This is a genomic window from Clostridia bacterium, from assembly GCA_016887505.1.
Lineage (GTDB): Bacteria > Bacillota > TC1 > TC1 > UBA5767 > UBA5767.
Genome location: CP069393.1, coordinates 173,015 through 288,357, shown reverse-complemented (window position 1 = coordinate 288,357; position 115,343 = coordinate 173,015). Strand labels below are relative to the sequence as shown.

Below are 115,343 nucleotides of genomic sequence, written 5' to 3'. Positions count from 1 at the left end.
AAGCCCATCAGCGCAATCGTTCGAGCATTCTGTATAGAGAGCGTAAAACCAGCTAAAGCACCTGTTAATTCTACCAAAGCATCATTTAAGCCCAGAACTACTGAGCTCATATACTTCAAGCGCTCCTCATCTATCATGCCAATCAGTGTTTGTTCATGCTCTTCCTCATCCTCAATTACCTGATTCATGCTAGGAACTTCATCGACGAGTGCCTCATATTGCTCCCGATTTGCTTCGACTCTTTCCAACATTTTAAGCCCGAAAGTAAGTCCAAACACTTTGCTTAATAGAAGCGTTATCCAAACCGTTAGCCAATGAGCAGACACCTCTTGCCCGGTATAGCTACGAAATAGCTGGTAGTGAGATTGTTCTTCACCTGCTATTTCCATTAGTACCGCTTTATTGGCATTGTGTTTTTCTCGCTCAGCCAACCTTTTATATACCACAAAGCCCGTCATTTCTCCTTGTTGTAATTTTAGCAACGCTTTTATCGATTCTTTTGTCATCTTAACTCCTATCTGCCTCTTATATTGATATAAAATATATAAGATCATCGTCTTCTACCTACGTTTTTTCAGCAATCGAAGCAAGCAATATACACCTCTTTATTAGCTATAAAATGCTGCTGTCATACTTCACGCTACTATTTTAACATGAAGTTAAGCTCAAAAAATGAAAATCTCGATTTCCCATCGCATTTTACCGAAATCTAATTTAGTAATTTGCTTAGACGCTTTCATGCTATAATATGGCAGTAGAAAGGGAAAATATCATGCAGACAAAAAGAAAATCGCTACGTCTTATTAGACGTTTTGCAAAATATTACAAAAACCATAAAATCCTATTGGCACTAGACGTATCCTGTGCCATTATCATTTCGGGCATCAACTTAACTGTTCCCTACTTGTCCCGCTATATGCTGAACGACCTCTTACAGGAAAAAACCTTTCGGTTATTCTTCATTTTCGCCCTAATCCTTTTGGGAATCTATGTCATTAAGGTCTTGTTTCAATACATCGTGGACTATTATGGACATATTTTGGGTGTCCGTCTTGAATACGACATGCGTCATGATTTATTTTTACATCTGCAAAAGATGCCATTCAGCTTTTATGACCGTACTCGAACAGGACACTTGATGTCACGCTTGGTGAATGATTTAAACGATGTATCGGAGATGGCCCACCACCTACCAGAAGACCTCTTAATTTCATTTTTAACCATTACTGGCACCTTCATCATGATGCTTCGAATCGATGTCACACTAGCCCTTATTGTCTATGCTTTTATACCTGTGTTACTCTTTTTTCTGATTAATCAAAGAAAACGCATGAGTAAGAGCTTTCGAGAAGTTCGAAAAAAAATGGCGGACATTAATGCACGTACCGAAAGTGCCATCTCCGGCATACGGGTTTCGCAGTCCTTTGCCAATGAGCAACGAGAAATAGATAAGTTTCGCACAGATAACCTTCGATTCCGCCATTCAAAAGATGTCGCATATAAACACATGTCCGTCTTTTTTGCCGGTATGTTTTTCATTCTAGATTTTTTGAATCTGTTGGTCATCGCTGTTGGAGGCTATCTTATATACATTGGACAACTAAATTATCCAGATGTAATTGCCTTCACACTCTATGTGGCTACTTTTCAGACTCCGATGCGAAAAATTGCCAACTTAACGCAGATGTTTGAGTCTGGTATCGCTGGATTCGAGCGATTTGCAGACATCATGGCGGAAGAACCTGAGATTAGCGATTTACCGAATGCCAAAGAACTAACTTCTGTCCAAGGTGAAATCGTTTTTCACAATGTGACCTTCTCCTACCAAAAGGATAAGACCATTATTGAAAACCTAAATCTTACGATTGAAGCAAATAAAACGCTAGCCTTGGTCGGTCCATCCGGTGGCGGAAAAACTACCCTGTGTAATCTCATTCCTAGGTTCTATGAGCCTAGCATAGGAAGCATAACCTTAGATGGCGTGAATATACAAGAATACACCCTGAAAAGCTTGCGTAAAAATATTGGCCTGGTGTCCCAGGATGTCTTCTTATTCGCAGGAACCATCCGGGAAAATATTCTGTATGGTTCGGAAAATGCCAGTGAAGAAGATATGATTCAGGCTGCTCAAAATGCAGAAATCCATGAATACATTGAGAGCTTGCCTGCCAAGTACGATACCTATGTTGGAGAAAGGGGCATTCGGCTTTCCGGAGGACAAAAACAGCGAATATCTATCGCACGGATTTTCATGAAGAATCCCCGTATTCTTCTGTTGGATGAAGCAACTTCTGCTCTAGACAATGAAACCGAAACCAAGATTCAAAAGGCATTGCAGCGCCTATCTCATGGGCGGACCACCTTAATCATCGCCCACAGGCTCAGCACCATAAAAAATGCTGACAAGATTGTTGTAATTAACGATGAAGGAATCATGGAAAGCGGTACCCATACGCAACTAATTGAAAAAGGCGGACAATACGCCCGTTTGTATTACGCTCAAGATAAAGGATATATCCCAGATTCCCTGACCTAGTTTTTTAAAAGCATACCAATCATATAAAAAGGAACTTCTCAAAAGAGAAGTTCCTTTTTTACTGTCATATCTTTTGTTCCTGAATTATCCTAAAAACAGATCCAGGTCTTCATCTACTGTACCCATCGGAGCAATACCAAAATTCTCAACCAACACATCTACAACGTTGGGTGAAAGGAAAGCCGGCAAGGTTGGTCCCAAATGAATATTCTTTACACCGAGTGAAAGTAGGGCTAATAGTACTGTTACCGCCTTTTGCTCATACCAAGCAATGTTGTAGACGATAGGAAGATCATTAATGTCGTCTAGTTCAAAGATTTCTTGTAACTTCATGGCAATGGCCACTAAAGAATAACTATCGTTACATTGTCCAGCATCCAATACTCTCGGAATGCCCCCAATATCTCCCAAATCCAATTTATTGTAGCGATACTTAGCACAGCCAGCGGTCAGAATAACCGTGTCCTTCGGCAACTTTTCAGCAAATTCCGTATAGTAGTTACGAGATTTCTGACGTCCATCACAACCGGCCATCACAAAGAATTTCTTAATAGCGCCACTTTTCACGGCTTCAACTACTGTATCTGCCAAGGCAAAGACTTGCTCATGTGCAAAGCCACCTACAATGGAGCCGTTCTCAATGGCTACCGGGGCTGGCAATTTCTTAGCATGCTCAATAATTTGGCTAAAATCTTTATTCCCATTTTCATCCGGTAAAATATGGACTGAACCAGGATAACCACTCGCACCTGTCGTATAAATTTTCGACACGTTTTCCGCTTTGGGTGGTACTATGCAGTTTGTAGTAAAGAGAATCGGTCCATTAAAGCTCTCAAATTCTTCTTTTTGTTTCCACCAAGCGTTTCCGTAGTTTCCTACAAAGTTATCATATTTCTTAAAGGCTGGATAATAATGTCCAGGTAACATCTCACCATGGGTATACACATCAACACCAGTTCCTTGGGTTTGGTCGAGCAGTTGCTCCAAGTCCTTTAAATCATGACCTGAAATCAAGATGGCCGGATTGTTTCTCGTGCCAATATTTACTTCAGTAATCTCCGGATTACCGTAGGCACCAGTATTGGCTGCATCCAACAAGCTCATGGCTGTCACAGCATATTCTCCGGTCTTTAAAGTAAGAGCCACTAATTCATCTACCGTGTGTTCTTCGGTCGTAGCAGCCATCGCTTCCAACATGAAATGTTGCAAATCACGATCTACCTTGCCTAGATTAATGGCATGCTCTACATAAGCCGCAATACCTTTAAGTCCATAAACAACCAATTCACGCAAGGAGCGTACATCTTCATTTTGGGTAGCCAATACTCCGACTTCATTGGCAGAAGCCTTTGCATCTAATGCAGCTCTTCCCTTTGCTTGCCAGGTATACAGATCTCCAGCTGGTATTTCAAGACCGGCTGCAACTAGTTCATCCTTTAATGCATCTCTGAGTTTCAGTCCTTCTTCAATCTTATCTGCAATTGCTGCTTCATCAAAGTTAGCATTTGTAATCGTCATGAACAAGGCACGAATCGTAAAATCCTCTGCTATTAGACGATTTGAATCGGAAACTTCTTTAAGTGCCAATCCAGCAATCCCCTTTATTGTATAAATCAAAAGGTCCTGTAAGGCAGAAACAGTATCTGTCTTTCCACATACCCCACGTGTAGTACAACCTGTTCCTTTTGCCGCTTCTTGGCATTGATAGCAAAACATACTCATAATCTTATCCTCCATGTATCATTATTTGAAAATCTATATTGAATCCGACTTATTCCGCCGGAAGGGTCAACGTTTCCCCTTGTCTTAATTGTTTTCTAAGATCACCAAGAAATTGATCAATTTCTTCCAATCTTCCTAAAATAGCTTTTTCCTGTTCATTTGTCTCCGTCACAGACTGAATACCACCATGACGAATCTGAATTCTTTTATCTGCCATTAGAGCCAAGCTAGGATCATGGGTAGCAATTAGTACAATTTTTTCCTCACCTACTAGTAACTCCATGGCTTTTTTGCGGTCAATACCCGCATTTTCAATTTCATCGATTAAGATAATCGGCGATTGACTAAGGATGGCTGTATCTGCAATCATCAGGGCTCTAGATTGGCCACCAGATAAATTGGTGATAGCCGTGCCTGCTAGAAACGGCTCGCCAGAAAGTTCATTGGCCTTTTCAATAATCCGATCAACTACTTCACTCGCCTCTGCTTGCCTACTCTTTGCATGCAAGGTGATAAACTCTTCCACTGTAACATCCATCACAAAGTTCATATTCTGTGACAATTGAGCCACCAAACGCTTATTTAGCGAGAAACGATGGTCATCCGACCGAGTTTCTCCATCTACTAGTACAACACGTCCAGTAGGTGTATCTCCATTGGCAGCCCATTCAATATCTGCTAGAAGCCGACTTTTTCCTGAGCCGGTTGGGCCTACAATCGCAACAATTTCTCCCTTTTGAATCGTGAGTGGCAAAAATTTCTCAGGATTACCAGATTTATCTTTACCTGGCAAGATACTGATGGAACTGATTCCATTTTCTTCCTCACCCAAAAAGGAAAGCATATTCTGAATATATGAAGTGAGTTCTTGAAAAAATTGTTCCGGATTAAATGCGAATTCTTCTTGGTATTCTTCATCAAAGGACGAGAGTATTTCTCCTAGGGTTCGCACTTCCTTGCCAGATATATCAAATCCCTTATCTTCCAAATAAGTAGCTACAAAGGGATATTTATCAATTAAAGCTGGTATCGCGGTAGCCTTAATGTCTTCGCTTCTCATATTTCATCCCCCCAGTCGATCTTTCGTACATTACCCAATTGGTATTCCTCTCCAATCCTCTTTTCTCCTAAACAATAGGAACAAAGTGCAGAGGGCATTGGATATCTTAGTTCAAGTCCACGTACGGTTGTCAGATTTTCACTTTCTTTATATAGCAAGCCGCTTAGTTCATAAGCACCTTGTCCATTCAAGCCATTTACATGCAAAATAATTGCCTTTGAATTGGCCATTTGAACCTTGGAGGCAAATACTTCGCGTTCCGCTTGGGACACGATATCGCCCTTTGTTATGACCACAATATCCGCTGATTTCAGCATGGGTCCAATCTTCTTTGGTGTATTGATTCCACTCAAATTATCGATTACACAAACGCTGCTTACATTTTTCAGATAGGGTGAGCACCGGTTGCAAAGTCCAGCACTCTCGGTAATCAAAACGTCCAAGGAACGCGCTAAACCCCATTGCACAACTTCCTCTATGTTGCTCACAAAGTAGTGGTCCGGACATAATGAGCCAGACAAACCCGTCTTCACTGGTACGCCTGCTTTTTCATACAGCTTATCATCATCTGTATACAAGCAATCAAATTTAACGACCCCGACTTGAAGACCTTTTTCCTTAAATGCTTCGATGGTTTTTAAAATAACAGAGGTCTTTCCACAAGAGGGAGGTCCAGAAATACTAATTAGATTCATGCTTCATTCCTTTCTGGATTATTGAAAACTTCTTCACAGTGCCTTATCAGCTTTCCAATATCTCTCGATTCGATATAGTCCCATCCCAACCAAAGGTAAGGATGATTATCTCCCAACTGGTTATCTAGATTTGGATGTACGCTCGGGAATTTCCCCTTGTAACTGAGTATTTCAGCTACTTCCAAAGAGCAAAAATAATCAACTAAGGGTTGCAATTCTTGTTGTTTGGACCTTTTAGACAACATAAAGATAGGAGATATAATAGCGCCATCCCTGGGCCATATTGCCTGCATGGGGCTTCCTGGTACAATCATCTTTGTAAAGAAATAGGGCATGATGGTTACCAAAGGACTCTCATCTTTCGTCCGATGGGATTTGACCATTTCTGCTGGGTGCATGCTCCGCAGCATACTTCGTGAAAGTTTCCTTACGCCTTCCTCACCATAAAGCTTATGGATATTTAAGAGGATTGCATTAAACAAGTCAAAATCTCCGACCGGCAAACTAACCCGGCCTTGGTAGGCTGGTTCCAATAATTCTTCCCAAGATGTCGGTACTGCAAGGTCACCTAGTTCCTCTTTGTTAATTAAGAAAATAGCCGGTACAACCCCAATCAAGGCATATTGACCACGAGGGTCACGAAGTGTCATATCCTTGTTTTCAAACTCCTGGTTATAGGTTTTCCAAGGACTGATGTCCTTAAATACGCCAGCATCTCGGTGATGGCCAAACAAAGCGCGATCAAAGAATAAATCAAATCCTGCCGAAAGAAATAAATCCGGAATATCCTCAGCGGTCTCTTTCTTAACGGAATCCAACATCCAATCTACGCCCATGGAGGCCGCTTTTAGATTGACTACCGTTTTCTTCTTCAATTCAACCTTATCGTCTAAAAAACGCTCTATTCCTTCCATCATCGGAATTCTTACCGGGCAAGGAAGCACCCCGGTTACCTGCAAACGATCCGCATCATCTAAACTTTCCGATTTCTGGATCATCGCTTCCAACGCCCTTGCAAGGCTTTCCTGTGCTATATTCTTGGTTTTCAATGCATTTTCTAAAGTAATGCTCTTTCCTAGCGTGTTGAGCATTTTTTCATCTGCCAACCCAGCTAAACCCATTTGTATTAATAATTGATTTGCACCAGGATATGTAGCACAAAAGTCATACACTGTCTGATTCCAATTAATCTGTATACTCATACTATCTTCCTTTCAAGTCTTAACGTTATGTCCCCATTATAGTGATAACGTATGCCTGAATCAGTAACCTAGGTTACCAAAACAAAAGCTCTTCTTTTTTTTTGGAAGAGCTTTTCGCGTGTCTGTTAATTTATCTATCTATTTAAGCACTAAATTTTCCCTTTTTAATTAAATAAATTTCGAGTAATATTAGACCAACTATGCAAGCCACAGTAGCTACTACTATGCTCGGATACATCCCAGCATATCCATCAACGGATAAATGCTTTCTAACTATTCCCGCATAAGCCCACATAATCACTAGTCCATATACTCCATCTTGAAATCTCAGCATGGTGGCTCCACTAATTAGCAGGCCTACCAAAAGCACTGCGATGGTCCAAACTATTGGAGAGATTCCAAATCCATCCCACGCTAGGTATACCAAGGCTGTAGTTATACTTGCAATGGTTGCTATGCTAATCCACGCAAGATAAATGCTGAACGGTAAACGGATAAATAACTTTTCTCGTCCGCGTAATGTCATTTTTTCTATACTTAAACGCGCCAAAATTAAACTAAGCAGTAAGAATAGCATCACAATTGTACTCAAAATGAATAGGCCATAGTGCCAAGATAAAATCCAACAGGCATTTAGAAAAGAAGAAATACAAAAATATCGAGCAAGCTGGTTCAGTTCCTTTAGCTTGCTTCTTCTATCATCCTCATGGATAACAAAGTTATAGACTACATAACCAAAAAGAAGTAAATAGATTAGTCCCCAAATACTAAAGGTAACTGGGTCCGGAACAAACAGGTTTGGCAATTCCGCCGATACTTGTCCCGTATTCACACCATTAATTGGTAATAGATTTGCTAAAACATTGACCCCTACCATTACCAAAAAGAATATGGCCACAATGATATTTTGTTGAATATTTTTAATCATCGCTCTCCTCCTGTCCCTATCTCATTGTTTCGATATATTTAGCCGTAATCCTGCAATCTACGACAAATGGTCTAGAAAGAGAAACACCCAGGAACTAATTCCTAGGGACTGGCTCTGTTCCATTTTTCTCTGTCCTGTCTTATACTTAGAGAAGATACAACAGGAGGAGCAAAATGAGTAAAGTATCGTTTAAAAGCGACTATGGTGAAGGTGCCCACCCGCGCATATTAAAGGCCCTAATTGACCACAATATGGAACAACAAGCTGGATATGGCAATGATGATTACAGTATAGAAGCTTGCCGATTGATCCATTCCCACCTCAAATGTGAGCACTCAGAAGTTCATCTGCTCAGTGCCGGTACCCAAACCAATCTCGTCGCCATATCTAGTATCTTAAGGCCCTATGAAGCCTGCATAGCTGCCTCTTCCGGACATATAGCCACCCATGAGGCAGGTGCTATTGAAGCTACTGGGCATAAGGTTGTGACCGTGGATACACCCGATGGTAAATTAACACCAGACTGCATTCAGCCCCTCATCTCCCTACATAGCGATGAGCACATGGTTCATCCCAGGTTGGTTTATATCTCCAATCCTACTGAATGGGGTACGGTATATGATAAATCCGAACTAGCTCTACTAAGCGATTTCTGCCAAAAACATAACCTATATCTTTATTGCGATGGAGCGAGAATTGGTCAAACACTAGTGCACCCAAATAGTACGCTTACCTTAGCGGACTATGCCCTATACACAGACGCTTTCTTTATTGGTGGTACTAAAAATGGTGCTCTTTTAGGCGCTGCCTTAGTATTAAATAACAAAGAATGGCAGAGCCATTTTCGCTATCTACTTAAACAACGTGGTGCTCTCCTTGCCAAAGGACGCATTCTGGGGCTTACCTTTCAAACCTTTTTTAGGGATGGACTCTATGAAGAACTCGCTCTTCATGCCTACCGAATGGCCGGTCATATGCGAAACGGTCTAGCTGCACTCGGTGTAAACTTTTTCGTGCAATCTAATACCAACCAATTGTTTCCCATACTGCCTGATGACTGCATCGAGCGTCTCTCCCATCATTTTGATTTTTATGTTTGGGCTCAGGCTACAGATAAGAACTCTGTCATCCGTTTAATTACTTCCTGGGCGACAAAAAAAGAAGACATCGATTGTTTCTTAGCGAAGGCAAAAGGTTTACTGCAAGAAAATAATGAAAACTAGGAGGTTGTCATGAAAGAACTAGAACAGCTTAGAAAAATTAAATCCGTTGTTTTTTCCACATCATGGAAAAACGAACCTTTTTCAAGAATCATCGACCTTATGCTTGTCGAAGATGAAAGCTTATTTTTTGTAACAGGAAGAGGTAAAGCTTTTTACCGGCAGCTTAAAAATAATCCAGTTGTATCGATTACTGGTATGGATGAGAACTATACTATGATTCGCTTAAAAGGAGAAGCCAAGCTCGTTTCAGAAAAACAAATGGATACCTACAGACAAAAGATTTTTGAAGAAAACCCTAGCCTCAAGTCAATCTACAGCCCTAGCCAACGAGACATTTTGGATGTCTTCTATATTGACTCTGGCCATGGTGATCTTTTTGAATTAAACAATCACCCACCTACACGCAAACAGTTTTCCTTTGGTCTAGAACTATCTGCTCCATGGGGTTATGAAATAGGGAAAGCGTGTATTCGCTGTGGCCGTTGTGTCCCATTATGCTGTACTGAAGCGATTAGTAGCGGTGATCCAATCTTTACGATCGATTCATCCCTATGTCTAGAATGTGGAAAATGCGTTGAAGTCTGCCCTGTCGATGCCATAAGCCTAGCAGAAAATACTACTGATGGCAGATGACTTGACTGGCTACATGGCAAACAAGTTTCCAGGCATACAAAAAAAACCTACTATTATAAATAGTAGGTTTTTAAGCTTCTTAAATTTAAGAGTTCACAATGTAAACTCAATAATTCAATTGTTTCGTATTATCTTGCTGATGATACGTTTTCAGCTTGTGGGCCTTTAGCGCCTTGAGTTACATCGAAAGTAACTTCTTCGCCTTCGTCCAAAGTTTTGAATCCATCTTTGTTGATGTTTGAAAAGTGAACAAATACATCAGTACCGTCTTCACATTCAATAAAACCAAAACCTTTTTCACCATTAAACCATTTTACTTTTCCGTTTGCCATATTCTTTTCCTCCAAAATTTTATTCCCTAAACTCATTGCTCAATCTCATCAATAAAATTTGGAAGCTAGGCGTATATGTATATAACATATCTCTTGTCTATTTCTCCAATATGAATAAAATCTTTACATTCAATTCAAGGTACTCTGTAATAATAATACATTAAGACAGTAAAAGCAACTGTTTTCGTATAAAATAATAAATATTCCATAAATAGTTTTTTTTACTAACCATCCATGGGTAAACTTCCCTACCAAACCAGTGACGTAACTACCTTCAAGACAAAGTGTAACCTACTATCGCCATCTGCGCAACAATAAGGTCTATCTCTATAAAATGACCGCTTTCTCTTCATCGTAAGGATTATTGTTGTTAGAAGGCCAAGATAACCTTTTCTTTGATTCTATATTGGGCAAGGACCAGTCTGAAATTGGCCATAGTCAAAATGCTCTTCTAAGGTTCTTCCATTTTTCCAAGATCAGCGTATCGCCATTGTCATCTTTATTATTGACTTGATCTTTCCGTACGATTTCCTATCGAGCAATCCCTGCAGAAGCCTTGATGTTTTACGCATTTTTCGTATAATTAGAATATTGTAATTTTGCGATACTACTTTTGTGGTATATTTATTGGATAAGAAATGACTTAGGGAGGCACGTAGATGAAGAAAGGTTTTGACCCCAAGAAATATATGGATGAACAGTCCGCTGCAATCTTGGAACGAGTAAACGATTACGATAAGCTTTATTTGGAATTTGGAGGTAAACTCTTGTTTGACCTTCACGCCAAACGTGTTTTACCAGGGTTTGATGAGAACGCTAAAATTAAGCTATTAGAAAAGTTAAGAGATAAACTTGAAATTATCATTGCTGTTTATGCTGGGGATATTGAACGGAATAAGATCCGCGGTGACTTTGGTATCACGTATGATATGGATGTACTTCGACTGATTGATGATCTGCGAAACCGCAACTTGGAAGTCAACAGTGTTGTAATTACGCGCTATGACCAACAACCTTCAGCCAATATTTTCATGAATAAACTTGAGCAGCGTAATATCAAAGTATATACCCACAAGGCAACGGAAGGATATCCTACTGATGTCGAGAAAATTGTAAGCGATGAAGGGTACGGTGCAAATCCGTTCATTGAAACAACAAAGCCCATCGTCGTCGTTACTGCTCCAGGGCCTGGCAGTGGCAAGCTCGCTACTTGTCTATCCCAGCTTTATCATGAGTATAAAAATGGCAACGTTGCCGGTTATTCTAAATTCGAGACCTTCCCAGTTTGGAATCTACCTCTTAAGCATCCAGTCAATATTGCTTACGAAGCAGCCACTGTGGACTTGAATGATGTTAATATGATTGATAGTTTTCACCTTGATGCATACGGTGAAGTAACCATCAACTATAACCGGGATATTGAGTCATTCCCCGTTTTAAAACGAATTATTGAAAAAATTACCAAGCAAGAATCAGTCTATCAATCTCCAACGGATATGGGTGTAAATCGTGTTGGGTTTGGCATCTATGATGATGAGGTAGTTCAAGAAGCTTCCCGGCAAGAAGTAATAAGGCGCTATCTTAAAACCTCTTGTGATTATAAAAAAGGGCTTGAATCCAAGGCATCTGTCCAAAGATCCTTCCTCATTATGGAAGAGCTTGGCCTAAAGGTTGAAGACAGGTCCGTTGTTTTACCCGCTCGAAATAGAGCAGCCTGTTTGAAAAAGGAAAATGGAGACAGCAGTATCTGCTCCGCTATGGCCTTGGAACTGGATGATGGTACCATTGTGACCGGCAAGGGCTCTAGTTTGATGAATGCCAGTGCTGCGGCTATCTTGAATGCAGTTAAAAAGCTTGCCAATATTGCGGATGAGATTCATCTAATTTCTCCCGTTGTTCTAGAACCAATACGGAGTCTTAAAACCAAAACGTTGGGTGGAGACAATGTAACACTGAACTGTGAAGAAATATTGATTGCGCTCAGTATCTGTGCCGCAACCAATCCCACAGCCCAATTGGCAATCGACAAACTAACTAATCTGCGAAGCACCCAAGCACACTGCACCACCATACTGAGCCATAGTGATGAAAAGATATTCCAAAAACTTGGTATTGACGTTACTAGCGACCAAGTTTTTGCTTCTGAAAATCTGTTTTACAATATATAGAAAGCGTATTTAAACCAGAAACATACATCAAAAGAGCCTAGGAAATTGAACTTTTTCCTAGGCTCTTTTGATGAATAGGCAGTAGACTCATATAATTTAAGGCATCTGCCTAGTAATGCAATCTTCATTTAAGCTTTAGAGAACTCTCCCAAATTGCAAACTTTTTCGCAAAAGTTATTGCATGAGCAGGACTAGTCGATGGTAGTTTGTGGTACTCTCTTTTAGTATCAAATCCAACTTTTTTGCGATAGGTATCATAGGCCTTGGCGCCATTAAAAAAGACTTTTTCTATTTTTGGATTTTCACGAAAAAGCGTTTCAAAATCATTTGCTTCTTCCTGGCGAATATTCGAGTCCAAACTCCCTTTCCTGCTGCATCTACCAATCACATCCCAGAGTCCGATGTGATGGTGAAGCAATATTTGTACTCTGTGCTGGTAGTCTTGTGTCATCTCTTCATTCAGTAACTGAAACATGATTTGCCAGAAGGTATTGCGGGGATGCGCATAATATTCATTTCTGTTCAATGATTCAATGCCTGGAATTGAACCCAGTATAAGCATATTGCACTCACTGTCTATGATGGGTTCAAATGAGTTGATATTATCCATTCCTCTAGCCTTATCTCCATTCTAGTACTTTCACTCCATACCTTACTCCTGCTACCTGGCTATCTGCGTCTTTTAAGCCAAAAATGTTGTTTTCCCACTCCTGGCAAGATCGCCAATTTTTACTAATGAATCAAAATTTCTTACGTTCGCTAGTTGAAGGAATTTTCATCTCCTGCCTATATTTCGCTACCGTTCTTCGAGAGATTTGTATGTTTTCCCCTTTCAAGATATCTGTGATCTTTTGGTCACTGATGGGGGACTTTTTATCCTCTGCATCTACAAGCTCTCTGATACGCACTCTGATTCCGATGGAGGAAACATCCCCTCCTGATTGACTATTTAAGCCACTAGAAAAGAAATCTTTCAATTCAAATATCCCCCATTTGCATTGAAGATATTTTCCATTGGAAACTCGGCTCACAGTAGACTCATGTAGCCCTGTGTCTTTGGCAATTTCTTTCATTGTCATAGGTTTCATGGCAATTGGTCCTTCTTTGAAAAAACCACCTTGATGCTTAAGAATCGTATCCGCTACAGTCATAATACTATCTTTTCTCTGTTCAATACTACGAATCAACCCGATGGCAGCATTGAGATTGTTCCGAATATATTCAGAAGTTTCTAAGGCAACACCTTCTTTTTTCAACAAACTACGGTAAAATTCGTTGATATACAGTTTAGGTAGTCCGCCCTCATTTCCAATTAACTGAAAATCACCGTTCAACTCGCTCACAAACAAATCTGGTCGAATATATTTAGTCCCTTTTCCAGAGTAAAAGGCCCTTCCAGGACGCGGTTCGAATTCTCGAATCTTCTCTAGATATCCTTCCAGTTCCTCTAATGAAAGTGACAGCTTTGCTGCAACTTGACGCACACGATTTCTGCCAATATCTTCTAGAAACTCATCCACTAGGCGTCTAAAGGTTTCATCCTGAAGACCAGCTTGGTCAGCCTGTATTCGCAAACATTCTTCAAGCGACCTGGCACCCACGCCCGGAGGATCGAATGATTGTAGTAGCCCAATCGCGGATTTCAGCATTTCCTCCGATATTCTAAACATTTCAAGCAATTGAGCATCGTCAATTTCTAAATATCCATCTTCATTAACGGAGCGGATTAGATAGATTAGTAGTGCATGCTCCTGCGGCTCTATTTCAAGAAAATGAGTCTGTTTTACAAGATGTTCCTGTAAAGTGACCTCCCCAGCAATGAGACTAGCATAGTCTACCGTTTCATCGAATGACGGCATACTCCCCCTCTTATCGTTTGGTAGTTCTGCTAATTCTTCCCAGTCTACTTCTTTCATATCAAGCTCTGGTTGCGCATCATTTAAAGTCAGCAAAGGATTGACCAATAGCTGTTCTCTGATAAACTGCCCTAGTTCTAGCGTACTATACTGCAATATCTGAATCGCCTGACGAAGTTCGGGCGTCATTTTCAATTTTTGTTTTTGAGATTGTACTACGTTAACACCCTGACGAATATCCATATCTAAGTCCTTCCATTTTTATTCTCTACCTTGTTTACTTCTATAATCAAATACGTCTTCCCTTTCAAGATAGGACTTTCTACAAATAGAAATCAGCACTTGCTTCGTATTGCACTCATATTGCTTTTACATTAGAAAGCCCTTATATACTCTAACGGAATTTGACTCAAGATTCTATACAATTTTTGCAAATTTAAAAAAAAGAGCGGCCAAACAGCGCCGCTCCATGATTATCTCATTTTTATTGCTCGTACTTCATAGTCCCCTGAATGGAAACATCATCCATATCATGTGCTTGAATCTGATAGTCAGATAAGGTGTAAAGGTAATCTCCTATGTAGATGATTCTCCGGATATTCTTCACACTATTATACCAATAATCACCTGCTGTCTTATAATCTTGACTACTCAAATGAGTCGCCTTCCCTTTCAATTCAAAGCCCCGTTCAGGATCTATATGAAAAACATATGCACCTTGAAATTCAAAGCTACTCCAATTTTCAGAATTTTCCTGCATTACAGTAATGGGAAAAGCCATTAGAGATTTTTCTTTTGAAAAAAGAAGAGCCTTATGATTATCCAATAGTTCAGAATAAGAACCACTATCCCCAATAACCACCGTATCCTTCTCAATGGGGTTTTCTACATCGGTTACATCGAATAAGCCAATTTTCATACCAGCAATACTCGTTCCCCATTTGGTTTCTTCGGTATCCTTTCCAAAACCGATGATATGGTTTTCATCATAGGGATGTAAATAATCACTAAAACCTGGTATCTTCAGATATCCCAAAACCTGTGGGCTCTGAGGGTTAGACAAATCGATCACATAAAAAGGGTCAACTTGTCGGAACGTTACCATATAGGCTCTATCACCCATGAAACGTACTGCATATATTCTTTCTGTAGGAGCCAAACCTTCCAAATCACCGATAATATGTAAGTCTTCATCTAGCATATACAAATTATTTTTGGAGGTTTGTTCATCGGTACGCCAAGAATCCCCCGTTGTTGTAGCAATGCGAAAATTCCCTTTGTATTCGTCCATGGAAAATTGGTTTAAAATTGTTCCAGGCACCTTGCCCTTGGTTTCATAGCTAATATTTCCATCTTCTATCGCAAACTTAAATACTTCTGTATTTAACTCATATACTGGGAAATATAATTCTTCTGTACCGCTATTGTCCGAATCATAATAGTAATCATAGCTAGTATACGCCACATACATATTTTGTTGCGAAACGTAAACACTCTGACCTGAGCCAAGGTAAACGTCCACGTCAGCCTCTTTATCTTTTGCACCGATGTCTAAACCAAGCGTAATCAGGAAATTACTCTCCACACTACCTGGAAAATAACGTATTTCATCATATCCAATCGAGCGTTCTTCACCCATCAAGCTATCAAATATTGCTGGCATAGATTCTGTTTGTTTATCTAAATAACTAGGATAAAAATACTGATTGGCAACCAAGTAGAACTTGTCTTCTAGTAATCGCGACGTTATATACGAGCCTTCCAACTCAATCGTCCTTTCCTCCTCAGGTTCCATACGATTCGAAACATCATAAATCAGCACTTTGAGTGAAGACCCACTCCTTGTGGATTTGAGCCCTGCCTCTGCCAGCATGGGCTCATAGAGATAATACGGCCTATCTGTTACACCGACCACGATAAGCTTATCCTTAGAATAATACATCTCCCTTGCAGTAAAACCTTCATCTAGTTCAAGTTTGCTAGTTTGAAGAATCGCATCTCCATCCACCTTGGATATGGCAATTTGATTTGCACTAGTTCGAATATGATAGATGTATTCTCCGTCAGTTTTTACAATATCTGCTTCATCGACCCCACTAACCTGAACGTTGGTTTCAGAAAAATCAGTAGTTCCTGCAGCATCATCCGTTGCACTAGGCGCGGGCGTATTTGCGATCATATCTTCAGACTTTGTTGCCTCTTCTAAGACCATACCTGTATGAAATACTTCGTATTGGCTGTTCTTATCTGCATACTCCAAGATAGACACTAGTCTCTCTCGACTGCCGACTATTGGCAAATCTTTTAGCATTTTAGCCGGACCTGTCCCAGATTTAATCCGAACCATTCCATTTGTTTCATCCCAATCAACCTGATTTTGGAATGATTCTGAAATAAAACGAAGTGGAACCAGCATCCTCCCATCACGAATACCCGCTGGGACATCCAAATCAAACATCTCGCCATTTATACTAGCAAAGCCGCTGTCTGCTTTGATCGCTAACGTATCGTCTTCGTTATAAGCGGAGGCAATTTTCAATTCATTATTCCAGTCAACTCGAAGACCTAGTTCCTCAAAAATCTTACGGAAGGGAACCAACACTCGACCATTCGTTAGTATCGGCTGCACATCGAATTCAACAATCTCACCATCAAGTTCCACCTGAATATCTTGGTAGGTCGTTGCACCCAAAGTAAACATCAGCATGGCCATCAAAAAACACAAAAGTAACTTTTTCATAATTCTTCCCTCCCATCGGTTCATCAAAAGAATCTGAGTCGAACTACCTGTAAATGTTTAGATTTTCTTGTGTCTTGTCTTTAGTCATTACTATATATTTTGACGCACAAAGCCGAACTATGTTCCAATTCTATAAATGGTTTAAACCGCCATTAGCCTTTCAAGCCTAACCATATTCGAATCCTCTATGACAGTAACCTTTCGACGGCTAGCTCTGTTTCTCCTTCCAAGCCCCACTACTAAACTTTTTAGTACATGCCATAGCAAATTGCGTTATCTCAATAAGGCCATTATTTTTATACGAAAACCAAATCCAATCTTGTCCAGCTCATAGGTATATGGTATTATCTAGCGAAGGGAATGAGGTTCTCCCTTAGCTACGGCTTAAACCGCTTATACAAGCTGATGACTTCTGTGACGAATTCACAGGAATCTTCAGCTTTTTTTTGCCCTGTTTCAAGGAGGATTACATATGCTATTTAGTATTGCACTCATTACCCTACTAGGTTTTTCACTAAGTGAAATATTCAAAAAATTGGCTCTTCCGGGCCTCTTAGGCATGCTTGCCACCGGGATTCTTCTGGGACCATATGTATTAAATCTTATTTCACCAGATATGCTTCATATATCAGCAGACCTTCGAGAAATGGCCCTCATTGTTATCCTGATCCGGGCAGGTCTTTCTCTCGATTTAAGGGACCTCAAAAAGGTCGGCAGGCCAGCCATCCTAATGAGTTTCATTCCTGCCAGCTTCGAGATTGGCGCCATCATTCTTTTGGCTCCCATACTGCTAGGTGTTACCCGGATTGAAGCAGCCATACTGGGCGCTGTTGTTGCTGCTGTATCTCCTGCCGTGGTGGTTCCACGTATGATTAATCTTATAGAATCTGGTTACGGAAAAGATAAAGCCATTCCCCAATTGATTATGGCTGGCGCAAGCGTGGACGATATTTATGTAATCATTCTTTTTACCTCTTTTCTTGGTATGTATCAGGGAGCTGGTTTTTCTCCAATGAGCTTATTTAAGGTTCCTCTATCAGTCATCCTAGGGCTGGCTTTCGGCATATTTCTTGGATTCCTAATGCAAAAATTCTTCCGCATCTTTCATATGCGCGATACGGTAAAGGTACTCTTAATTCTAAGCATATCTTTTCTTTTGGTCACGTTGGAAGCAATCGCAAAGCCCTATGTTCCCTTCTCAGCCCTGCTTGCTGTTATGGCTCTAAGCGGAACCATCCGGGAGCACTATGAAATTCTTGCAAATCGTCTTATGGGCAAATTCGGAAAAATCTGGGTAGCTGCAGAAATTCTCCTTTTCGTTTTAGTTGGCGCAGAAGTAGATATCGGTACGATACGTACTGCAGGTTTAGCTTCAATCCTACTTATTGTTAGTGCCTTAGCTTTCCGGATGCTAGGAGTCAATATCTGCCTGATTAAATCCCGATTAAATCTCAAGGAACGACTTTTTTGTTCTGTAGCCTATCTACCCAAGGCAACCGTACAAGCTGCAATTGGCTCTATTCCCTTAGCTGCAGGCGTTGCTGCTGGTGATACAATATTGGCTGTTGCCGTAATGGCCATTATCATCAGCGCACCTATTGGAGCAATCGGTGTGGATAAGCTCTATATGAAACTACTGGCACCACCTGAATCGAAGGCGTAAAGCCAAGCAATTATGAATACAGCTATTCTCGTAAGGTATGCAGAAATCGTTAACTTTTAAGCATTCTTCTTCATGGTTCATAGAGAACATTCACTGTAAAATATAGATGTAGAAGTGAAAATTGATTGAAGAGAGGATATGAAAATGAGAGTTAATGACAGGCATGTATCATTCTACTATCAAGATGACAAAGAGTATGGTGAAATTAATATTGAGCCGCACAAGACCGCATTACTCATCATAGACATGCAGAACTTTTTTGCTAAAAGAACACCTAGTGAGCAATTAGACGCTGCCGCACTGAAAGAGCAAACACGTTGGGAGCCCTTCTACCAAACGGTAGATGATGTGGTCATTCCGAATAACCAAAGAATTCTTACACATTTTAGAAAAATGAATATGGAGGTCATTTTTGCTCGAATCACCTGTCTAAAAGAAAGTGGCCGCGACCGTTCCCTCGTTCAAAAAGAAAGTGGATTCAACAACCTATATCTTCCTATTGGCGATAAACAAGGGGAAATAATTGATGAACTTACGCCACAAAAAGATGAAATTGTCGTCATGAAAACCACAGACAGCGCCCTCACAGGAACTAATCTACGGCTTATTCTTAGAAATATGGAAATCGACACAGTGATTGTAACTGGCTTGTTTACGGATCAATGTGTGTCCTGCAGTGTACGAAGCTTAGCAGATGAAAGTTTCCGAGTTTATTTGGTTGAAGACGCTTGTATGGCAGCCACTCAAGAAATACAAAATCACGAATTAGAAATTTTGAATAACATTTACTGCCATGTGATTAACACTGAAGAACTATTCGAAGCCCTGGAAAAAGCAAACTAAGTTTATCCATGAATATATCAGAATCTTGTCCCTGTAAGACGCTTCTTACAGGGATCTTTTTTACCTTTTTTATCTTCTATCCCATTTGCTCTTGATTCGTGATTCACAAGAAACATTTACTTCCTGACTCGCATACTTTTCACTAAATATGCCTTAACTAAAAGGAAGCCATCGCACGATTGCGGTGGCTTCCAAATCACATGGGTCAGTTTTAAGAATAGTCGCTTACTCTAGGGTGTAATCCCATATAGTAAGACTATCTTTTCTCATATCGCTCTTTTCTTCATCGGTGCTTCCCCAATTGTACTCATAAATAGCACCTTCCCATTCGCCATACATAGGATTCGGCATTACAATAAATTTGCTTCCAAAGTCCTCCATGTATTCGTCTGTTATTGAAAATCTTTCATCCATTGTGACACCTGCAAAATCTTGCAAGAAGTCATTCAAATTATCTCCCATGTATAGAATTACATGATTGTCCTCTTCAACCATGGTCCTTCTCTCCGTTTTATCAGAGGAACCAGTTCTGAGCAATAGATGTTCTTCATCTACGTACGGAAGTCCTAGGTCATTAAGATTATTTTCTGTTCCCGTATATCCAGAATTATCGTCTAACACCTTACGATTAGAAACATAGAAAACTTCAACATCATTGTCTTCACAGAACATCAAAAAGTCAACAGCGCCAGGAAGTGCCGGTGCGATACCAGCTTGAATCCATGGATTCCAAGTATCTGCAGAATAGCCAAAATCTTTGCCAATGAGCCATGCTTCATACGGGCTATTATCTAAGATTGTTTCGTCCAAATCAACTACGATGGCTCTTTGCATATCCACATCATCATCTTCTAGATCCATTTCTACCATCATTTTTGCAAGATTAAAGGTCTGATAGGATAACGCTCTAAACTCGGCAGAGGCTTGGTACCAAGCTGTGGCCATGACCAATTGTTCATTCAAATCAAGCGTCGTATATAGGTCCTCTGGCTCAGTTGATGGCGCAGATGCATCCATTTCTTCTTCTACCAGCAACACATCTCCAGGGAAAATGAGATTGGGGTTCATGATATCATTCATCTCAGCTAGTTTCTGGTAGGTTGTATCGTACATTGAAGCTATTTTAGACAAAGTATCACCGCTCTTAACGGTATAGGTCGCTGCATAGGCCGCTGTAGTAAAGCTCAGCAACATAATCAATGCTAGAATTATTGATAAACCTGTTTGTTTTCTATTCATTTCACTCTCCTTACTCGTTTCATTCATACCACATAATAGTATTATAAAACGTACAATAGCAAAAATAGCATGAAGGGTAGGCTCCTCCCATTCTAGTCGCTTATGTATGTAAAATAGAGTTTTTCCACGGTGTCAATCAAGACGCTTCCGGCTCGTCCCCCCTCTCAAAGTGTAAGTATCACAGGGAATCAGTTGCAATTGAAATGCCATAACTTTTCTTGCAACCATTCTCAAAAATCCCTTATGCTAAAAGCATTCTCCATAAAGCTCGTATTTCCTACTATTTTTTTGTATTTCCAAGTTTTCGGACATCTTTTTCTTCCATTTTCCGATACAGAACTCCAAATCATGACCACCCGTAAAACGGGTGGTTTGCACAACCCCTATAAGGGGATGTTACTGGCCAGCGCCTAAAGACGCTGGCTTTCACTTCGTTCAAGCCACTTTGCATTTGTCACTGTTGCCGCCCCTCAAGGGGCAATATTAGGTAACTAATTCTTAAACGGGTCCTTGTACTCTTTCACGCTCAGTTTATCCAACAGAATATCCTGCTTTTCCTGTTCCCGTATATACTTCTTAATTGTCGCTTCATTTAGGCCTACTGTAGTCACGTAATATCCTTGTGACCAGAAGTGTCTATTCCCGAACTTGTATTTCAGATTTGCATGTCTATCGAATATCATCAAGGCACTTTTCCCCTTTAAATATCCCATAAAGCTCGACACACTCATCTTCGGCGGAATGCTCACTAGCAAATGAACATGATCTGGCATCAGCTCGCCCTCGATAATCTCTACACCCTTGTATTTGCACAAGTCTCGAATTATCTCACGCAAACTCTCTTTATATTGATTGAAGATTATCTTTCGTCTATACTTAGGTGTAAATACGATATGATATTTGCACATCCACTTGGTGTGCGATAAGCTATTTGATTTATTAGCCATAAAATCACCTTTCCTTTTGTTATATTAGTAGCCTGAACAACTCTAGTATAACGGAAAGGTGATTTTTGTTGTTTAACAACTGTTTCCGCACCCGCATAGCGGGTGGTTTTATGTTTCGCTTGCTTCGCAGCTCAACAAGCTAAAGCCACAATAAAAAAATACCCTGCCGAAAGGCAGGGCATTTATGTTATTCTACAAATCGTATCCGCTTATATCAATGCTAATTTCTCCAGATTTAAGTCCCTCGATAATTTTTTCTATTTCAGCTTTTGCTTCAGGAAACTCTTCATCATAGCCATGCCAATCAGCCAGTGAAATTGCATTTTCAGCTACACCAAGCTCATAGGCTCCAGCCTCATACGTACCGTTAGCAATCATCTCCGCCATGTAAGTAAATAGGATTGGTGAGTCCTTGATTACACTCTGAACCACAGCTTGAGGTGAACGTTCATTTTGGTCTACGTTTGCACCAATAGACCATTTGCCTCTTTCGGTAGTTGCTTCAATCGCGCCCATGCCAGCTTGGTCTGCCAATGCAAAGATTACATCTGCATCTTCATCTAACATGGCATATGCGGTTTCTTTCAGACCTGCTACATCATCCATGCTGCCAGTCATCACGGTTCTAACATCAATATCTGGGTTCACATACTCAGCACCAGCCATAAAGCCCAAGATTGGCATACGTATCGGTGGAATATCCAAACCGCCGATACCAGCAACGACATCGCTTTCCGTAATCAACGCAGCCAAGGCACCAGCAATGAATCCTTGTTGTGGTGCTGCAAAGTTTACAGAACTAAGATTTGAGCCATTGGTAATATCACTAGATACAATAATAAACGTAGTATCGGGAAATTCTTCAGCCACACGTAATGCTGGATCGCCAAATTCAAAACCGTGTCCAAAGACGATATCATAATCTTGAAGAGCGAAATTTCTAAAAACTTCTTCCATATCAGAGCTGGAAACATTTTCCACATAACTGATATCAGCGCCAAATTGTTCTTCTATGGCTAGTAGGCCATTGTAGGCTGTAGCATTCCATCCCATATCATTTATAGGACCTGGCATTAGTGCAGCTACCTTCATGGGCATAGCTTCCTCAGCCGGCTCCTCGGATGGCTCCGCCGCTGGTTCTTCAGTCGAGGTACATCCAGTGAATAGGGCAAACACGAGCATAAGTACTAGCAATACAGAAAGTTTCTTTTTCATAAAAATTCTCCTCTCGTTCTCTTGCGATAGCAAGGATCTCACACAATGCTGTAGCTTTTTTAGTCAAACAGCAAGGACTCAATCCACCCGGAATACGGGAAGAACAGCTGTAGCTTTTTGCGTCAAACAGCAAGGACGAATCTCATTTCGACTAGATTAAACGTTTAACTAATCGATTAAAAAAATAGCTCCATTTTTGACTACACTTATTCCTCCTCTGAATTGATTTCCAACAGTGTACCTGTTGGTTAAATGACTTAGATATAAATATTCCATAATAAGTTGAAAAATCCTCTTTTTTTCCCATAATTATTCAACCAAAAATATTCCAAATCAGGTTCAAACTTCGTATAGTAAAGCAAACTCGCATCAGATCAACTACCTGCTTTCACTGCGATTGAATTTGTCCTGGTGCCAACTAGTCCTATTCCACAAAATCCTTGCCTAATTTTTTTCTTTCAATCGCCTGCTGCACCTTCAGCAGATATACCACCTAGCCTAAAGGTAGGCGCATCGAAATTCTTTTTTTGGGGGAAAGTTAACAATCTAAAGAAGGGCAAAAAAATGAGCAAGAAGTTTCAATATCTGCACTTACATGAAACTTCTTGCTCATAATATTTATTACGTTTTAGTTAAATCCAACACTGATCCTTTGTAATCTTCTGGTGAAAGATTCTTCCATTATTCTTATCTTCTTTCGCCTCATGATACTTGAAAAGCATATTGTTATTGTCCACCTGTCCTAGCACTTCGATTTTCCCGCTACTATGGGACATACAATAGCGAAAACGTTTCTCGTGACCATTTAAGTGATGCTTCGCTTTTTCCACCGTTCTTATGCCTTCAATCAGTGGAACTTGAAAATGTCCCTGCGCCCCTTTAACCGGTCTACATTGAAACAGGTAGTATGGTATTACGTGTTCCTTCGTCAACCCCCGCATCAGTTCAATTAGAACTTTGGCATCATCATTGATGCCTCGAAGCAGTACCGATTGATTATTGACCACAATGCCCATTTCTTGGATTAATCTTAGTGTTTTGCATGTCTTGTCGCTTATCTCCCGTGGATGATTGATATGAGTCACTAAATATAACGGTTTTTTCTTGGCGTATCCTTGTAGAACATCCAATAAAGCAGGGCTTTCTGAAATACGCTCAGGGTCCACTACGGGTACCCTTGACCCAATACGTATAAAATCCAGGTGCTTAATGGTAACCAGGCGGTCCAGTAACTCTGCAAGTACGGAAGCTTCAATCGTAAGGGGGTCACCACCACTGATTAGCACATTGTTGACTTCCTTGTGGGCTAAGACGTACTGGTAGGCATCCTCAAATCCTTGAATCATTTGTTGCTTCGTTAGACCTACCATACGCTTTCTGAAGCAGTACCTACAATACATCAAGCAAGTATTGGTCGCAAGAAAAAGTACTGTGGGTGAATACTTGTGCTGGACCCCAATTAATTTGGTATTGCAAGCTTCACCACTAGGATCCTCCGTTCCTCCTGCAGATAACTCCTTGATACTCGGCAAGCACATTTTCCGAATCGGGTCATAGGGATCGTTTTTATCAATCAGTGACAAATAATGGTCCGGTATGGACATGGGATACTGTTTGATTACTTTCCCAATTTCCTTTTTTTCCTGATTTGTTAATCCGAGTGCGTCTGCTACTGCTTGCGCAGTAGTAATATTAATATCCCGCATATATTCATCTCCTTTCTATACTTTTCATAATAATTATATCATAAGAAAAAGCTTTTCACTTTTTTAAGCTTATATATATTGCTCTTAGCAGCTACTTCCCCAAGCAGTCCTCCCCTTCGCTAGTTTGACTCTAGCACTTCATTCCTTATCAACCTACTGTAGTGTATTTCCCAAAAAAAAGAGTAACCTGCATTCAGCAGATTACTCTCATCCAACCCATATTTCTATACTTTAGGGCTTCGTAGCACAGTCTCTAGGATCTTCCTCAGCTGCCTTAGGCATAATCCAATGTTCCATGGCCAAGGCTACTAGCACACCCATAAATATGCCGTTTTCCAGGGTGCTACCCAGTACCGGCACATTTGCGAACGCTCCAGCAGGAATAAACATAAATCCACATCCTATGGTTAACGAGACACCCGCAACCATTAAATTCTTTTCCGTCATGCCACTACTAAAGCACGTTTTAAAGCCCATCGCTGCCATACGAACAAAGACACTCAACCCCACTGCATAGGCAACTGCATTGGGAACAGATGCAAAGAAGGAGCCTATGGGGGCAACTAGCCCCATAATCGCCAGAAAGACACCTCCGAGAAAAAGTGCATATCTAGACCCAATTCCTGTCGCCTCTATAAATCCGCCAGACATGGCAGCTGGGACCATGGGAATACAGGCCAATAAGGCCGCCAGCAAGTGAATAACACCACCGATTACCCCATAGTTTCGCATTTCTTTTTTTCCCATTTCAACACCCAATACCGAAGCTGCGCCGTTTACAGATGCAATTGAATTGGAATAATAAATCATAACCACAAAAACCGCGTAGGGAATCAACTCTAAATTTGCTATTGGCAAACCAAAAGCACCCACTTCGGGAATAGAAATGATGCTATGGGCATGAAGTCGGATAATTTCAAATCCTAATATTTTGTACATGGCGCTACCAAAAACTAATCCAATCAGGGCCACATAGCTTTTAAACCTGCCACCTCGTATGCTAATAATCAGGGTTACTAGGAAAAGGGAAAAGGAAAATAGGCTTAGTGCTGCATTTATGGTGCCATTTTCTATGCCCAACATGCCAATCACGACACTCTTCCCAATCTGAACCGTTATCAAAACCAAAGTAATCCCTAGGATACTAGGTGTGAATATTTTTTGCATGACGTCAATGGATTTAGACCAAGCCAAAACCAAAATTATCAACCCGGCTAGCATGGTCACAAAGGTAAGCTGGCCCAAAACTGCTTCCATGGAACCACCTCTTGCTAAAACAGATTGGCCAATCAGGAGGTAGATACTAAACCAAAAAGCAGCCACGCACTCGAATACTGTTATCCGGTGGCCATACAGTATCTGCAACATCGTAGCCACACCCAACAGCAGTAGCGTTCTTTGAATCAATGATTCTGTCGCCATTGCGTTGAATGAAAAATTCTTAGCAAGTAAAATGGGAAAAAACAGGTTCATACTTACTATCATCACAGCCCACTGCAATCCGTAAAAAACTGCTTCCAAGAAGGGGGGCCTATCCTTTAGTTTATATTTCATTATTCCTCTCTTTCTTTCTAATAGAATTATTCAAATACCATCTTTGACATATCGCTAGAGGTAGTAGCAGACAGTACTAGGACTATTACGGATGGCGATAAACTCATCCTGTCTTTATATCTTCCTCTACCAATACCCAGTGTTCCATGATTAAAGCCGTTATTATTCCAATGAAAATTCCATTTTCCAACGTACTACCCAGCAGGGGAATAGAAGAAAATGCACCGGGTGGAATAAACATGAATCCACATCCTACGGTAAGTGCTGTGCCTGTAAGCAACAGACTCCTCTCGCTCAGACCGCTTTCAAAGCAATACGTAAAGCCCATTGAAGCCATACGCATAAATACACTTAGCGCTACAGAATAGGCTACAACATATGGTACGGATGCGAAAAATGCTCCAAGCGGAGAAACAATGCCCATAAGGACCAGAAAAATCCCGCCTGCTAGAAGTGCTCGCCTAGATCCAACCCCTGTAGTCTTAATAAATCCGATTGAAGTTGCTGCTGGTACCATCGGCATTACGGCTAGCATGCCGGATAGTAAGTGAATCAATCCACCTACGATGCCTGAACGTCGAAATTTTCTCTTTTCTATGTCTACATCAAGCAGGCCTGCCACACCACGAACCGAAGCAATGGAGTTGGAGTAATATATCATGGCTACAAAAAAAGCCTGAGGGATTAATTCAAAATTATAGATAGGCTTTCCAAAATCCCAGATAGCTGGCAGGGCAAGAATTCCATCCGTCTGCACCGGTAGTTGGGGAAAGCCAAATACCGTATAGGCCAGGCTGCCGAATAGCAAGCCCAACAAGGCAACATAGCTCTTCATTTTTCCACCGCGCAGGCTGATAAGCAAGGTTAGTAAAAATAGCGAAAAAGAAAACAGGCTGATGGTAGGGTTGATAAGCCCCTCCTCAAAGCCCAACATACCTAGTACAATATTCTTTGAAATTTGAACCGTGATTAATAGCAAAGTTACCCCCAATATGTTAGGGGTGAAGAGTTTCTGCATGTAATCCACCGTTCTTGTCCAAGCTAGCATCAAAATGATTATTCCGGTTAGCATTACCACAAATGTAATCTGGCCTAAAGCAGTTTCTACGCTACCTCCTCTAGCCAGTACAGACTGGCTAATCAGCATATATATACCAAACCAATACGCGGCTATTGCCTCAAACACAGTAATCCTATGTCCAAATATCAGCTGTAAGATGGTCGCTATTCCCATCATTAGCAAGGTTCTTTGAATTAAGGCTTGGGTATCTGCCGCTCCAAGTTGAAACGTCTTAGCCAGTAGAATAGGATAAAATAGGTATACGCTTAGAATCATCAAAGCCCACTGTAGTCCATATAATATTGATTCCCCTAGTGGTGGTGTCTCTTCTAAACCATATCTCATGATACACTATGCAAGCAGCCGGCAGTTCTTCGCTCCGGTAGCCTGCTTCCCCCCTCGAATAATCTAAAACCTTGTTTGTTCGAGATTCTGCTGATTTTGTAAGCAAAAATATGCACATAATCCGTTCCCCTGACAGCGATTATTTATCCTTATCTCACCAACTGTAGGCGCACACATCTATCTTTTTCATTGTAGCATTTAGCGCATGGAAACGGAAAATAACTCGATTTTTCATTTTGACAATATATGTTCAATGTAATATATTGTTACTATGTATAATACCATAAATAGGAGTGTGTATGAAAAGAAGATTGATTCAATTTTGCATATTGATAATGATTGTACAGTTGCTAATTCCAGTTTCTGCTTTCGCCTTTGATGATGAGTGGACTCTCTACAATACGATTCCATATACCAGTGCCAAATACGAGCCTTCAGAAGGGGCCTATCTTGGCGCATATGTGCTCCAAGAAGTAAGCATCAACAACGATATGACCCTATTCAACCAGATGGTAGGAAAGAAACATGTCACCTATTTCAAATATTTGGGATATGGAAAACCTTTTCCCATAGATTGGGTTAATTCCATAATAGAGCTAGGCGGCATACCACATATCGCTTGGGAACCCAACAATGGCCTAGACAGCGTACAAGATGACGATTATCTGCGGCAATTTGCTCAAGATGCCGGTGCCGTTGATTGGCCTCTCTTTATACGCTTTGCCAGTGAAATGAATGGAACATGGTGTGCCTATTCTGGAGATTCTACGGCCTATATTGAAAAGTGGCGACTCGTTCACGATGTCATGGAGCAAGAAGCGCCGAAGGCAATGATGCTTTGGACGGTATTTACTTTTCCTGAAGAACAAATTGAAAAGTATTATCCTGGAGATGAATATGTCGATTGGGTTGGAGTCAACCTGTATAATGTAGTTTATCATAACAACAATCGCTACCTTGGTGCCATGGAAGAAGACCCACTACGGTTACTCGATTTTGTGTATGATACCTACAGTGCAAGAAAGCCCATACATATCACAGAATATGGCGTCACACACTATACCACTACAGATGATACCTACTACATCGATTTTGCCAAAGAAAAGTTATCGCGCATCTATGGAAATCTATTGACAAGGTATCCAAGGGTAAAAGCGATTACCTATTTTAACGTAAACAATGTTGATGCAGATAATGGAGTGTGGGCAAACAGACGTATCAACAATTATGCTCTCACCACAGAAGATGAGCTTATTCGCACATATTCAGACCTAATTAAAGATGAAAAATATCTAAGTGAAATAGAGGAAACACCAGAACCAACCCTTGAAACACTAAGTTTTAATTATCGATATTTTACCCATCAATCGAAACTGTATGTAGATTTGGATTTCTACACCAACAACCTAGGCTTAAAGATCGTTGAACAAGATGCTACGTCTGTCACATTATCAGATGGAACAACCTCCACCACCGTTCCAATCGTTAGAAGCTATAAAAAACGCACCTTCTACAATCGTTACTATACTATACAAGGTGTCCCCCTTAGAAGGGTTGCGGATTCCTTTGGCTACAACATCCTGATCGATTATCAACAGAAAAGTATTCTTCTGAAGTAACCAAAAAAGAAAAACTACATTCTCTGTAGTTTTTTCTTTTTTGCTGTATTACTTGCGATAAGCACAAACCTCATATACAATGAATTGTTGTACTGCAACAGAAATAAAGAAAGTTGGAACATATGAAAATCAATGAACTCGAAGTTTCTACGGAAACGCAAAATGCTTTACTGGATATGGGTTTTAATGACCTAACACCCATTCAGGAACAAACAATACCCCTTCTACTAGAAGGCAAGGATATTATAGGACAATCCCATACAGGTACTGGAAAAACAGCGGCTTTCGCCGTTCCTATACTAGAAAAAGTTGATCCCAGCAACAAGAAAACTCAGGCTTTAATACTCTGCCCTACTCGTGAGTTGGCTGTACAAGTTGCAAATGAAATCAAACGCATCGCTAAATTCAAGCAGCACATTAGAGTGGTCGCCGTATATGGCGGGGAACCAATCCATCGCCAAATCAACAACTTGAAGAAAGGCGCCCAGATTATTGTCGGCACGCCAGGTAGGACGATTGACCATATTGAACGTAGGCACACAATCAAAACTGAATTCATAAATACACTCGTTCTTGATGAAGCAGATGAAATGCTAAATATGGGCTTTCGGGAAGATATAGAACAGGTCTTGCAGAGCATACCCGAAGAAAAGCAAACCATTCTTTTCTCTGCAACCATGCCCAAACCTATTTTGGCTTTGGCAAAGAAATATCAAAATGACCCTGAATTTTTGAAAGTCGAATCTGCCATCGTTACAGCAGATACCATCGAGCAAGAATATTGTGAAACTAGCACAAAACATAAATTTGAAGCACTGCTTAGATTGATCGCTGCGAATACACCGAAGCGCTGCATCGTATTCTGCAATATGAAAAGCACAGTGGACAATATCGGAGAAAGGCTAGTTTCAGAAGGCATTTTTTCTGAAAAGATTCACGGTGATTTAAAGCAAGAACAACGTATGAACGTTCTGAAAATGTTTAATGACGGAAAGGTCAACATCCTAGTCGCCACAGACGTCGCAGCTAGAGGTTTGGATATTCACGGAGTGGACCTAATCATCAACTTTGATATGCCAGAAAAAGGTGAGTATTATGTTCACCGTATAGGTCGTACAGGTCGTGCCGGTAGAAAAGGTCATTCGATAACACTAGTAACCAAACGGGAGAAACGTCAATTAGAAGATATCGAGCGCTACACGAAGAAGAGTGTTACCAAAATTCTGATTCCGACTAAACAAGAAGTCCAAAAGTCAAGAATAGAACATCTAATTACTGAGCTAAAAGAAAATATAACAGAATCTACCTTGAACTTCTATTTGCCATTGGTACGAGAGCTAGAAGAAGATATCCCATTAGAACAACTCTGTGTAGCCTTATTACAAAAAAGCCTATCCATAGAGTCAGATTCTCAGTCTGAAGATATCAATGTCTGCTTTGAAAGTGCTACCAAGAAGACTGGTCGCCCTAACAAAAAACGTCCCATTAATAAGAATGCGACAAGGCTATTTTTCAGCGTGGGCAAAAAAGACCACATCAGCGCTAAGGATATCGTTCATGTTATCGTAAAAGAAGCCCAACTTTCTCCGAAAGCGGTAGGCAATATCGCAATCATGAATAATTTTTCCTTTGTAGATATTGACCGCAGTTGTGCCAAACCAGTTATCAAAAAATTATTCGGGAAAAAAATTAAAGGCAAACGCTTACATGTGGAAGAAGCAAAAGAATAAGGAATACCATAAAAAGAGGTCACCGGTTGGTGGCCTTTTTTATGCTTACTCCTAATGGCATGGTAAACAAAAAAGGACTTGCCTAGGCAAGTCCTTTCAATTAACTAGATGGTTTCAAGTACGCCGGTCATATCGTTGAACTTGTTGATCAGTTCATCAATCTTAGGCGTGTAAGTTGGGATTTGGCCCCAGTACTCTTTCCAATCGTACCATTGTGCATTCAGCTCATCTACTTCTCTAGCTTGTTGCTCAATCCAAGTATAGTACTTCAAGTTGTGAATTCTCTTCTGACTAATGTAGGTAAGTTCCAACATTTCATCCGTTTTAGCTGCAAGTACATGTTGAGCATGGTCAACAGCTGCATCTTGCACATCATATTTGCCGTTTCTTTCGTCTTTCATTTCTTTCAATCTAGAAACGTACATTTCAGCAGAGTCAGTCAGAACAGTTGCAATAACGTCCTTCTCACCCAATTCATAGTATTTAGCCATTTTAATAGCCATCATGATGTTTGCTGCACTAGAAATACCAACCCATGGCAGTTTTGCTACTAAGTCAGCATCCACGCCGATAGATTTCAGGTACTCGTGACCAGCTTCTTCATTGAAGAGTCTCAGCATAGCCAATGTATCTTCATCATCGATAGCAATGATCATATCTGTGTTTCGGATATTGTGAATCCATGGCACGTGTTTATCACCGATACCTTCAATTCTGTGACCACCGAAGCCATTGTTTAACAGAGTTGGGCACTGAGTAGCCTCACCAACTGCTAATTTTGCACCAGGGTATACAGTTTTCAGGAATTCACCAGCATGGGTAGTACCAGCAGAACCAGAAGTAAATACAGAACCGAAGAATTTCTCATCATCTTTCATGGAATCTTCGAGAACGCATTTCAGTCCATCACCAGTTACTTCATAGTGCCACAAGGTGTTACCAAACTCAGCGAACTGGTTGAAAATCATGATATTGTCTCTGGTTTCCAAAAGTTCCCAAGTTTTGTCGTAAATTTCTTTCACGTTAGATTCACAACCAGGAGTAGCGATTACTTCACCAGCTACTTCTTTTAACCAGTCAAAACGCTCTTGGCTCATCTCTTCCGGCAGAATTGCAATAGACTCACAACCTAGAAGGTTAGCATCAAACGCACCACCACGGCAGTAGTTACCAGTAGAAGGCCATACTGCTTGATGATAGGTAGGGTCGAACTGACCTGTTACCAGTCTGGGAACCAGACATCCAACAGACGGTCCAACTTTGTGAGAACCGGTTGGGAAAAATTTACCAACCATAGCAACGATCTTAGCATCAACGCCAGTAATCTCTTTCGGAAGCTCGATGTAATTAGGTACATCTACGAATCCGCCACCCTCAGGCTTTGCTTCGTTCTTCCATGAAACGCGGAACAAGTTGATAGGATCTAAGTCCCACAAACCAGTTTTAGCCAATTTGGCTTTCACGTTATCAGGTACCAAGCTGGGGTCTTTCATCTGAGCGAAAGTAGGAATTACAATATTCTTTTCCTTCGCACGTTGAACGGTTTTCTTAAGTTGTTCTTCGTTGACCGTCAAATCAATCAATTCGTACATTTTTATCTCCTCCTGTATTAAAATCTATCAATAACCTACAGATACTATATAACTAGAAATCGAAATTTTCAATAACATTTAATAAAATACTTAAATATTTAAGCAATTATTAATAATGAAGGGTAAACACCCTTAATTAGTTTCTTTTAAATTGCATTCTGTTCTTTTTCTCTGCAATAGAGCAAGGTCTCTCGATTGTGGTAATTATATTCACCTAAAGCTCGCATACCCGCCTTTTCCAGAACTCTTTTTGAGGCAAGATTCCTTTTATCAACTAGTCCAAATACCCGCCTATACGCTAAGTCCGTTAGAGCATACTCTGCCAAGTACTTGGCTAGTTCTGAGGCATAGCCTCTATCACGGTATTGTCGAAGCAGGCGATAATTAATTTCTAGGTCTTGATGTTCTTCAAATATAAAGGAAAAATACCCAGCCAATCCTATAAAATCTCCGCTCGCCAATTCGTACGCTGCATATTGGCCATAACCATCTTGATAATCTGACATGGTCTGGATTATATAATCTTTAACCTCAGCATCATTTTTAATTCCGCTAGCAGAATAAAACATGATTTCTTCATCTTGCAAGACCGACTTTATCGAATCTTGATGATTAAAGGTTATTTTCTGCAATCCCAACCTGTCTGTTTTTAAAAAGAACTCCATACAAAATTGCCTCCATACTTGAGCATTATAGCATAGCTTGGCATTTTGTCATCCCCTATAATGAAGTTCTAGCATCGCAGTACTCACAGCGATATAATTTCTTTTCCTTGTCGACCAATATGAAACCAATATCACCTACATTTTCATGCTTGCTTATGCAACGTGGGTTTTTACAATCTAGGATTCCCATCACTTTTTCTGGCAAGGACAGCTTAATCTTTTTAATGCGTTCACCGTTTTCCACGATATTCACCGTTACATTGGGGTCAATCAGGCCTAATACGGTCAAATCTACATTGATATCGTTCTCTATTTTAATTAGATCTTTTTTCCCCATCTTCTGGGAAGGTACATTACGCATCAGGACAACCACGTCTTCACTTTGGTCCAACTTTAACTGATTAAAAATCTTATAGCCTTTATTTGCTTCGATATGGTCGATGACTACGCCTTTTTTTAGTTTTGATACATTAATCATGGTCTACCCCTTTCTATTCAACGGATGCTCCCAGCAATTTCATAATTAGTGCCATTCTGACGAACATTCCAAATTTGGCTTGTTCAAAATAGACGCAACGAGTATCTGTATCTATTTCCTTGGAAATTTCATTAACGCGTGGTAGCGGATGCATAACAATCATGTTCTCTTTGGCCAGTTTCATCTTGTTTTTATCTAAAATGAAGAAGTCTTTTAAACGCTGATACTCATCTTCTGATACAAAGCGTTCTCTTTGTACTCTAGACATGTAAAGGATATCTACATCCCCGATTGCCGCTTCCAAGCTGTCTGTTAGTTCATAGCTATCGCTAGGTAGCTCATCCAATATATACTGTGGCATCTTTAATTCTTCAGGTGAAATCATTTTGAAGTGAATATTCTCATATCTTGATAGGGCTTTTACTAGAGAGTGAATTGTGCGACCAAATTTCAGGTCACCACATACTCCCACGGTTAAATCTTTGATTTCCTCGTGATAATGGCGGATTGTTAGTAAATCAGTTAGGGTTTGGGTAGGATGCTGATGACCACCGTCTCCAGCATTAATTATTGGCATATCTGTAAACTTGGAGGCTAGCTTTGCTGTACCTTCTCTAGGATGTCTGATTGCTGCAATGTCAGCATAACATGCGATGGTACGAATGGTGTCTGATAATGATTCACCTTTTGCTGTTGAAGAAGTGCTGGGGTCATCAAAGCCGATAACCTGACCACCAAGTCTTTGCATGGCCGCTTCAAAGGAAAATCTTGTTCTAGTGGATGGTTCATAAAACAGTGTAGCTAGAATCCTTCCCTTGCATGCATCTAAAAAACGTTCTGGAGATTGAATGATTTGATCAGCCAAATCAAATACTTGCTCCAACTCCTCTAGGCTAAAATCAAATGGCTCAATCAGGTGTTTACCTTTTAACATAGTACCTCCTTGTACCCTAAACATAAAAAAATGCCTTTCTCAGTACGAGAAAGGCTTATCGCTCTTAAGTAAATCATGTCCCTTTCTAGTATCTCGTACTAGCTTAAAGTTACTTCATTAAGAATTATATGCTATGGTAACAGGAATTGCAACCACGAATTTATTAACGATAAAAGTATTCTCCATTCATTTCAGTAAAGAATCGATCTTGCATATTTGAAAAAGGTCGATAATTGAAAAAGAGACAATCTTCGATATTGTTTGAACCCATCAAAGCCACTTTTGCCGCTTGCCAACTCGCATCAGAAGGTTCAATTTCCGTAAATCCATCCTTATGGGCTGGTGGAAACTGCGTATGCACATCAACCTGGAAAATTACATCATATACGGAATCGGGAAAAGCATCACTTTCCACCCGATTGAGTACTACGTTCGCTACAGCAATCTTATTTTCAATCGGTTGCCCCTTTGCCTCTACTTCAACAATTCTAGATAACCACAGCAAATCTTCCTCGTCGATTGGGTCAGCAATCAACTCCGGCGTTACGACAACATCTGGCTTATCAATATTTACATGAATGGTTTGTGGATTGTAGGAAATGCTAAAACCTAAATAATCCTTCAGCTCAGCGATAGGGACAAACAAACGTCCATCATGAAATGGCAACGGTTTGCTAAACGCTATTGCCTCATCGTCAATCAATGCAGTCGTCTCATCTGTCGCCAATTGCAGGATTCGATTATCCCCCATCTTGATTAAGGCAAGCTGATCATCTTGGCGCCATTCAATACTCTGGGCCCCCATAGCCTGGACCATGAAACGAATCGGTAGATAAGTTCGCCCGCTTTCCAGATACCCCAGCGTGTCCATTTCAATCGTCTGTTGGTTTACGCTCATTGTAACTGGAATATTATCTGCTAAACACGGTGCCGGCCATAGCAACATGGCCATAATCGCTATCAGTGACTTATTCAGGAAACTTTTCATATCTATCCTTTCTAATATACGGTATTTGCCAGTTTCTTTTCCATAACTAGCATGTCTTTGCTGGGACTGAGCTTCAACTCCTCGCTTAAGATCTTCTTATAGCACTTGTATGCGCTTAAGGCTTCGCCTACCCTACCCTGTTTTCTCAGAGTCTTAATAAGTATACGATATATGTCTTCACGGTAGCTGTTCTCTTCCAGCATCTTTTTACAGTATACCACGGCATTGGCATATTGTTGATTCGCAAGAGCTATATGAAGCAAATAGTACTGGCAACGTTCCTTTTTTTTGGCTACTTTGGCCTTTTCCTTTACTGCCCATTCATCCTTTACCTGAGTACTCAAGAAAGGTTTCTCCAACACTTTTAAGCTGGCTGAGAAGTGTTTTTTAGCATTACGATAATCTCTTTGCTTATAACATTCCTTTCCAGATTCATACTTTTCACGGAATTCAAAATAATCAATATGAGCATCCTCGGGAATTTCGAGCCAGGCTCGTTGCCGGTTTCGTTTCAGAATTTGTTCCAGTCCAATTTGTCCTAGAGTTTTTCCCAGCAAGCTTAAAGCAACTCTTAGATTGGCCAGTCCTTGCGCATTATCCGTGATTTCCGGCCAAAACTCCTTTGCCAAAGAATTCCTCGCTATGCGTTGGTCAGAATGCAATAGCAAGTATTGGAAAATCCCCTTTACTTTCCGAGTAGGCCAATCCTCCTCGCGTAAAACTTGCTCCCCACAACATATCTGACACTCTGAAAAGAGCTTAATTTTTAAATATGAATCCTCAGCACTAGTGTCCCCCTCCATAAGGTAGTCCGGTTCTATAAATCGCATTAACTGCGGGTGAACTTCCAAATACCTTTCCAGCAGGGCTATTTCATTGGAACGTCTCGCTACGGAAGCCGCTTCCACCAAATATTCAGACGCCAAAGACTCTCCTGCACACCCCCTTGACTCCTGAATCAAACTGGTGCGGGTCAAGGCTTCCATCACACCCAGATCACTACCAATCTTCTTTATGACGCCCAATGCTTCCGTAGCATATTGCAATGCCTTTTCCTGTTGTCCCTTGTAAAAATGCCATTGTGCTTCCTCTTGAAGTACTAGTGCAGAAAAGGATTCCCATTGGCAATATGTTTCCATCGCCTTTACTTCCCGAAGCAAGCCTTCAGCACGTTCTAAGCGATTGTTCTCAACGGCTATCCTAGCCCCCAAGAGGAGGCCCCTAAATCGCATCGTAGCACATCCTGTCATGCTAACATAGTATAGCATTTCATCAATGTGGGAACCTGCCATGTTCAGCTCATTCCTTAAGTATTCACCCATAGCAAGTACATAATATCCCCACAACTTGACATGGTCACTGTTGCTATTTTCAATTTTATGCGTCAAAACAACCGCCTGGTCATCTGAGTCAGATGGATAATAACGCATCCGATTGCAAAATAGATAATAGTATATCTGTTGAATTAAGCACTGGTCATTCAGCAGGCCCATGCCTTTTTCACCCAACAACTTATCTAAAAAGTGCTCATATTCATCCGGTGTAAATAAAAGCAAAAATAGGTCTTCCTCAAAGAAGATTCGCATAAAAAATAACCATACACTACTGTTGTCATGGCTCATGATGCGGTGCTTCATTTTCTTCATTCTTTGATGATCCATGGTATCAAGATTCATAATCCCACAAAGATAAGTACTCAACAATTCGATTTGTGCCAAATTACCATCATTTTCGAAAATTATCTCTTTTTGCACCTTTTGTAGGAATTGCTCTGCTTCAACAAATCGTCCCAGCTGCAAGCAACTAGACACTACCAGCATCGCCGCCGTAGTTAAAAAGCTCTCATTCCGGTCTAAGCATTGTTCCCACATATCGCAAAGTTTTCTAGCAAAGCGCCATTTGGAAGCACTATGTCCCACATAATGCTCATGCAAGATAGAAAGCAACAGTATCTCAGGACTCGTCTCATTCTTTCTATTTTGCACCATATCATAGCATGCGTTAATTGCACCAGGATCCGATACAATATCCACTTTGGATAGTACTTCGTGCATTACCTCTTGAAAAAGGTCCGTATTTTCGGAAGCTGACACAATAAAAAGCGCTTCCTTCCACCTTTTTGTTTGTTGCAAGTATTCTACAGCCGATTCTTCTTGTCGTCTTTTTTCATCCTTGTCACATAGGATATAGGCCAATCTTTCCAGTGCTTGTTTTAGGGGCATGCAACACTTGCAGGTATCCCAATCCAACAAGGTAATCATTCCTAGATTAGCCAACTTACGCACTGTACCTATGTGATTCATTTCATCTGACCATAGTTGGTCTACTGCGTATAAATTAAAGGTATCAAAGTAGCGAAGTATGCTTATCCATTTTAATTCCTCATTCGTAAAATTCTTTTCGAGCAACCAAGTGAAGCCTCGAATTAATTCCTTTTTCGCACATACTAGATTAAATCCTGTGGCAGACTTGTGATTTGACAATATTTTTAAAACCAAAGCAGCATCACCATCTGTCATGGATAAGATATCATCACATTCGATATCTTTGATTTCTTCTCCAACTAACAATCTCCTAAGTTCTTTTTCTTCAAATCGTAAATCCTGAAGCATAAAGTTTGTAGGGACTAAAGCAGCTGACCGTTCCAGTATCTCAACATTCACCTCATGATTGCTAAGAATAATAATCTTCCCATGTAAGCCCTTGGTGTGTAATGCAATGTTCTTATTTCCATTTTCCAACTTTGCTTTCCGGATATCTAATAAATAGATTTGCTCTTCTTTCGTAAAATCTATACATACGCCTTGATCTTTAACAATTGAGCATTCCACTTCTACTAGTGGTATATCCGTCGTCCAAGACAAGATTTCTTGAAAGAACTCTGTAGTATAAAATTCATGCAAACCCATGAATACCACGATATCGGAGTGGTCTAAAGACTTCTGCAATGTTATGGAAAAATTTGGAATCTGTTGTGCTCGCATTTGTCTGTTCATGCTATCCTCCGTAAAAAAAATATGCCATATGTGATGTGCTGTCACATATAGCATAGTACTACGTTTGAATCCCAGGTTCCATATTTAACGCTATTTTTTTAATGCTTTTTTGAATCTAAACAATTTGCACTTTCAGTAAATTTGTCTTACCACTCACTCCAATCGGCACGCCAGCAGTAATAACAACCATGTCACCTTCCTGAATATATCCTTGTTTCAAGCAAGCTTCTGTAGCTCGTTCAATCATAGAATCGATATTATCCGGTTCCACAATCTCCACCGTTTCCACTCCCCATACAATGCACATCAATCGTTTACTAGACTTATGGGAAACCATGGCATAGACCGGCGTACTGGGCCTATATTTGGCTACCATTCGTGGTGTAAAACCGGATCTGGTAGGAACAATTAAAGCCGTAGCATCTAGCTTATGAGCAATTTGCACTGCAGATTCACTGATGTTATCGGTGATGGGATGCATGCTCTTGTATTTGCGTTTCTTAAATCGATCTGGTGAATTGCACATCAGGTTTTCTGCTTCTAGGACAATCTTAATCATCGTCTTCAGCGTGAGCAAGGGGTAATCTCCCGCGGCAGTTTCTCCCGACAGCATAACACAGTCTGTTCCATCCAATACGGCATTTGCTACATCGGTTACTTCTGCTCTAGTAGGTCGTGGATTGCGAATCATGGAATCGAGCATTTGTGTCGCTGTAATGACTGGAGTTGCTCTTTCAAAGCAGTACCGGATGATTTTCTTCTGGATTATTGGAATTTCTTCGATGGGAATTTCCACGCCCAAATCACCTCTGGCAACCATGATGCCATCGCTAACCTTAATGATGCTCTTGATATTTTCCACGGCAAAGATATTTTCAATTTTTGCGATTATATGTATGTTAGACTCATTTTCATCCAATAATGCCCTGACTTGCTCCACCTCATACTTATCCCGTACAAAAGATAGGGCAATAAAATCGATACCATTTTTAATACCAAATAGGATATCCTGCTTATCCTTTTCGGACAAAAATGGTAAATTCAATTTTTCACCTGGCACATTCACACCCATTCTAGGCTTAATTTTGCCACCATTTTCTATCTGGCAAAAAATTTCTTTTCCCTCTATCTTGCTTACAATCAGTGATATTAAACCATCATCAAGTAAGATCTGGTCTTTCACGGAAACTTCTTCCGGCAGTTTTTCATAGCTCACATACAGTCTGTCCTGGTTTCCGACAATGGGTTCCGTGGTCAGAATCAGATTATCTCCCGTATGTAGAATCACATTGGAAGACGCTAATTCACCAGTTCGTATCTCCGGGCCTTTGGTATCTAACATAATGGCCACATTTTTTCCAAGTTCCTCAGCTATTTTGCGAATTTTCTTGATTCGTACTAGATGCTCCTGGTGATTGCCATGAGAAAAATTAAGTCTTGCAACATTCATTCCGCCTGCTATCATTTCCCGAAGTATTTCGTCCTTTTCACTAGCGGGACCAATCGTACATATGATTTTGGTTCTTCGCATTCTGTTCCTCCTATATGGCCAAGATTTCGGCCAAGTGGTACAATTTTTCATCAAAGCTACTACTCTTATTTAAACAGTCCTCCAACGGAACTGCTTCAATATTTCCCTGAAGAAGTGCTGTCATTACACCATTTTTACCCTCTCGCAAGAAATCTACCGCGGCAGCACCCATGCGACTCGCTAAAATGGAATCACTTACCGTCGGCGAGCCCCCGCGTTGCAAATGCCCTAGGATCACAGTTCTGACATTTGCTCCGGTGCGTTCTTTGAGAAGCTTCTCCACATCCGCTACATGCGTAGCTCCTTCTGCAACCACAATAATACTAGAAATTTTTCCTCTAGCCTTGCCTCGTAAGATGCTAGCGGTAAGTTTATCGTAGTCGATGGGCATTTCTGGTATCAGTATGGCTTCCGCTCCACCGGCTATTCCTGTCGCCAGGGCTATGGCACCACAATGTCTACCCATCACTTCCACCAGAAACAATCGTTCATGACTGGTTGCAGTATCTCTAAGTTTGGATATGGCCTCCAAAGCAGTATTCACAGCGGTGTCAAAACCAATCGTCATTTCAGTGCCTGCAATATCATTGTCAATCGTGCCTGGCACGCCGACTACCTTTATGCCTTGCTTCTGTAGTGCCAATGCCCCTCGGAAACTTCCATCTCCACCGATGACAATCAAGCCGTCTATATCGTGTTTCCTTAGCGTATTTGCTGCTTCAATTTGGACTTCTTCTTTCAAAAATTCCTCACATCGTGCAGACAAAAGTTTTGTCCCCCCACGGGTAACAATGTCTCCTACACTAGAAACATCCATCTGCTCGAAATCGCTATTAAGAAGCCCCTCAAATCCCCTCTTGATACCTACCACAGAGAGCCCATGATAGACAGATTTTCTAACTACTGCCCGAATAGCTGGATTCATACCTGGAGCATCTCCACCTGATGTCATGACTGCTATTTTATTCATAATCACGCCTTCCTCCATACCTTAGGATATGATCCCCCTGATAATTTCTTCACTATCTTGTAGGTCCATTTCTTCCACCATAATCTGATAGGAGCTGCCATATTGAATAATTCTTGGAAATATATATTCCTTTTCCAATTCCCGTTTGATTTTGTTCACTTCTTTTTCAGAATTTACCACGAATACTACTTTCCACATTTCCGAATCTCCCTGGATATTCTAATCGTTGTCCACTTCTCCATGTTTGGTATAAATTTTAGCTTTTCCCCTGATTTTTATGCCTGCTGTTGTTTCTGTAAACTGAGCAATCAAGACTTCACCCTTATCAATTTTTTCTGAATGATGACTTTTTGTATCACGACCTCTTGTAAGTCCCATGATGGTCACACCGTTTTCAAGTGCCTTCACAACAATATAATCCATATCACACTTCATATTTTCCATTTAATCCCCTTTGAATGTTCGGAATAAAGCTTTCTCCACGACCGGTGGAACCAAGCCGTGAATATTACCCTGTAAAGATGCAACCTGTTTGATCATCGTCGAACTGATAAAGGCATTTTCTGCTGATGTCATCAGAAATACCGTTTCAACATCAGGTTCTAGTTTGCGGTTCATAAGCGACATCTGAAATTCATATTCAAAGTCTGATACTGCGCGCAAACCCCGGATTAAGGCACATGCTCCTTTTTTCTTGGCATATTGCACTAACAATCCTTCAAAGGCTTCAATTTTCACAGTCTCATAGCCCTTTAGCGCTTCGGCAATCATTTCGATGCGCTCCTCAACAGAAAACAGTGACTCTTTATAGTTTTCCTTCGCTATCGCTAATATTACTTTATCAAAGATATGCACCGACCGCTCGATGATATCAAGATGTCCATTCGTTAGTGGGTCAAAAGACCCAGGATAGACGGCGATCTTCATTTAATCACTCCCTTGCAATTTTTACTCGATGTTGTTTTCTCCCCATACTCTACAAAGTTTATCATAGATTTTTCGGTCAATATATTTTTTTTGTCTAAGACTGACTCGAATCTTCCCTTCGAGATAGAAAAAAACATCCGTTTCACCTTTGCTTGCACCGTCTAGCAGTTCGCGCGTGCTTGTCAAGCACTCTTCAATCTTTTGATTTTCGCGATTAACTACACGAATGGTCACCCTTGCCGGAATTGTATCTTCCTTATTCTGAGACGTTTGAGGAACAGGCGAGGACTCTACTGCTGGTGCAGATGCATTAGCCTGCCTTGCCTTTCTACTTAAGCCACGCATAAAAGAATCCTGCAGTTGGGTATCTGGTGTTACCTCAAATTGAAATGCATCGGCAAAAATCTTGGTTTCTTCCTCGTTGCAATTGAGCCTTCCTCTAAGCAATACGACCTGATCTTCCTTTAATTGGACACCCATTTCTGCATATAGTCTTGGGAAAACCAAAACGTCTATACTTTTATATAGATCCTCTATGGTGACATAGGCCATGTTCTCATTCTTCTTGGTCACACTTCTTTTAATCTTACTCACCATGCCACAGACAATGATCATTTCTCCATCATCTTTTTCATCAATGCTAGCAAGGCTACGAATTCTTTTGTCTTCGAATAGGTTGCGGTAGGGTTCCAAAGGATGTCCACTAATATAAAAGCCGAGCGCATTTTTCTCCATATCAAGCAATTCTCGCTGAGGATATTCTTTAATGGGCGGTACTGGTGTGTGCTCTTCCAGTTCGATTCCTGGTGAATCAAACAGGGACACTTGTCCAGAATCTATATCATCCCTTCTTTTTTCAGCCCGATCAAATGCTTTGGGTAGCATTTGCACGATTTGGCTACGAAACAGCCCAAAGCTATCTAGTGCTCCACAAAGGGCCAGACCTTCTACTACTCGCTTGTTGACATGGCGTAAATCTGTTCTTTCACAAAAATCATCCAGGGTCGTAAAAGGACCATCTTGTCTCGCTTCTACTATACTCTCTATAGCACCGCGCCCCACATTTTTTACTGCCGCAATCCCAAAACGAATTCCCTTGGTTACCGGTGTGAAATCAGCATAGGACTCATTTATATCGGGTGGCAGTATCTTGATATCCATTTTTTTGCACTCCTCAATATACAAGGTTACTTTATCGGTATTCTGCATAATAGAGGTCAGCATGGCTGCCATAAATTCTTTCGGATAATGCGCTTTTAAGTAGGCTGTACGGTATGAAATCAAGGCATATGCAGCTGAATGGGATTTATTAAATCCATAGCCTGCAAAATGAGCCATCCGTTCATAAACCTTTTCAGCTACTTTTTCAGAAACACCCTGTTTTTTTGCCCCTGAGATAAAATGGTTTTTTTGTTCTTCAATGATTTTCTTTTTCTTTTTGCCCATAGCACGGCGCAATAAATCCGCTTCTCCCAGTGTAAAGCCTGCCATATCACTAGCAATGCGCATTACTTGTTCTTGGTAGAGAATGACACCATACGTATCTTGCAATATGGGTTCAAGTAAAGGATGCAAATAGGTGGTCTTTATTTTTCCATGTTTGCCGTCCACAAAATCATCGACCATGCCACTGCCAAGAGGTCCTGGTCTATACAAGGCGACTAGGGCAACAATATCCTCAAAAACCTCCGGTTTCAGGCTTTTTAAGATATTCTGCATTCCTGCGCTCTCCAGTTGGAATATGCTGGTGGTATCTCCTCTTCCCAACAGTTGATAGGTTTCGGGGTCATCCAATGGAATTTGGTCCAGGTCTAAACAAGTGCCTTGGGTCGTTTGAATATTATTAATGGTCTTTCCAATTACCGTTAATGTCCTTAAGCCTAGTAAATCCATCTTGAGAAGACCCATCTCCTCAACGGTAGTCATATTGTATTGGGTTGCTCGAATATCTCCTTGTCCCTTGAGAATGGGAATATAGTCATCCACCGGTCCAGGTGCAATGACGAGTCCGGCAGCATGGGTGGAGCTATGACGCGGAAGGCCTTCAAGCTTTCTTGCGATTTGGATTAGATGGGCAATTTCTTCTTGTTCATCCATAATTCGCCTTAGCTCAGGATTCATCTCTAAGGCTTTATCCAGTGTAATATTCAGTTCTCCCGGTATCATCTTAGCCACTTTGTCCACTAATGGTAGTGGCAGATCTAGCACACGGCCAATATCCCGGATAGCAGTCCTTGCCGATAAGGTACCGAAGGTAACAATCTGGGCCACATGCTCCTCGCCATATTTCTTGATGAGATATTCAATGACTTCACCCCGGCGCTCATAGCAGAAATCCGTATCAATATCTGGCATGCTCACCCGCTCCGGATTCAAGAAACGTTCAAACAATAGATTATATTGCAAAGGATTGATGTCTGTTATGAACAATACATAGGCAACCAAACTTCCGGCTGCAGAACCTCTTCCAGGTCCCACATAGATACCATTGCTACGAGCAAAGTTAATCATGTCCCAAACGATCAAAAAATAGCCTGGATAATCCATCTTTTCAATTACAGAAAGCTCATAGTCCAGTCTTTTTTGGATTTCCTCTGTCATCTCTCCTAGACGCTTTTCCACGCCCTGGCGACATAATTCATGGAGATAGGTGTTCAAGGTGTATCCCTCAGGTACTTCATATTTGGGCAGATAGAGCTTTCCAAATTCAAATTCCAACTTGCAACGTTCCGAGATTCGCACCGTGTTTTCAAGCGCTTCTGGTACGTGGGAAAACAAGGACTCCATTTCCTCTTGGGATTTCAGATAAAATTCTTCTCCCTCGAAGCGCATCCGGTCCTCATCGCCAATCGTCTTACCGGTTTGAATGCATAATAGAGCATCATGACTCTTGGCATCCTCCCTTACGACGTAGTGAGCATCATTGGCACAAATGAGCGGAATATCCAATTCATTTGCAATAGCAATAAGATGCAGGTTGGCTTCTTTTTCTTGTCGCATACCATGGTCTTGTAATTCGATAAAGAAGTCTTCCCCAAATAAGGCCTTATACTGAATGGCAATGTCTTTTGCCCCAGCAAGATCTCCGTCAAGAATCTTACTAGGAATCTCCCCTGCAATGCAGGCACTAGTAGCAATCAGTCCTTCATGATGTTCCTCTAAGAGTTCAAAATCTATCCTTGGCTTATAATAGAAGCCTTCCGTATGGGACGCGGAAACCAACTTAACCAAGTTTTTATAGCCCACCATGTTTTTACACAGCAGCACCAGATGATAACGTTCTTCATCAATCCTAGGCCTCTTGTCCAATCTTGAATTTTTAGCTACATATACTTCGCACCCAACGATGGGATTAATGCCTTGCTTTTTACATTCTTTATAGAAGTCAACCACACCATACATAACCCCATGATCCGTAATGGCTAGTGCATCCATCTTGAGTTCTTTCGCCCGCTTAACCATGTCTGGAATTCTAGCGGCTCCATCTAGTAGGCTGTACCCTGTATGATTATGAAGGTGGACAAAGCCACTATGTAAACCTTCTGTTTTTTCTGTTGTCATATGATTTGTCTTCCTTCCTTCCGACTTATATTGTACCAAATTTTATTCTAGCCGATTTTATAAATAAAACTTACCTAAGCAGTTCATACGAATCCCACCTTTGACCCTGCTTTCCTATTTTCTACCCCGAACACGTATATCCCTACAATTTTTCTTCTTCTAATGCAATTATACCATTTCTTTTGGGTTGAAAGAGCGGTTTTCTATTTCATATTCTAGACTCACTAGTTGAATCTCATCAGCTAAGGACTAGATATTCAAGAAGGATTGAATTCTATTACGAAGTACACCGAAGGACTTACCACCCAATAAAAAAATACCCAAGGCAATTTTATTATAAATCTGCCTTGGGTATTCAAATTTTCACACATACAGTATTTGCTAGCACAGTTTTTTGTACGTGGATTCTTACTTTCCACCATCTGCAGTGCAGTAGTAACCGTTCGTCAGCCCATACTCTTTATAGAGCTCGCAAGTGCTACAGATACAACCCTTATCTTCACTTATGCAATTGCTTTTTTCGTAAGCACAATACATGGCTTCAGCATGAAGCTTCTTATCCATATCACTCATCATCAAAATAGCATTGCCCGGCATAGATTTCACCTTACAAGCAAACGTATAGCTAGGACATTTCATACAGAGACATTTTTTCAAATTTTCTTTTGTTTTCGGAACATTTGACAAAAAAATCACACCTTTCCATATACAGAATACACAGCTTGCAATCAATCTTAACAACTTTATTGTATACCCTTTGGGACTTGTCAACAAACCACAGAAGCCCATATCCGAAGTCTAGCGTAGATATCAGTAGTTACTCAGCTTCGGTCTTTCCAAAAGGCCTGAATTACTGCCAAAATACCTAAAAACATCAAAATTATGGGGAATAAAATCCCATCCAAATCTAGGCTAAGTGAATTAAAAAGAATGGCAAGCACAGAAAAAATCAGCAGTATCTGTCCGATGAATAGATAGATTGATTTTCGACTGCCAAATAGATAGGTTTGTAGAAAGCCCAAGGCAACTCCTAAGGGAAATATCGGCCAACCCGTCGACAGAATCTCAAAACCTCTTGATTCAGCCACAAAGAAAAATAGGGCATATACAATCAAGATTCCGGATGGTATCAAAATTTCTTCACCAAAACGATTTCTCTTGACCCAAAATATGATTTGAAAGAAAAGACCTGGCAGCAAAAGTGATAGCGGCCAAACCAATCCCATCCCTAACGGAATCACATCTGTAGCACCTAGCAAAGAGATTAATCCTACTAATAAGAGTGTGATACCAGTCATTACCATCGTTTTTTTCATTTCATCCTCCTTATGTACTAAAGATCAATAAACTCGCTCTCAATAACATCGCCTAGTGTAAGAATTGCTATCGTACCCCTAGTGGTGCAACGAGGTCGTGTGGCAGAACCTGGGTTGAGACAATAGATTCCTTGTTCTACACTTTTTTCAGGACAATGACTATGTCCGTAAAGAAGAATATCCAGTTTTACATCTCGAAAACGCTTGAGTGCGTTTAATCGAGCCTGGGAAAACCCTTCTCCATGGGTTATCCCAATACGGTAATCACCCAAATTTAGGATGGCCTGATGCTCTAAGGCACTCGCCATTTCGTAGGGATCCGTATTGCCAAAAACTGCGGTAACAGGGGCAATAAAACCCAACTCATCCAATACCTCCTGTCTATTGATATCCCCACAGTGGATTATCTGGTCCACCCCATCAAATACGGTAGCCACTCTAGTGGGTAAAAAGTCAAACTCCTGTTTCAAGTGTGTATCAGATATAACTCCAACGCGTATCATCTACCGAAGACCCTCAAATCCATTTTGTCTGAGTGCCTCATACAATACGATACATGCCGCATTCGAAAGATTCAGACTTCTCGCTTCCTTTATGTCTACCATAGGAATTCGGAAGCAGCTGTCTTCGTTGGCTCGGATCAAATCCTCTGGTAAGCCTTTGGTTTCCTTGCCAAAAACCAGATAGTCTTCTGGTCCAAAGGTTGCTTCCGCATAGGAATGTTTGGCCTTGGTCGTCAAGAAATGAAATTTGGCGCCTTGGTGCTTTTCAAATACTTCTTCAATAGAATCATAATAGGTGATTTCAACTAGGGGCCAATAGTCGAGTCCAGCCCTCTTCAGATATTTATCCTCTACAGAAAACCCTAAGGGACGCACCAGATGTAGGTTACTTCCTGTTGCTGCACAAGTTCTGGCAATGCTTCCAGTATTGCCGGGTATTTCTGGTTCTACCAATACAATGTTCATGTTATTCCTCCTGTTTGCATATGTCTGATTCTATTTTAACTAATTTATGAGCAATAGGAAAGAATAAGACACACACTAGAGTGATTCTCTTTACGCAGACTGCCATATCTGATATATTTAGTGCGAAACAAATACGTATTTAGGAGGAAGATAATGGGAAAAAATATCGTAGAAAAAATCCTCTCAGCTCATTTGGTGGAAGGCGCCATGGAGCCGGGTGAAGAAATAGCCATACACATTGACCAAACATTGACCCAGGATGCAACTGGCACCATGGCCTACTTGCAGTTTGAGGCCATGGGAGTGGACCAAGTAAAGACTGACCTGTCCGTCAGTTATGTAGACCATAACACCCTGCAGTCTGGGTTTGAAAATGCTGATGACCATCTATACCTGCAGTCCGTTGCCAGCAAGCACGGTGTCTATTTTTCAAGACCTGGAAATGGCATCTGCCACCAGGTACACTTAGAACGTTTTGGTGTTCCTGGAAAAACTCTTTTAGGTTCTGATAGCCATACCCCCACCGGTGGTGGTTTGGGCATGATTGCTATTGGAGCAGGTGGTCTGGATGTCGCGGTTGCCATGGCAGGCGGACCCTTCTACCTAACCATGCCAAAGGTTGTCCAGGTAAATCTGACTGGTTCCCTTCCCCGCTATGTTAGTGCGAAAGATATCATCTTGAAAGTTCTTGAGATTATGTCCGTAAAAGGCGGTGTAGGAAAAATCGTGGAATACACCGGCCCAGGCGTTAAGACCCTAAGCGTTCCGGAACGCGCTACCATCACCAACATGGGTGCTGAATTGGGAGCAACCACTTCCGTTTTCCCCAGTGATGAAACCACCAAGGCCTTTCTTACCGCCCAAAACCGGGAACAGGATTTTCATGAGATGCTACCCGATGCGGATGCCACCTATGACGAAACGATTGAGATCAACCTAGATGAGTTGGAGCCCTTAACGGCAGCTCCGCACAGCCCGGATGCCATTAAAACCGTTGCTTCACTGAGTGATATGAAAGTAAACCAAGTTGCAATCGGTAGTTGTACCAACTCTTCCTACATGGATTTGATGCGGGTAGCTTCGATTCTGAAGGGTAAAATGGTACACCCAGATGTATCTTTGGTCATCTCGCCAGGATCCCGCCAAGTATACAAGATGCTGGCAGACAATGGTGCCTTGGGCATTCTTATAGAATCTGGTGCAAGAATTCTTGAGTCTGCATGTGGTCCATGTATCGGAATGGGACAAGCTCCCTGCTCTAAAGGCGTTTCCGTTCGGACCTTCAACCGTAACTTTAAAGGAAGATCCGGTACCGCTGATGCTGATATCTTTTTGACCAGCCCGGAAACCGCAGCAGCAACTGCTCTGAAAGGTACCATGGCTGACCCTAGAGAGCTAGAAGATATTGCGGATATTGCAATGCCAACGACCTTCATCATTGATGATCGCATGATTATCCCTCCTTCCAAGAATCCGGAAGAAGTAGAAGTTCGTCGTGGTCCAAACATAAAGCCACTACCCATTAAGGAACCAGTTGAAAATCATATTGAAAAAGAAGTGCTACTGAAAGTGGAAGACAACATCACTACCGACCATATCATGCCGGCGGGAGCCAAAGTCTTACCTCTACGTTCCAATATTCCTGAGATTTCCAAGCATGTCTTCTGCCAGAACGATGAAGGTTTCTGTGTACGTGCCCAGGAAAAAGATGGTGGTTTCATTGTAGGTGGTCAAAACTATGGACAAGGGTCTAGCCGAGAGCATGCAGCACTAGCACCGATGTATTTGGGTGTCCAGGCTGTTATCACCAAGAGTTTTGCTAGAATTCATAAGGCAAACTTGGTAAACTTCGGTATTCTACCGCTAACCTTTAACAATGAGAAAGACTACGATAGCATTGAGTTGGGAGATGTTCTTGTTTTAGATAAAATCCGAGAAACCCTTCCTGTATCCAATGAATTGATCCTTCATAACAAAACCAAGGGTCTTGATTATGTTGTAACCCATGATCTTAGTGAGCGATTTGTTAAGATTGTTCTTGCCGGTGGTCTTCTGAACTTCACAAAACAGAATGCATAAGTGAATTGAAAGATTCAAATATAGAGAAAAAAAGTCACCCTAGGGGTGACTTTTTTTATAATATACTTGACTTTTCCCTCTTTTATATTTATTATAAATTTGTAATCATTACAAAAGAGGTGACCATGAATACTATAAAACAAGCGGAAAATATTCTACGGGAAGAAAATGTAAAACCTACTTCCATCCGTTTAGAGGTACTTTCATACCTACTGGGTACGAATAAACATCCGAGCGTAGACGATATCTATATGGATTTAAAGGAGCACATTCCTACCCTATCCAAAGCCTCAATCTATAACAGCCTTCATCTATTAGTAGAGGAGCAGATTGTCCAAAAGATCACCATAGAAGACGAGAAAACACGCTATGATGCGGACCGCTCTACGCACAGCCATTTTTTTTGTAAGGGCTGTGGCCAAGTTATGGATATCGAGGGTATAGATAATAAGGATTTTTATACGCCCTTGCTCGAAGGATTCAAGGTAGACCAAATTCAAATCTATTATGCGGGCTATTGCCCTGCTTGTAATCAAAAGGAGGAAAAGACAGATGAGTAAATATGTATGCAGCGTTTGTGGTTATGTTCATGAGGGTAGTGAACCCCCAGAGTTTTGTCCCCAGTGTAAAGTTCCCGGTAGTAAATTCAATAAGATGGAAGAAGGCGCCGAGCTAGTGTGGGCCGATGAACATAAAGTAGGTATCGCTGCTGACTTAGATCCAGAAGTAGTACAAGGCCTAAGAGATAATTTCATGGGCGAATGCTCTGAAGTAGGTATGTACTTGGCAATGTCACGTCAAGCGGACCGCGAAGGTTTTCCTGAAATAGCAGAAGCCTATAAGCGTATTGCTTTCGAAGAAGCTGAACACGCTGCTAAGTTTGCTGAACTTCTAGGCGAAGTAGTCGCTCCGGACACCAAGAAAAACCTAGAAATGCGTGTAGACGCAGAGCATGGTGCTTGTATGGGTAAAAAAGAGTTGGCTACCAGAGCCAAAGAATTAGGCTATGATGCTGTTCACGATACGGTACATGAAATGTGTAAAGATGAAGCTAGACATGGCTCCGCTTTCGCAGGTCTTTTGAAGAGATACTTCGCATAAGTCTAAATATAGCCCCATCCTACTAAAGGATTGGGGCTGTTTTTTTTGATACCAATGGGTTTAACTTTTCTAACACCTTTCATCTCCACTCCCCCCTATTAGCCTAATATGAGTTCAAGTATATGCTATCCCAGTAGTAGCCCTTAATGCTGATTGATAGGAATGTGCGTTTACTTTGCAGTTAGGTACTTTATCCTATACAATAAACATAGGATTTATATATTCTGAATAGAAAGGAGTAATTCATGCTTAAAGAATTTAAGGAATTTGCACTAAAGGGCAATGTTGTGGATTTAGCCGTAGCCGTCATTATTGGTGCCGCCTTCAAGGCCATCATTTCTTCTCTCGTCAACGATATCATCATGCCTATCATCGGTGTCCTATTGGGTGGTGTAAGCTTTACTGACTTAAAATATGTCATTACCCCGGCAAGCGGAGATTTAGCTGAGGTAGCCATACTCTATGGAGCCTTCATTCAAGCAATTGTAGACTTTTTGATAATTGCCTTTGTCATTTTCATGATGGTTAAAATGATTAGCAAAAAGAAAAAAGAAGAAGAAGCACCTGCTGCTCCTCCCGAGCCTAGCAAGGAAGAAGTTTTACTATCTGAAATTAGGGATATTCTAAAAAGTGAAAAATAAAGAAACGGTTTAAACGAAAAGACTTGCTTTCTCTAAAAAGAGGAAGCAAGTCTTTTTTTTATTCTTATCGTATTGTTCAAGGAAGAAATAAGCCTTGTAACATCTTGCCTCTTCCACCACTAAACCTAGTTTCCCTTCATACTAAGGATTTGCCAGCCTGTATCAATTTGCGCATAACCTCTTCCGGAACCATACCACCACCGGTCGCCCAAGCGATATGGGTACCTTTCGATCTTGGCAGCATTTTGGGTCCCTGCAAGCCAGCTAGGGCAGACGGCTCCAAATTAATGTTGTCTGCCTTATGAAGGAGATATAGCAAGCGAAGTAGTGTCTCATCCTTGACGGTATAAGAGCCATCTAGTAATCCACTCATAATTTTACCCACAAAGCCAGACGGTCGCCCTACGGCCAAGCCATCCGCTATGGTAATTCCGCTCAAACCGATATCTGTAACTGCAATTTTTTCATGTAGTCCAGTCGCCATGCCCAATAACATACAGGGTGCCTGAACCGGTTCAGCAAAATAGCATCTCACTAGGTCGCCAAACAGAAGCTTTAAGCCAAAAGCAATACCGCCTGGGCCTCCACCTACACCGCAGGGAAGATACACGTGTAGCAGATGCTCTTCATCGACAGGGATGTCCATTTCTGACAGTTGTTCTTTGAGTCTCAGAGCAGCCACACCATATCCCAAAAACAAGGTAACCGAATTTTCATCATCTACAAAATGATTATTGACATCCTTTTGGGCAATCTCTCTGGCCTTTTTTACCGCCAAACTGTAATCGCCAGAATACTCTATGACGCTTACACCCCGTTTTCTCAATTCCTGTTTCTTCCATTCCTTGGCATCCTGCGACATATGAACGACTACCTTGAATCCCAGCCTTGCCCCCATGATTCCAATACTAAGTCCTAAGTTTCCAGTAGACCCCACACTAATCGAATAGTTGGAAAAAACATCATGAAAGTATCTTGTAGCCAACAAGCGATAGTCTGAATCCAAGCTGAATCCATGCTTCAAAGCAATATCTTCCGCCAAACATAATACTTCGTAAATACCGCCTCTGGCTTTAATGGAACCGGATATGGGTAGATGAGAATCCATCTTTAGATAGAGCTTTCCCTGTTTTTTAGAAAAAACGCCCATCTTTTCCAAATCATTTTGGTTGAGTAAGCGTAAGGGGGACTCAATCATTCCACCACTGTTTCGCGTTTCAGGAAATACCTCTGCCAAGTATGGTGCAAAGCGTTTTAGCCGTTGGTTGGCTTCCTCTAAGTCTTTCAAACCATACCCAATAAGCGATAAGGCTTCTTCGCTATTCGTCTGTGCCGGATTCTTCCAGTAGATTTCTTCTAGTGACTGCAATCGTGTTATCAATTCAAGCTGGTTTTCTTTGCTCATCCTGCTACTCCTCGTTTTTGGTGGTCCCCTCTTTCTCCAATTTAACCAATCCTTGCTTATACAACCTGCCTACGGCTCTTTTAAAAGAAGCTTTGCTCATATTAAGCGCTGCCTTGATTTCTTCAGGATTACTCTTATCGTGCAAACCAATCCGGCCGCCATTTGCATCCAACAAGGCCATGATTTTTCGAGCATCGTCATCCATCTCTTGGTAGGCTTTCTTTCTTGGTGTACAATCCAGTTTGCCATCTACACGAACCCTTTTAATGCGCACTGTTAATTCCTCACCCAATACCATGTCCTTACCAATCGTCTCATTTTTGGGAATCATGCCGTGATATTTGTTATCTACTGCGATAAAATAGGCATCCAATTCCTCACTGTAACTGTACAGTGTGCCCTTGGCTATTTCACCTTTTTGGTAGGGTGCACCAGTCTCCATCAAATTATAGATTTCCATGGTGGCAGAAATTCGCCCTTTGGGATTTAGAGTTAACATGACCATCGGTTTATCACCCATGCTGATTTCTTCCCTGTGGTTCTTATGGGGTAAAAACAAATCATGACTGAGGCCCCAGTCCAAGAAAGCACCCAAATCGGTAATATCTACTACCCTGCATCTTTTTATCTCGCCCATTATAATATCTGGTCTTTTTAAACTAGCCTGCAAGGTTCCTGCTGCATCACGGTCAACAAAGACCTCTACAGAAAGTCCCTCTACGCCCCCACTATTTTCTTGTATGGTCAAATCAAGACATGCTTCTTCCCCATCTGCTTGATCTACTAGTATAATCTCTGTTTCTTTGATGGATTTCACATCCATTCGGTTCATCTTTCCCAGTTCTATCATGCTTACCTCTTTTCTCAAATAACTTTATTGCTTAATCCTACTGGATTCATAGGCTCTTGTATAGCCCCATTTAGATGTTCATCTTTTCCCTGCCAATGAAGGTTTGTGGTTAGTCAGTAACTACAGCTGTGCCTGATGCTGTCACCATAAGCATATTGCCACCTTGCCCTAGTACCTCGTAGTCAATATCTACTCCGACTATTGCATTGGCCCCTAGTACCATTGCACGTCTTTCCATTTCGCTTAAAGCATCTTCTCGCGCATTGATTAGTTCACCCTCGTAAGAGCCAGAGCGTCCACCAAAAAAATTGCTTAATCCGGCAGCAAGATCCTTAACAAAGTCCACTCCAGAAACCACCTCGCCAAATACAATTCCCTTATATTGTTTGATTTGCTTTCCCTCTATTCCAGGTGTCGTTGTAATAATCATTTATTTTTCCTTTCAACAATCGTTCTTACCCATTTTCTGGCAACCATTTCAAAATTTTCAATATCCATTTCATGTTTATCAAAGGCCTTAATTTCAACCTGGCTACAGTTTTTAGTTTCTTCGTGGAATCTTTCAGCCACCTTGCCAGGGCCGCCTTGGCAGGTATAGTAGCAAAAAACTTCTTTTCCAGTCAAATCTTGCTTTGCAAAAAAGCTTCGAATCGCTGGCGCAATACTAGAAGCCCAAACAGGTGTACCGATAAATACTAGATCCGCTTCGGTATCAAAAGTATAGGGCATCAATTCTGGTGAGCGTTTGGAAACCACTTGGTACCCACCCCATAAATATTTTGAAAAACCCTGTCCAACTTCTTTTTGAGGTTTAATTTCACAAAGTGCAACCTCCCAGTCTGTTGCAAGCTTCAGTTCATCCACTATTGCCTCAGAAACATCCCTCGTTATGCCCGAATGCGAATAAAAGGCTACTACCACTTTCATCATCCCACGTTCCTCCTACTTGACTTTACCTTCCTTCACTGTCATACTTTTTTTGTTTGACAACGAAGGAGGCACACATGAAAAAAATCTTTCTTACAGGTGTCGTTGCTATACTGCCTATCACAATATCATTATACATCATATATGAACTATTCAAGTTTGTAGATGGCATTTCTGCAACATTCATAGATGCCTTTATCGATATCCATATACCTGGTATGGGATTTCTCTTAACCATTGTAGTCGTATTTATAATCGGTTTCTTTGCCCAGAAAATTGCAGGAAATGCATTCAAAAATTTCTTACACAATCTGTTGCTTAAACTACCCATTATTTCTACTGTTTACGGACCCATAAAGCAGCTCACCGATAGTTTTGTAGGAGAAAAAAGTGATTCCTTCAAAGAAGTCGTCATGATTGAATACCCTAGAAAAGGCATCTACTCACTTGCCTTTTTAACCAGTCACAAAAAGGGTGCTCCACAACAGGCTGTAAAGCAGGATTTGGTCAATGTTTTCATCCCAACGACACCCAATCCTACGTCTGGATTTTACCTACTCATTCCGGAAAAGGAACTCATACATATGAATATTACTGTTGAAGAAGGGCTTCGGATGATTATATCTGCAGGCATGATGTATCCACAAGATAAGGGTGAGCCACTTCCTGAAATCCTTACAAACTCACAAGAGGATGAGCCTAGTATTTCGTTATAAAAGTTTTAATCCAAATAATCATGACCACCCGTAAAACGGGTGGTTTGCACAACCCCTATAAGGGGATGTTACTGGCCAGCGCCTAAAGACGCTGGCTTTCACTTCGTTCAAGCCACTTTGCATTTGTCACTGTTGCCGCCCCTCAAGGGGCAATATTAGGTAACTAATTCTTAAACGGGTCCTTGTACTCTTTCACGCTCAGTTTATCCAACAGAATATCCTGATTTTCCTGTTCCCGTATATACTTCTTAATTGTCGCTTCATTTAGGCCTACTGTAGTCACGTAATATCCTTGTGACCAGAAGTGTCTATTCCCGAACTTGTATTTCAGATTTGCATGTCTATCGAATATCATCAGGGCACTTTTCCCCTTTAAATATCCCATAAAGCTCGACACACTCATCTTCGGCGGAATGCTCACTAGCAAATGAACATGATCTGGCATCAGCTCGCCCTCGATAATCTCTACACCCTTGTATTTGCATAAGTCTCGAATTATCTCACGCAAACTCTCTTTATATTGATTGAAGATTATCTTTCGTCTATACTTAGGTGTAAATACGATATGATATTTGCACATCCACTTGGTGTGCGATAAGCTATTTGATTTATTAGCCATAAAATCACCTTTCCTTTTGTTATATTAGTAGCCTGAACAACTCTAGTATAACGGAAAGGTGATTTTTGTTGTTTAACAACTGTTTCCGCACCCGCATAGCGGGTGGTTTTATGTTTCGCTTGCTTCGTAGCTCAACAAGCTAAAGCCACAATAAAAGCGACCGGAAATCCGGTCGCTTACTTTTTATCCTTAAACTACTGAACTACTGGTTTATCGTGATTGGTCCAACCATGAGGAGCATTGGCCTCTACACCGAATCCACCATTTAAAGAAACGGCATCATAGCCCATGAGTCTTAGTGCTGCTACTGTCTGACCTGCCGTTTGACCGGAATAGCAATAAACAACAATGGTCTTATCTTTCGGCAGATTAGCAAATCCTGCGGCCATGTCGTTGCCCCAAGGAAGAAGCTCCGCTCCTTCAATGTGGCCTGCATCATAATCACTCTGGCTACGAATAGACAGAAGATAGAAATCTTCTTCGCCATTTATCATAGCTTCCAAATTGTCCTCGGAAATCTTATAGTTTGCATACCGAGTATCTGCTAGATCAGCCAAGCCAGCATAATAGAAATCTAGGGCTGTTTGTATTTCGCGGCTAATTTCAGTAACTTCTTCTCCTGCCTCAACAGCTACGGTATCCACATATTCCTCATAACCTGGAACCGTAGAAATACCAAATACATAACCCAAATTTACACTTCTTGCATCAAAGCCAGCTAGATTCAAGGTGTGAACAGCCTGACCTGCAGTCTGACCTGAGTAGCAATAAACGAAAAGTGGTTTATCTGCTGGAAGTTTCGAAAGAATATCACTAACTGCTGTGCCCCAAGGAGCATTGATTGCACCACGAATGTGTCCTGCTTCATAGTCACTTGCTTGGCGAATATCCAAAATGGTCATATCTTCATTTGCAGCAACCAAATCTAGAAACTCCTGTTGAGCAATCTTATAGATGTGTGCCGGCATATTGGTGAAATAATCTGCGATTGCTTCATTAAGAGCCGTAGTTGGCTTGCCATGGTTGGTCCAACCATGGGGTGCATTTGCTTCTACACCAAAACCACCATTTAGAGAAACTGCATCATAGCCCAGCAGTCTTAACGCAGCTACCGTTTGACCAGCCGTTTGTCCAGAATAGCAATAGACTACAATCGTCTTATTTTTTGGCAGATTAGCAAATCCTGCTGCCATCTCATTTCCCCAAGGAAGAAGTTCAGCACCTTCTATGTGATTCATATCGTAATCACTCTGGCTACGAATAGATAGGAGATAGAAATCTTCTCCACCATTCATCATGGCTTCTAAATTGTCTTCTGAGATCTTATAGTTTGCATATTTGGAATCTTGAACATCAGCGAGTCCAGCATAGTAATCATCCAATGCGGCTTGTACATCCGCATCGATTTCTGTTACATCGTCCGATAACTCAACTGCTACAGTATCCACCAATTCTTCGTAACCTTCTACCTTTGAGATACCAAAAACATATCCCAAATTGACACTTCTCGCATCAAAGCCAGCAAGGTTCAAAGTATGTACCGCTTGGCCAGCAGTCTGTCCAGAATAGCAGTATACAAACAATGGTTTGTCAGATGGCAGTTTGGTAAGAATATCACTGATGGCCGTACCCCAGGGAGCATTGACAGCACCCTTCACATGACCCTCTGCATAGGCATCCGCCTGACGAATATCCAAGATTGTCATATCGTCACCAGCAGCAACTAGATCTAAAAAGTCCTCTTGTCCAATCTTATAGATATGCTCTGGCATGTTTGCAAAGTATGCATCTACTTTTTCGCCGACAACACCCATATCGGCAGGTTCTTCACTATCACCCAAATCCATCGATGGTTCCGCTACTTCTGCATCCTTGCTACACGCTACTGCGCTGAACATCATGAGCAATACTAGCAAAAGTGATAACGTTTGTTTTAACCCTTTCATATGTGTACTTCCCCCAAATAATATTTTATGAAGCATCCTGCGTGTTTACGACAGGTTGTTCAATCTCCTCAATTGTTCCTTGTGTCTCCCATTCAAGCCAAGCACCGTCATAAATCTTGACGTCGGTGTAACCCGCTTCTTCAAGAAGCATGGCTGTTGCGGTAGCTCTTACAGACGTTTTGCAGTACACATAGATGGTATCATCCTTTTCCAAACCGAGATCGCCATAGTCTAATTCAATGGTCCGAATCGATTTGAAGGTTCCGTCAGAATAGTAATTGTTGGTATGTGGGTAGCAAATAGAACCTGGTATAGATCCTTCGGCCACTTCCGCTAGACTGCGCACATCCAAAATTTTAACCGTATCCTTGGGATCTTCAACCTGTGCATTCACCATATCAAATGTAGCAATCATCTCAGGATTGGCATCTTGGGCAATATAGTCAACCGCAGGATAGCTTGGCTTCTCTTTCGTAAGAGAAAGGCCTGCAACTGCGATGGCCTTTTCGCCACCATTGATAACTTGTACATTTTCATGACCGTATACAATCATGGACCAACGCAACCGGGTGGCACTAATGCCGTCGTTGTCGTAAATCAAGACCCGTGTATCGGCAGAAATACCATGCTTTCCAAGAACAGTTTCCACAGTTTTCTTGTCAGCAAGCATGTTTTTTACAGGCTTATCTGTGCTGACGGCGGAATAGGGAATATTTACGGCTCCCTCTAAATGTCCTTTAGCATACTCTTCTGAAGGTCTTGCATCAACCACAATCACGTCGTCCTGGCCGACCAAGGATTCCACTTCTGTAACTTCGACTATACTCATCGAATCTTCATACGCGGTATTCGTACAGCCTACCAAAACCAATACGGCCGCCAGTAGAACGAGAGCGATGACGCGTCCTCTTATGTTCATCATCTTAAGGCCTCCTTATCCATTTCATGGGATTGAAAAATAAGTGTCTTAGTATGTGATGTCTTTCACTAAATAGGGTACGTGCCGGTACACCTCTTAGCTATAGCCACTATATCATCTTGTGAAGATGATAACAAACCTTACATTATCGTTATTTTAAAAGCTATATTAAGAATATTAATAACAAAAACCAGAGCATCGCCATCTGGATATTGGCCTTTTTCTCTGATGCGTTATAATTGGGTTAGAAAGTGAGGTAACAATGCAACGATTCCATGAACAGATTATCGCCATTGCAAGCATCGCCCTATATGCCCTGATCAATGCGGTTAGCTTAACCCACTTTCCTTTGATGCATTCGGATGAATCTTGGATTGCAGGATTGACCCGCCATATGCTGAACGAAAAATCCTTGTTCGTCACAGAACCCTTCTTTGATTTATTTCCCCGGAGTGCCCATCTAATCAAGTCGGGCTTTCATCTCATGCAAATGCCCTTTATCGCTTTGGGTGGTTACAGCCTGTTTGGGGTGCGGATGCTTTCACTTACTTTCTCCATATTCTGTCTAATTTTGGTTTATAAAATATATCAAAAAGAATCCAATACGAAAATAAAATTCTTCGCCCTGCTCATCCTCATGAGCAACATTGAGTTTATCAAAGCAACACACTTCGCTAGACAAGAGATGCTCATGCTCTTCCTCTTTCTTCTTGCCTTTAGCTATATCATTACTTTGTGGCAAAGAAGCGATAGCAAAACTATCGGCTGGAAACAGACTCTCCTTCTATCTAGCATTATCGGCTTTGCAATAAGTGTGCATCCCAATGCCCTATTGCTGGCAATGGGTGCCGGGCTCGTTTATCTATTCTTTTGGCGAACCGGTACAATCCGTTTTCACCAGCTCGTACTGCTCATCGTTTTTGTAGCTTCATATGCCGCCCTCCTAGCAGGTATGAGCCTCTACGTTAACCCTGAATTCATTCAAGGGTATTCTGCCTATGGTAAAACCATGGGGGTTTCCAATAGCCTTGCAAGCAAGGGTATGGGATTCGTAGACTACTATCGTAAAATCTATCATCAAATTGGCGCTACCTACTATATCCCTCAGGAGCGCTTTTTACTCATTACCGGAGGTATTGCACTCCTTTGGGGCACTGTGAAAACGCTAAGGCTACTGATTTCACCTATGCGTCGCGACCATCTTGACCTAGCGAGTTGCCGCATCATTTTATATACCCTCTTTATTTGGGGTATGCAAGCTGGCTTGCTTGTCATCGGTCGATTCAACACCAACTATATCCTTTTCCCCCTACTCTTTAGTCTGCTTTTATTTTTAGAGCTCATATATAATGTATGCTCAAATTCAAGCTTATCCGCAAGGAAAAGTCTGATAGTACCCGCCATACTGGTGCTATTCATTTCCTTGCAGAGTATAAACGTATATCACAATATAGCTGGTCATCCCCAAAATGACTATTCTGCATATCTAGCTGAGATTAGATCCATCTTAAGTCCAGAAGATAAGACACTCGGAAACCTCAACACCGGTTTTTTCTTTGCGGATACGTCTTTACTGGACTTCCGAAATCTAAGTTACTTACCAAGCGGTTTGAGCCTTCAAGAGTATCTGGAGCAAAACAATATCACGGCCATCATCCTACCGGAAGAAATGGACTACATTGCTCGAAATCAAGACCCCTGGCGTATTCTCTACGGCCCCTTGGACTATTACCCTGCGTTGCAAGCATTGCTTAAAAGAGACTATCTTCTAGCACATAGCTTCACGAGTCCCGGATATGGGATGCGTATCGTACGCTACCTAGATGGCTATCCCTGGGGGGTGCAAATTTACATAAAAAAAGCTGAACCTAGGAGTCCAGCTCATTGATCAAGTGATTGAATAATTCTTTTTGCTCATCTCTACTCATGTCTTCATTTGCTTGGTAGAATTGGTACTCACCAGCCTGCTTGATTAAAAGTACACGGTTTCCTAGGGACATTGCCTCTTCCAAATCGTGTGTGACAAGCAGAATGCTCATGGTATGTTTTTGGAATATCTTTAGGAGTAGATTCTGATTTTTCTTTCTAGTCTGGTAGTCCAAATTGCCAAAGGGTTCATCCATTAAAAGGAGTTCTGGCTTACGCATCAGGGCTCTAGCAATAGCAGTTCTTTGCTTTTGTCCCCCGGACAAGGTATGAGGATAGGCTGTCTCCTTATCCAATATACCCAGTTCAAAAAGGATTTTTCTTGCTTCCGCTAGATGGTTTTCATTCTTTTCAAGTCCCACCAATACATTGTCTAAAACCGTCTTCCAGGGAAAGATCTGTTCGTAATCTTGAAAAACCATGGCCTTTTTAAGCCCCGGTTTTTCGCTGAACTTACCAGTCATCTGTTCACAGTCCTTTAGGCCGGCCATAAAACGAAGTAGGGTGGATTTACCTATACCAGTAAGCCCAACCACCGTTAGAAATTCCTTCGTACCGAGCGTAAGATTAAGTTTTTCAATCAAAGCCTTCCCTTGGTAGCCTAGCGTTAGATTTTCAAGTGTAAGCAAGGTGCTCATTTACTCATCCCCCACTTTCCAACAGTTCTTTTTTCTATCCAAACGAAAAAGACATCTTCAACCAATATGCCCAGTAGGGTAATCACCAAAAGACCTGCCAACAGGGCCGGGGTATCCATAAACACCCTTTTTTGATAAAGGTAGGTTCCGAGTCCACCGTGTTGTCCTATTACACCAAAAATCATCTCTCCCGCAATCATGGCGCGCCAGGCTCTAGCCCAGGCCGTTTTAAGACCACTTAGCAAATAAGGCAAACTACTCGGTAAAGCAATCTCCATAAATCTAGTTTTCTTGGATAAAGAAAAGACATCTGCTATTTGCCCATAGATGGTCGGGATGGCATCGATACCTGCCTTCAAATTAATTGCCAAGGGCCAAAGTACTGAATGTACAATCATTACCACGATAACCCGTTCTCCAACACCGAACCATAAAATTAAAAGAGGCAACAAGGCTACACCTGGTAGGGGATGGGCAATCGATACCAAGGTCTGGACCAAGTCTTCCCAAAAACCCTTTTTACGCCATAGGTAGACCAAGAGAAAGGCGAGCATCAAGCCAAAAGCCAATCCCATCAGTATGGTACGCAAGGTAGTGAGTATTTGGAGGGCCAATACGCCCTTGCTCAGTTCGCTCCATAGCGCTTGGAGTACTTTAAAAGCGGAGGGAAAGCTTACGGCTGGATAAATACCCAGCATATAGATTATCTGCCATATTCCCACTAGCATAAGACCTACTGCAGAATGTCTTATAAATCTTTCCATCATCATTCCTCTTTTCCATCCAGATAGCCCGCATCCTGCATGAAAGATTGGAATGTTTCCATCCCCTTCACTTCTGTGCCGAACTGCAACTGTTCCGTAAACAAATAGTCTCTAATCTCTTCTGGATCTAGGTCATAGTAAGTTGAAAGAAGGGCTACCGCCTCTTCAGGCTGGTCATGCATCCAAGAAATGGCTTGTTCCAAAGTCTCTTGTAATAGTGCAATTTGCCCAGCCTTTTGCTCCCTACTTTCAGCAGAAGCAACCCCAATGATAAACGTAAAGGGTCCACCAAAGGCTTCCTCTCCATCCAAAACAAGTTGATATCCATCTTCTTCTAGGGCCATACTCACGTAGGGTGGAGAGGTGAACTGCAAGTGGATACCGGCCTTGGTTCTGAGGGCCTGCAATCCATCTGGATGGTTCATGCTTACGAGCTGGTTGTCAAAGGCAGTTGCATCTCCTAGCATTTTTTCTGCAGCCATGGAAAGTAATATATGTTGTATGCTTCCTGGTTGGGGAAGGGCAATTCTATGGAAGGATTCAATATCTTCAATCTTTTTGATTGATTCATCATTACTCACCAGACCAAGCCTCGCCTGTGTAAGGCCCGTAAAAACGTCCCAGTCCATTTTCTTATCCCGGCCAATCAAATAGGGAGGGATCCCCATAAAGCCAATATCCAGGTTGCCAGACAGCATGGCTTCGCGCATAGCGCTAGCATTACCCAATTGTACCCATTTTACCGATAGGCCTTTTTCTTCAAGCATGGCTCTTTCTTTCACTATGACTAGCGGTGCATAGGCCATTCCATATTGGTCGGCAATTTTTAGAACATCCTTTTCGGATGACCTGTTGCAAGCGCAGCTCAACAATCCAACAACTAGTAGAACAATCAATAGGCGCCTATCGTTCATGAGGTATTCCTCGCTTTAACATTAGATTTCTTCCGGATTCGTCCAGGATGCGTACCGTTTGGTAGAATTGGTCAATATTCTCCTTGAGTGATTTCCGGTCTGGTGCACATATTATGGCAAATCCTGCTCTTTGTGAGGCTCTTTTTGTTTCAACGATCGTATCCTCTACCTGGTAAAATATACTGGCATCGACTACACCTTGCAGGGCACACATCGATTGTTTGGAACTTACCCTTGCTACTGTACCTGGCCTAGCAAAAAACAGTTCCACCGATAGATATTTCTTGGCTGGAAATTCCACCGCTTGCAACCTATGATACTCTTTTTCACTAGCCTTATTCAAAACCTCCAAAATTTGTAATCTAGCAATATCTAGGCCTAGACATTTTTCTATATACATATCCTCATAGGCGCCACCTATGCGGCAGGCAATTTCATTGACAAATAAGCCGTCACGGCCTATTAGCATTTGAAAATAGATGGGACCATTCTCAATGCCAAAGGATTCGACGATTCGGTTTGTATAGGCCCGAATCTGGTCGCCATAGGCATCGAAATGTTTAGAAGGATATTCATGCGCTACGCAAATACCCAGCCTTCGCTCATCTGAGAAACGCAAGCGGTCACAGACGCTGATAATTTTTACTTTTTTATGCCTGACCCAGCCGCTAATGGTAATTTCATCACTGGGATAATAGCTTTCCAAAATAGCCTGCTTTTGTCTAGAATTCTTCAGGGTTTCCCTAAGTTTATTCTTCATTTCCTGGTAGGAGTGAACCAGGTAGAGTCCACGCTGTCCTTGTGAATCCTGGGGTTTCAATACGGCCGGAAAAGAAATTTCTAGGCAGGCCTCTTCTATGCTTTCATCCACAAGCTGACTTTTCAAAAAAGGAATTCCTGCCTCCGTAAAGCGTTCCTTCATCGCCTTTTTGTTCGTCACCAAATGGGCGGTTTGGGAATCCAGATTGCTATAAAGGCCTAAGGTTTCTGACACTTTTGCTGCGATATAGACTGGCTGATCTGAGCCGCTGGTGTAGAGCGCGTCTATCTTAGCCTCTTTCGCCGCAGCCAAGGTTTCTTCATAGGAAAAGGTACTGGCTAGTTGGCATAGGTCTGCGATTTTCTTGCCGGGAGAATCCACATTATAGTCACTGGCCACCGCTTGGTAGCCCATACTCTGGATCTTTTCTATGGCATAAAGCTGGTTGTAGCCTGCCCCTAAAATCATTACTCTCATATACCTTTTCTCCTCGTGTTAGAAGGCCTTCTTAGGCCATAGTACCAGTATATTCTTAGCAATAAATGAACCAAGGAAAGAAGATTATAATTGCTTTTATCTCGTGCAGAAGACCCCGGGGTCGTAGTAATACTAGCGACTTGCGGTTCTAGCTCTAGATGCATGCAAGATATATAATTGAAGTTGCCATCATGTCGCCTGGCTGCAAGGTGGAGCCTTCTGGTAAAGGCTCTGAAACTCCCTACCTTGTTTTCCCCAATTGAGGGATACAAATGGCGGAACATAGCATCTCTCATTTTTGATCCTATCGACCGGATGAATCCTGCTTCCTTTTGCCCAGATATGCCATATACTAAATCATAGCCAGATGCCACAATGTTAAGTAACCTTGGTATATCTTCAGGATTATGCTGGCAATCGTCATCCATCGTGACCAAAACGTCTCCATGCGCAAGTGCCAAGCCTTTTAACAAGGTATCTTGTTGTCCTTTTCTTGTATCATTTTTGAAAGCCCGTACCACAGGGTGCTCGTTTGCTAGCGCGAAAATTATTTCTTCACTTGCATCCTGACTTGCGTCATCCACCAAGATTATTTCCAAATCCAGGGCTTCTTTTTGTTGCATCCGAATTAGTCCGGCTACGACCTTTTTTACGGATTTTTCCCCATTCAATACAGGGATGACGACGCTAACCATGAATCCTACCCATTACTTCTGCCACTGAAGAAAGGACATTACTCGTTTCTTGTTTCGTCATTCGGGTGTAAAGGGGCAGACGGACCAAGGATTCCCCTAGATGTTCTTCTAAGGTAAAACTTTCTGACTCCAAAAGAAATTTCTTACCATAGGTCGACGCATGCAAGGGATAAAAATGGCGATAGCAGGCTATCTTTCTTTGTTTCATTCCCTCGATAAAGACTTGTGCTTGCTCTTTTGTTCGAAATACCAGATAAAATAGATGGGCATTATGCTTTGTTTCCACTGCTTTTTTACCAGAATAGTTTAAGATTGCCGGATGCTTCAACTGTCTGAAAAAGTCTACATAGCTTTGGTAGGCTCTGCATCTTAATTCGTTGTCTACATCAAATGTTTTTAATCCTTCATACAAGATGGCCATGAGCAAATCACTAACTACAAAACTCGACCCTAGACCAGTCCACTGGTAAAATTCTCTGTTTCCCCGGGTATATGCTGCCCGGTCTGTACCTTTTTCCAAAAAGCATTCAATATCTTCGAACTGGTCCTTGTGTTTATCTGAGACCACAAGGGCACCGCCTTCTCCACAGCCTACATTTTTTGTGGAATGAAAGCTAAGGGTACCATAGTCGCCAAAACTACCCAATGCTTGCCCGTCTACTGTTGACCCAAAGGCCTGGGCGGCATCTTCAATCAGTATAAGGCCTCTGTCCTGGCAAAATTTTGCCAATTCTTTAATCTTATAGCTTACGCCGGCATAGTGGATTACGATAACTGCCTTGGTTTTATCCGAAATTAGTCCTGGCAATGCCTCTAGATCTAAACAATAGCTGTCTTTTTCTACGGGGGCATAACAGATTTTGGCACCACAAAGTAGTACGGCATTGGCATCGGATGGGTAGGAATAGGACGGCAAGATAACCTCATCATCACGGTCTAGCTTACATAGTCGTACAGCCAATTCCAGCGCATGTGTGCAAGATGTCATCATCCAAACTTGACGGTCAAATCGTTCGCCTAGAAGGGTTTCCACTTTTTTTGTGTATGGACCGCGACCCTGCCAATGACCAGAGTTGAAAGCTCTATTCAAGGCTTCTTTCATGGCCTCATTTTTAAATGTTTTGTTAAAATCCATAATACACCTTTTCTTAGCCTATCTCTCTGACAAATTTACGATATAATAAATCTAGACCTATTTCTAGGTCTAGTCAATGCCAATTCATGGAGGCACTCATTATGAAAGAAATTAACTGCATTGGAGATTTCTGTCCAATTCCCATCCTGAAAATCAAAAAAATGCTAGAATCTTGTGAACCGGGAGAGACGTTTATCGCGATTTCCGATCACGATTGTGTGCGGGAATCCATCGAGGAATTTCTAAGCCGCATGAGGTTTTCATATTCTATCAAAGAACTAAATGATGGAATCTTCCAGGTCTTGATTACCAAAAATTGCTAGCAGAAACCATCTCGTCCCAGTTCTTGCATTAAGTTTAAGGTCTCGCGTACTGATTCACTCAGTTGATTCCATTGCTTGGTAATCATGAAAATATCGTACTCTAACATAAGCCCTGCTACTTCAACGATTTTATATCTTCCCTCAAACAATTCCTTTTTAACGGCCATATATGGCAAGAAGGATATTCCAAAACGATTTTCTAAAGATGATTTGACGGAGGATATGGAATCCACTTCAAAAACAGCATTCAAGGATTCATAGGAAACGCCTACATAGTCTAATTCCTTATTTAGGCAATAGTTTACACTCTCCCTATTTTTCAGCTTCACAAACTCGTATTTGTATAAATCCTCTACATCAATCTTATCTGGGATGTTATAGTCCTTGGCCGCGACCAGAACCACTTTTTCTTTACCAATGACATGATGCAATAGTGATTTTTCCCTAGCATGGCAGGAGATAAATCCAATATCACAGATATCATTGACGATATCTCGCACAGTGTCTTCGTTGGAGCTGGAAAAGAGCTCATATTTATGGTCGGGCAATCTTTTCTTTACCTTGTATAAGATACAAGGAATCGAATAGTTTACCAAAGACCAGTTGCCGTTGATCATCACGGTATCCATTTTGCGCTCGTAGCGCTTCAATTCCTGATTCATCATCTCATAGTTGCGGATGATGTTTTCTGAATACTTGACAACAATCTTACCCATATCTGTTACTTCCACACCTTTGTTGCTTCGTTCCAACAACTTATAACCTAGTGAATCCTCAATTCTGGAAATCAACTGGCTAAGAGCCGACTGTGACATATGTACCTGAGAGGCTACCTTGGAAATGCTCTTCGCTTCTACCACCAGTTTGAATGTCTTCAATGACTCAATATTCATCGTATTCCTTTCTAGCATTTGCTTTTCTTATGAAATCGACATTTTCGCAGACCATATATATGGCTTAATCTTTAGTTATCAATATATACAATATAGTATCATAAATTCCAATAATCGACTATCGTGAAAGATGTTACAATTGTGTTGGGATTGTGAAATATGTGTCAAACAAAATTTCAAAGACAGGAGTAAGATGATATGTCAGAAACTACCAATACAAATTCATCGGGCTCTATCAGTACCACGCGCAGGAGAAACCGGGCGCCGCGAAAACCCAAAAAGAACATGATTCCAGTTGGGTTGGCCGCCGCTTTGGTATTTGTCATTATTGGCATTTTGCTTGCGCAGAGATCCGCCATGCTGGGATTTTTCTGGATGACGGGTATTGCTTTTGGTTTTGTATTACAAAGGGCGCGGTTCTGTTTTACCGCCTCCATGCGAGACCCCTACCTTACTGGTGGGACTTCGCTGACGAGGGCAGTACTCATTGCCTTCGCACTTACAACCATAGGTTTTACCGCCATCAAGTATGGTTACTTTGCAAAAGGTCTTCCGATACCAGGTATGAGCTATGTTGTGCCAATTAGTCTCGCTACCCTTGTCGGAGCTTTCATGTTTGGTATCGGTATGGTTATTGCCGGCGGATGTGCTTCAGGTACGTTGATGCGCGTTGGAGAAGGTTTCTTTATGCAGGTGCTGGCCTTGGTTTTCTTCGTTGTAGGATCACTATGGGGTGCACATGATTTTGAGATGTGGAAATATTTATTTATTTCTAAAGGAAAATCAGTATTCCTACCAGATATTTTTGGTTGGTCTGGAGCCGTTTTTGTACAGCTCCTTCTGATTGCCGTACTCTACGTTGTCGCTCTCAAATGGGAGCAAAAAAAATCGAATCATTAAAATAGGAGGATTGAATCATGAAAGAAGTAATAATAGATAGTTTAGGTGAAGCTTGTCCAGTGCCATTGGTAAAAGCACAAAATGCACTCAAAGAAATGGAAGTTGGCGATGTCTTGATCGTTCAAATCGACCACAGTTGTGCTATGAAAAACGTTCCGGAGTGGGCTAGAAAAGAAGGCCATAACGTGGAAATCGAAGAAGTAGACGACGCTGAATGGGAAGTAATCATCGAGAAAACAAAGTAAATTAGGGGGTACCCATATGGATAGCTTAAAAGCTGTTTTTAATAAGTTGCGGGACAACGAAATCTATCAACAGTGGTTTAAGAATCCTTTCACGTATGTTATGGGCGCAGTTCTCTTGTCCATCCTGCAGATCAGCACGTTGGCGGTAACCGGTAGCCCCTGGGGCGTATCTGGTATATTCGCCAATTGGGGCGCCTGGATTTTCGAGGCTTTCGGTGGCAGCGTAGACAAGTGGTACTACTTTAGTAGTGCTGGAGCTCAAAATACATTGCAGCAAGGTTTTCTAAACCATCTAGGTTCCATGAGGAATCTGGGAATCATCGTGGGTGCGCTATTTGCAACCCTCATGGCTTCACAATTTAAGATCAAGAAAATTAAAAATAAAAAACAAGTCGTAGCAGCCATACTCGGCGGACTTCTGATGGGTTACGGAGCCAGGATTGGTTTCGGATGTAACATAGGAGCCCTGTATAGCGGTATCTCCTCCCTCTCCTTGAGTGGTTGGGTCTTCGGTTTCGCTATGTTCTTTGGAGCTATGGTCGGCAGTAAGCTCTTAGTTAAATTCTTTATGTAACTTGAAAAGAGCTTCTTCGGAAGCTCTTTTGTATATGAAAGAGGTATATTATGGCGCGAGAAAAAAAAGTTGAAAATTATGATGTTGTTGTAATCGGTGGAGGTCCTTCAGGATTAACGGCAGCCATCTATGCAGGCCGGGCTCGTCTGAATACTTTGTTAATTGAAAAAGCCTTGATTGGTGGATTGGCTACCTATACGAATGCCATCGAGAACTACTCTGGTTTTAATGGTGCACCGAAGGGTGAGCATATCACCAACGAAATGAAAAAACAGGCTGAAGAAATGGGTGTGAAATTTAAGCTTACCGCTGTAAAATCTGTAAGCTTTGGTGGAGATGTTCAAGTAGTTGAGACTTTTCGCAACAAATACATCGCGAAAACAGTCATCGTAGCGACTGGTGGACGTCCTAGAACTACTGGCGCTCTCAATGAAGAAAAGTTTCTTTTTGATAAGGGCATCTCTTTTTGTGCTACTTGTGATGCCGCAGCTACTACTGGCAAACACGTCTTGGTCATTGGTTCTGGTGATGCCGCAATTGAAGAAGGCATGTTCCTAACCAAGTTTGCAGATAAAGTAAGTGTTTCCATCATACACGATGAAGGAAAAATGGACTGCAATGAAATTGCTAGGGAAGCAGCACTGGCCAATCCCAAAATGAATTTTTACTGGAATACAGTAGTCGATAGCTTTGAAGGCGATGAAATGCTTGAGAAGGTGAATTTGAAGAACCTTAAAACGAATGAGATCATTCCTGTAGAAACTGACTCTTGTTTTGAATTCATCGGTTATCTGCCCAATACAGAAATATTTGAGGGTACATTAAACATGAGTGGCCACAAATATGTCATTACCAATGAGCGGATGGAAACCAACCACCCTGGTGTCTTTGCTTGTGGCGACGTGCGGGATAAGTGGCTCAAACAAGTATCTACTGCTGTCGGAGATGGTGCCATCGCTGGTTTTGCTGCTGAAAAATATATCGCTGAGTCTGAGCAGTTTGAAGAAGTCTTGATGCAGAGTGAAAAACCAGGTTTAATCTTTGTATACAATGCAATTGATCCTGACTCACGTAAATTCCTATCTGTTATCGATGCCTATGAAAAAGCAAATGGTGGTTCTATTGCCGTAAGTAGAGTGGATGTCTACAAATCCACCGGACTTGCTGACCGCCTCGGTGTAAGCAACTATCCAGCAGTCGTGTTCACCAATGAAGGTCAAGTGTCTAGCATATTATATGAAGGTCTTTGTGAAGAGGGTTTTTGTACGGATACCTTTGATGAGCTAATTAAGAGCGCCTGCAAAAGCTGTAACTAAGGTCTAATATCTACCAGAAGGAGAATGCTATCTTTCCTCTCCTTAATCTTTCCTCCTTCTGGTATTTATTATAAAAAATTACAAATTCTAGAAAAAAAGCTGTAATTTTCACCCTCAATACTTTATAATACAACGTATCGGGGTGTGGCTCAGCTTGGTAGAGCGCTTGACTGGGGGTCAAGAGGCCGCAGGTTCAAATCCTGTCACTCCGACCATATAGAAAGCCCGTAACCATTAGGTTACGGGCTTTTAACTATTATTAGATAATCTTGAATTAGCAATAAAAATATACATAATGCAACTTCAGTGCAACTCCGCATAGCGTACGTATCCGTTGCATTACTATTCGCAAGCTTTAAAACCATATATTTCATATGAATCTATGGTAGTTTGAATGCTAGATAACGTGAGTAATGGTTAACAATCAGTTCGTTGAATACATAATTATACCTAGTCCGATTTCCATGTACCATAGCAATAAAAATCTCTTGCATCTGAGAATCTATACATTCGCTTGTGTCCAATTATTTAGTGAATTCAATACTCTTACTCACTTTAGCTGAGTAACGCATTGTGCCCCAGTACAAAGCTCCTATGTCTATTCTCCAGCATCATATAACACTACGTTACTCATTTTTCCTTAAACCAAAAACTTAAGACTTTAATCTTTTCTTGTTCACCCTAAACAAAGATAATCTCAGCATATGTCCAAGCCTACTCAACATATCAATTCTATAATCGTGCAACTCTCAGTCAATTCATCTCAAACAAGCGGCTAAATCAATCATGATCCCTAGCATATAAATCCACAAGACGAATTAGTTCACTAATAATTTGACCCTCCCAATTACGCCAGTAGCCACAATCGCATACGATAATAAGTTTCTTTTTTGCTCTGCTTATTGCTGTATTTATTAACTGAATACCATTCGTGTTAGGATTAAGAATATCGGTACCTGTCGCTGATAAGATCTAACGCCTATGAGGACATATTCACTGTAGAATTTAAATCCGGTCTGACGGTGAATGTGGAAAGATAATAATAAAAGCTGATCAAGGCATTCTAGTTAATTTGACGTTTAGTAGCTGGCCTTTATATTGAAAAAACTTAAACCAAGTTTCTATGATTTGCTTAAAATCCTAATGCTTTAGCTAATTTGAATCAACTATAAAATTATCGCAATACTTTTTATGATAGGTTTTATAAAACTCCACTAGAAAAGCCTTAAAATCATTTATTCTCATATCTCCATCAAAAGTAGTTTTTTTACCATTTTTATCAATAAAGAGTAATTTATCATCTTCAATTATATCAATATTTACATGAGATATTGCATTTCTAAGATGCCTAATAATATTTTCACAATTATTAAGACCATTCTGTATCACATTTGTTCTGATTGTCATTTTTTCTAAGATTTTTTCTATTTCATCTGAAAATACTTCTAAACTATTTTTTTCAATTGATTCCTTTGGAACAACAAGAAATGCATATGCCATCATTAAAAAATAACCACTGTTATAAATTGGGAAATCAGGATTTTCATTCCATACATTTGTTTTTTCCTTTTGTGTATCAATATATTCCTTTAGGGTTATATTAGGATTTGTTTTCAAAATTGTGTCTATGTCCATGACAATCTGTGTTGTTAACCACGCTTGCAATGGTATCTGTACTCCCCTATCCTTTTTTCCAGTAGCCATTTTACTTCTCCATTTTTTACTAAATCGAACTCAGTTAAGAAATATACTGTACCTATTGTCATTAATCTCCTCTCATATATAGATATTCAACCTACTCTCTCAACCTCCATAAATCAGAAATACATCTAATCCGTTCTTTAAGGGTCAAAATCAAGCCTTTGGAATGTTCTCTCAAAGCAATATTTACACAATTTTTTTCACAGCAATGCCCTAAAAGTCCTTATATGATCCTTCCCAGCTACCTACTCATACCCTTTATATCAATACTACTGTCTCAACGTGTGACGGAGCGTTCGTTTTGATGTCTTTAGCGTAAATTCACATATCGACGTTCAAGTAAATACGCGGACGCTATTTTCACTTTTTTCCCGATTTCGGAAACATACCCAAACTCTATATCACAGTATTCCTTAAATTTATTTCCAGGTATCTTCAACATTATTTGTCGGCGTAATTACTTTTATCTGCGCATTTTCATTAACAATTATGATATAGAGGTTGTTGTTGTTTCTGAAATAATCTGGTAATTTCATACACTGAACTTTATATTTATCTTCATATGGAATAGCAATAGCATAATTCCAGGTTGAAGATTCCATATTTTTTACTAACTGGCCTATGCATGTGTTAAAATCAACAGTAATTTGTGAAGTCATACCTTTTGCTTCAATAATCCATTTTTCATCATTTTTTTCAGCGATGAGATCAATTTGACCATCCTTCTGAATCTCAAATCCTTCGTTCGAAAAATAATTCTCAATAGCTTCTTGAATAAAGGCTTCATTTGGATATACTTTTTCTTTTTTAAAATATTTCATAAATTCATATCCTTAAACTATTTTAAGTATTATTAAATCCTACTGCTTTTTTGCCGCTTGATCTTATCTTTTAAAAATTTTCTTAAGAACGGTCTGATAGATCCCATAATAATAGCTTTAATTTTTCTATCTTGAGCTAGTGTTATAGTATCCTTGTCTCGCTTATTAAACATCTTCAGCAGGAATTCAAAATCCCCTTCGGGGTTAAATCTGTTATAGATGTTTGCCTGGAAAGCGCCCTCTTCATATAGATATACCAGAAGTTTCCTTGAAAAATACTCCCGTGAAAACATTATGTACTCGTTTTTTTCAATCGCGTGTAGTAACTTAAATAATTGCTCTTTTATTGATGCGTCTTGGTTTAAGTCATCTCTCTCAAACTTCTTAATGCATGAACTACCTATCGGATAAAGCATGTTTCCGTTTTCCATATTCCTTATTGTAAAAAGATAGCGTAATTTTTCCTTCCCACAGATGCAAGATAAGAAAAGAGTTTCATCTTCTTCACAATCAAAAACTTCCCACTCATATATAGCATCTTCCCAAATTGAAGCCTCGGAATTATCAACTACCTGCTTTATCAAATTTCTATAATATGGGCTATTAGAGCTCATTCTATTCACACCCTCTTTGTAAATTACTTTTTCCTATTTTCTAGTAGTTATGGTTCGCTGCTTTCAATTTCTTTTAATGTTTTTCCATCAGTAGTTTTCCAAGCAGTTAGCCCATTAGCATGGCCACCGATGACAAATGCTGCAGCATAAGATGGACTTTGGGAAAGTATATCCTCCTGCAAAATTCCATTTTCATCAATAGCTGCTTTCTGGCGACTTTCCTTGACACCAGTTGGGATGCTGTCTGAATCAATTGTCTCGATACGACTACCTTTAAGTACAACAAATCCTTCATTTGTTTGTTTGCAATTAGCCTCAATAATCTTTCTACTTTTTCGGCTCTTACGTTTCATGTGCAGAAACAATTCTTTACTCTCATTAATTACTGACGATTCTTCAATAAATGAACTATCTTTATTTAATGGTTCAAAAACTTTATATCCAAATGTACCCATAACGATTTTGGAGTAATCTATAAATTCCTCCAGTTCGCTTTCTTTTTCTTCTGTTATATTCCCAGATGTAGGATCATTTCCGTTCTTAACAATATATCGTTTTGCTTCCGTAGCTAAATTACAAAATCGGTTTTCAAGATAACTAATCTCTGTAGGACCGAAGGAATTATTTGAGGTTGTATACACAACGGTCTCGGTCCAGTAATCTTTATCAGGATTGCTCTTATGTTCCTGTAAGCGATAAAGAATTCCTTCTCCGTTTTTTCTCACTCCAGCTTGTCCAATATAAACAACATTCTCCCCGGTTTGATCAGAAGTACCAAACAAAAAATATACCCCACTCTGTTTGAGATCATATCGTTCTTTACATTTCTCTAACTCAGTTCTAGGTATCTTGTACGCTACACCAGTCCAGTTTGCTAAAGTACATTTAATGCGACCACTCGCTGTCCCATCCATTAAATATAGGTTTATACTTTTGCCTCGAGCTTTCATATCGTATAACCTCCTCGAACTACATTAGATATCATTTATTCAGCAAAGATTTCAGGCACACTGTGCTGGATATCTTCTGTTCCCTTTCTCAATCTTACATTACTACATTCCAATAATGGATACCATAAATAATTTCCTTGGATTCATCTTTGACATTGTATTCGCTCTTGTAATTTCTGATATAGGTAGATGCTCCACTTGAGAAGCCGTTATGTCAAAGTCGCGCAAACACATCCATACATTTATTATACATTTTATCTGTGCTTGAAAGCAAGTAGCTCACAAACTGAAGCATTATACCTTTTAGACAATAATTCAAGGGAAGATGACTAATTGTCATCCTCCCTACTTAGCATAAGCCACCTCTATTATTTTACGAAAGCCCAGCCAGCAATCGCATCACCAAGTCCACGTCCTTATTTTCGAGTTCCTGAATGATATGCAAGTAGGTCTTTTGTGTTGTGTTAATACTCGAATGCCCAAGTCTTCTTGCTACACTGGCAGTAGATACGCCAGCAAACAACAAGAGAGATGCGTGCGTATGTCGCAAACCATGAATAGATATCACTGGAATTTTGCACAGCTTGCATAGGCGTCCTAACTTGTGGTTGACGGTCGAGTTATAAACCCTTCCATCTACGAATATTGGCTTGTCATGCGGTATCCCTTTTGTTAGCTCAGAAAACCGAATCACAGTTTGCCAATCAATCTGTATTTTGCGTATCGAAGATCGATTTTTTGTTGGTAAAAAGCCCCCATTTCCTTTGTAATCCCAAGTCTTACTTATAGTCACAGACTGATTCCTAAAATCAAAATCCGCTGATGTTAACGCAAGTGCTTCGGAGAACCGCATACCAGTCTTTGATATCAGCAATATAAAATAATCCCAGTTGATTTTTTCTTTTAGTTCTAAAGATGTAATCAAAGTTTGAAGCTGAAATTGATTCAGATATTTTATTTTCTTGGCTCGTGGAATTTTACCTTTGATGATAGCTTTACGAGTAGGGTCACGGTCAATCAAGCCTTCATCTACAGCATCAAGAATTGCTCCCTTAAGCTGATGATGAAAATCCATAACTGTCTGCCTTTCATGGTGCTCAGCATATTCATTGAGTAATTGTTGGTATCGAGTTCGATCAAGTTCATTCATTCTCAAACCCGGAACAAGCTTGACCAGCCACTTGCGTGTCATCAAGTATTTATCCATAGTCACTTTTCTAACTGCACCATTTTTGTATACATCAATCCATTTTGCATAATAATCGCAGAAAATATCTGCATTACTAACTTCATTTGACATACTGCTTACCTCCTTCTTTGCAGAAGTGGCTTACGCTGATGAAGGGTGATAAGTTTGTCAAGATTGACAAAAGCACTACCGATCTGTTTCTGTTCCTCTAAATTTTTAGGATAAGAAACAGGAATAACTGATAGGTCTCCAAGATATATTCCCGGCTGTGCCGATGTCGATTTTCGATTCATTAATTCTTTTTGAAATTTTGGCGACTGTATTTCACTATACAAAAATTCAGGATTCACATTAGTTTTTGGTCTTAAATAAGCAACACTTCTTTGGAATGTTATTCTATAATTATCCTTTAGAATAGCGGTTTCTCCAATTGAACCCACTATTGTTAGAAGAATATCTTCTTTTTCTAAAGTAAAATTAGAATGTATCTTTTCATACTCACTTCCCGATATTCTTCGATCACAACTATCCCAACATATTTGTCCGTTTTTTATATTTTTAGCACTCAAAAGTAATGGTCCGTCTTCAACATCTTGATGAGTCCCATGGGTTCCATCTTTTAATAAGCATAATATTCCACTCAACTTACGCTGTTCCCAAGAGTGATTAAGACTATGAATTTGAGAAGTCTCTGTTAATGTGTCTTAATCACTAACAATTGGGAACAGCGTAAGTTAAATGCATGGGCCGATAGATACGACAATTTGCGAGTCCCAATTACGGCGTTAGATAGAGTCTCAGGAAGTACACCTTACTATGGAGCAAACGGTATTCAAGATTATGTCGAAGGTTATACACACGATGGTGAATTTATACTTGTCGCGGAAGATGGTGCTAGTGATTTAAAGAACTACCCTGTACAGTATGTAAATGGAAGAATATGGGTAAACAACCACGCTCACGTGCTTCAAGCGAAAAAGGAAATTGCAGACAACAAGTTCTTAAAATATGTTATTTCTCAAACTAATATTGAGCCTTATTTGGTCGGTGGTGGTCGTGCTAAACTGAATGCTGACACAATGATGAGGATTTGCATCATTGCACCGGAAAATTTAGCGGAGCAGAAGCAACTCGGATTACTATTTCAGCGACTCGATAACCTTATCACCCTTCATCAGCGTAAGCCGCAAAAAGAAAAGAGCCAAGACCTGTTTGACTCTTTCTCACCAAATATTCATATTTAGTTATTTGTTTTCAGGCTCGTCGATATCAAAACCTCCCCTGAGGATAAAGTCTTTGAGTAGCTTTTCAATTTTTATGCTCAGGCGTAATGCTGTTATACTTGTACCTTCTAATGCTTCGAAATAAGCTCTTGCTTTATCTCTGTCTACAGTTTTCTTCAGATCATCAAACCTACCATATTCATTGATATTCGCTTCTTGAATATCGACATTCATAAGGTTTACCAATTTTTGAATATCAATCCCTAAAGCATTAGCTACTTGGTGGACTTGCTCTTTTTTTGCGCAGAACTGGTATTCCGTGATGTAATCCCTAAAAAACTTGCCATCCTCAAGTTCAACATTTCCACTTTGAACATCATGGATAAAAATATTGGCATACTTCTGTTCTTCTTGGGTAAGAGTCGCAAAAGATTTGTGCAACTCATCTAGTGTTGCTTGAAGCTGGTCGTTGTCAATATCATCTTGGCGCAACACTTTAAGATATTTATCAAATCGTGAGTTCATGTAATTGGTATCAATTCTACCAGTGTCGATGGCTATTAGATTACTATCAATATCAAATGGTATATCACTGCCGCTACCACCTCCACCTCCTGTGAGTAATTCTTTGTAACGCAAAGCCAAGATCAGATAAGTGTTCTCATCAAATGTCATTTCAATAACTTTTTTAGGATTCTCAAAAGGATAATTTTGTTGTTTCCATGTGAAACCTTGAATCTTTGCTGCTTCCATAAATTCATTAAGACTACTAAACAGCTTGGCAAACCTGCTGCAATTATCCAAATCATCTGGCAGGTGAGAAAAATCCGTAATACCAGCCAACGCATACAGGCATGAGATATCCGTAAATATTTGATTCATCTTCTCAAGGTTATAATCCAAATGTTCTACGAACAAGCCAAGTGGCTTATTGCCTGAGTACAGAGCTACCGCTTCATTGATATTTCTTTCCATTGTGCTTGGATAACGATAGTAACGAATCGTTCCGAAAGGCTTATCCGGACCAAACAAACGGTTTGTACGAGAAAATGCCTGAATAATGTTCTCAAATTTGAGCACCTTATCCATATAAAGGGTGTTCACCCATTTAGAGTCAAAACCTGTGAGCATCTGATCGACAACAATTAAAAGGTCAATCTGTTTTTCGGGGGTTCGTTCAATACGTTCATAGGGCTTTTTGTGCGCCAACCGCGCTGCAATATCCTTTTTAAATTTTCCATGGGTGGCTAAGGTAAAGTCCTGTTCAAACCTTTCATTATAATCTTCAAGAATTTCAACAAGACCATCTTCCTTGAACTTCACACCGCCATTATTATCAATGTTTGGATCAAAGAGTGCTGTGATTTTTAAATTACTCTTTAATTCCTTAATCAATCTATAGTATTCTATGGCTTCCGCGATACTGCTAGTAGCAAAAATCGCGTGGAACTTTGAGGCATGACTCAAACGCATCCAGTTATCTACAATATCACGAATGACCTTTTTCCTATGTTTAACACATTCATATTGTTCTCTTGGCAAATAGTCTTCAATTCCTTGAACATATTTACCACTTTTATCACGGTGTCCTGCCATTTTTACTTTGGCTGTATCCATGTAGTAGTAATACTTTTTTGCTTTCTCCGAATCTTTGATAGCATCTTCTTCCTTTGTAGCATTCGCTTTCATCAGTGCCACTGCTCTACGTATATCAATATCTTTATACGTCAGGACCTTGTAAGGGTCAAAGCCAAGCACATTCTTGTCACGAATACCATCAGCGATACTATAGCGGTGCAGTTCATCACCAAAGACTGTCGATGTCGTGTTTTTCTTTTTCTGATTCTCCTTCTGAATAGGTGTACCGGTAAATCCAAAAAAGACAGCACCTGGAAAGGTCTGTTTAACGGTAATCAGCATGTCCCCAAAAGTAGAACGATGTGCTTCATCAACAATAAAGACGATGCGTTTTGAGTTCATCACTACAATATCAGCAGAATTCAAACCACCTTCTTCATCCTTAATATTACTCATTTTTTGAATCGAAGTGACTATCAGCGTATCGGCAGGATTTTTACTTTTCAACTTAGCAATAAGGGCATGGGTGTCCTCAGTTGCCTGGACATCTTCATGGTCTTCCGCAAAAGCACGATACTCGCGAAGCGACTGTGTACCAAGCTCTATTCTGTCCATTAGGAAGATTACCTTGTCAGCATCCTTGGAGTTTGCTATGAGCTGAGCAGACTTAAAGCTCGTCATCGTTTTGCCTGACCCTGTTGTATGCCAAATATACCCTCCTAGCAGGTGTTTCTCACTCCAGTCAATCTTTGAAACGCGATCAGAAATTGCATTGGCCGCAAAATACTGATAGCTCCGCATCACCTTTAGCACGCCATCAGAATCATCAGCCACCGTGTAGAAGCCAATCATCTGATGTGCCATTGGAATTGACAAAAGATAGGTCGCAATATCTTTCCAGCTATTGATAGGCTCGTTATTAAAATCTGCCCAATGGAAATAAAAGTCCTTATTGAAAACACCATCTTGACCTGGGTTGGCAAAATAAACCGTCTCTTCCGGCTGCATCGCTACAAATATCTGCACCAATGAAAAAATTCCCGTAAAGATACCCTCATCGGAATACTTCTCAATCTGGTTATAAGCTTGGCTGACATGAATTCCACTCTTTTTCAGTTCGAGATGAATCACCGGCATGCCATTGATTAGTAGCATCAAATCGCCCCTGCGGTCGTTGAGAATCTTTGATTTAGACTTAAATCTCGGTTGTTGAGCAATCTGGTATCTACTTTGACCAGCAGCTATTTCGCGGCGGTCATAAATTTTGAGGCTTACTTCTTTGCCAAGATGTAAAGGATCATTAGGATTATCACGTATGATAGAAACCGTCTTTCCGTTAATAAAACCATTGAGCTTTATTGGGCTTCGAAGAGCCAGGATTTGCTCTAGAATCTGCTGCATTTCTGTATCTGTTAAAGGAGCGTCATTCAGACGATCAATACCACGATTATTCTCAAACAGAATATCTGCCCAGTTCTTCAGTAAAGTATCTTCTGTCGGGTATTTAAGAACCTGATTTTCCCAACCTTTATTTTGTAAGGCAGCAATCATGGCTGCTTCAAATTCTGCTTCGGTTTTAAATATCACAGTTCACACTCCTTTCTTATACAAACATCTTCTCAAGAAAAGCTTTTTTGAGATTCTTCAATTTTTCAAGCTTACGCTGATGAAGGGTGATAAGGTTATCAAGGTTCCTAAAAAATGTACCAATCTTATATTGTTCATCAAATTCAGGGATAAGAAAACTAAATTCTGCATACTCTTGTGCATTAACTCCGGGCTGTCCTGAACGTTGTGAATTTATTCGAATGTAGTCATTATATTGACTAGTTAGTGTGCTTTGAAAAACAAATTCAGCATTATATTCTGGCTTTATTCTTGTTCGAATAAGAAATCCTGCATAATACACTAATCCATCGGACTCATTGTAAATATAGGACTTCCCGACACTTGCACCAGTTCTAGCAAAAAGAATATCTCCGATTTTCAATTTATAGTTTTCCGCATTGCTTAAGTCAATTTTAGGAGAGGTAAGATCAGTTTCAACAAACCTTCTTGATTCTTCATCAATGTCAGTTATTCGTATATATTTATTTTCTCCATCGTATTCTGTGGCTGCTGCATTTAACCCATATTCAAACGAATCGCTTAACTCTCCCAACTTACGCTGTTCCCAAGCATCAGTAAATCCAGAAAAACGAATTTCTGGAACATTACTGCCGTTTTGGGGAAACATTTTTTCAAGCATGGCTTTCTTAACATTTTTCAATTTCAAAAGCTTACGCTGATGAAGGGTGATAAGGTTGTCGAGTTTTGTTAAATATTCCCCAATTTTTAGTTGCTCTTTCAAACCTGGGTATGGAATCAGCATCTCAATAAGCACAGAGTCCTTAATTGAAAAACGATCAGACCTTGCACCTGAGTCTCCGTTCAATTTCATAAACGAATGCCAATATAAGCTCCTAAAATACTGTTCGAGAAAAGTGTTATCAATGTCATGAGTTCTTAAAACTGTATAAAGTGGTGACATTACACCGTTTCTGCCTAATTTATTACGGTTAATTGGTCCAACAGGTGCAAATGTTGAAATTCTTGGATTGTAAACAAAATCCTCATTTCTTACCACATAATAGGAGCCCAAGTTGTCTGCATTTGAAATATCGTGGTCAAAATAATCGCGCTGGCTAATTATTCCAAACTCTGCCGAATTCGTAAATGTTTCTGTAAATTGCAGTTTTACATTCTTTTCTACGACCTTATCTGCAATTTCTTTCAACTTACGCTGTTCCCAAGCGTCGGTAAAGCCTTTGAACCTAATCGCGGGGACTTTTGCTTTTTCAAGCATTTCACTCACCTCCCAACAGTTTTTTTAGTTCAGTCAGCCCCTTAATGTCCACTTCGCTGGCAGTGAGCTGTTCCAGCATGGACGCGAGCATTCCTTCTGTTTCAATTATTTCTTCTTCCACATCAGAAAGGGTAATAGAATATTTATCCGCAAGCGCCTGTACCTTCACTGCAAGGTCATCGAGAATAGCTGCCGGCATCTGTTGTAATTCTGACATCAGTGGAGTGATCCATTTCAATTCCAGTAAAGAATAGACTTGTTCATCTAGCAAGTTTTCAATGGTTTCTTTAGTGAGTAAGTGCAGCTTTGTGGAATCAGTCTTAATATCTTTCTTTAGAGCCTTTTCTTCGTCGAGCAAGCTCTTCATGGCAAGAAGCTTACCCTCTGGGCTATCGTCTGCGTAGTATTCCGCAGCATGCTCTTTAAGTAGCTCTTTAAGTAGCGCTTTAGCCACTTTACTCACTGAACTTGTCAGAAATGCAGTGTTATCGTCATTTAGAACATCGTTCAAATCTTCCTTTTCTTCTTCCGTGAGCGAATCAAAGATTTCTTGTTGCAAAGAATTTACCTGTATAAGGCGTTCTTCTTTTGCTTTTAAAGCTACTGTTTCCTTGTGAAGTAGCGCTCCTTGAACTAAATCAAATGGTATAATTCTACCTTGCCAACCTTCTTGAACTTCGACATCTTTGCCATTCTTTTTCTTTGAGACCATGTTAGGTTCAACTTGCTTAGTAGCTTCGAAGCCTTCTGTTTGAATCATTTCCAAGTCAACAGCTATCTTGACCCACTCATCATTTAGGAGCTGGTATGCCTTGTATTCATCAACTAGTGGCACAGATGCTAAACGACTGAAAATTTCATCGCTAAGTACAGTTTCTTCCTTGGAAATATTTAAAGTCTCCATCCCCTCTATAAGATGGGTGTACAACTCAACATCAAAACCTTCGAAAGCCCTCGCAAAGTGTTCTTTGAAAGAGACTACATTCGGATGATTTTTGATGATATCCTTGAGATTACCCTCAGCAACATCTACATGCTCACCAGTGTCCCTAATAAACAAATCTGTCTTCAGCTCAGGAAAAGTCTGCCAAAAGTCAGAAAGTTCTTCAATTTCCTTTTTAGGTATACCTCCGAACATGGAGGCATAAATATCCCAGCTTTCAGGAGCTTCGGAAGAATCAACGTAACGTGGGATGTTGAGATTGTATTCATTACTGCGAATCTCACTTCGAGAGACCACACGAGAAAACTTCGACACATCTTTACGTGCTGCTACCGTATCTGCAATTCGTTTGATGTCTGAAGCCTGAAGTATATTATTTTTTCCAACTTTTACAAAACCCTTAGATGCATCGATAATTAGCACATCAGTATTTTCACGCTTTTGCTTAAGCACCATGATGATGGTTGGTATGCCCGTACCAAAGAATATATTGACAGGCAACCCAATAATGACATCGATGTGGTTGTTCTCAATCAGATTCTTACGGATTGTACCCTCTTCACCACCACGAAATAAAACACCGTGTGGAAGAACAATGGTCATGATGCCATCAGGCTTGATATGATATAGGTCGTGTAGTAGAAAAGCGTAATCAGCTTTACCTTTTGGCGCCAGGCCAAAACGAGCATAACGCGGGTCAGTTTCTTTGCCTTCTGGATCCCAATTTTGCGAATACGGTGGATTGGAAACAACCGCATCTACATACAAGGGGTTATACGTGCCAACCGGATCACTATTTTCAAAATACGGCCAATCGTCCTCTAAGGTATCGCCGTTGCGAGTCGTGATGTTAGACGGTAGAATACCACGCATTATTATATTCATACGAGTTAGGTTATATGTATTTTGCTTGAGCTCTTGAGCATAGTATTTGATGTTATCGTCATCATCTATGTGCTTAGCAACACTTCGACCGATATTTATCAGCAAGCTACCTGACCCACTCGTCGGATCTATGTTCCTGCTGATTTTGATACAAAAAGAAAAAGCCTTATCCGGCACATATGTGCTGAAAAAGGCTTAAAACAAAGGGCTTCGGAGGATTTTGTCAACCCTCAGAGAGCTTTTTATACTTATACAAATATCGTTTAATGGTCAGTTGGGGCTGGTGCCCACTTGCTGCATACCCTGCAAAAATGTAGCTATGGTGAATAATTAAATAGTGTAGGCAAAATTGAAAGGTTATATCAGTTTCTAAAACCGGTTGGAACCATAACTACAGATTGATACCGGGTATGTATTTCTCTATTTATCACTTCGCGCGAATAGGTAAATAATGATTTAAGAGGACGGCACTTATGTTTTGAGCCGATTTTTAACCTTGCGTTCTTGATAACTAGTCGATTGTTATTTAGCTGCCCCATATTTCAAAGTCAGCGAGTCCTGCAATAATCCTCTCATAAGTGGGTATTGCCAACTCATATATATTATTATTTTTCCTAATTCGATTTGACACTTTCACTATATCAAAACCGGGTTGAGCGACTACAATTTTGTAATGCCATTCGTTTACCCTAAAGTTTTTCGCGATATCATCTAGTAACTGCTGGTTCCCAAGAATAATTTTTGACTTTCCACCAAGTCTCTCGCTCAGTCTTTCAAACATTAACTCTGAGTGCACCCAGTGAACACTTCTCATTGCTTGAGTAAAAACAATATCACAATCTCCTTTACGGCAGCCAGGCTTAGAGGTACTTGATGGCTTACAATGTATGTAATGGATAATATGTTTTGATCCTTGAATCCAGATCACATCGGCTATTTCATGTGCACCATCATCAAGAACTAGAACGTCTGATTGTCTATCAAATTCGACTTTGATATATTCTATAGTTTGATTTATCACTGGTAATTCTTTAGGCTTTGGTTTTGGCTTATATGCCTCAGCCTTTATGTTACAGTTACTCCAATCCTTTTTAACCCACAATCCGTTTGGTAAGTTTTCTACGGAGCTATTGGGTGTTATTTTGGTTCTCCCCTCAACAATATAACCCTTTGGCATTATGAGAGTGGGTGGAAAATCGTTTATAATCTTCTCCAGACTTGCAGTGGTGACATTGATTTGGTTTTTAACTAATGTAACTTTTATATCTTCATCTGAGACAACTGCCCATAACGGAGAATTTTTGAAATTCATAATTATCTTACAAGAGAATGACTCTATAGACAAAATACTTATCAAGTTACCCGTGGTTTTATCAAAAGAGAGGGGTTCAATATTGGGCACAACATTTGTATATATTTTATCTCCTTTTATACTTATTGAAAGGAGATTAGCTCTAAAAAAAGAATCGTCAGGAATTACTGCTAATGGAATCTCATCAAGCATATTTATTGGAGTTGTACTAGCTAGAAAAGATAGACCCGGTAATGTTGTCCGATCAGCACAGGAGGTAAGCAAATCAGCTATATCATCACACCATGACTGATATTCGTCAAGTGTGCCTCTTTTCATGGCCCAGACTCTACCTTTCTTTGTTGCAATTCCCCATGTCTTCTTTTCCCCCATTTTCATAAGTGCATGTCCAACCCCAAAAACTCTCCCCTCAGAATTTCTAATGGTATCTTGAACACTATTTCCAATAAAGGTCTTATATGAAGGGTGGGATGATCCCGGCATAATCGCATTTTTCATACCAACCATTAGATAATTTTGGGTATCAAACTTTGATAGAGCTTTATATAGTTTTGAATGAGAAATAATCTTAATATCACCTATATATAAATTCTCAGAGAATGCATCCAAAGCTTCTTCGCTCGAAGTCAATTCGAAAAGAAGGTTTTTATCAGGAACATGATAAAAAATATGGATATCCAAATAATTTCCAATATAGATTTCTCTATTCGCCCACTCAATTGGCTTATCCATTTCAGTTATAACTACAAGTGGGTTGTTAATATCTTGCTGCGAAATATATGAGATTCTATAAGGAGATGTGCTCTTCACATTGAATTCAGTATTAAAAGTAAAGTTATCTTCAACATCATAAATTATTGCACTAAAATAAATATTCAAATCAGGCAAAACAAAATCAGGATCATCAATTAATACTGATCTATAATAACGAGCCTTCCTCATACTCTCATCAATTAGTTGAGGGACAAGCTTAGCCCATGTTTCATCCGAATTATATAGACGATAAACTTCACCACGCACTTCATCGGTGTTCGCAATTAAAATTGCGTTGCCTGATTGTTCAGTGGGTTGCCTCGATATCCTTCCAAGAAATTGGATTGTATAAGGGATGGATTTTGGTGTAGTATGTAAAACTGCAATTTTTAACATGGGTATATCTAAACCTTCACTAGCCATACCGACACTTATTAGACCGTCAAGTTTGCCTTCTTTGACCTCATTAACTACACGCAAATTTTCCTTATCTTCTCGATCCGAATGAACTACATCCACTTTGAACCCAGATGAATTATACCTCTCTAACAATTGTTGTGTATGACTAATTCTATCAGTTCTAATCATTATGGAAACAGGATTTCGAGACTTCTCGTCTTTGAAGGCTTTTTTAGCTGCTTCGATGAGTATTGAATCACTATCATAATCGCTCGATCCAGCTCGAACACCTAGAAAATCAATTGGCCTTAATATATTATCATCAAAAGCTTGCTTAAGTGAATAATGATATATCAACTTTGCTTCCATGGCTTTTCGGTCACGTCGAAATGGTGTTGCAGTCAAAAATATCCTTTTAACACTTCTATAATAGGTATTTATAGCTTTCCATGTCGGAGCAGCCTCGTGATGAGCCTCATCCATAAAAATCGCATCAATTAAGTCTGCCGGGAGTGGTGATATCCTTTTATAGTATGGTGATATGCTATTTGGATGTGCTACAATTATATCGTTTTTCTCAGTTATATCAGACCAATCATCTGCTGATTGGATGTGCGTAACTTCAAACACCTTGGCTTCCGGGAAGTCACTAGGTAAGCATCCAATTCGTTTTAATATGTCTAAACTTCGGAATTGCTCACATATTTGATTCCTCAAAACTTTGGAAGGTTCAATAATTAGTATCTTGGAAAGACCCAGTTCGAAACATGCCGCCATCATTATTGCACTTTTCCCTGATCCTGTTGGCATACTAATTAAAGCTGCAACCTCAGGCGAGTTAGCTATGAAAGCACTTTTTAACGCCCAAATTGCACCTAATTGACATTTTCTTAAGCCGATACCACTTTTTGGTTCAAGTATAAATTTATCTCTATGTTCCACAAAGACTGACATAAAACACCTCACTCCTTGCTCTCGATATCCTTAAGCGTTCTGCCATCAGCGGTTTTCCATGTGATGTTTCCGCTGAGGCTGGAACCACCAACGAAAGCCGCCGCCGCCGAAGGACTGGTTAAAAGAGCATCCTCGATCAAGATGCCGTTTGCATCAATCTTATCTGAATATTTCATGCGGAACTTTCGAGCGTTCTCCGGGCAACTGCGTTGTAACTTGATAGATAGAACACTGCCCTTAAGGACAACAAACCCTTCACTCGTGCGATGACCCATGGCTTTTCCTGCGGGTCTGTCAAACTGGAGCAGCGGCTCGTCGGCAATAACGATGTGTGCGTCAGCATCATCTGATGCAGTGGCAGAATGCGCCGCAAGCGGCTCGAAGACTTTATGTCCAAGCGTCCCCATAACAATGCGGGCGTATTCGACAAATTCTTCAAGCTCGCTTTCTTTTTCCTCTGTGATGTTACCTTGTGTCGGGTCGTTTCCGTTCCTGACATCATATCGCTTCGCCGCAAGCGCAAGTCCACAGAAACGATTTTCAAGATAGCTTATCTCCGTTGGTCCGAAGGAGTTATTGGAGGTTGTAAAGAGAACGGCTTCCGTCCAGTAATCCTTATTTGGGTTGCGTTTATGTTCCTGCAAGCGGTATAGCAGACCCTCGCCATTTTTGCGTGCGCCTGCTTGACCGACATAGACGATATTATTACCTGTTTGGTCGGATGTGCCAAAAAGAAAGTAGATGCCGCTTTGCTTCAAATCATCTCGCTCTTTACAAAGATCTAAAGCAGTGCGTGGGATCTTATAGGCCACACCAGTCCAGTTGGCAAGTGTGCATTTAATGCGTCCGACTGGCTCACCGTCCATTAAATAAAGATTTATACTTTTCCCTCTTGTGGCCATATTGCGCCTCCTGTTTAGTATTTCTCTTGACAATATCAATCCACAAACAGATCGGGAATGTTGTAGAGCATACTCTCAACTTCCTTCCTGACACTTGCACTCTTGCAGTTTCTTATACTTCGTCGAAGTTTCGGATTTTCAATATCCAAATCTACTACATATTCGTCCACGTGTTCACGAATATACATCGCTGTTTCACGGGAGAAACCGTTTCGCTGAAGGAAAATCGTTAATGGTCTGGTCGTTCCATACTCTACGTATTCATACCAGTCGTTTTTCATATCTCCCTGAATGTTGTGATAACGCTTGTACGCTTCAGTGAACTTCAAGAAATAATTCGCCAGACTAAATAAAACAACATGCTCAATAGCTTCCAAAGTCTCACCGATAACGCTGTTCTTATGTTTCGCAGATCCATTATATATTTCCGGACGGTTGTTGATCGAAACCTTCTTCTCTGGATGCCGTCTGTAATAATCGATGGATTCACTCATAATAAAACTCAAACCATGACCATTAATCCACCGACGCAAAATTACCCCATACCATTTCAAGCGTTTATCATTTCCGATGGTATCGCTTTCATATTTATTCCAATTGAATACCTGACTTAACCTTGTCAGGAAATTCATTAAATCATCGTAATCAACTGTTCGATCGGAATTTAAAGCAGGATAGCAAAGTTCATCATTCTTTATTGCCCAATATAGACTTTTCGTTTGGTCAACAGATACATTTATGTCATCGTCCGGTTCACTGCCAGTTTTCCTAAACACTTCTCTAATTCGAACTTTAACATCACCTTCCAAGTAAGCCTCAAATGCTTGGTGGACAACACTGTGATTGTTATTGGTTATATCCCTTAGCAGAATAACAGCAAATTTTCGGATAATCTTATATGACTCCTTCGTCTTCGTTTTTAGATTTTCGAGAGTAATATCACCTTCAAGTAGACAGTCAACCACCTGTTTTTTCTGGCTTTCATCCAGCTCTGATACGAGCGAAAGTTCTTGTTCTGGAACTTTTTCTTTTAACAATTTCACAAAATCTTCGGTTTTCGTATTGCCTTCAAGCCTTACGAGAAATACATTACCGTATAAATTATATTCAATTCGCCCAACACGCCCTATGAGGTTTTTGAAGTCTACGGCTTTCATCTTTGACCTTCCGCGTCCTTTTCCATAAGTCGTGATGAAAAGATTATCAGCAGGAAGATTTACACCCTCAAGCAATGTGCTAGTGCAAAAGAGTGTCCGAATTTTACGCTCGCGGTATAACTCTTCAATCCGCAAGCGGATGGCAGCAGGTAGGTAACCAATATGGTAAGCCACGCCTTTTGTTATAATTTTAGCGAGATAGTATTCCCCATGGATCACGTTCTTGATCTCGTTTGCCAATGTGATAAGAGCAGGGTCATCTTGTTCTGGCTGCGTCTTTGCAAAATCCAGGGCATACTCTACTGCTTTTTCCTTCGAATTAAAATATACGATGCTCTGAGCCTTACCGCCGTTACCTTTGCTATTTATGAGATTGATTATTTGCCCGAGGACGAATCCTTTTTTGAAATCAAACACATCTTCGAGTCGCTCAGTGTAAGAGTTAAATGTCTGTACCTCTCCACCGATCATATCAATTAGTGTTTTTATTTGGCTCACTGGAGAGAAGGAGGTAGATAATTTCTGATCTGCTTTCAATTCGGCATTTGGAATCAATCCCAAATATACTTCTGGGTTGGGAATGTTCGGTGAAGCAAATATAATATGTGGTTTTTGCTTCTTATCGAGCATATCCACAACTTTATAATAAAAAGCACTCCGGCTGTCTTTCGCTGAGATTTTATGTGCCTCATCAATGAACAGATAATCAATCTTTATATTAGGGTGGCTTATCAGTAAATATAGCAACCGCTCAGGGGTTAAAACAAAGATGAAGTTTTGATGCTCCTTGTTTAGCTGCAACGCTCCTGCTGAGGTAATAATCGTATAATTCCGTTCGGAAAGATATCCTGTTATATCATCTATTTTCAGATCTTCGATGATTTTGCTATAAACTTCGTTAATTAAAGCCTTAGTTGGGACAATAACAGCGAAGTTCATTTTTGTGCCATCCATAACCTGTTTTTTGATGAACATGCGCATTATATAGGATTTACCCATCGAGGTGGGGCCTGAATAACTGAAGTAAGGTTCAGTTAGACGATCGTAGACTTCCTTTTGCGAACGAAAGAATTGTTTATCCTGTTCAGCAGGTATGCTTAAAAACTCCATGCTAAATTCCGTATAAAACCTGTCAAGCAGAGTACGACCACAAAAGCCCGGGACGTTTTTTGCAAGTCCAAGATAATTTTCTGTACTTAAAAGCACTGTTCCAAAATAGTCTAAAACTACGGGATTATCAGGATACATGGCTTTCAATAAAGCAACAATTTCCTGTGCCCAAATCTTATGCCTGTCCAAATTATCTTCATCAGTGGACTTGGATAACACATCGGCAAATTGGAGCGCATCGGCAACATCGACCGGTTTAGGCTCTTTATTTGTAATTCCGAACAATGAGAGAGCATAATTATGTAAAATATTGTCGTACAACTCGTTGAGGTAGGGGTTGTTGTCAATTCCTGCAAAAATGACATCACCTAAACTGATGCCAGGGTTATCGGCCATTCTACACCCCTCCTCTTAAAATCGACTGCATGATGCTTTGCTTTTCTCCGTCTGCATCGTTGAGTGGCAGAAAGTAGAAGTAAAACGAATAGCGCTCCATTTTTGCCGCTTTGATTTTGTCAACTATATAAGAAACGTGGCTTTTGATATCGAGTTTCATTTTACTTTCAAGATTTATAGCAAACTCAGCTGATGTATATTTATCAGCATCTAAGCCAAGCGAGTATCCGAGGAACACACCGAAAGCCGTATCATGGCTGACGCGTTTCTCCTTGCTTGGCAGAATAATATTTTTAAGATATTCTGCCACTTCCGGTGTAAATTCTTTATCAAATGCTGTGGATTCAACAAGTCGCATTTCTCGAGATCTGTCATTTTTAATCGCTTCAAGCGTGACAAAGGCGTTGTCGATCGAGTCTTTCGGATCGCCCACAATGCTTGACTTGCCAAACACCATCTGAAAAGAGGGCACTTCTGCGTCGGGTTTTAGTAAATGAACGCCGCTTGTGCCGGTCGTCAACACTCCGTCAGAGGGAGCATCAAATTTACTGAACACTTTTGGAGCTTTAAGTATCCCTTCTAAAAAGACATACAACATTAAATCACCAAGTTCATCACCCAGCCAACTGCAATCTCCATTGCTACGTTCTTTCATAAGCTCAACAGCTTTAAGCCCAATCAGCATTATCTCCTCGTCGTCGATGTACTTTTTTATACGTTCACGAGAATAGATGTACTGTCCTATGTTTTTTAATAGAAACTTTTTTAGGGCATCGAAAGAGAACGCATTGTCAACCACGCTCAGTTGAAACAAGCGCAACTGGTAGGGATTTATCAACCCCAGTTTTTCGCTATGAAGCACCTCAGAGAAGACACCGTCAAACCCGGCATCAACCAGAGTCTTATCCAGCACACTCGATGTAGCGCGAGAATGTTCCCCTAAATTCGCTTCCTTTGGAACGGATTTAGTTGTAATAAAGCTAATGATTTCGTCTATCGTGTTTTCTGGTTGCATATTGTTTGTGTCACGTATAATTTTCAGTAAATCACCGAGCATAAGGAGAATTTCGCTTACTCGTTTAATTTCTGCCGTAATGCTGTCTATGCTTTCTGCCGGCAAGTTCTTAATCTGTTCTTCAAGAATTGTTTTTTTATCCTTCCAAAATCGGATATATCTTTCGTGGTTCGCTACAGTGTAGATATTTAGGTCAGCATTCCCAAGCACAACATACATAGTGCGAGATTTCCAGTTAACATCCTTGTATAACTGGCAGGCTTCATACATACAGTTGATTGACTTTAAATATTCGTCTGATATTAGAAGTACGGCATACTTCGCTTGGCGAATCCGATTCATGAATTCCTCAATACTAGCCCACGGAGCAATGTCATTTGTATCACGCAGGACAGTGCAAACTGTTCGGACGGAGGACTCTATCTTATCCGCAAAGTCTTTTTGTTCTCTATTGTACGAGATAAATAATGACATCGTTCTACTCCTTTGTTTTTATTGAGCTGTCCAAACTTCAGCCAGATTCTCTGCTTGCTTCATTACAAGTTCTATTGCAGCGGGCTGTTTATCCGGCGGATATCCATGTTTGTTAAGAATCCTTCGAACAATGACCATAATGCGAGCACGGGCTGTTTCCTTAATTGCGAAGTCGATCGTAGCATTCTTTCTGACTTTATCAGCTATTTCCCTTGCAATTTCCCTTAGTTGGTCGTCACCTAGAACTTTGACCGCGCTGTTGTTGGTTTCAAGTGCGTCGAAGAAAGCAAGTTCATCCTCTGAAAGCCCCAAATCCTGACCTCGCTTATCAGAAGCATTAATTTCACGAGCTATGCGAATGAGTTCTTCGATTATTTCTGCAGTGGTCAAAAGATTATTCTGATACCTTTTTAATGCTCCATCGAGCATTTCCATTAATGTTTTTGATTTGGCGAGGTTATGCTTGGACCGAATTTTAATTTCGTCGGATAATAGTTTTTTCAGTAGTTCAATAGCAACATTCTTATATTTCATTCCCTCAATCTCTTTCAAAAATTCTTCCGAAAGAATAGAGAGTTCAGGCTTCTCAAGGCCCGCTGCGCTGAAGATATCAACTACTTGGTCAGAGGCAATAGCAGAGTTTACAATGTTCCGTATGACGGAATCGTAACTCTCATCTTTGCCATTATCACTTGTCTCAAATTTCGTAAGCCGAGCCTTGAGCGCTTGGAAAAACGCTATCTCCTCAGCATTTTCAAAGGTGGCGGGGTCAGGCTTAGCGAGAGCATATGCTTGTCCTAACAGTGAAACTTCACGTACATAGCGGTTTTTACCCTCGTCCACACCTAGGATGAAGTCCTCCGCTTTCAGTATTAGAGATAGCTTATCCCTGACTGCACTGGAGAAAAACGTTGAATAATCAAAACCATGAAGTATCCCGCGCACAACTTCCAATTTCTCGAGCATAATCTCCACAGCTCTTTGATGAGTTTCAGCTGGCACACCTTTGCCACCGCTTTCTGCATAAAAGCCGAGTGCCTTTTTCAAATTTGTCGCGATACCAATGTAGTCTACAATCAGACCACCAGGTTTATCCTTGAACACGCGGTTGACACGAGCGATTGCTTGCATGAGGCTGTGGTCTTTCATTGGCTTATCTATATACATCGTATTTAGGCATGGAACATCAAAACCCGTAAGCCACATGTCACGAACGATGACAATTTTCAAAGGGTCGTTCTCATCCTTTAAACGAAGAGCGAGAGCTTTACGCTGTGCCTTGGTAGTATGATGCTTCTGAATAGCAGCACCGTCTGAACTGCTCGAAGTCATTACAACTTTGATAACGCCTTTATCTAAATCGTCACTATGCCATTCGGGACGTAATTTGATTATTGCATCGTACAAAGTAACTGCAATACGGCGACTCATCGCGACAACCAAGGCTTTTCCTTCGAATACTTCCTGTCTCTCCTCGAAATGAGTCACTATGTCATTAGCAAGGATTCGGATTCTATCTTCATTACCGACGATGGCTTCTAACTTCGCCCACTTGATTTTGGCCGCAGTGGCTTCATCAGCTTCGCCAACTTCGTCCAGTTCCGCGTCGAACTGCTCCACAAGTCGTTTGCCTTCTTCAGTAAGGTTCACCTTTGCAAGTCGGCTTTCATAGAAGATACGAACGGTTACATTGTCCGCTACTGCCTGAGCGATATCGTAGATGTCAATATAATTGCCGAAGACAGCTGGTGTGTTTGCATCCTGTTTCTCAACAGGTGTTCCTGTGAATCCAATAAAAGTGGCATTTGGAAGCGCATCACGTATATATTTCGCGAAACCGTAAGCAATCCGTTGTCCTACCACTTCGCCGTTTTCCTTGATGTCGCGGAGTTTAGCATTGAAACCATACTGGGTACGATGTGCTTCGTCAGCGATTACTACGATGTTTTCGCGAGCAGACAGCAGTTCATATACCGATGCATTATTATCGGGAATAAACTTCTGTATGGTCGTAAAAACGATACCTCCAGACGCGACCTTCAACAGGGTTTTTAAATCCTCGCAGGAATCCGCCTGTTTCGGCGGTTGGCGCAAAAGTTCACTGTTGCCTGCGAAAGTATCAAACAGCTGATCATCCAGATCATTACGATCATTGATAACCAAAATTGTTGGGTTATGCAAAGCGCGAACGATTTTACCTGTATAGAATACCATCGAAAGTGACTTTCCAGCTCCTTGTGTATGCCAAACCACGCCAGCTTTATGGTCACCTTTTGGTTGGTTTTTAGCGGAGGGCAGACCGAAACTTTCTGGGTCTTCATGAATCACCAAGCTGGAAGTGGTGGAGTATCCACTAGCCCGGATTGTCTGCTCCACTGCCTTATTCACCGCGTAATATTGGTGGTAAGCCGCAATTTTTTTTACAGTTTCCACCTTGACAATGTGCGTATTTTTGTCTTCGATCTGTGTCTTTTCGTAGGTCACAAAACTTTGTATGTAGTCAATCAACGTCGCGGGTGCGCAAAGTCCATGAATCAGCGTGGTAAGTTCATCTTCAAATTTGGTAGCTTCTTTTATGCCGTCTTTCGTTTTCCATGCACTAAAACGAGAATAAGACGCGGTCAGTGACCCCGCCTTTGCCTCCAATCCATCGGAAATAATGCAGATTTCATTGTAGGTGAAAAGCCCTGGAATCGCTTGCTTATACGCCTGTAACTGATCATATGCTTTGTGACAAGTTGCATTCTCGTCAGCAGGATTCTTTAGCTCAAATATAACTAGCGGGATACCGTTTATGAACAGTAGTATATCAGGGCGTTTGTTGTTATTATTTTGGACAATGGTATATTGATTGATTACAAGGAACTCATTGTTCAGCGGATTCTCGAAGTCTAGTACATGTACAAAATCACCTTTGATGTCACCATTCTTACGATATTCAACGGAGACACCATTTAAGAGCATAAGGTGGAATTCCTCATTATCGGTGAGCATATTTGAAGTGGCTATCCTTGACAGTTTTCGAGCAGCTCCATGAATTACATCGGCAGGTATACTCGGGTTCAGCTTGGACATAGCTGCTTGTAATCGCCCCATTAGTAGAACATCTCCATAGCTATTTCGCTCGGAATTCAGAACGTCAGGTGCGAGGTCAACACCAGACAAATAGGTATAACCGAGGTTTCGCAATTCCTCGATAGCCATTTCCTCTACTGCGGATTCACACAGTTTAGCCATTTCAATACCCCCTATAAGCCAGTATAGAATTCACCTAATCCACTCGACAAAACATCAATAGACTTTATGGTATCTTGGAGTAATGTTTTTTGGGAAAGTAACTCCTCATATAAAGCAGAAAGACGTTTTTGAGTAGCTTCATCTGGCAATTCAATATCAAGATTAAGAAATCTATCCACTGGAGCCGTTCGTCTACGTTCATGTGTTCCAATGGAAATATTCCAGTACCATTTCTTCATAAGGTCACTTTTGATAACATGACCTATAAGGAACGGTTCAAATTTTTGTTTAACTGACAAGACGACATAAGCTGGAGAGGTTATACCTAGATCTACAACCCAGCATTGATCTATTGCGCCTGCCCAAAGAAGATAAGGATTATAAACAATGTCAGTTTTCTTTACGATCTTATACGAGCTTGTGTCTTCAGTTGCAACACGCTTTGAGAAACGCTCCCTCTGCAGGACTAACCCTGCATTTTCAGTTATTGATAGTATTTCTGGCTCTTCAGAATTACCAAGTGTTGCTGTTGACTCTTCCAGGACATCGGAAAGTTTGTATTTTATAAGAGCCGTTGTTGGTTTGTTTAGTTCTACTTGTATCTCATTCATCAAGTGGTTAATGTTTTGATTAATCGTCTCCATCTTGCCACTGATTTCAGCAGCCGCTCCTTTTGTAATTGCGAGAGACTGTTCTTTTGGCTTGATATCGGTTTCTTCAACACCAATACCGATGTATTGACCTGGATATAGTGAATAATCACTGTCACAAATTTCACTCTGATGAACTGAACGGCAGTAACCTGGTATATCTTCATACTCGTTCTCTTGATAGAGCCATGAATGGTACGTTTCGCAAATGCCACTAATTATTTTTGCATCAAGTGTCCTATGCGTTCGATCGAGATCTATAAACATTTTTGACGCGTCGATGAAAAGAGTTTCATCCTTGCGGCGAGTTTTCGATTTGCCTCTTGATAATACCCATAGAGAAACAGGAGCTGGGGTTGTATAGAATAACTTGCCTGGCAACAGGACGATACACTCAACTAAATCTTCTCTGACGATTCCTGAACGGATAGTTTTCTCAGCAGCAGATTCGGATGCCAGAGCCTTGGTCGCTAAAAGAAACCCCGCCTTACCTTTTGGTGAAAGGTGAGAAATAAAGTGCTGAATCCAAGCATAATTTGCATTTGATGCTGGCGGTGTGCCGTATTTCCAGCGGTAGTCACCACTCAATAATTCTCCACTCCAGTCACTATCGTTGAATGGTGGATTGGTAATTATAAAATCTGAACGCAAATCTTGATGTACATCATTCAAGAAAGATCCCTCGTTATTCCATTTCACATTGGAACTATCGATTCCACGCATCGCGAGGTTCATTTTACATAGTCGCCAAGTAGTCTGATTGCTTTCTTGACCATAAACTGAAACAACGCTTTCAAACAGCTTGACAATTTCCTTTGCTTTACCGTTGTAGTGGTCAGCATGGGCTTCAATAAATTTCTCACTTTGCACAAACATACCGCCAGATCCGCAACATGGATCAAGTACGCGACCCTCGTACGGCTCAAGCATTTCTACGAGTAGTTGAACAAGGCAGCGTGGCGTATAAAATTGCCCGCCTTTTTTGCCTTCCGCAAGTGCAAATTGACCAAGAAAATACTCATATACTGTTCCAAGTACATCATTAGAGCGAGACAGAGAATCTCCAAGGGCAATTGTGCTAATTATGTCGATAAGTCCACCGAGTGACTGTTTATCTAGCTTTTCTTTCGCGTACTCCTTCGGGAGGACACCCTGTAAAGATGGATTGTCTTTCTCGATTGAGTCCATTGCATCGTCTATGTCTTTACCGATGGTGGCGAGTTTTGCCCTTCCACGCAGGTAGTCCCACCGAGCCTGAGGTGGTACATAGAAAACATTCTCAGCACGGTACTCATAAGGGTCATCCGGATCAGCTCCAGCATAATCGCCTTCACCCGCCTCCAGTTTGTGGTATAGCTCATAAAAGTTATCCGAAATGTATTTAAGGAATATTAGACCAAGAACTATATGCTTGTATTCCGCGGCATCCATATTTTTACGTAGCTTGTCCGCAGCAGCCCAAAGCGCTTGCTCGACAGGCTGATCTTTTACTTCTTTTTTTGCTTTTGCCATTCTTTTCTCCTCATCTCTAGGCCTTCTAATGCGTATTTAGAAACCGACCCATTTTATTTTCTTCTTATTATAAATATTGTTAATCGGAATCAATCAGTGTCCGTTAAGTCGGAATTATCTGCAGCACCACCGGAGCGAATCCAGTCATCAACTTCGGACAGCTTGAATTTCCATAGTCGCCCGACTTTATATGCTGGCATATTTCTCTTGGCGATCCACTGCAGAATGGTCTCACGGCCTACACCGAGATACTCTTGTACTTCTTTTAAAGTAGACCATTTTTCAATGCTTTTATCGCTCACGTTATTAACCTCCAAATGAGTGACTATTCTATTTCGAACTTAGAATCTATTGTAACGTTAAATAGCTTTTTGTTATTAGGAAAGCAGTTGTTGCCTTCGTTATCCTGCATCTCCCACAAACATTCATAACGTCCTTCAAAACCACGAGTGTCAATGCTTGTGGTTATTTTTATTTCTTTACCAGGAGGTACATCTGGTATATCGATACAGCTTTTAGCGGTTCTTGGCCTTACAGAGGCCTGGTTAACAAAAACAAGTTTTCGACTGCGCCATGTCTGATTTCCAGTGTTTTGAATTAGCCATGTGTGATCAAACTGCTCATAACACTTTTTTAAATAAATCCGCGCCGGTAGAAAATCAAGAACATATGCGCCATCACCAGGATACAATGGAACTAAAGACTGAGGCTTTTCATCGGCAGGCTCAGTGAGAAGCCTTTGGTATTCCATAGCCACGATATCGTCGGCGTCACTATCTTCATTCTTTACAAGGTAATTAAATTGAAGAGCAAGAGCTCGAGAAAAAGTACCTTTCTGTGGTTCGAGCGAAACTGGTATTGCAGATGCTGTCATCGCCTGGCGAACCTTATCATCTTTTAAGTGCTTTTCAAACAGACCTACCAATGCGTCCAGCTGAATATTTGCAGGGAATGAATCCTTAAGATTCTGTGTCAGCGGTTTCGAGCCATTATACAGTTTCTTTTGATATTCCTTGTCAGTATTAACCGAGGTAGAAAAATACGAACTCCCACCAGCTACAAACAACTTGCTCACAAACAAACCTTGGCTAGATATCTGATGACAATATGGATATATTCTTTTGCAATACTGAGAGAAGTTGATTTTAATCACCTCCGTGAAAGTCCCTTGATCAGTCCCTTTAGTCCCATGTAAGGCTAATTTTTAGTCCCTTTGCGCCCTGTTAATCTATTTATAGATGACAGGGCGTTACTCATCTGTGTTCCCGACGAGGGTATTGACTTTCTAATTATATATCATCTTAAGGTGAAAATCTACTCTTACCGACTATGTTGTTTATAAAAAGTCATAAACTCACTTTTCAAGTCACAAAAAACGCTCTTGTCATTTGAAATCACCTCGATGTGCATCCACTGATCATGGATGGTTCAGCGCAGCGAGGCGAACAACCAAATATCAAACAGCTGACTACTGAACAGGAAGCTGCAATCCGAAACGGAGAAATCTGTGTTGGACTGCGGTCGGGCTTTTATTGCCTTTTTCAGCTGAGCAGCTCAATTCCTCCGTTTCGAGACAACGACAAACGGAGGAATTTTTATGTCAAACAATGCAAACCAGAACCAATCCAACGAACGCAAAATCTACCTCAGGGATCTGCACCAGTGGGTGCCAGTCAGCAAGACCGACTACGACAACTATTACCGCGATATCAATGCCTATCGCCGCAGGCAACAGGAGCACGGCCGCTGCGTCTGCCCAGCAAACAAGCGCTACCTTTGTGATATGGATTGCTGGACCTGCCGTTTTCACAAGGCTGGCGATGAGCTTTCCCTTGATTACACCGTGACCGACGATGACGGAAACGAAAAGAGCTGGCTCGATGACTTGGCGGACGATGCTCCCAGCGCTCACTCCATTTTAGAGGATCGCGAACTGCTTGACACCCTTATTTGCAAATTGGACGAGCTTGATCCCGACGGTCGCCGCATCTGCGAGCTTCTGCTTCAGGAAAAGTCTGAACGAGAAATTGCTGCCATCATGGGCATTTCCAGGCAATCCACCATCAACTACAAGAAGAAAAAGGCGTTTGACGCTTTGCGGGAGCTTCTACGCGACTACATCTAATCCCTTATCCATCTTTCTCCGGCTGCCAAATTGGTGGCCGGAGAAAATCTTTTTTCCTGATTTTCGTTCAAACACCATTCTCACCTCCATTGGGTAGTGGAAAGAGCAAAACGACAAGCGCTCCTTCCAAGGAGGTGAAAGAAATGCAAAAGGCACAGACAAGACCACGGAGCTGCGCTGCAGATGATGAACTCGTAGATGTTCTCACTGCGATTAGCGTTGTATCCATGCGGCTGGCAAGAAAATTGACCTTGCTCGCCGGACAGAGCCAATCCAAGGAAGGAGGAAAAGCACATGAGCAAAATGAGCGACATGGCCATGACCATCGAAGAACTACGCAGCGCAGCTGCAGCTATTAACGAAGCCGCAAATTGGCTAGCCGAGCAGTTCAGCACCAATGAACCAACGCCAGAACCTACACCCACCGAACCGGTAATTACGCTGGAAGCGGTCAGAGCAGTCCTCGCGGATAAGTCCCGTTCTGGCTTCACCGCTCAGATTCGCTCTCTGCTCCAGAAATACGGTGCCGACAAGCTGTCCGGTATTGACCCGGCCAACTACAAGGCCCTGCTTGCAGATGTGGAGGGACTTAACGATGCCAGCTAAAGGACACGCACTCCTATCCGCATCTAGCTCCGAACGTTGGCTCCGCTGCCCACCCTCGGCTCGACTCTGTGAAAGCTACGACGATAAGGGCAGCAATTACGCTGCCGAAGGCACTGACGCCCACGAACTTTGCGAGTACAAGCTCCGTCAGGCGCTGGGCATGGAGGCAAAGGACCCGACTGAGAACCTCACATGGTTCAACGAAGAAATGGCCGACTGTGCTTCTGGCTACACTGCCTACATCCTCGAACAGGTAGAAGCAGCCAAGCAGACATGTGCTGACCCAGTCGTTTTGATCGAACAGCGTGTGGACTTTTCTCGATGGGTGGAGTCCGGCTTCGGAACAGCAGACTGCATCATTATTGCGGACGGCACCTTGCAGATATGCGACTACAAACACGGAATGGGAATTTTTGTAATTGCAGAAAAGAATCCGCAAATGCAGTGTTATGCCCTCGGTGCCCTGGAACTGTTCGACGGAATCTACGACATTGACCTCGTCAGGATGGTCATATATCAACCCAGAAGAAGTAATATCAGCACCTACGAGCTCTCAAAAGATGAGCTTTACCGCTGGGCAGACGAAGTACTCAAGCCCACTGCAGACCTTGCTTTCGCCGGCGACGGCAACTTCCTCTGCGGTGAATGGTGTGGTTTCTGCAAGGCAAAGCATGACTGCCGCGCCAGAGCCGATGCCAACCTGGAGCTTGCCCGCTATGACTTCAAGCTGCCGCCGCTACTCACGGACGAGGAAGTCGAAGAAATCCTTACCCGCGTCGATGACCTTGTCGCATGGGCCACGGACATCAAGGAATACGCCCTGCAGCAGGCTATCAGCGGTAAGGAATGGAACGGTTGGAAGCTGGTCGAAGGCCGGTCCAATCGTAAGTACACCAATGAAACAGCTGTCGCTGATGCAGTTATCAGTGCAGGATTTGACCCATATGACCACAAAGTCCTCGGCGTCACCGCCATGCAGAAGCTGCTCGGCAAATCCCGCTTTGACGAACTACTCGCGGCTTACATTGAAAAGCCACAAGGTAAACCCACGCTTGTACTGGAGAGCGACAAACGTCCGGTCATGAACACTGCCAAAAATGATTTTATGGAGGAAAACGACTATGAATAACAACACCAACAAAGCCAACAACCCAATGAAAGTTATCACTGGACCCGACACCCGTTGGAGCTATGCAAACATCTGGGAAGCCAAGAGCATCAACGGTGGTACTCCGAAGTTCTCTGTTTCGCTCATTATCCCTAAGTCCGACACCAAGACCGTCGCTAAGATCAAGGCCGCTATTGAGGCAGCTTACCATGAGGGAGAAGCAAAGCTCAAAGGTAGCGGCAAGTCCGTGCCCCCGATGGCGGCAATCAAGACCCCGCTCAGAGATGGCGACAGCGAGCGTCCAGATGATCCGGCCTACGCCAATGCATACTTCATCAACGCCAATTCCGCTACAGCTCCCGGCGTCGTGGATGCTGACCGTAATCCGATTCTCACCCGCTCTGAGGTGTACTCCGGCGTATATGGCAGAGCTAGTATCAGCTTCTACGCCTTCAATTCCAACGGCAACAAGGGCATCGCATGCGGTCTGAACAACCTGCAGAAGGTACGCGACGGCGAGCCTCTCGGTGGCAAGGTTAGTGCCGAGTCCGATTTCGCAACAGACGATGATGACGACTTTTTGTCTTAAGGAAGGACGGTAAACCAATGACAACGATTTTGTTAAACATCCTTTTGGGATTGTACTCAGCTCTCTGTGTCACGTTCCTGATCTCAATGATCCAGAGCATTCGAGGCGATCGCAAGAGGGCAAGACGCGACGAAGAACGCGAAGCTCGTGATAAAGAGTATCACGAAAAACGGATGCGGGACTTCAAGTAAAAATCTGTGGACGGCGGTAGAGAACTTCTTTACCGCCGTTCCTTATAAAAGGATGGCCAACTATGAAAACACTCTCAATAGATATTGAAACCTATAGCAGCACCAATCTCGCCAAAGCAGGTGTGTACTGCTATGTCGAGTCACCCGATTTCGAGATACTGCTTTTCAGCTACAGCATTGACGGCGGTGATGTCCAGGTCGTTGACCTTGTTAGCGGTGAGAAACTGCCTGGTGAGGTTATCGCCGCTCTCACAAATGAAACGGTAACCAAATGGGCATTTAACGCAAACTTTGAGCGGGTCTGCCTGTCTCGCTTTCTTGGGCTCCCTACCGGCGAATACATCAACCCTGCCTCATGGAAATGCTCGATGGTATGGGCAGCAACAGTGGGCTTGCCGCTTTCGCTGGAAGGCGTCGGCTCGGTACTTAAGCTGGACAATCAGAAACTCACCGAAGGTAAAGACCTCATCAAATTTTTCTGTCAGCCTTGTGCTCCAACGAAAGCCAACGGTCAGCGCACCAGGAATTACCCGTACCACGCACCCGATAAATGGTCGGCGTTTAAGAAATATAACGCTCGAGATGTTGAAACGGAAATGTCCATTCAAGAAAAGCTCGCCAAGTTCCCGGTGCCGGATAGCATCTGGGATGAGTACCACCTCGACCAGGAGATCAATGACCGAGGTGTTGCGCTGGATATGACACTGGTCCAAGAGGCTATCGCAATGGATGGTCGCTCCCGTTCGGAGCTCACAACCGCGATGAAGCATCTGACGGAGCTGGACAATCCGAACTCCGTACAGCAGATGAAGCAATGGCTTGCCAACAATGGCATGGAGACCGACACGCTTGGGAAAAAGGTTATCGTCGAGTTATTGAAAACAGCACCACCGGATCTTGCAGACGTTCTCTCCCTCCGCCAGCAGCTTGCCAAGTCATCGGTTCGGAAGTATCAGGCAATGGAGAATGCGGTCTGTGCCGATGGTCGCGCCCGTGGGATGTTTCAATTTTTTGGTGCCAATCGGACCGGGCGCTGGGCAGGCAGGCTTATTCAAATGCAAAACCTCCCTCAGAACCATCTGGAGGACTTGGCCGAAGCGCGTGCCCTTGTGCGCTTCGGTGATTTTGATGCCGTGGAAATGCTCTATGAGGATGTGCCGGACACGCTGTCTCAGCTTATCCGCACTGCCTTCGTCCCAAGATCAGGTGCCAAGTTTATCGTATCAGACTTCAGTGCCATCGAAGCCCGTGTGATCGCATGGCTGGCCAGGGAACAGTGGCGACAGGATGTGTTTGCCAAGGGCGGCGATATCTACTGCGCTTCTGCAAGTCAGATGTTCAAGCTGCCGGTTGAAAAGCATGGCGTCAACGGTCACCTACGTCAAAAAGGCAAGATTGCTGAACTCGCCCTCGGATATGGCGGTTCTGTAGGTGCTCTCAAAGCAATGGGCGCTCTTGATATGGGACTTGAAGAGGACGAGCTCCCTCAGCTGGTAGATGCGTGGCGGCAAGCCAATCCGCACATCGTGAAGTTCTGGTGGGATGTGGACAAGGCCGCTATGGAGGCCGTTCGGTATAAACGCACCAACTCGACGCATGGGATCACTTTCTCCTGCCAGAGTGGGATGCTTTTCATTACGCTTCCTTCCGGTAGGCGGCTTGCTTATGTGAAGCCGCGAATCGGCGAAAACAAGTTCGGTGGTCAGTGCATCACCTACGAAGGTGTAGGCGCAACTAAAAAGTGGGAACGGCTGGATTCCTACGGGCCGAAGTTCGTGGAAAACATCGTACAAGCAACTGCCCGTGACCTCCTCTGTAGTGCCATGCAAACACTCCGGAACTGCTCCATCGTCATGCACGTCCACGACGAAATCGTCATCGAAGCTGATCCGGGCATTTCTCTGAAAACCGTCTGTGAGCAGATGGGCCGGACGCCGTCTTGGGCTAAGGGGCTACTGCTCCGAGCCGATGGCTACGAGACAAATTTTTATAAAAAAGATTGAGCTTTTTTCGTTCAAACCCGTTTTTGACCTCCATTGGGTAATAGAGGTGGACAAAAAGCCCGCCCGGATTGGAGGTCAAAATGAGCATTAATAAATTAAACAGCGAGGGTTACTACGACCCAACCGCCTATGAAGCCTTGTCCGCTATCGAAAAAGAAGAAAAGGCGCTTCGGGCATTCAGGCCAATTGTCTATATCTGCTCTCCCTTTTCTGGAGATGTAGAAGGAAACGTAAAGGCTGCACAGCGCTACAGCCGATTCGCTGTGGACAAAGGCTTCATTCCCATTGCGCCGCATTTGCTGTTTCCTCAGTTTTTGAACGACGACATTCCTGCCGAACGCCAGCTTGGGCTATTCTTCGGCAACGCCCTCATGAGCAAATGTACAGAGGTCTGGGTGTTCGGCAGCACCATCTCAGCTGGTATGTCGGCTGAAATCAAGAGAGCCAAGTGGAAGAACTACCGCTTACGCTACTTTACTGAAAACTGCGAGGAGGTTTAAATCATGTACGCTATCACAGAAAAGGAAAGAAATATCGACGGCACCACTATCACGACCTTTAGCCGTGACATATACAGCGCAAATGTTCTCGAAGTCGAGGCTGGCACCAACGGCTATCAGGGAGGAGATTCAGGTCACGGCAGTCGTACCTACTTTCGCATCGAGAATGCGGGAGGAACCGACATTGAAGCGCATCTGATCGGACCTTATGGCACAGATGGCATAGAGGTGACTCTTGGTGGTGACTGCGAGCTTGAAACAATCATCATGGCACTCAAATTCATCACCAAGGTGCTGGAGGATGGCGCAACGGAGGTGAACGACTGATGTTCACTCTTTATCACGCCGACTTCATCGGCAACCCCGGCAACTGCTCCTATCCACACAAGGTCGAGGTCACTGACGCAAGTTCTCTGATCGCAGCTGTTGGCCATGACTATGTGTGCGCCGAATACCGGAACAGTTACCGGAATGGTGAAAACTACGTGGGTAGCAATTGCCTACCGGTGGACTGCGACAACGATCACTCAGAGCAACCAGAGGATTGGGTGCTACCCGCCGACGTCATGGAGACCTTCCCCGGCGTCACTTTTGCAGTTCATTATAGCCGCTACAATATGCGCGAGAAAAACGGTAAGCCTGCTCGACCCAAATTCCACGTACTATTTCCCATTGACCACGTTACAAACGCGGCTTGCTACAGCGATATGAAGAAGCTGGTCAACGCCATCTTTCCGTACTTCGATACCAAGGCACTGGATGCAGCACGTTTCTTCTTCGGGACGACATCTCCGGAAGTTGAAATCTACACCGGCAGCATGAACTTGAGCGAGTTTCTGGAAGGTGAAGAGTTCGATGCTGATATAGCAGGTGGCTATCGTTCCACTCAAGTCATAACAGAAGGAAGTCGCAACGCCACCATGTCCCGTTTTGCCGGTCGTGTCATCAAAAAATATGGCGACAGCGATGCCGCTTTTCAGTGTTTCTTAGAGGAAGCTGTAAAATGTTCACCTCCGCTTGAGGAAGCTGAGCTCATGACCATCTGGCACAGCGCCCAGCGCTTCTTTTCAAAGGTGCAGCAGCAGGACGGCTATGTTTCTCCGGAGGTTTACAACGACCCGACGTCCTATATGCCAGGAGATTTCTCTGATGTAGGACAGGCAGAGGTGCTTGCGAAATACTTCTCTGGGGAACTAAGGTATTCTCCGGCTACCCATTTTATCCGTTACACCAGCCATTACTGGCAAGAAAGCGAACCAGGCGCACAGGCAGTGGCTCATGAGCTGACCCGCCGCCAGCTGGAGGAAGCTACAAAGGATCTTCAGTCAGCGATGAGACTGCTGACTGAAAACGGTGCGCAGGAAATCCTTGCAAATGCTTCAAAGGCAAAGGCTGAGTCGCTCATGAACGACACGCAGCTCGAGGCTTACAAAGCATTTCTTTCAGCCAAAGCATACCAGTCCTTCGCCATCCGTCGCCGAGATTCAAAGAATATCACCGCGACGCTAAAGGAGTCCCGTCCTATGCTGGAGATCTCGCCGCGTGACCTTGATGCTGACTGCTTTCTTCTTTGTACACCCGCTGCTACCTACGATCTACGCAAAGGGATGACCGGAGCCCGAGAGCATTCACCTGAAGATTTCATCACGAAAATGACCGCAGTTTCACCCAGTTCCAAAGGTGAACAGATCTGGCAGAACAGTTTGGACCTTATCTTCTGCGGCAATCAGGAGCTTATCGACTATGTGCAAATGATCTGCGGCTTAGCCGCCATTGGTAAAGTCTATGTTGAAGCCCTGATCATCGCCTACGGTGGTGGACGCAACGGTAAATCTACCTTCTGGAACGCCATCTCCCGTGTACTCGGTCTGTATAGCGGCAATATCTCCGCAGATACCCTGACGGTTGGATGCCGCCGAAACATTAAGCCGGAAATGGCCGAGGTCAAGGGAAAGCGTCTACTTATCGCTGCTGAGATACAGGAAGGCGCTCGGCTCAATGACTCCACGGTCAAGCAACTCTGCTCCACTGACGATGTGTTCGCCGAAAAGAAATATAAGGACCCGTTCAGCTTCACGCCCTGCCATACGCTGGTGCTTTATACAAACCACCTGCCGAAGGTCAGCGCTTCTGATGACGGTATCTGGCGTAGATTGGTTGTTATACCCTTCGACGCCAAGATTGAGGGAAGCAGCGACATCAAGAACTATGGCGAGTACCTCTATCAAAACGCTGGCGAGAGCATTCTCGCATGGGTGATCGAGGGTGCCAAGAAGGTCATTGCGCTGGATTACAAAATTCCTGTGCCTGAGTGCGTGCAGCAAGCCATAACGGAGTACCGGTCGCAAAACGACTGGTTTGGCCATTTTCTTGAGGAGAAATGCGAGCTTGATGCAAGCTTTCGTGAAAGCTCCAGTTCCCTTTATAGGGCGTATCGCAATTACTGCATTGACACAAATGAGTATATCCGCAGCACTACAGACTTCTATTCTGCGCTGGAGGCTGCTGGTTATGGCCGTATCAATGTCAAAAACAAGCGGTTCTTTGCAGGACTGAGGCTTAAAATCGATGACGGAGATTTTGAGGATTTCTTGAGTTGATGGACTATGGGTTAACCTCGATTAAGGTCATATACAAAAAGTCTCTATAGGACTAAAAAAATAACTCTAAGAAAAGTTCTATATATGACATGCGTCGAGGTTAACCCATCCATAAAAATCCTGATGGAGAGAATGAAAATGAGAGAAAAAACAATCGAAAGAAAACTGGTTATAGCAGTCAAAGCGGCCGGAGGCATCGCACCGAAGTTCACGAGTCCTGGATTTGACGGGATGCCTGACCGCATCGTGCTTCTACCGGGTGGTCATATGGCTTTCGTGGAGGTTAAGGCTCCCGGCCAAAAACCTCGGCCGCTTCAGCTGGCAAGACACAAATTACTACGTGGGCTTGGCTTCAAGGTTTATGTCCTTGATGACGAGCGGCAGATTGGAGGGCTTCTTGATGAAATACGAACCACATGATTACCAGAAATACGCCACCCGCTATATCGAGGAGCATCCCATCTCTGCTGTTCTACTCGATATGGGTCTTGGCAAAACGAGCATCACACTGACGGCTCTGAACGACCTGTTGTTTGACAGCTTCGAAGCTCACCGCATTCTGGTGATTGCCCCACTGCGAGTGGCACGGGATACATGGCCTTCTGAAGCAGATAAGTGGGATCATCTTCAGAACCTCATCTGCTCCGTTGCAGTCGGCACCGAAGCAGAGCGCCGTGCGGCCCTTATCAAACCGGCTGATATCTACATCATAAACAGAGAAAATGTCCAGTGGCTCATTGAGGAAAGCAAGCTACCATTCAACTTCGACACTGTTGTGGTGGACGAGCTATCCTCCTTCAAGAATTATCAGGCTAAGCGCTTCCGGGCTCTGATGAAGGTACGACCTAAGGTCAAGCGCATCATCGGCCTCACGGGTACCCCTTCCGCAAATGGTCTCATGGACTTGTGGGCTGAGTTCAGGCTTCTGGATATGGGTGCTCGCCTCGGACGGTTCATCAGCCACTACCGACTGGACTACTTCCAGCCAGACAAGCGAAATGGACAGGTCATCTTCAGCTACAAGCCTCTACCCGGAGCAGAACAGCGCATCTATGACAAGATCTCCGACATAACCATTTCCATGAAGTCTACCGACCTTTTGAAAATGCCGGAACTGGTAAGTAGCGAATATACCGTCCGCCTCTCTGACGAGGAGCGCCAGCGTTACGACGAGCTGAAGCAGGACCTCGTCTTACAGCTCCCTGACGGAGACATCACCGCTGCAAACGCCGCTGCACTCACCGGCAAGTTATGCCAGCTGGCTAATGGTGCGATTTATACCGACGATGGCGACACCATCTCCATCCATGACCGAAAGCTGGATGCACTGGAAGATATCATCGAAGCCGCCGGTGGCAAGCCGATTCTTGTGGCCTACTGGTTCAAGCATGACCTAGCCCGCATCACGGATCGCCTACAAAAGCTTCATGTCCCATTTTCCAAGTTAGACAGCGCAGTTAGTATCCGAAAGTGGAATGCTGGCGAACTACCCGTGGCACTGATCCACCCCGCCTCTGCCGGTCATGGATTAAACCTGCAAAGCGGAGGTTCCTGTATCGTATGGTTCGGGCTGACCTGGTCACTGGAATTATATCAGCAGACCAACGCCCGCCTATGGCGACAAGGACAAAATTCTGAAACGGTTGTGGTGCAGCACATTGTGGCCAAAGACACCATCGATGAGCGGATTCTTAAGGTGTTATCCAAGAAGGACAGCACCCAAGCCGCCCTAATTGATGCTGTAAAGGCCGATCTGCAAGCCTGAGACAATCAACGACAATCCGTGCCAATCCGAGAGAACTAAAAATCCGGAGGTACAGATTATGGACCCTTATCAAGAATTAGCAAACGCCATTGTTATGCAAGCAGTCAAGGATTATCGAACCTCGCTTCTTCATTCGAAGAAGCGTCCTGATAACAAAGGCTACCAAATTGAAGTGGCATCCTTAGAGCGGTTTTTCCGTTCCGGTTGGTTTGGTGAGCTCACAAGTCTGAATGCTGAGTACCTCATTCGAAGAATTAACGAGGAGGTGCGAAGGAATGACCGCTAAAGAGTATTTATCACAGGCTTACCGCCTTGATCAGAGGATTGCCAGCAAACTCGAAATGGTCGAATCCTTAAATGAGCTGGCAATGAGATGTACCACCACCATAACCGGTATGCCTCGCAACCCCAGCAAAAGCACCTCACCGATGGCGGATACCGTTCTAAAAATCATTGACCTTCAGGACGAGATCAACAGAGATCTTGAAAGCTTGGTAGATCTTAAGCGTGAGATCAACCTTGTTATCCGTGAAGTAGAATACAACGAATATCGAACGATTCTGGAGAAGCGATACATCAGCAATAAGTCTTGGCCAGAAATTGCTGTGGAGCTTGGGTATAACCTTCGCCATCTTTACCGATTACATGATGCAGCGCTTAACAAAGTAAGAATTCCTGAAGATGTCACTGTATGTCACTATTAGTCCAAGTGCAATCATGTTAATGTTAAGGTAGCGAAAAGCATCAAGGCGAAGCCTCTCGGGAGAAATCCTGTGGGGCTTTTCTTATGCCCCGAAAGTGAGGTGAACCCATGCCATATAAACCAAAGCGTCCCTGCGCCTACCCCGGCTGCGGTCGGCTCGCTGAGCGTGAGCAATACTGCGCCGAGCATCAAAAGGTCGTGGACAAACATTACAACCAGTACGAGCGAGACCCTAAGTCCAACAAACGCTACGGCAGAAGCTGGAAGCGCATCCGCGATCGCTACATCAAGTTGCATCCCCTTTGCGAGGAGTGCGAGAAGCAAGGCAAGCTGATGCCTGCTGAAGAGGTCCACCACATCCTTCCTCTCTCCAAAGGCGGTGGCAATGAAAAGAGTAATCTGATGGCTCTTTGTAAATCCTGTCACTCCCGAATTACTGCTGAGAGTGGTGACCGGTGGGGGTAATCAAATCTCTAAAACTTTTCAAACTGGACAGCGGCGTGGGGCTTCGTGTTGAAAAACGCGCTTTCAAACAAGGGAATAGCCCCAGCCCTGCAAAGTGAGGTGATATTTTTGGCAAAAGACGGTACCAACCGTGGCGGTGCTCGTATCGGCGCGGGCGCAAAAAAGAAGCCCTTAGCCGACAAAATAGCCGTGGGCAATCCCGGCGGCAGAAAACTTACTGTGATGGAATTTCAAGATGCAGCAGATCTCAAAGGACTTGAAATGCCTGAACCAAACAAAATGCTCGAAGCCATACAAAAGGACGGCAAGACGCTCGTCGCAAGTGAGATTTACAAATCCGCTTGGACTTGGCTGAACGAACGCGGCTGTGCAGTGCTTGTCGCTCCGCAGCTTTTAGAGCGCTACGCCATGAGCGTGGCCAGATGGATTCAGTGTGAGGAAGCCGTCACTGAATACGGCTTTCTGGCAAAGCATCCCACTACAGGCAATGCAATTCAGAGCCCCTATGTGGCGATGGGTCAGAACTACATGAACCAAACAAACCGCCTATGGATGGAGATTTTTCAGATCGTAAAGGAAAACTGCACCGGCGAGTACAGCGGTGTGAATCCGCAAGATGATGTGATGGAGCGGCTCTTAACCGCCCGGAAAGGAAAATGATATGGTAAAATACATAACTTCTGAAAGTGTATGCAAGGGTCACCCAGATAAACTCTGCGACCTGATTGCCGACAGCATTCTTGATGCGTGTCTGCGCAAAGATAAATCTTCCCGCGTGGCCTGCGAGGTCATGGCGACAAAAGGTAAAATCATCGTAGCGGGCGAAATCACCTGCTCGAGAAAAGTAGACATCCGCTGGGTGGTCCGCAGAGTTCTTGAGGAGGTCGGCTACAACCCATGGAAATTCATCGTGTTTGTATTCGTCCACCAGCAAAGCAAGGATATCGCTGGTGGTGTGGATCAGGCTCTGGAATCCCGCGCGGGAGATACCTCTTGGTATTCCATGCTCGGCGCTGGCGACCAAGGCACTGTTTATGGTTATGCCACTGATGAGACGTTAGAAAAACTTCCGCTCCCTCTCGTATTTGCTCATGGCATTTGTCAAAAGCTCGATAGCACCATGAAAAATGGCGTCATCAAAGGCATTGGTCCTGATGGCAAAGCCCAGGTCACTGTCGAGTATGAAGATGAGAAGCCCAAGCGCATCAAAACGATTATTGTTTCTGTACAGCACCGCGCTGATAAGGATTTAGAGATTCTCCGCAGTGAGATCATCTCCCAAGTGCTGTGGCCGGTGTTCGAGAAGTTCCCATTTGACGATTCGACTGAAATCCTCATCAATCCCTCTGGCCGTTTTGTCGAGGGCGGACCTGCAGCTGACACCGGTTTGACCGGTCGAAAGATTATGGTAGATAGCTATGGCGGACTTGCTGCTCATGGCGGTGGTGCATTCTCCGGAAAAGACCCGACGAAGGTAGACCGCTCCGGTGCCTACATGGCAAGGGCCATCGCAAAGAACATCGTCCGTTGCGGCTATGCCAAACGCTGTCAGGTGGCCATCTCCTATGCTATCGGCAAGGCTGATCCTGTTGCGGTTGAAATTGATACCTTTGGTACAGGGACAGTCCCTGATGAAATTCTTCGCAAAGCGGTCCTCGAGGTTTTTAACCTGCGTCCAGCGGCGATCATCGAAACGCTGAGTTTGCGCGATCCCATATACGCAGATACAGCAACCTATGGCCATTTCAGTGGAACACTTTCTCGCTGGGAATGGCTGGACCGTTATAACGAACTACGAGAGGCGGTAAAGAAATATGCTGATTGAAAAAAAGAATACCGCTGAGCTTCTGCCTGCGGACTACAATCCCCGTAAGGACTTGAAGCCCGGTGATCCGGAATATGATAAGCTTAAGCGCTCAATTGAACAGTTCGGATACGTCGAGCCGGTCATCTGGAATAAGGTGACCGGCTGTATTGTAGGTGGGCACCAGCGTTTGAAGGTGCTCATCGACATGGGCATCACCGAAGTCGAGTGTGTAGTGGTCGAAATGGATGTCGAGAAGGAAAAGGCTCTCAACATCGCGCTGAATAAGATTTCCGGCGAATGGGATAAAGAGAAACTGGCTCTACTGATCGCCGATTTGCAGGGCGCAGACTTCGATGTATCGCTCACAGGCTTTGACCCCGCTGAACTTGACGATCTGTTTAAGGATAGTATCAAAGACGGCATTCACGATGATGATTTCGATGTTGATGCAGAGCTTAAGGAACCTCCGATCACCAAGCTCGGTGACCTCTGGACCCTTGGTCGGCACCGGCTGGTCTGTGGTGATAGCACTAAGAAAGACACCTTTGACTTGCTAATGGCAGGTGTCAAAGCCAATCTCGTGATCACCGACCCGCCCTACAACGTCAACTATGAAGGCAGCGCTGGGAAAATCAAGAACGACAACATGGGTAACGACGCCTTCTACCACTTTCTGCTCGATGCTTTTACAAACACCGAAGCGGTCATGGCGGATGACGCCAGCATCTATGTATTCCACGCCGACACCGAAGGGCTGAATTTCAGGAGAGCCTTTGTGGATGCCGGTTTTTATTTGTCCGGGTGCTGCATCTGGAAGAAACAGTCGCTGGTACTAGGACGCTCTCCATACCAATGGCAGCACGAGCCTGTCCTCTTCGGTTGGAAGAAAACCGGAAAGCATCAGTGGTACACCGGTCGTAAGGAAACCACTATCTGGGAATTCGATAAGCCTAAGAAAAATGGCGATCATCCAACTATGAAGCCGGTCCCGCTCTTGGCGTACCCGATTATGAACAGCAGCATGAGCAATACCCTGGTGCTCGATCCCTTTGGCGGCAGCGGTTCAACGCTCATCGCCTGCGAGCAGTCTGACCGATCCTGCTTCACCATCGAGCTTGATGAGAAGTTCTGCGACGTTATCGTCAAGCGGTACATCGAACAGATCGGCTCTGCTGACAAGGTTTCTGTCCAGCGCGATGGTCTGCTCTACTCCTATGCGGAAGTGACAACCAGCGAGGACAGCCATGCTTGACGATAGTACCGCTGATGATAAACAGTCGATTCCTCCGACTCGATTTAGCACATGTATTTCTCGAAAATCACTTGCTATATAGTGCCTTTAGAGTGATGTATGTACATACCAAAACGATAGGAGGTTTTGAAAATGGAAATCAACTACAACGTAACCGGACCCGACCGCAAGCGACTAGTACAGGCCATTGCGCGAATTCTCGAAAGCGACGCTAAGTACCTCGGCGTTCCATCCTGCGCTTATCAGGTGGACAAATTCACTATCAGCAAGGACGGCATCCTTTCCTTCGACGACCAGACTAAAAGCGACGAGGCTGAGCAGCTTATCGAGCGCCTTTGCGAGATGGGCTTTGAGGCTGAGATCGAGGAAAGCACAGATGGGCTTTGTATCGAACTTCCGCTGAAAGACACCACCGATGCGACGATTGACAACCTGCGCAGGATGGTGGACAGCAAAGCGACGCTCATTAAAAAAGCACTCGGTGCTGATAGCTTGGAAATTGAGGTCACCGAGGAGCGTATCCGCTTCCCTTGGTTCGATCGCATTCCAGAGCCTGAGGTCATCAGTGCAGCTTCTCATTTCCTTGGGCATCTGCTTGATGCAGCGAAGAGCCATAAGCGTGTGACTGCAAAGGAAAAAGAAACGGACAATGAGAAGTATGCCTTCCGCTGCTTCCTCCTTAGGCTCGGCTTCATTGGCGATGAATTCAAGGAAACGCGCCGGACGCTTCTTCGGAACCTGACCGGTAGCGCCGCATTTCGAACGGGAGCCAAGAAAGGCTACAGCGCAGAGGACCTGGACGCCGCTACCGACGACCCCGCTGTAGTAGAAGCGGTAAATGCCCTGCTGAATGGAAAGGAGGCAACTGATGATGAGATTTCCGAATAAAGATGTGGTCGAGCGCATCCGCCGTCAATTTCCGGTCGGTTGCCGCGTGGAGCTTCTTCGCATGGATGATGTGCAGGCTCCGCCCATCGGCACCAAAGGCACCGTAATCGGAGTGGATGACACCGGCTCCATTATGGTTAGCTGGGACAACGGCAGCGGACTGAACGTGGTCTATGGCGAGGACCTTTGCAGGAGGTGCGACGATGACCGATAAGGTGCGAAAGCAGATCTTGGCCATACGCGACACCGGTCTGACGAATATGTTTGATGTAGTATCGGTGCAGCGCATCGCGAACGACATGGGCTTTTATGAGCTGGTCGTATACCTCGAAGAAAACCGCAAGGAATATACCCACTTCATCCTGACAGGCGAGGCGTAAAACACATCCCTTTCATCACGATATCTGGTGCATTTATTTCTCTGAATTGACTTGCTATTGTGTGCTTTCAGAGCGAATATACACATACAAAAACGAAGGGAGTGCACACCATGTGGAAAGAAGGAAGCCTTAAGATTCACAACAGCATTTTTCATTACTGGATGAAGGTTTACGAAGAAGGTTCCCAGTTTGGAATCGAGGGCGGCAGGATCAGCAAGCTGATGCTCAAGCGTGATGGAAAAGTCGTATGCAACTACGACAGGGGCTGGGACATAGAGCCCTCCGACCCAGACACGCAGCTTGCCCTTGAGCTCCTGCTGCATAAGGAAAACAGCTAACACAAACAAACTACAGCTTCTTGGGACATGAGCCGACCGGCTCTGTTCCTCGTTATGCAGCCATGATGGGCTGTATTTTTTATGCCCTGCGTAAGGAGGTGACGGCGTATCAGAAAATTGAAGAAATATAAACCCACCCGATTTAAAGCATCGGATTCAATCTATGACAAGGCTCTGGCCGATTACGCCGTGTCCTTTATTGAAGCGCTCTCCCACACCAAGGGCACTTGGGCCGGTAAGCCTTTTGAGCTTATTGACTGGCAGGAGCAGATTATTCGAGACATCTTTGGCACCATCAAGCCCAACGGCTATCGGCAGTTCAACACTGCGTATGTTGAAATTCCAAAGAAGATGGGTAAATCAGAGCTCGCCGCTGCTGTTGCGCTTCTACTGACCTGTGGTGACAATGAGGAACGCGCCGAGGTCTATGGCTGCGCTGCCGATCGTAATCAGGCCTCAATCGTCTTTAACGTTGCGGCTGATATGGTGCGGATGTGCCCAGCGCTCGCAAAACGAGTCAAAATTCTCGATTCCATGAAACGTCTTGTTTATTTACCAACCGGGAGTACTTATCAAGTGCTGTCTGCCGATGTCGGCAACAAGCACGGTTTCAATACCCACGGCGTGGTATTTGATGAGCTTCATACCCAACCAAACCGAAAGCTCTATGACGTTATGACTAAAGGCAGCGGTGATGC

At 42.2% G+C, this 115,343-nt stretch carries 105 protein-coding genes, 1 tRNA gene and 1 pseudogene (2 of these 107 running past the window's edge); 42 read left to right on the top strand and 65 right to left on the bottom strand.

Features of this window, described 5'->3' with window-relative positions; translation table 11 throughout:
• Nucleotides 1–554 carry the 5' portion of a VIT1/CCC1 transporter family protein gene (locus JR334_01270; GenBank protein QRN85892.1) on the bottom strand. 361 nt of this gene lie to the left of the window's left edge, so 554 of the gene's 915 nt are visible here — the first part of the coding sequence; its start codon is at nucleotides 552–554; the stop codon falls past the left edge of the window.
• Between the two features lie 218 nt (nucleotides 555–772).
• On the opposite strand from JR334_01270, the gene JR334_01265 reads away from it, so the two are divergent.
• Nucleotides 773–2,536 carry an ABC transporter ATP-binding protein gene (locus tag JR334_01265; GenBank protein ID QRN85891.1) on the top strand — a complete coding sequence of 588 codons (1,764 nt, stop codon included), beginning with the start codon at nucleotides 773–775 and terminating at the stop codon, nucleotides 2,534–2,536.
• A gap of 84 nt (nucleotides 2,537–2,620) precedes the next feature.
• On the opposite strand, the gene hcp is transcribed toward JR334_01265, so the two are convergent.
• From hcp to JR334_01240, 5 genes are all read right to left on the bottom strand, one after another.
• A complete protein-coding gene (gene hcp, locus JR334_01260; GenBank protein QRN86827.1) occupies nucleotides 2,621–4,258 on the bottom strand; it encodes a hydroxylamine reductase in 1,638 nt (545 codons plus the stop codon).
• 49 nt (nucleotides 4,259–4,307) lie between these two features.
• A complete protein-coding gene (locus JR334_01255) occupies nucleotides 4,308–5,318 on the bottom strand; it encodes an ABC transporter ATP-binding protein (protein ID QRN85890.1) in 1,011 nt (336 codons plus the stop codon).
• On the bottom strand, nucleotides 5,315–6,013 hold the full coding sequence (locus JR334_01250) for a hypothetical protein (protein ID QRN85889.1): 699 nt from the start codon (nucleotides 6,011–6,013) through the stop codon (nucleotides 5,315–5,317). Before JR334_01250 ends, JR334_01255 begins: the two co-directional genes overlap by 4 nt.
• On the bottom strand, nucleotides 6,010–7,215 hold the full coding sequence (locus tag JR334_01245; GenBank protein QRN85888.1) for an ABC transporter substrate-binding protein: 1,206 nt from the start codon (nucleotides 7,213–7,215) through the stop codon (nucleotides 6,010–6,012). The genes JR334_01250 and JR334_01245 overlap by 4 nt, the downstream gene beginning before the upstream one ends.
• 142 nt (nucleotides 7,216–7,357) lie before the next feature.
• The gene (locus JR334_01240) at nucleotides 7,358–8,143 is read right to left on the bottom strand and encodes a tryptophan-rich sensory protein (protein QRN85887.1); all 786 of its coding nucleotides are present in this window, start codon (nucleotides 8,141–8,143) and stop codon (nucleotides 7,358–7,360) included.
• A 173-nt stretch (nucleotides 8,144–8,316) separates the two neighbouring features.
• Here JR334_01240 and JR334_01235 point away from each other — a divergent pair, with 173 nt between their 5' ends.
• Together JR334_01235 and JR334_01230 are read left to right on the top strand one after the other, a co-directional pair.
• On the top strand, nucleotides 8,317–9,366 hold the full coding sequence (locus JR334_01235) for an aminotransferase class I/II-fold pyridoxal phosphate-dependent enzyme (GenBank protein ID QRN85886.1): 1,050 nt from the start codon (nucleotides 8,317–8,319) through the stop codon (nucleotides 9,364–9,366).
• A gap of 9 nt (nucleotides 9,367–9,375) precedes the next feature.
• On the top strand, nucleotides 9,376–9,999 hold the full coding sequence (locus tag JR334_01230) for a 4Fe-4S binding protein (protein QRN85885.1): 624 nt from the start codon (nucleotides 9,376–9,378) through the stop codon (nucleotides 9,997–9,999).
• Nucleotides 10,000–10,127: 128 nt separating this feature from the next.
• Here the strand turns inward: JR334_01230 and JR334_01225 are convergent, their stop codons facing one another.
• Nucleotides 10,128–10,331, bottom strand: coding sequence for a cold shock domain-containing protein (locus tag JR334_01225; GenBank protein QRN85884.1), 204 nt, complete (start codon nucleotides 10,329–10,331; stop codon nucleotides 10,128–10,130).
• A gap of 659 nt (nucleotides 10,332–10,990) precedes the next feature.
• Between JR334_01225 and JR334_01220 the strand changes: the two genes are divergently transcribed.
• Complete coding sequence (locus tag JR334_01220; GenBank protein QRN85883.1) at nucleotides 10,991–12,499, top strand: DUF1846 domain-containing protein; 1,509 nt, start codon at nucleotides 10,991–10,993, stop codon at nucleotides 12,497–12,499.
• Between the two features lie 124 nt (nucleotides 12,500–12,623).
• Here the strand turns inward: JR334_01220 and JR334_01215 are convergent, their stop codons facing one another.
• The 3 genes from JR334_01215 to JR334_01205 form a co-directional block, all read right to left on the bottom strand.
• Nucleotides 12,624–13,109 carry a DNA-deoxyinosine glycosylase gene (locus tag JR334_01215; GenBank protein ID QRN85882.1) on the bottom strand — a complete coding sequence of 162 codons (486 nt, stop codon included), beginning with the start codon at nucleotides 13,107–13,109 and terminating at the stop codon, nucleotides 12,624–12,626.
• A gap of 130 nt (nucleotides 13,110–13,239) precedes the next feature.
• A complete protein-coding gene (gene rpoN / locus JR334_01210) occupies nucleotides 13,240–14,598 on the bottom strand; it encodes an RNA polymerase factor sigma-54 (protein QRN85881.1) in 1,359 nt (452 codons plus the stop codon).
• A 241-nt stretch (nucleotides 14,599–14,839) separates the two neighbouring features.
• Complete coding sequence (locus tag JR334_01205; GenBank protein ID QRN85880.1) at nucleotides 14,840–17,095, bottom strand: beta-propeller domain-containing protein; 2,256 nt, start codon at nucleotides 17,093–17,095, stop codon at nucleotides 14,840–14,842.
• Nucleotides 17,096–17,567: 472 nt separating this feature from the next.
• On the opposite strand from JR334_01205, the gene JR334_01200 reads away from it, so the two are divergent.
• Nucleotides 17,568–18,758, top strand: a complete 1,191-nt coding sequence (locus JR334_01200) for a cation:proton antiporter (GenBank protein QRN85879.1) — start codon at nucleotides 17,568–17,570, stop codon at nucleotides 18,756–18,758.
• A 144-nt stretch (nucleotides 18,759–18,902) separates the two neighbouring features.
• Entirely contained in the window at nucleotides 18,903–19,601 is a 699-nt protein-coding gene (locus JR334_01195) for a cysteine hydrolase family protein (protein QRN86826.1), read from the top strand.
• 225 nt (nucleotides 19,602–19,826) lie between these two features.
• Here the strand turns inward: JR334_01195 and JR334_01190 are convergent, their stop codons facing one another.
• The 7 genes from JR334_01190 to JR334_01160 form a co-directional block, all read right to left on the bottom strand.
• Entirely contained in the window at nucleotides 19,827–20,840 is a 1,014-nt protein-coding gene (locus tag JR334_01190; GenBank protein ID QRN85878.1) for a 5'-nucleotidase, lipoprotein e(P4) family, read from the bottom strand.
• A 491-nt stretch (nucleotides 20,841–21,331) separates the two neighbouring features.
• The gene (tnpA, locus tag JR334_01185) at nucleotides 21,332–21,787 is read right to left on the bottom strand and encodes an IS200/IS605 family transposase (GenBank protein QRN85877.1); all 456 of its coding nucleotides are present in this window, start codon (nucleotides 21,785–21,787) and stop codon (nucleotides 21,332–21,334) included.
• Nucleotides 21,788–21,979: 192 nt separating this feature from the next.
• Nucleotides 21,980–23,002: a BMP family protein gene (locus tag JR334_01180; protein ID QRN85876.1), complete on the bottom strand. Its 1,023-nt coding sequence runs from the start codon at nucleotides 23,000–23,002 to the stop codon at nucleotides 21,980–21,982.
• A gap of 632 nt (nucleotides 23,003–23,634) precedes the next feature.
• Nucleotides 23,635–24,708 carry a KamA family radical SAM protein gene (locus tag JR334_01175; protein QRN85875.1) on the bottom strand — a complete coding sequence of 358 codons (1,074 nt, stop codon included), beginning with the start codon at nucleotides 24,706–24,708 and terminating at the stop codon, nucleotides 23,635–23,637.
• 231 nt (nucleotides 24,709–24,939) lie between these two features.
• A complete protein-coding gene (locus JR334_01170; GenBank protein ID QRN85874.1) occupies nucleotides 24,940–26,262 on the bottom strand; it encodes a purine/pyrimidine permease in 1,323 nt (440 codons plus the stop codon).
• 103 nt (nucleotides 26,263–26,365) lie between these two features.
• Nucleotides 26,366–27,598, bottom strand: a complete 1,233-nt coding sequence (locus JR334_01165; GenBank protein ID QRN85873.1) for a purine/pyrimidine permease — start codon at nucleotides 27,596–27,598, stop codon at nucleotides 26,366–26,368.
• On the bottom strand, nucleotides 27,555–27,785 hold the full coding sequence (locus JR334_01160) for a hypothetical protein (protein ID QRN85872.1): 231 nt from the start codon (nucleotides 27,783–27,785) through the stop codon (nucleotides 27,555–27,557). Before JR334_01160 ends, JR334_01165 begins: the two co-directional genes overlap by 44 nt.
• A gap of 181 nt (nucleotides 27,786–27,966) precedes the next feature.
• On the opposite strand from JR334_01160, the gene JR334_01155 reads away from it, so the two are divergent.
• Together JR334_01155 and JR334_01150 are read left to right on the top strand one after the other, a co-directional pair.
• Nucleotides 27,967–29,286 (top strand): copper amine oxidase, encoded by a 1,320-nt coding sequence (locus tag JR334_01155; protein QRN85871.1) that lies wholly within the window; start codon nucleotides 27,967–27,969, stop codon nucleotides 29,284–29,286.
• Between the two features lie 122 nt (nucleotides 29,287–29,408).
• Nucleotides 29,409–31,016: a DEAD/DEAH box helicase gene (locus JR334_01150; GenBank protein QRN85870.1), complete on the top strand. Its 1,608-nt coding sequence runs from the start codon at nucleotides 29,409–29,411 to the stop codon at nucleotides 31,014–31,016.
• Nucleotides 31,017–31,120: 104 nt separating this feature from the next.
• Here JR334_01150 and JR334_01145 read toward each other — a convergent pair whose 3' ends face one another.
• The 16 genes from JR334_01145 to trmL form a co-directional block, all read right to left on the bottom strand.
• Nucleotides 31,121–32,608, bottom strand: coding sequence for a pyridoxal-5-phosphate-dependent protein subunit beta (locus JR334_01145; GenBank protein QRN85869.1), 1,488 nt, complete (start codon nucleotides 32,606–32,608; stop codon nucleotides 31,121–31,123).
• A 146-nt stretch (nucleotides 32,609–32,754) separates the two neighbouring features.
• The gene (locus JR334_01140) at nucleotides 32,755–33,273 is read right to left on the bottom strand and encodes a GNAT family N-acetyltransferase (protein QRN85868.1); all 519 of its coding nucleotides are present in this window, start codon (nucleotides 33,271–33,273) and stop codon (nucleotides 32,755–32,757) included.
• A gap of 55 nt (nucleotides 33,274–33,328) precedes the next feature.
• The gene (locus JR334_01135) at nucleotides 33,329–33,751 is read right to left on the bottom strand and encodes an aspartate carbamoyltransferase regulatory subunit (protein ID QRN85867.1); all 423 of its coding nucleotides are present in this window, start codon (nucleotides 33,749–33,751) and stop codon (nucleotides 33,329–33,331) included.
• Between the two features lie 13 nt (nucleotides 33,752–33,764).
• Complete coding sequence (gene pyrB, locus JR334_01130) at nucleotides 33,765–34,685, bottom strand: aspartate carbamoyltransferase (GenBank protein QRN85866.1); 921 nt, start codon at nucleotides 34,683–34,685, stop codon at nucleotides 33,765–33,767.
• Nucleotides 34,686–34,848: 163 nt separating this feature from the next.
• A complete protein-coding gene (locus JR334_01125; GenBank protein ID QRN85865.1) occupies nucleotides 34,849–35,673 on the bottom strand; it encodes a cell wall hydrolase in 825 nt (274 codons plus the stop codon).
• A gap of 11 nt (nucleotides 35,674–35,684) precedes the next feature.
• Complete coding sequence (locus JR334_01120; GenBank protein ID QRN85864.1) at nucleotides 35,685–38,669, bottom strand: hypothetical protein; 2,985 nt, start codon at nucleotides 38,667–38,669, stop codon at nucleotides 35,685–35,687.
• Between the two features lie 115 nt (nucleotides 38,670–38,784).
• Nucleotides 38,785–40,200 carry a pyruvate kinase gene (gene pyk / locus JR334_01115; GenBank protein QRN85863.1) on the bottom strand — a complete coding sequence of 472 codons (1,416 nt, stop codon included), beginning with the start codon at nucleotides 40,198–40,200 and terminating at the stop codon, nucleotides 38,785–38,787.
• A gap of 10 nt (nucleotides 40,201–40,210) precedes the next feature.
• Nucleotides 40,211–41,170, bottom strand: a complete 960-nt coding sequence (gene pfkA / locus JR334_01110) for a 6-phosphofructokinase (protein ID QRN85862.1) — start codon at nucleotides 41,168–41,170, stop codon at nucleotides 40,211–40,213.
• 21 nt (nucleotides 41,171–41,191) lie between these two features.
• Nucleotides 41,192–41,368: a hypothetical protein gene (locus JR334_01105; GenBank protein QRN85861.1), complete on the bottom strand. Its 177-nt coding sequence runs from the start codon at nucleotides 41,366–41,368 to the stop codon at nucleotides 41,192–41,194.
• Between the two features lie 21 nt (nucleotides 41,369–41,389).
• Nucleotides 41,390–41,605, bottom strand: a complete 216-nt coding sequence (gene mtrB / locus JR334_01100; GenBank protein ID QRN86825.1) for a trp RNA-binding attenuation protein MtrB — start codon at nucleotides 41,603–41,605, stop codon at nucleotides 41,390–41,392.
• Nucleotides 41,606–41,614: 9 nt separating this feature from the next.
• A complete protein-coding gene (gene coaD / locus JR334_01095) occupies nucleotides 41,615–42,097 on the bottom strand; it encodes a pantetheine-phosphate adenylyltransferase (GenBank protein QRN85860.1) in 483 nt (160 codons plus the stop codon).
• Between the two features lie 21 nt (nucleotides 42,098–42,118).
• Nucleotides 42,119–45,658, bottom strand: coding sequence for a DNA polymerase III subunit alpha (locus JR334_01090; GenBank protein ID QRN85859.1), 3,540 nt, complete (start codon nucleotides 45,656–45,658; stop codon nucleotides 42,119–42,121).
• A gap of 408 nt (nucleotides 45,659–46,066) precedes the next feature.
• Nucleotides 46,067–46,345 (bottom strand): DUF2769 domain-containing protein, encoded by a 279-nt coding sequence (locus JR334_01085; GenBank protein QRN86824.1) that lies wholly within the window; start codon nucleotides 46,343–46,345, stop codon nucleotides 46,067–46,069.
• 134 nt (nucleotides 46,346–46,479) lie between these two features.
• Nucleotides 46,480–46,974: a hypothetical protein gene (locus JR334_01080; GenBank protein ID QRN85858.1), complete on the bottom strand. Its 495-nt coding sequence runs from the start codon at nucleotides 46,972–46,974 to the stop codon at nucleotides 46,480–46,482.
• 17 nt (nucleotides 46,975–46,991) lie between these two features.
• Nucleotides 46,992–47,477: a metallophosphoesterase family protein gene (locus JR334_01075; GenBank protein QRN85857.1), complete on the bottom strand. Its 486-nt coding sequence runs from the start codon at nucleotides 47,475–47,477 to the stop codon at nucleotides 46,992–46,994.
• Complete coding sequence (trmL, locus tag JR334_01070) at nucleotides 47,478–47,942, bottom strand: tRNA (uridine(34)/cytosine(34)/5-carboxymethylaminomethyluridine(34)-2'-O)-methyltransferase TrmL (protein ID QRN85856.1); 465 nt, start codon at nucleotides 47,940–47,942, stop codon at nucleotides 47,478–47,480.
• 153 nt (nucleotides 47,943–48,095) lie between these two features.
• Here trmL and JR334_01065 point away from each other — a divergent pair, with 153 nt between their 5' ends.
• From JR334_01065 to mscL, 4 genes are all read left to right on the top strand, one after another.
• Nucleotides 48,096–50,021: an aconitate hydratase gene (locus JR334_01065; protein QRN85855.1), complete on the top strand. Its 1,926-nt coding sequence runs from the start codon at nucleotides 48,096–48,098 to the stop codon at nucleotides 50,019–50,021.
• A 125-nt stretch (nucleotides 50,022–50,146) separates the two neighbouring features.
• The gene (locus tag JR334_01060) at nucleotides 50,147–50,581 is read left to right on the top strand and encodes a transcriptional repressor (protein ID QRN85854.1); all 435 of its coding nucleotides are present in this window, start codon (nucleotides 50,147–50,149) and stop codon (nucleotides 50,579–50,581) included.
• Nucleotides 50,574–51,122 carry an NADH peroxidase gene (locus tag JR334_01055; protein ID QRN85853.1) on the top strand — a complete coding sequence of 183 codons (549 nt, stop codon included), beginning with the start codon at nucleotides 50,574–50,576 and terminating at the stop codon, nucleotides 51,120–51,122. The genes JR334_01060 and JR334_01055 overlap by 8 nt, the downstream gene beginning before the upstream one ends.
• A gap of 245 nt (nucleotides 51,123–51,367) precedes the next feature.
• Nucleotides 51,368–51,763, top strand: a complete 396-nt coding sequence (gene mscL, locus JR334_01050; GenBank protein ID QRN85852.1) for a large-conductance mechanosensitive channel protein MscL — start codon at nucleotides 51,368–51,370, stop codon at nucleotides 51,761–51,763.
• A gap of 136 nt (nucleotides 51,764–51,899) precedes the next feature.
• Here mscL and JR334_01045 read toward each other — a convergent pair whose 3' ends face one another.
• The 4 genes from JR334_01045 to JR334_01030 form a co-directional block, all read right to left on the bottom strand.
• A complete protein-coding gene (locus JR334_01045) occupies nucleotides 51,900–53,168 on the bottom strand; it encodes a D-serine ammonia-lyase (protein QRN85851.1) in 1,269 nt (422 codons plus the stop codon).
• Nucleotides 53,169–53,172: 4 nt separating this feature from the next.
• Nucleotides 53,173–54,018, bottom strand: coding sequence for an RNA-binding protein (locus JR334_01040; protein QRN85850.1), 846 nt, complete (start codon nucleotides 54,016–54,018; stop codon nucleotides 53,173–53,175).
• 109 nt (nucleotides 54,019–54,127) lie between these two features.
• On the bottom strand, nucleotides 54,128–54,448 hold the full coding sequence (locus tag JR334_01035; protein ID QRN85849.1) for a putative heavy metal-binding protein: 321 nt from the start codon (nucleotides 54,446–54,448) through the stop codon (nucleotides 54,128–54,130).
• Nucleotides 54,445–54,948 (bottom strand): hypothetical protein, encoded by a 504-nt coding sequence (locus JR334_01030; protein QRN85848.1) that lies wholly within the window; start codon nucleotides 54,946–54,948, stop codon nucleotides 54,445–54,447. Before JR334_01030 ends, JR334_01035 begins: the two co-directional genes overlap by 4 nt.
• 74 nt (nucleotides 54,949–55,022) lie before the next feature.
• On the opposite strand from JR334_01030, the gene JR334_01025 reads away from it, so the two are divergent.
• Nucleotides 55,023–55,661, top strand: coding sequence for a DUF502 domain-containing protein (locus JR334_01025; protein ID QRN85847.1), 639 nt, complete (start codon nucleotides 55,023–55,025; stop codon nucleotides 55,659–55,661).
• 163 nt (nucleotides 55,662–55,824) lie between these two features.
• On the opposite strand, the gene tnpA (JR334_01020) is transcribed toward JR334_01025, so the two are convergent.
• From tnpA (JR334_01020) to JR334_01005, 4 genes and pseudogenes are all read right to left on the bottom strand, one after another.
• Complete coding sequence (gene tnpA, locus JR334_01020) at nucleotides 55,825–56,280, bottom strand: IS200/IS605 family transposase (protein ID QRN85846.1); 456 nt, start codon at nucleotides 56,278–56,280, stop codon at nucleotides 55,825–55,827.
• Between the two features lie 194 nt (nucleotides 56,281–56,474).
• Nucleotides 56,475–57,248 (bottom strand): rhodanese-like domain-containing protein, encoded by a 774-nt coding sequence (locus JR334_01015; protein QRN86823.1) that lies wholly within the window; start codon nucleotides 57,246–57,248, stop codon nucleotides 56,475–56,477.
• A 42-nt stretch (nucleotides 57,249–57,290) separates the two neighbouring features.
• Nucleotides 57,291–58,226 (bottom strand): annotated as a pseudogene (locus tag JR334_01010) (sulfurtransferase).
• A gap of 25 nt (nucleotides 58,227–58,251) precedes the next feature.
• Nucleotides 58,252–59,148, bottom strand: coding sequence for a sulfurtransferase (locus tag JR334_01005; GenBank protein ID QRN85845.1), 897 nt, complete (start codon nucleotides 59,146–59,148; stop codon nucleotides 58,252–58,254).
• A gap of 259 nt (nucleotides 59,149–59,407) precedes the next feature.
• Here JR334_01005 and JR334_01000 point away from each other — a divergent pair, with 259 nt between their 5' ends.
• Entirely contained in the window at nucleotides 59,408–61,033 is a 1,626-nt protein-coding gene (locus tag JR334_01000; protein ID QRN85844.1) for a glycosyltransferase family 39 protein, read from the top strand.
• On the opposite strand, the gene JR334_00995 is transcribed toward JR334_01000, so the two are convergent.
• The 6 genes from JR334_00995 to JR334_00970 form a co-directional block, all read right to left on the bottom strand.
• Nucleotides 61,014–61,709, bottom strand: a complete 696-nt coding sequence (locus JR334_00995) for an ABC transporter ATP-binding protein (GenBank protein ID QRN85843.1) — start codon at nucleotides 61,707–61,709, stop codon at nucleotides 61,014–61,016. The two genes, JR334_01000 and JR334_00995, sit on opposite strands and share 20 nt — an antisense overlap.
• Nucleotides 61,706–62,407, bottom strand: a complete 702-nt coding sequence (locus tag JR334_00990) for an ABC transporter permease subunit (protein ID QRN86822.1) — start codon at nucleotides 62,405–62,407, stop codon at nucleotides 61,706–61,708. The genes JR334_00995 and JR334_00990 overlap by 4 nt, the downstream gene beginning before the upstream one ends.
• A gap of 68 nt (nucleotides 62,408–62,475) precedes the next feature.
• Nucleotides 62,476–63,387 (bottom strand): ABC transporter substrate-binding protein, encoded by a 912-nt coding sequence (locus JR334_00985; GenBank protein QRN85842.1) that lies wholly within the window; start codon nucleotides 63,385–63,387, stop codon nucleotides 62,476–62,478.
• On the bottom strand, nucleotides 63,377–64,624 hold the full coding sequence (locus JR334_00980; protein ID QRN85841.1) for an ATP-grasp domain-containing protein: 1,248 nt from the start codon (nucleotides 64,622–64,624) through the stop codon (nucleotides 63,377–63,379). The genes JR334_00985 and JR334_00980 overlap by 11 nt, the downstream gene beginning before the upstream one ends.
• Nucleotides 64,621–65,319, bottom strand: a complete 699-nt coding sequence (locus tag JR334_00975) for a glycosyltransferase family 2 protein (GenBank protein QRN85840.1) — start codon at nucleotides 65,317–65,319, stop codon at nucleotides 64,621–64,623. The genes JR334_00980 and JR334_00975 overlap by 4 nt, the downstream gene beginning before the upstream one ends.
• Nucleotides 65,312–66,454: an aminotransferase class V-fold PLP-dependent enzyme gene (locus JR334_00970; GenBank protein ID QRN85839.1), complete on the bottom strand. Its 1,143-nt coding sequence runs from the start codon at nucleotides 66,452–66,454 to the stop codon at nucleotides 65,312–65,314. The genes JR334_00975 and JR334_00970 overlap by 8 nt, the downstream gene beginning before the upstream one ends.
• A 101-nt stretch (nucleotides 66,455–66,555) precedes the next feature.
• Here JR334_00970 and JR334_00965 point away from each other — a divergent pair, with 101 nt between their 5' ends.
• Nucleotides 66,556–66,777 (top strand): sulfurtransferase TusA family protein, encoded by a 222-nt coding sequence (locus JR334_00965; protein QRN85838.1) that lies wholly within the window; start codon nucleotides 66,556–66,558, stop codon nucleotides 66,775–66,777.
• Here JR334_00965 and JR334_00960 read toward each other — a convergent pair.
• On the bottom strand, nucleotides 66,774–67,688 hold the full coding sequence (locus JR334_00960; GenBank protein QRN85837.1) for a LysR family transcriptional regulator: 915 nt from the start codon (nucleotides 67,686–67,688) through the stop codon (nucleotides 66,774–66,776). The two genes, JR334_00965 and JR334_00960, sit on opposite strands and share 4 nt — an antisense overlap.
• Before the next feature lie 180 nt (nucleotides 67,689–67,868).
• Here JR334_00960 and JR334_00955 point away from each other — a divergent pair, with 180 nt between their 5' ends.
• The 5 genes from JR334_00955 to JR334_00935 all read left to right on the top strand — a co-directional run bounded on the left by JR334_00955 (nucleotide 67,869) and on the right by JR334_00935 (nucleotide 70,920).
• Nucleotides 67,869–68,570 (top strand): YeeE/YedE family protein, encoded by a 702-nt coding sequence (locus JR334_00955; protein ID QRN85836.1) that lies wholly within the window; start codon nucleotides 67,869–67,871, stop codon nucleotides 68,568–68,570.
• A 17-nt stretch (nucleotides 68,571–68,587) separates the two neighbouring features.
• Entirely contained in the window at nucleotides 68,588–68,815 is a 228-nt protein-coding gene (locus tag JR334_00950) for a sulfurtransferase TusA family protein (GenBank protein QRN85835.1), read from the top strand.
• Nucleotides 68,816–68,831: 16 nt separating this feature from the next.
• Nucleotides 68,832–69,389, top strand: coding sequence for a YeeE/YedE family protein (locus JR334_00945; GenBank protein QRN85834.1), 558 nt, complete (start codon nucleotides 68,832–68,834; stop codon nucleotides 69,387–69,389).
• Nucleotides 69,390–69,439: 50 nt separating this feature from the next.
• The gene (locus JR334_00940; GenBank protein QRN85833.1) at nucleotides 69,440–70,705 is read left to right on the top strand and encodes an FAD-dependent oxidoreductase; all 1,266 of its coding nucleotides are present in this window, start codon (nucleotides 69,440–69,442) and stop codon (nucleotides 70,703–70,705) included.
• A gap of 138 nt (nucleotides 70,706–70,843) precedes the next feature.
• Nucleotides 70,844–70,920: transfer RNA gene (locus JR334_00935), tRNA-Pro, on the top strand.
• A 937-nt stretch (nucleotides 70,921–71,857) separates the two neighbouring features.
• Here JR334_00935 and JR334_00930 read toward each other — a convergent pair.
• The 6 genes from JR334_00930 to JR334_00905 form a co-directional block, all read right to left on the bottom strand.
• A complete protein-coding gene (locus JR334_00930; protein ID QRN85832.1) occupies nucleotides 71,858–72,409 on the bottom strand; it encodes a hypothetical protein in 552 nt (183 codons plus the stop codon).
• Between the two features lie 416 nt (nucleotides 72,410–72,825).
• Nucleotides 72,826–73,227: a hypothetical protein gene (locus JR334_00925; GenBank protein QRN85831.1), complete on the bottom strand. Its 402-nt coding sequence runs from the start codon at nucleotides 73,225–73,227 to the stop codon at nucleotides 72,826–72,828.
• 32 nt (nucleotides 73,228–73,259) lie between these two features.
• Complete coding sequence (locus tag JR334_00920) at nucleotides 73,260–73,841, bottom strand: hypothetical protein (protein QRN86821.1); 582 nt, start codon at nucleotides 73,839–73,841, stop codon at nucleotides 73,260–73,262.
• Between the two features lie 47 nt (nucleotides 73,842–73,888).
• Nucleotides 73,889–74,791: a GIY-YIG nuclease family protein gene (locus JR334_00915; GenBank protein QRN85830.1), complete on the bottom strand. Its 903-nt coding sequence runs from the start codon at nucleotides 74,789–74,791 to the stop codon at nucleotides 73,889–73,891.
• A gap of 373 nt (nucleotides 74,792–75,164) precedes the next feature.
• A complete protein-coding gene (locus JR334_00910) occupies nucleotides 75,165–76,091 on the bottom strand; it encodes a site-specific integrase (GenBank protein ID QRN85829.1) in 927 nt (308 codons plus the stop codon).
• A 5-nt stretch (nucleotides 76,092–76,096) separates the two neighbouring features.
• Nucleotides 76,097–76,660, bottom strand: coding sequence for a restriction endonuclease subunit S (locus tag JR334_00905; GenBank protein ID QRN86820.1), 564 nt, complete (start codon nucleotides 76,658–76,660; stop codon nucleotides 76,097–76,099).
• A gap of 27 nt (nucleotides 76,661–76,687) precedes the next feature.
• Here JR334_00905 and JR334_00900 point away from each other — a divergent pair, with 27 nt between their 5' ends.
• The gene (locus JR334_00900) at nucleotides 76,688–77,224 is read left to right on the top strand and encodes a restriction endonuclease subunit S (protein QRN86819.1); all 537 of its coding nucleotides are present in this window, start codon (nucleotides 76,688–76,690) and stop codon (nucleotides 77,222–77,224) included.
• Here the strand turns inward: JR334_00900 and JR334_00895 are convergent, their stop codons facing one another.
• From JR334_00895 to JR334_00845, 11 genes are all read right to left on the bottom strand, one after another.
• Nucleotides 77,225–80,368 (bottom strand): HsdR family type I site-specific deoxyribonuclease, encoded by a 3,144-nt coding sequence (locus JR334_00895; GenBank protein QRN85828.1) that lies wholly within the window; start codon nucleotides 80,366–80,368, stop codon nucleotides 77,225–77,227.
• Nucleotides 80,369–80,384: 16 nt separating this feature from the next.
• Nucleotides 80,385–81,626: a restriction endonuclease subunit S gene (locus JR334_00890; GenBank protein ID QRN85827.1), complete on the bottom strand. Its 1,242-nt coding sequence runs from the start codon at nucleotides 81,624–81,626 to the stop codon at nucleotides 80,385–80,387.
• A 1-nt stretch (nucleotide 81,627) separates the two neighbouring features.
• Nucleotides 81,628–83,631, bottom strand: a complete 2,004-nt coding sequence (locus JR334_00885; protein ID QRN85826.1) for an N-6 DNA methylase — start codon at nucleotides 83,629–83,631, stop codon at nucleotides 81,628–81,630.
• A gap of 349 nt (nucleotides 83,632–83,980) precedes the next feature.
• Nucleotides 83,981–86,872 carry a DEAD/DEAH box helicase family protein gene (locus JR334_00880; GenBank protein ID QRN85825.1) on the bottom strand — a complete coding sequence of 964 codons (2,892 nt, stop codon included), beginning with the start codon at nucleotides 86,870–86,872 and terminating at the stop codon, nucleotides 83,981–83,983.
• Nucleotides 86,873–86,880: 8 nt separating this feature from the next.
• Nucleotides 86,881–87,774 (bottom strand): GIY-YIG nuclease family protein, encoded by an 894-nt coding sequence (locus JR334_00875; protein ID QRN85824.1) that lies wholly within the window; start codon nucleotides 87,772–87,774, stop codon nucleotides 86,881–86,883.
• 35 nt (nucleotides 87,775–87,809) lie between these two features.
• The gene (locus JR334_00870; protein QRN85823.1) at nucleotides 87,810–90,437 is read right to left on the bottom strand and encodes a DEAD/DEAH box helicase; all 2,628 of its coding nucleotides are present in this window, start codon (nucleotides 90,435–90,437) and stop codon (nucleotides 87,810–87,812) included.
• A gap of 1 nt (nucleotide 90,438) precedes the next feature.
• Entirely contained in the window at nucleotides 90,439–91,926 is a 1,488-nt protein-coding gene (locus JR334_00865; GenBank protein QRN85822.1) for a DUF1837 domain-containing protein, read from the bottom strand.
• A gap of 18 nt (nucleotides 91,927–91,944) precedes the next feature.
• Nucleotides 91,945–95,163, bottom strand: a complete 3,219-nt coding sequence (locus JR334_00860) for a type I restriction endonuclease subunit R (protein QRN85821.1) — start codon at nucleotides 95,161–95,163, stop codon at nucleotides 91,945–91,947.
• Nucleotides 95,164–95,174: 11 nt separating this feature from the next.
• Nucleotides 95,175–97,325, bottom strand: coding sequence for an SAM-dependent DNA methyltransferase (locus JR334_00855; GenBank protein ID QRN85820.1), 2,151 nt, complete (start codon nucleotides 97,323–97,325; stop codon nucleotides 95,175–95,177).
• 89 nt (nucleotides 97,326–97,414) lie between these two features.
• Nucleotides 97,415–97,627, bottom strand: a complete 213-nt coding sequence (locus tag JR334_00850) for a helix-turn-helix domain-containing protein (GenBank protein ID QRN85819.1) — start codon at nucleotides 97,625–97,627, stop codon at nucleotides 97,415–97,417.
• Between the two features lie 23 nt (nucleotides 97,628–97,650).
• The gene (locus JR334_00845) at nucleotides 97,651–98,478 is read right to left on the bottom strand and encodes a hypothetical protein (protein ID QRN85818.1); all 828 of its coding nucleotides are present in this window, start codon (nucleotides 98,476–98,478) and stop codon (nucleotides 97,651–97,653) included.
• A gap of 444 nt (nucleotides 98,479–98,922) precedes the next feature.
• Here JR334_00845 and JR334_00840 point away from each other — a divergent pair, with 444 nt between their 5' ends.
• The 21 genes from JR334_00840 to JR334_00740 all read left to right on the top strand — a co-directional run.
• A complete protein-coding gene (locus tag JR334_00840; GenBank protein QRN85817.1) occupies nucleotides 98,923–99,450 on the top strand; it encodes a hypothetical protein in 528 nt (175 codons plus the stop codon).
• Between the two features lie 143 nt (nucleotides 99,451–99,593).
• Nucleotides 99,594–99,809: a hypothetical protein gene (locus tag JR334_00835; protein ID QRN85816.1), complete on the top strand. Its 216-nt coding sequence runs from the start codon at nucleotides 99,594–99,596 to the stop codon at nucleotides 99,807–99,809.
• Entirely contained in the window at nucleotides 99,745–100,056 is a 312-nt protein-coding gene (locus tag JR334_00830; GenBank protein QRN85815.1) for a DNA ligase, read from the top strand. The genes JR334_00835 and JR334_00830 overlap by 65 nt, the downstream gene beginning before the upstream one ends.
• Complete coding sequence (locus JR334_00825; protein ID QRN85814.1) at nucleotides 100,046–101,185, top strand: DUF2800 domain-containing protein; 1,140 nt, start codon at nucleotides 100,046–100,048, stop codon at nucleotides 101,183–101,185. The genes JR334_00830 and JR334_00825 overlap by 11 nt, the downstream gene beginning before the upstream one ends.
• A complete protein-coding gene (locus JR334_00820) occupies nucleotides 101,178–101,753 on the top strand; it encodes a DUF2815 family protein (protein QRN85813.1) in 576 nt (191 codons plus the stop codon). The genes JR334_00825 and JR334_00820 overlap by 8 nt, the downstream gene beginning before the upstream one ends.
• A gap of 253 nt (nucleotides 101,754–102,006) precedes the next feature.
• Nucleotides 102,007–103,947 (top strand): DNA polymerase, encoded by a 1,941-nt coding sequence (locus tag JR334_00815; GenBank protein QRN85812.1) that lies wholly within the window; start codon nucleotides 102,007–102,009, stop codon nucleotides 103,945–103,947.
• A gap of 80 nt (nucleotides 103,948–104,027) precedes the next feature.
• Nucleotides 104,028–104,447 carry a hypothetical protein gene (locus tag JR334_00810; GenBank protein ID QRN85811.1) on the top strand — a complete coding sequence of 140 codons (420 nt, stop codon included), beginning with the start codon at nucleotides 104,028–104,030 and terminating at the stop codon, nucleotides 104,445–104,447.
• Nucleotides 104,448–104,450: 3 nt separating this feature from the next.
• Nucleotides 104,451–104,774 carry a hypothetical protein gene (locus JR334_00805; GenBank protein ID QRN85810.1) on the top strand — a complete coding sequence of 108 codons (324 nt, stop codon included), beginning with the start codon at nucleotides 104,451–104,453 and terminating at the stop codon, nucleotides 104,772–104,774.
• A complete protein-coding gene (locus JR334_00800; protein ID QRN85809.1) occupies nucleotides 104,774–107,047 on the top strand; it encodes a primase C-terminal domain-containing protein in 2,274 nt (757 codons plus the stop codon). The genes JR334_00805 and JR334_00800 overlap by 1 nt, the downstream gene beginning before the upstream one ends.
• A 223-nt stretch (nucleotides 107,048–107,270) precedes the next feature.
• Entirely contained in the window at nucleotides 107,271–108,812 is a 1,542-nt protein-coding gene (locus tag JR334_00795) for a DEAD/DEAH box helicase (GenBank protein QRN85808.1), read from the top strand.
• Nucleotides 108,813–108,867: 55 nt separating this feature from the next.
• On the top strand, nucleotides 108,868–109,098 hold the full coding sequence (locus JR334_00790) for a hypothetical protein (protein QRN86818.1): 231 nt from the start codon (nucleotides 108,868–108,870) through the stop codon (nucleotides 109,096–109,098).
• On the top strand, nucleotides 109,088–109,516 hold the full coding sequence (locus JR334_00785; protein ID QRN85807.1) for a DUF1492 domain-containing protein: 429 nt from the start codon (nucleotides 109,088–109,090) through the stop codon (nucleotides 109,514–109,516). The genes JR334_00790 and JR334_00785 overlap by 11 nt, the downstream gene beginning before the upstream one ends.
• 107 nt (nucleotides 109,517–109,623) lie before the next feature.
• The gene (locus tag JR334_00780; GenBank protein QRN85806.1) at nucleotides 109,624–109,980 is read left to right on the top strand and encodes an HNH endonuclease; all 357 of its coding nucleotides are present in this window, start codon (nucleotides 109,624–109,626) and stop codon (nucleotides 109,978–109,980) included.
• Between the two features lie 108 nt (nucleotides 109,981–110,088).
• The gene (locus JR334_00775) at nucleotides 110,089–110,640 is read left to right on the top strand and encodes a P27 family phage terminase small subunit (GenBank protein ID QRN86817.1); all 552 of its coding nucleotides are present in this window, start codon (nucleotides 110,089–110,091) and stop codon (nucleotides 110,638–110,640) included.
• 1 nt (nucleotide 110,641) lies between these two features.
• Nucleotides 110,642–111,805, top strand: a complete 1,164-nt coding sequence (locus JR334_00770) for a methionine adenosyltransferase (GenBank protein ID QRN85805.1) — start codon at nucleotides 110,642–110,644, stop codon at nucleotides 111,803–111,805.
• Nucleotides 111,795–113,039, top strand: coding sequence for a DNA modification methylase (locus JR334_00765; protein QRN85804.1), 1,245 nt, complete (start codon nucleotides 111,795–111,797; stop codon nucleotides 113,037–113,039). The genes JR334_00770 and JR334_00765 overlap by 11 nt, the downstream gene beginning before the upstream one ends.
• A 132-nt stretch (nucleotides 113,040–113,171) precedes the next feature.
• A complete protein-coding gene (locus JR334_00760) occupies nucleotides 113,172–113,927 on the top strand; it encodes a virulence protein (protein QRN85803.1) in 756 nt (251 codons plus the stop codon).
• On the top strand, nucleotides 113,911–114,141 hold the full coding sequence (locus JR334_00755) for a DUF4314 domain-containing protein (protein QRN86816.1): 231 nt from the start codon (nucleotides 113,911–113,913) through the stop codon (nucleotides 114,139–114,141). Before JR334_00760 ends, JR334_00755 begins: the two co-directional genes overlap by 17 nt.
• Nucleotides 114,131–114,307: a DUF5049 domain-containing protein gene (locus JR334_00750; protein ID QRN85802.1), complete on the top strand. Its 177-nt coding sequence runs from the start codon at nucleotides 114,131–114,133 to the stop codon at nucleotides 114,305–114,307. Before JR334_00755 ends, JR334_00750 begins: the two co-directional genes overlap by 11 nt.
• 110 nt (nucleotides 114,308–114,417) lie before the next feature.
• Nucleotides 114,418–114,645 (top strand): hypothetical protein, encoded by a 228-nt coding sequence (locus JR334_00745; protein QRN85801.1) that lies wholly within the window; start codon nucleotides 114,418–114,420, stop codon nucleotides 114,643–114,645.
• A gap of 108 nt (nucleotides 114,646–114,753) precedes the next feature.
• Nucleotides 114,754–115,343, top strand: partial view of a terminase large subunit gene (locus tag JR334_00740; protein QRN86815.1) — the start only. 1,012 nt of this gene lie beyond the right edge of the window; 590 of the gene's 1,602 nt are visible here — the first part of the coding sequence; the start codon lies at nucleotides 114,754–114,756; its stop codon lies beyond the right edge, outside the window.

Coding starts and splice junctions, on each gene's coding strand:
- JR334_00925 (QRN85831.1), bottom strand. CDS start 73,227: ATGAAATATTTTAAAAAAGAAAAAGTATATCCAAATGAAGCCTTTATT.
- JR334_00965 (QRN85838.1), top strand. CDS start 66,556: ATGAAAGAAATTAACTGCATTGGAGATTTCTGTCCAATTCCCATCCTG.
- JR334_00920 (QRN86821.1), bottom strand. CDS start 73,841: ATGAGCTCTAATAGCCCATATTATAGAAATTTGATAAAGCAGGTAGTT.
- JR334_01240 (QRN85887.1), bottom strand. CDS start 8,143: ATGATTAAAAATATTCAACAAAATATCATTGTGGCCATATTCTTTTTG.
- JR334_01150 (QRN85870.1), top strand. CDS start 29,409: ATGAAAATCAATGAACTCGAAGTTTCTACGGAAACGCAAAATGCTTTA.
- JR334_01140 (QRN85868.1), bottom strand. CDS start 33,273: ATGGAGTTCTTTTTAAAAACAGACAGGTTGGGATTGCAGAAAATAACC.
- JR334_01125 (QRN85865.1), bottom strand. CDS start 35,673: ATGAAAAGTTTCCTGAATAAGTCACTGATAGCGATTATGGCCATGTTG.
- JR334_00815 (QRN85812.1), top strand. CDS start 102,007: ATGAAAACACTCTCAATAGATATTGAAACCTATAGCAGCACCAATCTC.
- JR334_00990 (QRN86822.1), bottom strand. CDS start 62,407: ATGCTGGGTATTTATCCAGCCGTAAGCTTTCCCTCCGCTTTTAAAGTA.
- mtrB (QRN86825.1), bottom strand. CDS start 41,605: ATGAAGTGTGATATGGATTATATTGTTGTGAAGGCACTTGAAAACGGT.
- tnpA (QRN85877.1), bottom strand. CDS start 21,787: ATGGCTAATAAATCAAATAGCTTATCGCACACCAAGTGGATGTGCAAA.
- tnpA (QRN85846.1), bottom strand. CDS start 56,280: ATGGCTAATAAATCAAATAGCTTATCGCACACCAAGTGGATGTGCAAA.
- JR334_00840 (QRN85817.1), top strand. CDS start 98,923: ATGTCAAACAATGCAAACCAGAACCAATCCAACGAACGCAAAATCTAC.
- JR334_01180 (QRN85876.1), bottom strand. CDS start 23,002: ATGAAAAAGAAACTTTCTGTATTGCTAGTACTTATGCTCGTGTTTGCC.
- JR334_00915 (QRN85830.1), bottom strand. CDS start 74,791: ATGAAAGCTCGAGGCAAAAGTATAAACCTATATTTAATGGATGGGACA.
- JR334_00745 (QRN85801.1), top strand. CDS start 114,418: ATGTGGAAAGAAGGAAGCCTTAAGATTCACAACAGCATTTTTCATTAC.
- JR334_01215 (QRN85882.1), bottom strand. CDS start 13,109: ATGGATAATATCAACTCATTTGAACCCATCATAGACAGTGAGTGCAAT.
- JR334_00855 (QRN85820.1), bottom strand. CDS start 97,325: ATGGCAAAAGCAAAAAAAGAAGTAAAAGATCAGCCTGTCGAGCAAGCG.
- JR334_00805 (QRN85810.1), top strand. CDS start 104,451: ATGTACGCTATCACAGAAAAGGAAAGAAATATCGACGGCACCACTATC.
- JR334_00865 (QRN85822.1), bottom strand. CDS start 91,926: ATGTCATTATTTATCTCGTACAATAGAGAACAAAAAGACTTTGCGGAT.
- JR334_01165 (QRN85873.1), bottom strand. CDS start 27,598: ATGATTCTAAGCGTATACCTATTTTATCCTATTCTACTGGCTAAGACG.
- JR334_01060 (QRN85854.1), top strand. CDS start 50,147: ATGAATACTATAAAACAAGCGGAAAATATTCTACGGGAAGAAAATGTA.
- JR334_00995 (QRN85843.1), bottom strand. CDS start 61,709: ATGAGCACCTTGCTTACACTTGAAAATCTAACGCTAGGCTACCAAGGG.
- JR334_01015 (QRN86823.1), bottom strand. CDS start 57,248: ATGCCGGCACACATCTATAAGATTGCTCAACAGGAGTTTCTAGATTTG.
- JR334_00785 (QRN85807.1), top strand. CDS start 109,088: ATGACCGCTAAAGAGTATTTATCACAGGCTTACCGCCTTGATCAGAGG.
- JR334_00940 (QRN85833.1), top strand. CDS start 69,440: ATGGCGCGAGAAAAAAAAGTTGAAAATTATGATGTTGTTGTAATCGGT.
- JR334_01065 (QRN85855.1), top strand. CDS start 48,096: ATGGGAAAAAATATCGTAGAAAAAATCCTCTCAGCTCATTTGGTGGAA.
- JR334_01080 (QRN85858.1), bottom strand. CDS start 46,974: ATGAAAAAAACGATGGTAATGACTGGTATCACACTCTTATTAGTAGGA.
- JR334_01190 (QRN85878.1), bottom strand. CDS start 20,840: ATGAATAGAAAACAAACAGGTTTATCAATAATTCTAGCATTGATTATG.
- JR334_01220 (QRN85883.1), top strand. CDS start 10,991: ATGAAGAAAGGTTTTGACCCCAAGAAATATATGGATGAACAGTCCGCT.
- JR334_00835 (QRN85816.1), top strand. CDS start 99,594: ATGCAAAAGGCACAGACAAGACCACGGAGCTGCGCTGCAGATGATGAA.
- JR334_00890 (QRN85827.1), bottom strand. CDS start 81,626: ATGCTTGAAAAAGCAAAAGTCCCCGCGATTAGGTTCAAAGGCTTTACC.
- JR334_01170 (QRN85874.1), bottom strand. CDS start 26,262: ATGAAATATAAACTAAAGGATAGGCCCCCCTTCTTGGAAGCAGTTTTT.
- JR334_01035 (QRN85849.1), bottom strand. CDS start 54,448: ATGATTATTACAACGACACCTGGAATAGAGGGAAAGCAAATCAAACAA.
- JR334_00875 (QRN85824.1), bottom strand. CDS start 87,774: ATGGCCACAAGAGGGAAAAGTATAAATCTTTATTTAATGGACGGTGAG.
- JR334_01030 (QRN85848.1), bottom strand. CDS start 54,948: ATGATGAAAGTGGTAGTAGCCTTTTATTCGCATTCGGGCATAACGAGG.
- rpoN (QRN85881.1), bottom strand. CDS start 14,598: ATGGATATTCGTCAGGGTGTTAACGTAGTACAATCTCAAAAACAAAAA.
- JR334_01230 (QRN85885.1), top strand. CDS start 9,376: ATGAAAGAACTAGAACAGCTTAGAAAAATTAAATCCGTTGTTTTTTCC.
- JR334_00810 (QRN85811.1), top strand. CDS start 104,028: ATGAGCATTAATAAATTAAACAGCGAGGGTTACTACGACCCAACCGCC.
- JR334_00880 (QRN85825.1), bottom strand. CDS start 86,872: ATGTCAGTCTTTGTGGAACATAGAGATAAATTTATACTTGAACCAAAA.
- trmL (QRN85856.1), bottom strand. CDS start 47,942: ATGAACATTGTATTGGTAGAACCAGAAATACCCGGCAATACTGGAAGC.
- JR334_01205 (QRN85880.1), bottom strand. CDS start 17,095: ATGAAAAAGTTACTTTTGTGTTTTTTGATGGCCATGCTGATGTTTACT.
- JR334_01045 (QRN85851.1), bottom strand. CDS start 53,168: ATGAGCAAAGAAAACCAGCTTGAATTGATAACACGATTGCAGTCACTA.
- JR334_00820 (QRN85813.1), top strand. CDS start 101,178: ATGAATAACAACACCAACAAAGCCAACAACCCAATGAAAGTTATCACT.
- JR334_01265 (QRN85891.1), top strand. CDS start 773: ATGCAGACAAAAAGAAAATCGCTACGTCTTATTAGACGTTTTGCAAAA.
- JR334_00800 (QRN85809.1), top strand. CDS start 104,774: ATGTTCACTCTTTATCACGCCGACTTCATCGGCAACCCCGGCAACTGC.
- JR334_00950 (QRN85835.1), top strand. CDS start 68,588: ATGAAAGAAGTAATAATAGATAGTTTAGGTGAAGCTTGTCCAGTGCCA.
- mscL (QRN85852.1), top strand. CDS start 51,368: ATGCTTAAAGAATTTAAGGAATTTGCACTAAAGGGCAATGTTGTGGAT.
- JR334_00860 (QRN85821.1), bottom strand. CDS start 95,163: ATGGCTAAACTGTGTGAATCCGCAGTAGAGGAAATGGCTATCGAGGAA.
- JR334_00780 (QRN85806.1), top strand. CDS start 109,624: ATGCCATATAAACCAAAGCGTCCCTGCGCCTACCCCGGCTGCGGTCGG.
- pyk (QRN85863.1), bottom strand. CDS start 40,200: ATGCGAAGAACCAAAATCATATGTACGATTGGTCCCGCTAGTGAAAAG.
- JR334_01120 (QRN85864.1), bottom strand. CDS start 38,669: ATGAACAGACAAATGCGAGCACAACAGATTCCAAATTTTTCCATAACA.
- coaD (QRN85860.1), bottom strand. CDS start 42,097: ATGAAGATCGCCGTCTATCCTGGGTCTTTTGACCCACTAACGAATGGA.
- JR334_00970 (QRN85839.1), bottom strand. CDS start 66,454: ATGGATTTTAACAAAACATTTAAAAATGAGGCCATGAAAGAAGCCTTG.
- JR334_01000 (QRN85844.1), top strand. CDS start 59,408: ATGCAACGATTCCATGAACAGATTATCGCCATTGCAAGCATCGCCCTA.
- JR334_01105 (QRN85861.1), bottom strand. CDS start 41,368: ATGTGGAAAGTAGTATTCGTGGTAAATTCTGAAAAAGAAGTGAACAAA.
- JR334_01090 (QRN85859.1), bottom strand. CDS start 45,658: ATGACAACAGAAAAAACAGAAGGTTTACATAGTGGCTTTGTCCACCTT.
- JR334_01200 (QRN85879.1), top strand. CDS start 17,568: ATGCTATTTAGTATTGCACTCATTACCCTACTAGGTTTTTCACTAAGT.
- JR334_00985 (QRN85842.1), bottom strand. CDS start 63,387: ATGAACGATAGGCGCCTATTGATTGTTCTACTAGTTGTTGGATTGTTG.
- JR334_00770 (QRN85805.1), top strand. CDS start 110,642: ATGGTAAAATACATAACTTCTGAAAGTGTATGCAAGGGTCACCCAGAT.
- JR334_00960 (QRN85837.1), bottom strand. CDS start 67,688: ATGCTAGAAAGGAATACGATGAATATTGAGTCATTGAAGACATTCAAA.
- JR334_01055 (QRN85853.1), top strand. CDS start 50,574: ATGAGTAAATATGTATGCAGCGTTTGTGGTTATGTTCATGAGGGTAGT.
- hcp (QRN86827.1), bottom strand. CDS start 4,258: ATGAGTATGTTTTGCTATCAATGCCAAGAAGCGGCAAAAGGAACAGGT.
- JR334_00755 (QRN86816.1), top strand. CDS start 113,911: ATGAGATTTCCGAATAAAGATGTGGTCGAGCGCATCCGCCGTCAATTT.
- JR334_01145 (QRN85869.1), bottom strand. CDS start 32,608: ATGTACGAATTGATTGATTTGACGGTCAACGAAGAACAACTTAAGAAA.
- JR334_01225 (QRN85884.1), bottom strand. CDS start 10,331: ATGGCAAACGGAAAAGTAAAATGGTTTAATGGTGAAAAAGGTTTTGGT.
- JR334_01250 (QRN85889.1), bottom strand. CDS start 6,013: ATGAATCTAATTAGTATTTCTGGACCTCCCTCTTGTGGAAAGACCTCT.
- JR334_01195 (QRN86826.1), top strand. CDS start 18,903: ATGAGAGTTAATGACAGGCATGTATCATTCTACTATCAAGATGACAAA.
- JR334_00825 (QRN85814.1), top strand. CDS start 100,046: ATGCCAGCTAAAGGACACGCACTCCTATCCGCATCTAGCTCCGAACGT.
- pyrB (QRN85866.1), bottom strand. CDS start 34,685: ATGTTAAAAGGTAAACACCTGATTGAGCCATTTGATTTTAGCCTAGAG.
- pfkA (QRN85862.1), bottom strand. CDS start 41,170: ATGAATAAAATAGCAGTCATGACATCAGGTGGAGATGCTCCAGGTATG.
- JR334_00975 (QRN85840.1), bottom strand. CDS start 65,319: ATGGTTAGCGTCGTCATCCCTGTATTGAATGGGGAAAAATCCGTAAAA.
- JR334_00945 (QRN85834.1), top strand. CDS start 68,832: ATGGATAGCTTAAAAGCTGTTTTTAATAAGTTGCGGGACAACGAAATC.
- JR334_00750 (QRN85802.1), top strand. CDS start 114,131: ATGACCGATAAGGTGCGAAAGCAGATCTTGGCCATACGCGACACCGGT.
- JR334_01025 (QRN85847.1), top strand. CDS start 55,023: ATGAAAAAAATCTTTCTTACAGGTGTCGTTGCTATACTGCCTATCACA.
- JR334_01160 (QRN85872.1), bottom strand. CDS start 27,785: ATGTGCATATTTTTGCTTACAAAATCAGCAGAATCTCGAACAAACAAG.
- JR334_00830 (QRN85815.1), top strand. CDS start 99,745: ATGAGCAAAATGAGCGACATGGCCATGACCATCGAAGAACTACGCAGC.
- JR334_01135 (QRN85867.1), bottom strand. CDS start 33,751: ATGATTAATGTATCAAAACTAAAAAAAGGCGTAGTCATCGACCATATC.
- JR334_00765 (QRN85804.1), top strand. CDS start 111,795: ATGCTGATTGAAAAAAAGAATACCGCTGAGCTTCTGCCTGCGGACTAC.
- JR334_00760 (QRN85803.1), top strand. CDS start 113,172: ATGGAAATCAACTACAACGTAACCGGACCCGACCGCAAGCGACTAGTA.
- JR334_00980 (QRN85841.1), bottom strand. CDS start 64,624: ATGAGAGTAATGATTTTAGGGGCAGGCTACAACCAGCTTTATGCCATA.
- JR334_00870 (QRN85823.1), bottom strand. CDS start 90,437: ATGGCCGATAACCCTGGCATCAGTTTAGGTGATGTCATTTTTGCAGGA.
- JR334_01075 (QRN85857.1), bottom strand. CDS start 47,477: ATGATACGCGTTGGAGTTATATCTGATACACACTTGAAACAGGAGTTT.
- JR334_00910 (QRN85829.1), bottom strand. CDS start 76,091: ATGTCAAATGAAGTTAGTAATGCAGATATTTTCTGCGATTATTATGCA.
- JR334_01005 (QRN85845.1), bottom strand. CDS start 59,148: ATGATGAACATAAGAGGACGCGTCATCGCTCTCGTTCTACTGGCGGCC.
- JR334_01155 (QRN85871.1), top strand. CDS start 27,967: ATGAAAAGAAGATTGATTCAATTTTGCATATTGATAATGATTGTACAG.
- JR334_01235 (QRN85886.1), top strand. CDS start 8,317: ATGAGTAAAGTATCGTTTAAAAGCGACTATGGTGAAGGTGCCCACCCG.
- JR334_00930 (QRN85832.1), bottom strand. CDS start 72,409: ATGGCTACTGGAAAAAAGGATAGGGGAGTACAGATACCATTGCAAGCG.
- JR334_01175 (QRN85875.1), bottom strand. CDS start 24,708: ATGCGGGATATTAATATTACTACTGCGCAAGCAGTAGCAGACGCACTC.
- JR334_01245 (QRN85888.1), bottom strand. CDS start 7,215: ATGAGTATACAGATTAATTGGAATCAGACAGTGTATGACTTTTGTGCT.
- JR334_00955 (QRN85836.1), top strand. CDS start 67,869: ATGTCAGAAACTACCAATACAAATTCATCGGGCTCTATCAGTACCACG.
- JR334_01040 (QRN85850.1), bottom strand. CDS start 54,018: ATGATAGAACTGGGAAAGATGAACCGAATGGATGTGAAATCCATCAAA.
- JR334_01255 (QRN85890.1), bottom strand. CDS start 5,318: ATGAGAAGCGAAGACATTAAGGCTACCGCGATACCAGCTTTAATTGAT.